The 115343-nt window shown below is 54.5% G+C and carries 98 protein-coding genes and 2 pseudogenes (1 of these 100 running past the window's edge); 54 read left to right on the top strand and 46 right to left on the bottom strand.

The genetic code is table 11. The features are described 5' to 3' along the window. From PMI01S_RS04040 to mreB, 4 genes are all read right to left on the bottom strand, one after another. On the bottom strand, positions 1-41 hold the 5' end (the start) of the coding sequence (locus PMI01S_RS04040) for a Maf family protein (protein ID WP_084318099.1). 556 nt of this gene lie to the left of the window's left edge; the window shows 41 of its 597 coding nt (coding positions 1-41); it begins with the start codon at positions 39-41; its stop codon lies beyond the left edge, outside the window. 44 nt (positions 42-85) lie between these two features. Beyond that, entirely contained in the window at positions 86-577 is a 492-nt protein-coding gene (mreD, locus tag PMI01S_RS04035) for a rod shape-determining protein MreD (RefSeq protein ID WP_084318098.1), read from the bottom strand. After that, entirely contained in the window at positions 577-1737 is a 1161-nt protein-coding gene (gene mreC / locus PMI01S_RS04030; protein ID WP_084318097.1) for a rod shape-determining protein MreC, read from the bottom strand. The genes mreD and mreC overlap by 1 nt, the downstream gene beginning before the upstream one ends. A 138-nt stretch (positions 1738-1875) precedes the next feature. Then, positions 1876-2913: a rod shape-determining protein MreB gene (gene mreB, locus PMI01S_RS04025; protein WP_002555108.1), complete on the bottom strand. Its 1038-nt coding sequence runs from the start codon at positions 2911-2913 to the stop codon at positions 1876-1878. A 211-nt stretch (positions 2914-3124) separates the two neighbouring features. Here mreB and gatC point away from each other — a divergent pair, with 211 nt between their 5' ends. The 6 genes from gatC (at position 3125) to PMI01S_RS03995 (ending at position 8343) form a co-directional block, all read left to right on the top strand. Then, a complete protein-coding gene (gene gatC, locus PMI01S_RS04020) occupies positions 3125-3412 on the top strand; it encodes an Asp-tRNA(Asn)/Glu-tRNA(Gln) amidotransferase subunit GatC (RefSeq protein WP_084318096.1) in 288 nt (95 codons plus the stop codon). Between the two features lie 16 nt (positions 3413-3428). Continuing rightward, on the top strand, positions 3429-4880 hold the full coding sequence (gene gatA, locus PMI01S_RS04015; RefSeq protein WP_084318095.1) for an Asp-tRNA(Asn)/Glu-tRNA(Gln) amidotransferase subunit GatA: 1452 nt from the start codon (positions 3429-3431) through the stop codon (positions 4878-4880). A 10-nt stretch (positions 4881-4890) separates the two neighbouring features. Beyond that, positions 4891-6336: an Asp-tRNA(Asn)/Glu-tRNA(Gln) amidotransferase subunit GatB gene (gatB, locus tag PMI01S_RS04010; RefSeq protein WP_084318094.1), complete on the top strand. Its 1446-nt coding sequence runs from the start codon at positions 4891-4893 to the stop codon at positions 6334-6336. A gap of 149 nt (positions 6337-6485) precedes the next feature. Continuing rightward, on the top strand, positions 6486-6854 hold the full coding sequence (locus tag PMI01S_RS04005) for a septal ring lytic transglycosylase RlpA family protein (protein ID WP_084318093.1): 369 nt from the start codon (positions 6486-6488) through the stop codon (positions 6852-6854). Positions 6855-6904: 50 nt separating this feature from the next. Beyond that, entirely contained in the window at positions 6905-7966 is a 1062-nt protein-coding gene (locus PMI01S_RS04000; protein WP_084318092.1) for a calcium/sodium antiporter, read from the top strand. Beyond that, complete coding sequence (locus PMI01S_RS03995) at positions 7963-8343, top strand: carboxymuconolactone decarboxylase family protein (RefSeq protein WP_084318091.1); 381 nt, start codon at positions 7963-7965, stop codon at positions 8341-8343. Before PMI01S_RS04000 ends, PMI01S_RS03995 begins: the two co-directional genes overlap by 4 nt. Before the next feature lie 154 nt (positions 8344-8497). On the opposite strand, the gene PMI01S_RS03990 is transcribed toward PMI01S_RS03995, so the two are convergent. From PMI01S_RS03990 to kdgD, 5 genes are all read right to left on the bottom strand, one after another. Next, positions 8498-9439, bottom strand: coding sequence for an AEC family transporter (locus PMI01S_RS03990; RefSeq protein WP_084318090.1), 942 nt, complete (start codon positions 9437-9439; stop codon positions 8498-8500). 175 nt (positions 9440-9614) lie between these two features. Then, positions 9615-11168: a galactarate dehydratase gene (garD, locus tag PMI01S_RS03985; RefSeq protein ID WP_084318089.1), complete on the bottom strand. Its 1554-nt coding sequence runs from the start codon at positions 11166-11168 to the stop codon at positions 9615-9617. Between the two features lie 11 nt (positions 11169-11179). Then, on the bottom strand, positions 11180-12550 hold the full coding sequence (locus PMI01S_RS03980) for an MFS transporter (protein ID WP_084318088.1): 1371 nt from the start codon (positions 12548-12550) through the stop codon (positions 11180-11182). A gap of 143 nt (positions 12551-12693) precedes the next feature. After that, positions 12694-14139, bottom strand: a complete 1446-nt coding sequence (locus PMI01S_RS03975; RefSeq protein ID WP_084318087.1) for an aldehyde dehydrogenase family protein — start codon at positions 14137-14139, stop codon at positions 12694-12696. A 75-nt stretch (positions 14140-14214) separates the two neighbouring features. After that, the gene (gene kdgD, locus PMI01S_RS03970; RefSeq protein ID WP_084318086.1) at positions 14215-15126 is read right to left on the bottom strand and encodes a 5-dehydro-4-deoxyglucarate dehydratase; all 912 of its coding nucleotides are present in this window, start codon (positions 15124-15126) and stop codon (positions 14215-14217) included. Between the two features lie 240 nt (positions 15127-15366). Here kdgD and PMI01S_RS03965 point away from each other — a divergent pair, with 240 nt between their 5' ends. Both PMI01S_RS03965 and PMI01S_RS03960 read left to right on the top strand, forming a co-directional pair. Beyond that, the gene (locus PMI01S_RS03965) at positions 15367-16671 is read left to right on the top strand and encodes a phospholipase (protein WP_084318085.1); all 1305 of its coding nucleotides are present in this window, start codon (positions 15367-15369) and stop codon (positions 16669-16671) included. A 14-nt stretch (positions 16672-16685) separates the two neighbouring features. Next, positions 16686-16877: a hypothetical protein gene (locus tag PMI01S_RS03960; protein WP_084318084.1), complete on the top strand. Its 192-nt coding sequence runs from the start codon at positions 16686-16688 to the stop codon at positions 16875-16877. A 157-nt stretch (positions 16878-17034) separates the two neighbouring features. On the opposite strand, the gene PMI01S_RS03955 is transcribed toward PMI01S_RS03960, so the two are convergent. The 4 genes from PMI01S_RS03955 to PMI01S_RS03940 form a co-directional block, all read right to left on the bottom strand. Next, positions 17035-17784: a FadR/GntR family transcriptional regulator gene (locus PMI01S_RS03955; protein WP_174602648.1), complete on the bottom strand. Its 750-nt coding sequence runs from the start codon at positions 17782-17784 to the stop codon at positions 17035-17037. 185 nt (positions 17785-17969) lie between these two features. Further along, positions 17970-19697 carry an ABC transporter ATP-binding protein/permease gene (locus PMI01S_RS03950; protein ID WP_084318082.1) on the bottom strand — a complete coding sequence of 576 codons (1728 nt, stop codon included), beginning with the start codon at positions 19695-19697 and terminating at the stop codon, positions 17970-17972. A gap of 97 nt (positions 19698-19794) precedes the next feature. Next, positions 19795-20355 carry a response regulator transcription factor gene (locus PMI01S_RS03945; RefSeq protein WP_017336511.1) on the bottom strand — a complete coding sequence of 187 codons (561 nt, stop codon included), beginning with the start codon at positions 20353-20355 and terminating at the stop codon, positions 19795-19797. Further along, entirely contained in the window at positions 20348-21610 is a 1263-nt protein-coding gene (locus tag PMI01S_RS03940; RefSeq protein WP_017336510.1) for an ATP-binding protein, read from the bottom strand. Before PMI01S_RS03940 ends, PMI01S_RS03945 begins: the two co-directional genes overlap by 8 nt. A gap of 273 nt (positions 21611-21883) precedes the next feature. On the opposite strand from PMI01S_RS03940, the gene PMI01S_RS03935 reads away from it, so the two are divergent. From PMI01S_RS03935 to PMI01S_RS03890, 9 genes are all read left to right on the top strand, one after another. Further along, complete coding sequence (locus PMI01S_RS03935) at positions 21884-22600, top strand: SIMPL domain-containing protein (protein ID WP_084318081.1); 717 nt, start codon at positions 21884-21886, stop codon at positions 22598-22600. 1057 nt (positions 22601-23657) lie between these two features. Further along, positions 23658-25283, top strand: a complete 1626-nt coding sequence (locus tag PMI01S_RS03925; RefSeq protein WP_084318080.1) for an ABC transporter substrate-binding protein — start codon at positions 23658-23660, stop codon at positions 25281-25283. Positions 25284-25590: 307 nt separating this feature from the next. Then, positions 25591-27192, top strand: coding sequence for an ABC transporter substrate-binding protein (locus PMI01S_RS03920; RefSeq protein WP_084318079.1), 1602 nt, complete (start codon positions 25591-25593; stop codon positions 27190-27192). Positions 27193-27363: 171 nt separating this feature from the next. Then, positions 27364-28740, top strand: a complete 1377-nt coding sequence (locus tag PMI01S_RS03915; protein WP_084318078.1) for an OprD family porin — start codon at positions 27364-27366, stop codon at positions 28738-28740. A gap of 79 nt (positions 28741-28819) precedes the next feature. Then, entirely contained in the window at positions 28820-30415 is a 1596-nt protein-coding gene (locus tag PMI01S_RS03910) for an ABC transporter substrate-binding protein (protein ID WP_084318077.1), read from the top strand. Positions 30416-30489: 74 nt separating this feature from the next. Next, positions 30490-31500 carry an ABC transporter permease subunit gene (locus tag PMI01S_RS03905; RefSeq protein ID WP_017336505.1) on the top strand — a complete coding sequence of 337 codons (1011 nt, stop codon included), beginning with the start codon at positions 30490-30492 and terminating at the stop codon, positions 31498-31500. Positions 31501-31513: 13 nt separating this feature from the next. Beyond that, positions 31514-32437 (top strand): ABC transporter permease subunit, encoded by a 924-nt coding sequence (locus PMI01S_RS03900; protein ID WP_084318186.1) that lies wholly within the window; start codon positions 31514-31516, stop codon positions 32435-32437. Positions 32438-32447: 10 nt separating this feature from the next. Then, positions 32448-33416, top strand: a complete 969-nt coding sequence (locus PMI01S_RS03895) for an ABC transporter ATP-binding protein (protein WP_084318076.1) — start codon at positions 32448-32450, stop codon at positions 33414-33416. Next, positions 33416-34396 (top strand): peptide ABC transporter ATP-binding protein, encoded by a 981-nt coding sequence (locus tag PMI01S_RS03890; RefSeq protein ID WP_084318075.1) that lies wholly within the window; start codon positions 33416-33418, stop codon positions 34394-34396. The genes PMI01S_RS03895 and PMI01S_RS03890 overlap by 1 nt, the downstream gene beginning before the upstream one ends. 187 nt (positions 34397-34583) lie before the next feature. On the opposite strand, the gene PMI01S_RS03885 is transcribed toward PMI01S_RS03890, so the two are convergent. Beyond that, entirely contained in the window at positions 34584-34835 is a 252-nt protein-coding gene (locus tag PMI01S_RS03885; protein ID WP_084318074.1) for a hypothetical protein, read from the bottom strand. A gap of 338 nt (positions 34836-35173) precedes the next feature. Continuing rightward, the gene (locus PMI01S_RS03880; RefSeq protein ID WP_084318073.1) at positions 35174-36763 is read right to left on the bottom strand and encodes a peptide chain release factor 3; all 1590 of its coding nucleotides are present in this window, start codon (positions 36761-36763) and stop codon (positions 35174-35176) included. A gap of 314 nt (positions 36764-37077) precedes the next feature. Here PMI01S_RS03880 and PMI01S_RS03875 point away from each other — a divergent pair, with 314 nt between their 5' ends. The 3 genes from PMI01S_RS03875 to PMI01S_RS03865 all read left to right on the top strand — a co-directional run bounded on the left by PMI01S_RS03875 (position 37078) and on the right by PMI01S_RS03865 (position 39034). Further along, complete coding sequence (locus tag PMI01S_RS03875) at positions 37078-37908, top strand: TIR domain-containing protein (RefSeq protein ID WP_057004223.1); 831 nt, start codon at positions 37078-37080, stop codon at positions 37906-37908. 27 nt (positions 37909-37935) lie between these two features. Then, a complete protein-coding gene (locus PMI01S_RS03870; protein WP_057004222.1) occupies positions 37936-38421 on the top strand; it encodes a hypothetical protein in 486 nt (161 codons plus the stop codon). Positions 38422-38482: 61 nt separating this feature from the next. After that, a complete protein-coding gene (locus PMI01S_RS03865; protein WP_057004221.1) occupies positions 38483-39034 on the top strand; it encodes a hypothetical protein in 552 nt (183 codons plus the stop codon). A 17-nt stretch (positions 39035-39051) separates the two neighbouring features. Here PMI01S_RS03865 and PMI01S_RS03860 read toward each other — a convergent pair whose 3' ends face one another. The 3 genes from PMI01S_RS03860 to PMI01S_RS03850 form a co-directional block, all read right to left on the bottom strand. Next, complete coding sequence (locus PMI01S_RS03860) at positions 39052-40644, bottom strand: relaxase/mobilization nuclease domain-containing protein (protein ID WP_057004220.1); 1593 nt, start codon at positions 40642-40644, stop codon at positions 39052-39054. Further along, on the bottom strand, positions 40641-40985 hold the full coding sequence (locus PMI01S_RS03855; protein ID WP_225441876.1) for a hypothetical protein: 345 nt from the start codon (positions 40983-40985) through the stop codon (positions 40641-40643). Before PMI01S_RS03855 ends, PMI01S_RS03860 begins: the two co-directional genes overlap by 4 nt. A gap of 660 nt (positions 40986-41645) precedes the next feature. Then, positions 41646-41855: a hypothetical protein gene (locus tag PMI01S_RS03850; protein WP_057005186.1), complete on the bottom strand. Its 210-nt coding sequence runs from the start codon at positions 41853-41855 to the stop codon at positions 41646-41648. Between the two features lie 726 nt (positions 41856-42581). On the opposite strand from PMI01S_RS03850, the gene PMI01S_RS03845 reads away from it, so the two are divergent. Further along, entirely contained in the window at positions 42582-43592 is a 1011-nt protein-coding gene (locus PMI01S_RS03845) for a LysR family transcriptional regulator (RefSeq protein ID WP_082643874.1), read from the top strand. Between the two features lie 50 nt (positions 43593-43642). Here PMI01S_RS03845 and PMI01S_RS03840 read toward each other — a convergent pair whose 3' ends face one another. Next, positions 43643-44584 (bottom strand): cupin domain-containing protein, encoded by a 942-nt coding sequence (locus tag PMI01S_RS03840; RefSeq protein ID WP_082643873.1) that lies wholly within the window; start codon positions 44582-44584, stop codon positions 43643-43645. Between the two features lie 699 nt (positions 44585-45283). Next, complete coding sequence (locus PMI01S_RS03835) at positions 45284-46201, bottom strand: LysR family transcriptional regulator (RefSeq protein ID WP_057005185.1); 918 nt, start codon at positions 46199-46201, stop codon at positions 45284-45286. Between the two features lie 111 nt (positions 46202-46312). On the opposite strand from PMI01S_RS03835, the gene gcl reads away from it, so the two are divergent. The 6 genes and pseudogenes from gcl to PMI01S_RS31945 all read left to right on the top strand — a co-directional run. Beyond that, on the top strand, positions 46313-48088 hold the full coding sequence (gene gcl / locus PMI01S_RS03830; protein WP_057005184.1) for a glyoxylate carboligase: 1776 nt from the start codon (positions 46313-46315) through the stop codon (positions 48086-48088). A gap of 47 nt (positions 48089-48135) precedes the next feature. After that, entirely contained in the window at positions 48136-48918 is a 783-nt protein-coding gene (gene hyi, locus PMI01S_RS03825) for a hydroxypyruvate isomerase (protein ID WP_057005183.1), read from the top strand. A gap of 14 nt (positions 48919-48932) precedes the next feature. Further along, entirely contained in the window at positions 48933-49823 is an 891-nt protein-coding gene (locus tag PMI01S_RS03820; protein ID WP_057005182.1) for a 2-hydroxy-3-oxopropionate reductase, read from the top strand. 202 nt (positions 49824-50025) lie between these two features. Next, positions 50026-51300, top strand: a complete 1275-nt coding sequence (locus tag PMI01S_RS03815; RefSeq protein WP_057005181.1) for a glycerate kinase type-2 family protein — start codon at positions 50026-50028, stop codon at positions 51298-51300. After that, positions 51297-52712: a pyruvate kinase gene (pyk, locus tag PMI01S_RS03810; RefSeq protein WP_057005180.1), complete on the top strand. Its 1416-nt coding sequence runs from the start codon at positions 51297-51299 to the stop codon at positions 52710-52712. The genes PMI01S_RS03815 and pyk overlap by 4 nt, the downstream gene beginning before the upstream one ends. Positions 52713-52856: 144 nt before the next feature. Beyond that, a pseudogene (locus tag PMI01S_RS31945) lies at positions 52857-52987 on the top strand (response regulator receiver protein); the annotation flags it as partial. Positions 52988-53220: 233 nt separating this feature from the next. Here PMI01S_RS31945 and glcC read toward each other — a convergent pair. Beyond that, a complete protein-coding gene (gene glcC / locus PMI01S_RS03800) occupies positions 53221-53994 on the bottom strand; it encodes a transcriptional regulator GlcC (protein ID WP_057005191.1) in 774 nt (257 codons plus the stop codon). 248 nt (positions 53995-54242) lie between these two features. Here glcC and glcD point away from each other — a divergent pair, with 248 nt between their 5' ends. The 7 genes from glcD to PMI01S_RS03765 all read left to right on the top strand — a co-directional run bounded on the left by glcD (position 54243) and on the right by PMI01S_RS03765 (position 64024). Next, a complete protein-coding gene (gene glcD, locus PMI01S_RS03795; RefSeq protein WP_057005179.1) occupies positions 54243-55742 on the top strand; it encodes a glycolate oxidase subunit GlcD in 1500 nt (499 codons plus the stop codon). Then, on the top strand, positions 55742-56794 hold the full coding sequence (glcE, locus tag PMI01S_RS03790) for a glycolate oxidase subunit GlcE (protein WP_082643872.1): 1053 nt from the start codon (positions 55742-55744) through the stop codon (positions 56792-56794). Before glcD ends, glcE begins: the two co-directional genes overlap by 1 nt. A gap of 7 nt (positions 56795-56801) precedes the next feature. Next, on the top strand, positions 56802-58019 hold the full coding sequence (glcF, locus tag PMI01S_RS03785) for a glycolate oxidase subunit GlcF (RefSeq protein ID WP_082643871.1): 1218 nt from the start codon (positions 56802-56804) through the stop codon (positions 58017-58019). Positions 58020-58029: 10 nt separating this feature from the next. Beyond that, a complete protein-coding gene (locus tag PMI01S_RS03780) occupies positions 58030-58431 on the top strand; it encodes a heme-binding protein (protein ID WP_082643870.1) in 402 nt (133 codons plus the stop codon). 86 nt (positions 58432-58517) lie between these two features. Continuing rightward, positions 58518-60695: a malate synthase G gene (locus tag PMI01S_RS03775; protein ID WP_057005176.1), complete on the top strand. Its 2178-nt coding sequence runs from the start codon at positions 58518-58520 to the stop codon at positions 60693-60695. Positions 60696-61017: 322 nt separating this feature from the next. After that, positions 61018-62703, top strand: a complete 1686-nt coding sequence (locus PMI01S_RS03770; RefSeq protein WP_057005175.1) for a lactate permease LctP family transporter — start codon at positions 61018-61020, stop codon at positions 62701-62703. A gap of 67 nt (positions 62704-62770) precedes the next feature. Beyond that, a complete protein-coding gene (locus tag PMI01S_RS03765; protein ID WP_057005174.1) occupies positions 62771-64024 on the top strand; it encodes a malic enzyme-like NAD(P)-binding protein in 1254 nt (417 codons plus the stop codon). Positions 64025-64577: 553 nt separating this feature from the next. Here PMI01S_RS03765 and PMI01S_RS03760 read toward each other — a convergent pair. Next, positions 64578-66074: a hypothetical protein gene (locus PMI01S_RS03760; RefSeq protein WP_057005173.1), complete on the bottom strand. Its 1497-nt coding sequence runs from the start codon at positions 66072-66074 to the stop codon at positions 64578-64580. Positions 66075-66300: 226 nt separating this feature from the next. Here PMI01S_RS03760 and PMI01S_RS03755 point away from each other — a divergent pair, with 226 nt between their 5' ends. Together PMI01S_RS03755 and PMI01S_RS03750 are read left to right on the top strand one after the other, a co-directional pair. Further along, the gene (locus tag PMI01S_RS03755) at positions 66301-67875 is read left to right on the top strand and encodes a type IV secretory system conjugative DNA transfer family protein (protein WP_234427155.1); all 1575 of its coding nucleotides are present in this window, start codon (positions 66301-66303) and stop codon (positions 67873-67875) included. A 237-nt stretch (positions 67876-68112) separates the two neighbouring features. Further along, the gene (locus PMI01S_RS03750) at positions 68113-69156 is read left to right on the top strand and encodes a DMT family transporter (RefSeq protein ID WP_057005172.1); all 1044 of its coding nucleotides are present in this window, start codon (positions 68113-68115) and stop codon (positions 69154-69156) included. Between the two features lie 360 nt (positions 69157-69516). Here PMI01S_RS03750 and PMI01S_RS03740 read toward each other — a convergent pair whose 3' ends face one another. Further along, the gene (locus PMI01S_RS03740) at positions 69517-69927 is read right to left on the bottom strand and encodes an ankyrin repeat domain-containing protein (protein ID WP_082643869.1); all 411 of its coding nucleotides are present in this window, start codon (positions 69925-69927) and stop codon (positions 69517-69519) included. 33 nt (positions 69928-69960) lie between these two features. Continuing rightward, positions 69961-70788, bottom strand: coding sequence for a hypothetical protein (locus PMI01S_RS03735; protein ID WP_057005169.1), 828 nt, complete (start codon positions 70786-70788; stop codon positions 69961-69963). A 104-nt stretch (positions 70789-70892) separates the two neighbouring features. On the opposite strand from PMI01S_RS03735, the gene PMI01S_RS03730 reads away from it, so the two are divergent. The 5 genes from PMI01S_RS03730 (at position 70893) to PMI01S_RS03710 (ending at position 76221) form a co-directional block, all read left to right on the top strand. Beyond that, the gene (locus tag PMI01S_RS03730; protein WP_057005168.1) at positions 70893-71585 is read left to right on the top strand and encodes a hypothetical protein; all 693 of its coding nucleotides are present in this window, start codon (positions 70893-70895) and stop codon (positions 71583-71585) included. Then, positions 71575-72201, top strand: a complete 627-nt coding sequence (locus PMI01S_RS03725; protein WP_223508547.1) for a J domain-containing protein — start codon at positions 71575-71577, stop codon at positions 72199-72201. The genes PMI01S_RS03730 and PMI01S_RS03725 overlap by 11 nt, the downstream gene beginning before the upstream one ends. Beyond that, a complete protein-coding gene (locus tag PMI01S_RS03720) occupies positions 72192-72770 on the top strand; it encodes a TerY-C metal binding domain-containing protein (protein ID WP_057005167.1) in 579 nt (192 codons plus the stop codon). The genes PMI01S_RS03725 and PMI01S_RS03720 overlap by 10 nt, the downstream gene beginning before the upstream one ends. Positions 72771-73115: 345 nt before the next feature. Further along, positions 73116-74942, top strand: a complete 1827-nt coding sequence (locus tag PMI01S_RS03715; protein WP_159439516.1) for a metallophosphoesterase family protein — start codon at positions 73116-73118, stop codon at positions 74940-74942. Between the two features lie 478 nt (positions 74943-75420). Next, complete coding sequence (locus tag PMI01S_RS03710; protein WP_090473879.1) at positions 75421-76221, top strand: hypothetical protein; 801 nt, start codon at positions 75421-75423, stop codon at positions 76219-76221. Positions 76222-76227: 6 nt separating this feature from the next. On the opposite strand, the gene PMI01S_RS03705 is transcribed toward PMI01S_RS03710, so the two are convergent. Further along, entirely contained in the window at positions 76228-77082 is an 855-nt protein-coding gene (locus PMI01S_RS03705) for a hypothetical protein (protein ID WP_057005164.1), read from the bottom strand. 297 nt (positions 77083-77379) lie between these two features. Here PMI01S_RS03705 and PMI01S_RS03700 point away from each other — a divergent pair, with 297 nt between their 5' ends. Then, complete coding sequence (locus PMI01S_RS03700) at positions 77380-77964, top strand: recombinase family protein (protein ID WP_057005163.1); 585 nt, start codon at positions 77380-77382, stop codon at positions 77962-77964. A gap of 154 nt (positions 77965-78118) precedes the next feature. Here the strand turns inward: PMI01S_RS03700 and PMI01S_RS03695 are convergent, their stop codons facing one another. Then, entirely contained in the window at positions 78119-78631 is a 513-nt protein-coding gene (locus PMI01S_RS03695; protein ID WP_057005162.1) for an antirestriction protein ArdA, read from the bottom strand. 574 nt (positions 78632-79205) lie between these two features. On the opposite strand from PMI01S_RS03695, the gene PMI01S_RS03690 reads away from it, so the two are divergent. Beyond that, positions 79206-79385: a hypothetical protein gene (locus PMI01S_RS03690; RefSeq protein ID WP_057005161.1), complete on the top strand. Its 180-nt coding sequence runs from the start codon at positions 79206-79208 to the stop codon at positions 79383-79385. Positions 79386-79412: 27 nt separating this feature from the next. Here the strand turns inward: PMI01S_RS03690 and PMI01S_RS03685 are convergent, their stop codons facing one another. From PMI01S_RS03685 to PMI01S_RS03660, 6 genes are all read right to left on the bottom strand, one after another. Further along, a complete protein-coding gene (locus tag PMI01S_RS03685; protein ID WP_057005160.1) occupies positions 79413-79775 on the bottom strand; it encodes a histone-like nucleoid-structuring protein, MvaT/MvaU family in 363 nt (120 codons plus the stop codon). A 172-nt stretch (positions 79776-79947) separates the two neighbouring features. After that, on the bottom strand, positions 79948-81585 hold the full coding sequence (locus tag PMI01S_RS03680) for a YaaC family protein (protein WP_225441874.1): 1638 nt from the start codon (positions 81583-81585) through the stop codon (positions 79948-79950). A 9-nt stretch (positions 81586-81594) separates the two neighbouring features. Beyond that, positions 81595-83322, bottom strand: coding sequence for an ATP-binding protein (locus PMI01S_RS03675; protein ID WP_057005159.1), 1728 nt, complete (start codon positions 83320-83322; stop codon positions 81595-81597). Positions 83323-83331: 9 nt separating this feature from the next. Continuing rightward, positions 83332-84345, bottom strand: coding sequence for an SIR2 family protein (locus PMI01S_RS03670; protein WP_057005158.1), 1014 nt, complete (start codon positions 84343-84345; stop codon positions 83332-83334). A 509-nt stretch (positions 84346-84854) separates the two neighbouring features. Beyond that, a complete protein-coding gene (locus tag PMI01S_RS03665; protein ID WP_057005157.1) occupies positions 84855-85961 on the bottom strand; it encodes a Fic family protein in 1107 nt (368 codons plus the stop codon). A 333-nt stretch (positions 85962-86294) separates the two neighbouring features. Next, the gene (locus tag PMI01S_RS03660) at positions 86295-87242 is read right to left on the bottom strand and encodes a radical SAM protein (RefSeq protein WP_159439515.1); all 948 of its coding nucleotides are present in this window, start codon (positions 87240-87242) and stop codon (positions 86295-86297) included. A gap of 245 nt (positions 87243-87487) precedes the next feature. On the opposite strand from PMI01S_RS03660, the gene PMI01S_RS03655 reads away from it, so the two are divergent. Next, on the top strand, positions 87488-88099 hold the full coding sequence (locus PMI01S_RS03655; RefSeq protein WP_084318072.1) for a hypothetical protein: 612 nt from the start codon (positions 87488-87490) through the stop codon (positions 88097-88099). 12 nt (positions 88100-88111) lie between these two features. On the opposite strand, the gene PMI01S_RS03650 is transcribed toward PMI01S_RS03655, so the two are convergent. The 9 genes and pseudogenes from PMI01S_RS03650 to PMI01S_RS32330 form a co-directional block, all read right to left on the bottom strand. Next, positions 88112-89290, bottom strand: coding sequence for a tyrosine-type recombinase/integrase (locus PMI01S_RS03650; RefSeq protein WP_057005156.1), 1179 nt, complete (start codon positions 89288-89290; stop codon positions 88112-88114). A 17-nt stretch (positions 89291-89307) separates the two neighbouring features. Continuing rightward, on the bottom strand, positions 89308-89598 hold the full coding sequence (locus PMI01S_RS03645; RefSeq protein WP_199918170.1) for a hypothetical protein: 291 nt from the start codon (positions 89596-89598) through the stop codon (positions 89308-89310). A 34-nt stretch (positions 89599-89632) separates the two neighbouring features. Beyond that, positions 89633-89842: a hypothetical protein gene (locus PMI01S_RS03640; protein WP_225441873.1), complete on the bottom strand. Its 210-nt coding sequence runs from the start codon at positions 89840-89842 to the stop codon at positions 89633-89635. 1032 nt (positions 89843-90874) lie between these two features. Further along, positions 90875-91738, bottom strand: coding sequence for a serine protease (locus PMI01S_RS03630; RefSeq protein ID WP_082643865.1), 864 nt, complete (start codon positions 91736-91738; stop codon positions 90875-90877). Positions 91739-91742: 4 nt separating this feature from the next. Then, positions 91743-93113, bottom strand: a complete 1371-nt coding sequence (locus PMI01S_RS03625; protein ID WP_139272962.1) for a hypothetical protein — start codon at positions 93111-93113, stop codon at positions 91743-91745. 697 nt (positions 93114-93810) lie between these two features. After that, positions 93811-94173: a BP74-related protein gene (locus tag PMI01S_RS03620; RefSeq protein WP_057005153.1), complete on the bottom strand. Its 363-nt coding sequence runs from the start codon at positions 94171-94173 to the stop codon at positions 93811-93813. Positions 94174-94250: 77 nt separating this feature from the next. Further along, on the bottom strand, positions 94251-94973 hold the full coding sequence (locus PMI01S_RS03615; protein WP_057005152.1) for a hypothetical protein: 723 nt from the start codon (positions 94971-94973) through the stop codon (positions 94251-94253). Positions 94974-95216: 243 nt separating this feature from the next. After that, a complete protein-coding gene (locus PMI01S_RS03610) occupies positions 95217-96422 on the bottom strand; it encodes a tyrosine-type recombinase/integrase (RefSeq protein ID WP_057005151.1) in 1206 nt (401 codons plus the stop codon). A 199-nt stretch (positions 96423-96621) separates the two neighbouring features. Beyond that, positions 96622-96684 (bottom strand): annotated as a pseudogene (locus PMI01S_RS32330) (hypothetical protein); the annotation flags it as partial. A gap of 445 nt (positions 96685-97129) precedes the next feature. Here PMI01S_RS32330 and PMI01S_RS03605 point away from each other — a divergent pair. From PMI01S_RS03605 to PMI01S_RS03585, 5 genes are all read left to right on the top strand, one after another. Next, complete coding sequence (locus tag PMI01S_RS03605) at positions 97130-97846, top strand: ABC transporter permease (protein WP_084318070.1); 717 nt, start codon at positions 97130-97132, stop codon at positions 97844-97846. A 20-nt stretch (positions 97847-97866) separates the two neighbouring features. After that, positions 97867-98760 carry a glycine betaine ABC transporter substrate-binding protein gene (locus PMI01S_RS03600; RefSeq protein ID WP_084318069.1) on the top strand — a complete coding sequence of 298 codons (894 nt, stop codon included), beginning with the start codon at positions 97867-97869 and terminating at the stop codon, positions 98758-98760. A 12-nt stretch (positions 98761-98772) separates the two neighbouring features. Next, positions 98773-99426 (top strand): ABC transporter permease, encoded by a 654-nt coding sequence (locus PMI01S_RS03595; protein WP_084318068.1) that lies wholly within the window; start codon positions 98773-98775, stop codon positions 99424-99426. After that, the gene (locus tag PMI01S_RS03590; protein WP_084318067.1) at positions 99423-100580 is read left to right on the top strand and encodes an osmoprotectant ABC transporter ATP-binding protein OsmV; all 1158 of its coding nucleotides are present in this window, start codon (positions 99423-99425) and stop codon (positions 100578-100580) included. Before PMI01S_RS03595 ends, PMI01S_RS03590 begins: the two co-directional genes overlap by 4 nt. 491 nt (positions 100581-101071) lie before the next feature. Continuing rightward, positions 101072-102235 carry a type III PLP-dependent enzyme gene (locus PMI01S_RS03585; protein ID WP_008024420.1) on the top strand — a complete coding sequence of 388 codons (1164 nt, stop codon included), beginning with the start codon at positions 101072-101074 and terminating at the stop codon, positions 102233-102235. A gap of 50 nt (positions 102236-102285) precedes the next feature. On the opposite strand, the gene PMI01S_RS03580 is transcribed toward PMI01S_RS03585, so the two are convergent. Next, positions 102286-103074, bottom strand: a complete 789-nt coding sequence (locus PMI01S_RS03580) for a hypothetical protein (protein ID WP_139272960.1) — start codon at positions 103072-103074, stop codon at positions 102286-102288. A 9-nt stretch (positions 103075-103083) separates the two neighbouring features. Between PMI01S_RS03580 and tilS the strand changes: the two genes are divergently transcribed. After that, a complete protein-coding gene (gene tilS, locus PMI01S_RS32325; RefSeq protein WP_139272958.1) occupies positions 103084-103194 on the top strand; it encodes a tRNA lysidine(34) synthetase TilS in 111 nt (36 codons plus the stop codon). 93 nt (positions 103195-103287) lie between these two features. Here the strand turns inward: tilS and PMI01S_RS03575 are convergent, their stop codons facing one another. From PMI01S_RS03575 to PMI01S_RS03565, 3 genes are all read right to left on the bottom strand, one after another. Next, a complete protein-coding gene (locus tag PMI01S_RS03575) occupies positions 103288-105546 on the bottom strand; it encodes an alpha-xenorhabdolysin family binary toxin subunit A (RefSeq protein ID WP_084318065.1) in 2259 nt (752 codons plus the stop codon). 199 nt (positions 105547-105745) lie between these two features. Then, positions 105746-106507 carry a tetratricopeptide repeat protein gene (locus tag PMI01S_RS03570; RefSeq protein ID WP_084318064.1) on the bottom strand — a complete coding sequence of 254 codons (762 nt, stop codon included), beginning with the start codon at positions 106505-106507 and terminating at the stop codon, positions 105746-105748. Then, positions 106504-107184 (bottom strand): Fe2+-dependent dioxygenase, encoded by a 681-nt coding sequence (locus tag PMI01S_RS03565; RefSeq protein ID WP_084318063.1) that lies wholly within the window; start codon positions 107182-107184, stop codon positions 106504-106506. Before PMI01S_RS03565 ends, PMI01S_RS03570 begins: the two co-directional genes overlap by 4 nt. A 205-nt stretch (positions 107185-107389) precedes the next feature. Here PMI01S_RS03565 and PMI01S_RS03560 point away from each other — a divergent pair, with 205 nt between their 5' ends. Continuing rightward, entirely contained in the window at positions 107390-109651 is a 2262-nt protein-coding gene (locus PMI01S_RS03560; RefSeq protein ID WP_084318062.1) for a TonB-dependent receptor, read from the top strand. Positions 109652-109881: 230 nt separating this feature from the next. Next, positions 109882-112407 (top strand): PepSY domain-containing protein, encoded by a 2526-nt coding sequence (locus PMI01S_RS03555; protein WP_084318061.1) that lies wholly within the window; start codon positions 109882-109884, stop codon positions 112405-112407. Positions 112408-112487: 80 nt separating this feature from the next. On the opposite strand, the gene PMI01S_RS03550 is transcribed toward PMI01S_RS03555, so the two are convergent. Next, entirely contained in the window at positions 112488-114029 is a 1542-nt protein-coding gene (locus tag PMI01S_RS03550; RefSeq protein WP_084318060.1) for an alkaline phosphatase D family protein, read from the bottom strand. Positions 114030-114351: 322 nt separating this feature from the next. Here PMI01S_RS03550 and PMI01S_RS03545 point away from each other — a divergent pair, with 322 nt between their 5' ends. Both PMI01S_RS03545 and PMI01S_RS03540 read left to right on the top strand, forming a co-directional pair. Continuing rightward, the gene (locus PMI01S_RS03545) at positions 114352-114594 is read left to right on the top strand and encodes a hypothetical protein (RefSeq protein ID WP_084318059.1); all 243 of its coding nucleotides are present in this window, start codon (positions 114352-114354) and stop codon (positions 114592-114594) included. Between the two features lie 435 nt (positions 114595-115029). Beyond that, positions 115030-115329 carry a hypothetical protein gene (locus tag PMI01S_RS03540; RefSeq protein WP_084318058.1) on the top strand — a complete coding sequence of 100 codons (300 nt, stop codon included), beginning with the start codon at positions 115030-115032 and terminating at the stop codon, positions 115327-115329. The last annotated feature ends 14 nt before the right edge of the window (positions 115330-115343 follow it).

Below are 115343 nucleotides of genomic sequence, written 5' to 3'. Positions count from 1 at the left end.
CGGCGACGCGGCGAGCCTGAGGCGAGGAACAGCTGTTTCATCAAGACATCTCCCTTGTCGTGGTATGGGCAAATGCCTGACCGAATCAGTTGATTTTGTAGCGTCGACGCAGACCGCGCAAACCGAAGCTGATCCACGGCCAGAGCAACGCGCTGACCAGTGCCGGCAAGACCAGCGCCAGCGTTGGCTGACGGTTGCCGGTCAGGGCGCTGAGCCACAGCTGAACGAGCTGCGCGAGGCCGAAGATCACCAGGATCACCAGGCTCTGTTGCCACATCGGGAACATCCGCAACCGCTGTTGCAGCGACAGCACCAGGAACGTGATGAGGGTCAGGATCAACGCGTTCTGGCCCAGCAACGTGCCGTAGAGCACATCTTCGGCCAGGCCCAGGCACCACGCGGTAACCATGCCGACTTTCTGCGGCAGGGCCAACGCCCAGAACGCCAGCAGCAAGGCGAGCCACAGCGGACGCAAGATTTCCATGAATTGCGGCAGTGGCGAAACACTGAGCAGCATGCCGATGGCGAATGTCAGCCAGACCATCCAGTCGTTTCGGGAGGCGGTAGCACCGACCATTATTCTCTTCCCCCTTGGGTGGCCGGCGCGGAGACAGGCGGTTTGGCAGCAGGCTTCACGACAGCGGGTTGTGTCGCCGGTGGTTTGGCCGCCGGAGTCGTCGCGGGGGGCTTGGCGGCGGCAGGATGTGCGGCGGCGGGTTTGGCCGGGGTAGCGGCAGCAGGTTTGGCCGGGGCAGCCGTCACAGGTGCAGCGGCGGGAACAGCCGGGGCCGCAGCGGCAGCAGGGGCAATCACACCGACAGGTTTCGGCACGGTCGCGGGAATGATTGGCCCGCCGCCCTGTGCATCCAGGTTTTCCTGGGCCTGAGCAGCATCGTTTGCGCGCTCTTCCGGCGTACGAGTGTCACTGAATACCAGCAGCAAGTAACGACTGCGGTTCAAGGCGGCCGTCGGCACGGCGCGGACAATGGCGAACGGCTGCCCGGAATCGTGAATCACTTCCCTGACTGTCGCCACCGGGTAACCCGCCGGGAACCGCTGCCCAAGACCAGAGCTGACCAGCAGATCGCCTTCCTTGATATCCGCCGTGTCGGCAACGTGACGCAATTCCAGGCGTTCAGGGTTGCCGGTACCGCTGGCAATCGCCCGCAGACCGTTACGGTTTACCTGCACCGGAATGCTGTGTGTAGTGTCAGTCAGCAGCAGCACACGGGAGGTATACGGCATCAACTCGACCACCTGGCCCATCAGGCCGCGGGCATCGAGCACCGGCTGACCGAGGACCACACCGTCGCGCTCACCTTTATTGATGATGATGCGATGGGTGAAGGGATTGGGGTCCATGCCGATCAACTCGGCCACTTCGACCTTTTCATTGACCAGCGCGGAGGAATTGAGCAACTCGCGCAGCCGAACGTTCTGCTCGGTGAGGGCTGCAAGCTTTTGCATGCGGCCCTGCAGCAGCAGGTTTTCGGTCTTGAGTTTTTCGTTTTCGGCGACCAGCTCGGTACGGCTGCCAAACTGGCTGGCCACACCTTGCCATAGCCGCTGTGGCAGGTCGGTGATCCAGTAAGACTGCATCAGCACCAGCGACATCTGGCTACGCACTGGCTTGAGCAGTGTGAAGCGGGCATCGACCACCATCAGTGCGACCGATAGCACGACCAGCACCAACAAGCGCACGCCCAGTGAAGGCCCTTTGGTGAAAAGCGGTTTAATAAGCCGCTCCTCCCAGGCAAATGTTTTCTTTATTCATACGGCAGACCGGCCTGGATACAGACTGACAGAAGGTAAACGCAAACAGGCAGCACTGCAAAGTGCCGCCTGCGCGCTCAACAGCATAGATGCATCGGGCGATCACTCGCTCGACAGCAGGTCCATCGTGTGCTTGTCCATCATTTCCAAAGCACGGCCACCGCCGCGAGCAACGCAGGTCAGCGGGTCTTCGGCAACGATCACCGGCAGACCGGTTTCCTGGGCCAGCAACTTGTCGAGGTCACGCAGCAAGGCGCCACCACCGGTCAGCACCAGGCCACGCTCGGCGATGTCGGAAGCCAGCTCCGGCGGCGATTGTTCCAGCGCACTTTTCACGGCCTGAACGATGGTAGCCAGCGACTCTTGCAGAGCTTCAAGCACTTCATTGGAGTTCAGGGTGAAGGCACGTGGAACGCCTTCAGCCAGGTTACGGCCACGAACGTCGACTTCGCGAACTTCGCCACCCGGGTAGGCTGTACCGATTTCCTGCTTGATGCGCTCGGCGGTGGATTCGCCGATCAGGCTGCCGTAGTTGCGACGCACGTAGGTGATGATCGCTTCGTCGAAGCGGTCGCCGCCAACCCGTACGGATTCGGCGTAAACCACGCCGTTCAGGGAGATCAGCGCGATTTCAGTGGTACCACCACCGATATCGACCACCATCGAACCGCGTGCTTCTTCAACCGGCAGGCCGGCACCGATCGCAGCAGCCATTGGCTCTTCGATCAGGAACACTTCACGTGCGCCGGCACCAAGGGCCGATTCACGGATGGCTCGACGCTCAACCTGAGTGGATTTGCACGGAACGCAGATCAGCACACGAGGGCTAGGCTGCAGGAAGCTGTTCTCGTGAACCTTGTTGATAAAGTATTGCAGCATCTTTTCGCAGACGCTGAAGTCGGCAATGACGCCGTCCTTCATCGGACGAATGGCCGCGATATTGCCCGGCGTACGGCCGAGCATGCGCTTGGCCTCGGTGCCGACAGCAACGACACTTTTCTGGTTACCGTGTGTCCGAATAGCCACAACCGATGGCTCATTCAGGACGATGCCGCGCTCGCGCACGTAAATAAGGGTGTTGGCAGTGCCCAGGTCAATGGAAAGATCGCTGGAAAACATGCCACGCAGTTTCTTGAACATGGGAAAGGGACCCTAGGCAACGCGTGGGTAAAAAAGTGCGGCAAACTCTAACAACGACAGGGATTTTGGGCAAGGCGCCAATATGTTAAATTGGCCGCTTTTCTGTGCACCAACCCCCACAATCGCGGCCTTATGACCGTAGAAATGCGGTAGTGTTCAGACAATCTAACACACGGACGCCGTCCGTTCTGTTTTCCACTGGAGAATCGCAATGGCGCTTGAACGCTCCGACGTGGAAAAAATCGCTCATCTGGCCTGCCTTGGCCTCGATGAAGCCGATCTTCCACATATTACTTCGGCCCTGAACAGCATTCTGGGTCTGGTCGACGAAATGCAGGCGGTCAATACCGACGGTATCGAACCGCTGGCTCACCCACTGGAAGCCAGTCAGCGCTTGCGTGCAGACGTCGTGACCGAGACCAATCATCGCGAGGCCTATCAGTCCATCGCACCAGCGGTCGAAAACGGCCTGTACCTGGTTCCGAAAGTCATCGACTAAAGGGAAAGAGCCTGCAATGCATCAATTGACTCTGGCCGAGATCGCCCGCGGACTCGCCGATAAAAAGTTTTCTTCCGAAGAGCTGACCAAAACCCTGCTGGCGCGTATCGCCCAGCTCGATCCTCAGCTCAACAGTTTTATCAGCCTCACCGAAGACCTGGCGCTCCAGCAGGCAAAAGCCGCTGACGCACGCCGGGCTAACGGTGAGAACGGCGCCCTGCTTGGTGCGCCGATCGCTCACAAAGACCTGTTCTGCACTCAGGGCATCCGCACCAGTTGCGGTTCGAAGATGCTCGACAACTTCAAAGCTCCGTACGATGCCACCGTGGTTGCCAAACTGGCGGCTGCCGGCGCGGTGACGCTGGGCAAGACCAACATGGACGAATTCGCCATGGGGTCGGCCAACGAGTCGAGCTACTACGGCGCGGTGAAAAACCCGTGGAATCTGGAATACGTTCCAGGTGGTTCGTCCGGCGGTTCCGCTGCGGCGGTCGCGGCGCGCCTATTGCCGGCAGCTACCGGCACCGATACCGGCGGCTCGATCCGTCAGCCCGCTGCACTGACCAACCTCACCGGCCTGAAACCGACATACGGTCGCGTTTCGCGCTGGGGCATGATCGCTTACGCCTCCAGCCTCGATCAGGGCGGTCCATTGGCCCGCACGGCCGAAGACTGCGCGATCCTGCTGCAAGGCATGGCTGGCTTCGATCCGCAGGACTCCACCAGCATCGATGAACCCGTGCCTGATTACAGCGCCAGCCTCAACGGCTCGCTGCAAGGCCTGCGCATCGGCGTGCCGAAAGAATACTTCAGCGCCGGCCTGGACCCGCGCATCGCCGACCTGGTCATGGCCAGTGTCGAAGAGCTGAAAAAACTCGGCGCCGTGATCAAGGAAATCAGCCTGCCGAACATGCAGCACGCGATCCCTGCGTACTACGTGATCGCTCCGGCGGAGGCCTCTTCCAACCTGTCGCGTTTCGACGGCGTGCGTTTCGGCCATCGCTGCGAAGACCCGAAAAACCTGGAAGACCTGTACAAGCGTTCCCGTGGCGAAGGTTTCGGCGTGGAAGTGCAGCGCCGGATCATGGTCGGTGCCTACGCGCTGTCCGCCGGTTACTACGACGCCTACTACCTGAAGGCCCAGAAGATTCGTCGCCTGATCAAGAACGACTTCATGGCCGCCTTCAATGAGGTCGACATCATTCTCGGCCCAACCACGCCGAACCCGGCCTGGAAGCTCGGCGCCAAGAGCAGCGACCCGGTCGCTGCGTACCTGGAAGACGTCTACACCATCACCGCCAACCTCGCGGGTCTGCCGGGCCTGTCCATGCCTGCAGGTTTTGTCGACGGTCTGCCGGTCGGCGTGCAACTGCTCGCCCCGTATTTCCAGGAAGGCCGCTTGCTCAACGTTGCGCACCAGTATCAGCTGAACACTGACTGGCACACCCGCACCCCAACCGGCTTCTGAGGAGAAACACATGCAATGGGAAGTCGTGATCGGGCTGGAGATTCATACCCAGCTCACCACCCGGTCGAAAATCTTTTCCGGTAGTTCCACCACCTTCGGTTCCGAGCCGAACACCCAGGCCAGCCTGGTTGACCTCGGTATGCCCGGCGTACTGCCGGTGCTGAACCAGGAAGCGGTGCGCATGGCGGTGATGTTCGGTCTCGCCATCGATGCCGAGATCGGCCAGCACAACGTGTTCGCCCGTAAAAACTATTTCTACCCGGACCTGCCGAAGGGCTACCAGATCAGCCAGATGGAATTGCCGATCGTCGGCAAGGGCCACCTGGACATCGCCCTGGAAGATGGCACGGTCAAACGCGTCGGCATCACCCGCGCGCACCTGGAAGAAGACGCCGGTAAAAGCCTGCACGAAGAATTCAGCGGCGCCACCGGCATCGACCTGAACCGCGCCGGCACGCCGCTGCTGGAAATCGTCTCCGAACCGGACATGCGTAGCGCCAAGGAAGCCGTGGCTTACGTCAAGGCGATCCACGCGCTGGTGCGCTACCTGGGCATCTGCGACGGCAACATGGCCGAAGGTTCGCTGCGTTGCGACTGCAACGTGTCGATCCGTCCTAAAGGCCAGGTCGAATTCGGCACGCGTTGCGAGATCAAGAACGTCAACTCGTTCCGTTTCATCGAGAAGGCGATCAACAGCGAAGTGCAGCGTCAGATCGAACTGATCGAAGACGGCGGCAAGGTGATCCAGCAGACTCGCCTGTACGACCCGAACAAGGACGAAACCCGTCCGATGCGCAGTAAAGAGGAAGCCAACGACTACCGTTACTTCCCCGATCCGGACCTGCTGCCGGTGGTTATCGAGGACTCGTTCCTCAATGACGTGCGCGCAACATTGCCGGAACTGCCACCGCAGAAACGCGAGCGTTTCCAGGAGCAGTTCGGTCTGTCGGTCTACGACGCCAGCGTCCTGGCCACCAGCCGCGAGCAAGCCGACTACTTCGAAAAAGTCGTGAGCATCAGTGGCGACGCCAAACTGGCGGCCAACTGGGTCATGGTGGAACTGGGCAGCCTGCTCAACAAGCAAGGCCTGGACATCGAGCAGTCGCCGGTTTCGGCCGAGCAACTGGGCGGCATGCTGCTGCGCATCAAGGACAACACCATCTCCGGCAAAATCGCCAAAGTGGTGTTTGAAGCCATGGCCAACGGCGAAGGCAGCGCGGACGAGATCATCGACAAGCGCGGTCTGAAGCAAGTGACCGACACCGGCGCGATCTCGGCGGTGCTGGACGAAATGCTCGCGGCCAACGCCGAGCAGGTCGAGCAATACCGCGCGGCAGACGAAGCCAAACGCGGCAAGATGTTCGGCTTCTTCGTCGGCCAGGCCATGAAAGCCTCCAAAGGCAAGGCCAACCCGCAACAAGTCAACGAACTGCTGAAAAGCAAGCTCGAAGGCTGATGAGAATGGAGCCAGCACTCAAGCCTGGCTCAAATCCCTGTGGGAGCGGGCTTGCTCGCGAAAGCGGTCTGACAGTCGACAACAGTGTTGAATGTGCAGCCGTTTTCGCGAGCAAACCCGCTCCCACATTTGTATGTGGAAACCATTGAATGAAACGTCTACTTGGTGCCGCCCTGCTCTCGCTGCTCGCCGGTTGCGCCAGCACCGATGTCGTCGATCCACACGGCTACGACCAGACAGGCGTGGCGTCCTACTATGGCGCCAAACACCAGGGTAAACGCACCGCCAGTGGTGAACGTTTCGACAAGAATTCCCTGACCGCCGCCCACCGCCAACTACCCTTTGGTACGCGGGTGAAGGTCACCAATCTGAAAAACGACAAATCCTGCGTGGTCCGCATCAATGATCGCGGGCCGCACATTCGCGGGCGCCTGATCGACTTGTCTCATGAGGCCGCCGAGCAACTGGGCATGATCAAAAGCGGCACCGCACGGGTTCGCGTGCAAGCCCTCGACTGACTGACGGAGCCCCGACCATTTTCGGACTTGCCGACATCCCACTGATCAGCATGATTGAACTGCTCAGCGGCCTGGTTCTGCTGATCGCCGGCGCCGAGCTGATGGTGCGCGCCGCCGTGCGCCTGGCCGCGCGACTGCATGTACGGCCGCTGATCATCGGCCTGACCATCGTCGCCCTGGGCAGCAGCGCGCCGCAGATGGCGGTCAGCCTGCAAGCCACCCTGGCGCAGAACGCCGACATCGCCGTCGGCAGCGTGATTGGCAGCAGCATCTTCAACATCCTCGTAACCCTTGGGCTCTCGGCGCTGATCATCCCGCTGCGGGTTTCGCGGCAACTGGTGCGCCTGGACATTCCGTTGATGATCGGCGCCAGTCTGCTGGTATTCGTTCTGGCCTGGAATAAAGAACTCACCCGCATCGATGGCGTGATGCTGCTGACGGCGCTGGCACTGTATCTGGGCTTGTTGCTGCGACAGTCGCGGCACTCGGTCCGTCCGCAATCGACAACGCATGATGCCCCGCAAGTGCCGTGGTTCAGCAGCCTGCTGATGATCGTCGCCGGTCTCGCGATGCTGGTGTACGCCGGGCATTTGCTGTTGGGCGCCGCGGTATCGGTCGCCAAAGACCTGGGGCTGTCGGAAAGGATCATCGGCCTGACCATCGTCGCCGTCAGCACGTCCCTGCCGGAGCTCGCCACTTCGTTGATCGCGGCCTTGCGTGGTCAGCGCGACATCGCCGTAGGCAACGTGATCGGCAGCAACCTGTTCAACCTTCTGGGCGTGCTGGGCGTTACCGCACTGATCGCGCCGTCACCGTTGTCGGTCTCGCCCAACGCGCTGGATTTCGACTTGCCGGTGATGCTCGGCGTCGCGGCGCTGTGCTTGCCGATGTTCTATTCCGGTTATAGGGTGACCCGCGCCGAAGGTCTGCTGTTTCTGGGTTTGTACCTGGCGTACGGTCTGCACGTGGTGTCGTTCACCACCGGCATGCCGCTGGCGGGCAAGCTTGAACACCTGATGCTGATTTTCGTCCTGCCGGCGCTGGTGGCGTTTCTGTTGTTCACGTCGCTGCGCGCCTGGCGTCGCCAACACCACAAGAGGGAATTGCCATGACCGACCCAAAAAAGCCCGGCGTTGAAGTCCGCCGCCAAGTGATGGGCGACGCCTTCGTCGACCGCGCGCTGGGCAATGCCACCGAGTTCACTCAGCCGTTGCAGGATTTCGTCAATGAACACGCCTGGGGCAGCGTGTGGAATCGCGAAGGCCTGCCGCTGAAAACCCGCAGCCTGATTACCCTCGCCGCACTGACCGCGTTGAAGTGCCCGCAGGAATTGAAAGGCCACGTGCGCGGTGCACTGAACAACGGCTGCACCGTGGAAGAGATTCGCGAGGCGTTGCTGCATTGTGCGGTGTATGCAGGCGTGCCGGCGGCGATCGACGCGTTTCGGGCGGCGCAGGAAGTGATTGATACCTACCAGAAGCCCGAGTAATCAGCCCGAATTGTGCTGACAGTTCGGCCGTCTTCGCGAGCAAGCCCGCTCCCACATTTGATCGCCAGTGGACACAACATTTGTTTACGGCTCGGTCCAGTGTGGGAGCGGGCTTGCTCGCGAAGGGGCCCGACAAAACACCGCAACCCCCAAGTTAAATCCACCCACCCCACTGCAACAAAAAGATCCCGATGTTGGTGGTCACCGCCGCCATCAGCGTGGTGATCACAATGATCGCCGCCGCCAACTCATGATTGCCATTGGCCGCCCGGGCCATGACAAAACTGGCCGCCGCGGTCGGGCTCCCGAAGTACAGGAACAGGATCCCCAACTCCGCGCCGCGAAAACCCCATAACCACGCGCCCAGCGTTGCCAGCACCGGCAGGCCGATCATCTTCACCAGGCTTGAACTCAATGCCAACTTGCCGCTCTTGCGCATGGCCGCCAGCGACAGCGTGCCGCCAATGCAGATCAACGCCAACGGCAACGTGGTTTGCGCCAGGTACTGACCGGACGTCTCCAGCCAGCCCGGCAAACCGATCTTGAAATACGCAAACGGCGCCGCCGCAAACACGCTGATGATCAGCGGGTTGATCATCACGCTTTTGCAGATGCTCCAAGGGTCGGACTTGATCACCGGGCTGTAGACCGCCAGCACAATGGTCGAGAGGGTGTTGTAGAACAGGATCACCAGCGCCGCGAGAATCGCCCCGAGGGAAATCCCGTAATCGCCGTACATGCTCGCCGCCAGTGCGAGACCGATGACGCCATTGTTGCCGCGAAAGGCGCCCTGGGTGTAAATCCCGCGGTCTTCACGCGGACACTTCCAGATCGCCCAGCCCCAGGCGATGGCGAAACACACCAGCGTCGCAATCGAGAAATAGATCAGCAGCGCCGGTTGCAGCGCGGCGTGCAGGTCGGCATGCAGGATGCCCAGAAACAGCAACGCCGGCATGGTGACGTTGAACACCAGGGCCGACGCGGTGTGAATGAAGTTGTCGTTGATCCAGTCGATGCGCTTGAGCAGCACACCCAGAAACAGCATGGCAAACACCGGCGCGGTGATGTTCAGGGTTTCCAGAAAGATTGCCAGCATGCCGGGTGAACCTTGGGTGGGCCTCGTTAGGGGGCTAATGATAAGCCACCAAGTCCTCTGGCGTCTGTTAGACCGCTATCGCGAGCAAGCCCGCTCCCACATTTGATCGCATTCTTTCTGGCAGTACACGGTCGAATGTAGGAGCGGGCTTGCTCGCGATGCAGGCGACTCGGTCTTAGGTAATCGGCGCCGGGTTGAACAAGGTGATGTCGTTATGCAGCTTATGCTGCTCGGCCCACGTCTGCTTCTTGCCGCTGGCCACGTCCAGGTAGTAGTGAAACAGCTCCCACCCAAGATCCTCGATAGAAGCCCGCCCGGTCGCAATCCGCCCGGCGTCGATGTCGATCAGGTCTGGCCAGCGCTGCGCCAATTCAGTCCGGGTCGACACCTTCACCACCGGCGCCATCGCCAAGCCATATGGCGTACCGCGCCCGGTGGTGAACACATGCAGGTTCATTCCCGCCGCCAGTTGCAACGTCCCGCAGACAAAATCACTGGCCGGGGTCGCACAGAAAATCAGGCCTTTGCGCTTGAAGCGTTCGCCAGGGCCAAGCACCCCGTTGATTGCGCTGCTGCCGGATTTGACGATCGAGCCCAACGACTTCTCGACAATATTCGACAGCCCGCCCTTCTTGTTGCCCGGCGTGGTGTTGGCACTGCGGTCCGCTTCGCCCTTGGCCAGGTAACGGTCGTACCAGTCCATTTCCCGCACCAGTTCCTGAGCGACTTCCTCGGTTTCGGCACGGGAGGTCAGCAGGTAAATCGCGTCACGCACTTCGGTGACTTCGGAAAACATCACCGTCGCGCCTGCGCGCAGCAACAGGTCCGAGGCAAAACCCAGCGCCGGGTTGGCGGTAATCCCGGAGAACGCATCGCTGCCGCCGCACTGCATGCCGAGGATCAGCTCGGACGCCGGCACGGTTTCCCGGCGACGCTGATCGAGCTTCCTCAAACGGGTCTCGGCCAGCGCCATGATCTGCTCGATCATCTCGGTGAAACCGTGACTCGAATCCTGCAAGCGATACAGCCACGGATCGCTCAGATCCACCGAGCTGTCGTTCTCATGCATCACCTGCCCGGCCTGCAATTTCTCGCAACCCAGGCTGATGACCAAGGCTTCACCCCCCAGGTTCGGGTTGCGGCCCAGGTTGCGCACGGTGCGGATCGGGATGTACGCATCAGTCGCGGTAATCGCCACACCACAACCGTAACTGTGGGTCAGCGCCACCACGTCATCGACGTTCGGATACTTGGGCAGCAATTCGTCCTTGATGCGTTTGACCGCATGATCGAGCACCCCGGTGACGCACTGAACCGTGGTGGTAATCCCCAGAATGTTGCGCGTGCCGACAGTACCGTCGGCGTTGCGATACCCCTCGAACGTGAAACCTTCGAGCGGTGCCTGCGCGGCCGGCACTTCGGTGGACAGCGGCAAGCTGTCCAGCGGCGGCGCGGTAGGCATGCGCAGTTGATCTTCCTTGACCCAACTGCCACGCGGAATCGGCTGCAATGCGTAGCCGATGGTCTGACCATAACGAATCACCTGGCCGCCCACCGGAATGTCTTCCAGGGTGACTTTATGGCTCTGTGGCACGAAGTCCACAGTCACCAGGCCATCGGGAAATTCGGTGCCGGCGGGCACGCCCTGGTCATTGACCACAATCACTACGTTGTCCCGCTCGTGCAGGCGGATGTAGCGCGGCGAGTCGGAGTGTTCAATCAACTGCATGACGCCGCTCCTCAGGAATGCGCTTGAGACAATTTGTTGTTGGTTTCAGGGCCGCTGACTGGCGGCTCTTTGAGCACCACACGCTTGATCGGGCCGACAATCACCAGGTAGCTGAACACTGCAACCAGTGCGTTGCAACCGACAAACACCAGCGCCCATTTGAACGAGCCGGTGGAGCTGATGATGTAACCGATGACGATCGGGGTGGTGATCGAAGCGATGTTGCCGAAGGTGTTGAACAAGCCACCGCTGAGACCGGCGATCTGTTTTGGCGAGGTGTCGGACACCACGGCCCAACCCAGCGCGCCCACGCCTTTGCCGAAGAACGCCAAGGCCATGAAGCCGACGACCATCCATTCAACATCGACATAATTGCAGGCCACGATGCTGCTGGAAACCAGCAGGCCGGCGATGATCGGTGCCTTGCGGGCGAAGGTCAGGGAGTGGCCCTTGCGCAACAGGTAATCGGAAATCACCCCGCCGAGCACACCACCGATGAAGCCGCAGATCGCCGGCAACGAGGCGATGAAACCGGCCTTGAGGATGGTCATCCCGCGCTCTTGCACCAGGTACACCGGGAACCAGGTCAGGAAGAAGTAGGTAATGCCGTTGATGCAGTACTGGCCCAGATACACGCCGAGCATCATGCGGTTGGTCAGCAACTGGCGAATGTAGTCCCACTTCGGACCGTCAGCCTTCGTGCCTTTGCCTTTGTCCTGGTCCATGTCGACCATGCCACCGTTGTCGGCGATGTGCTTGAACTCGGCATCGTTGATCATCGGGTGCTGGCGCGGGCTGTAGATCACCTTCAGCCAGATACCCGAGAAGATAATGCCGATCACGCCCATGACGATAAACACGTGCTGCCAGCCGAAGCTGTAGACGATCCAGCCCATCAGCGGCGCGAACAGCACGGTGGCAAAGTATTGCGCCGAGTTGAAGATCGCCGATGCAGTGCCGCGTTCAGCGGTCGGGAACCAGGCCGCCACGATGCGTGCGTTGCCGGGGAAGGATGGCGCTTCGGCCAGGCCCACCAGAAAGCGCAGCATGAACAGCGCAACCACCGCCGTGGACATGCCGAACTCGCCGACATAACCCTGCAGCACGGTGAACAATGACCAGGTGAAAATGCTCAGCGCGTAGATTTTTTTCGAACCGAAACGGTCCAGCAGCCAACCACCGGGAATTTGCCCGGCCACGTAGGCCCAACCGAATGCAGAGAAGATGTAGCCGAGGGTGACCGCGTCGATACCGAGGTCTTTTTGCAGGCTGGAGCCGGCGATTGCGATGGTAGCCCGGTCGGCGTAGTTGATCGTGGTCACCAGAAACAGCATGAGCAGGATCAAATAGCGGACGTGAGTCGGCTTTTGCGTCGATTGCATGTAGATGTACTCCCACTGATTATTTTTATGCGGGTAATAACGATGTTGTTTGCAGGAGCCGGCTTGCTGGCGATGCAGGCACCTCGGTGTGTCATTTACACCGTGGTGATGCGATCGCCAGCCAGCCGGCTCCTACAGGTGGATCAGGAACCGACGTAGGCAGTTTTTACGACCGTGTAGAACTCTTGCGCATAGCGACCCTGCTCGCGGGAACCATAGGATGAGCCTTTACGCCCACCGAATGGAACGTGGTAATCCACGCCCGCGGTCGGCAGGTTGACCATCACCATCCCGGCCTGGGAGTGGCGCTTGAAGTGGTTGGCGTACTTCAGCGACGTGGTGGCGATGCCCGCCGACAGACCGAATTCGGTGTCGTTGGCCATGGCCAGTGCCGCTTCGTAATCCGCAACGCGAACCACGTTGGCCACCGGGCCAAAAATTTCTTCACGGCTGATGCGCATCGCCGCTTCGCTGTCGGCAAACAGCGTCGGTGCGAGGTAGTAGCCTTCAGTATCGCAAGTCACCAGACCACCGCCGCTGACCAGTCGCGCACCTTCGGACTGGCCGATGTCGATGTACTTCATGTCCTGTTCAAGCTGGGCCTGGGAAACCACAGGACCGATGTCGGTGCCGGCTTTCAGCGCGTGGCCGACCTTGATCGACTTCATGCGCTCGGCCACGGCCTCGACGAACTTGTCGTGGATGCCGGCGGTGACGATGAAACGGCTGGATGCCGTGCAACGCTGACCGGTGGAGTAGAACGCGCTCTGCACCGACAGCTCGACCGCTTGTTTCAGGTCGGCGTCGTCGAGAATGATCTGCGGGTTCTTGCCACCCATTTCCAGCTGAACCTTGGCCTGGCGCGACACGCAGCTGACGGCGATCTGACGACCGACACCGACGGAGCCGGTGAAACTGATGCCATCGACTTTCGGGCTCTGCACCAACGCATCGCCCACCACGCGACCACTGCCCATCACCAGGTTGAACACGCCGGCCGGGAAGCCTGCGCGGGAGATGATTTCAGCCAGTGCCCACGCGCAACCCGGAACCAGATCGGCCGGTTTCAGCACGACGCAGTTGCCATAGGCCAGGGCCGGGGCGATTTTCCATGCCGGGATCGCGATCGGGAAGTTCCACGGGGTGATCAGGCCAACGACGCCCAATGCTTCACGAGTGACTTCAACGTTGACGCCCGGACGTACCGACGGCAGGTAGTCGCCGGACAACCGGAGTGTTTCACCGGCGAAAAACTTGAAGATGTTACCGGCGCGGGTCACTTCGCCGATGGCTTCAGGCAAGGTTTTGCCTTCTTCACGGGCGAGCAAGGTGCCGAGTTCTTCGCGGCGAGCGAGGATTTCGGTACCGACTTTATCCAGCGAGTCGTGACGCGCCTGAATGCCGGATGTGGACCAGGCCGGGAACGCGGCGCGAGCGGCATCGATGGCGGCGTGGACCTGGGCCAGGTCGGCCTTGGCGTAGTTGCCGATGGTATCGGTCAGTTCGGACGGGTTGATGTTGGCGCAGTAATCGCTGCCGGCAACCCATTCACCGTTGATGTAGTTATCAAAGCGTTTTGCATCTGCCACTGGACTGCACCTTTTAAAAGAAGTCCTCACACAAAAAGCCGCTGATTGCTCAGCGGCCTTGTTTAATCGGGTGTGTTACTGAGCACCTTGCTTGTCGATCAGCGCGGCGAGCATTTCGTACTCTTCGCCGGTCAGGTCGGTCAGCGGTGCACGCACAGGACCTGCGTCATAGCCGGCAATTTTCGCACCCGCCTTGACGATGCTCACCGCGTAACCGGCTTTGCGGTTACGGATGTCCAGGTACGGCAGGAAGAAGTCGTCGATGATCTTGCCAACGGTGGCGTGATCTTCACGAGCGATGGCGTGGTAGAAATCCATCGCGGTTTTCGGGATGAAGTTGAACACCGCCGAGGAGTAGACCGGCACGCCCAGCGCCTTGTAGGCCGCTGCGTAGACTTCGGCGGTCGGCAAACCGCCCAGGTAGCTGAAGCGATCGCCGAGGCGGCGACGGATCGACACCATCAACTCGATATCGCCCAGGCCATCCTTGTAGCCGATCAGGTTCGGGCAGCGCTCGGCCAGACGTTCCAGCAGCGGCGCGGTCAGGCGGCAGACGTTGCGGTTGTAAACCACCACGCCGATTTTTACCGATTTGCACACGGCTTCAACGTGGGCGGCGACACCGTCCTGGCTGGCTTCGGTCAGGTAGTGCGGCAGCAGCAACAGACCTTTGGCGCCCAGACGCTCGGCTTCCTGTGCGTATTCGATGGCCTGGCGGGTCGAACCGCCCACACCGGCCAGGATTGGCACGCTGGTTTCGCACGTGTCGACGGCAGTCTTGATGATTTCCGAATATTCGCTGGCCGCCAGAGAGAAGAACTCACCGGTGCCGCCTGCGGCGAACAGAGCCGAGGCGCCGTATGGGGCCAGCCATTCGAGACGTTTGATGTAGCCCGCGCGATTGAAGTCGCCCTGAGCATTGAAATCGGTAACCGGGAAAGACAGCAGACCGGAAGAGAGGATGGACTTCAGTTCTTGTGGATTCATTATTCGAACACCCTGAGTTGCACGTTTGTGTGTGTGAGGAAATCGTTCAGCCTGCGCCGAAGTTGTAGGTCATCGTACAACTTAAAAAACAACCGTCAACTGCATTTCATCGCGGCATCCAAAATTTATGCGTCGGAAAAGTATTTTCTTGACGTAGGAAAGTTCTCCTCTATGCTCTGAATAACTGTATATACATACAGTTATCTTGAAACATACCGACGACATATCAAGGAGATAGAAATGTCAGGTCTACACGCACAAACCCAGGAAAAACCGAAGCAGGTCATCGCGGGTCTGGATGATCTGTTTACCGAGAACGGCATCGCCATTACCGGTAATGACCATCTGGTCCTGCGCCTCGACACCCATGGCACCGACGCCCATCAACCGCCCACCTCTGCATTCGGTAACGCCGTGAAAGGCAAGCCACAGCTGAGGTTCGAGGGTGGTGAACACACGGCCATCGGCGATAACACGCTGCTGCGTTTCGTCAAGGACGCACCCGCGATCGTGGCGTCGCAGGTCGAGCTGCACCTGCCGAACGGCTTGGCACTGACCTATGGGCAGGTCGTTGCGTTGGGAGGTGATTTCTATGGAATTGCGGATAAACCGGTCAGCGAAGGCGTAACCGCTGCCGACCGGGTCCAGCGCTTTACCGAGGCTTTCAATTCCCTGGCGGTCCTGCCGGCGTCCAATGCCGAGGCGAAGCTGATTCTCGCTGTCATGCAGAAGGAAATCGCTGCGGTTAAACAGGCAATCAAAGATGGCAAACAGCCCCACGAGGCGTATGACGCACTGGGTGATACGTTGTCAGAAGAGTGGAACAAAATCACCGGCGGCGGCAGTTTCGTCTCAGCCCTGTACCCATTGGGCCGCTACCTGAAACTGGCCGCCAACAACGCTGACCACTTCGCCGAGTGGGCACTGCTGGCCTACATCGCCGGGCACACCGCCGCGCTGCAACAAGCGGTGATCGCCCACAACAGTGGCGATGACACGTCGCTGGAACTGGCCTACGCGATGAACGCTTTCGCCGATCACTACCTGACCGACCTGTTTTCCGCCGGCCACCTGCGCGTGCCGCGCAAACAGTTGGCGGCGGTGGTCACGCCGAGCGACCTGGGCTCGTTGATTACCCGCTTCATGCACGACGAAGACAGCAAGTTCGGCCTCAACGTGCGCAATGGCGACGGCGCTCAATGGCATGCGTATGGCGACAAGCGCTACTTCGATGCAATCGACAGCGCCAATCGCATCCAGGTCAATCAAGCGGTCCAGGTGTCGGCGGATGAGATTTTCGCGGCTTACCTCAGCGGCATCACCCCGTCGCCGGGCAGTTTCGCGGCATTGAAAAAACTGCCGGATCTGCAAGCGGTGTTGAGCCCGGCGGGTAATTTCTCGCCGCTGTTCAAGGTCGAGGGCAACAAGGTGTTGCGGCGCAAGGACGTCAATAACCTGAATGACACCGCCACCGTCGATGACTGGTGGGGCTGGAGCACTTACCTGCTGCTCAAGGACTACAACCCGACTGGCAACGTGGTCTGATAAGGAGATCGATGATGACTATCAAATTGAAACTGGAACTGGCTTCGGGGCAATCGCTGAAGGGAGCGCCGTTGGAGTTGCTGGCTGATGGCGTGTCGATTGCTCGGGCGATGGTGGGTGAGCGAGGCGAGGTGATTTTCCACGCGAGGCCCGGAACTACACAACTGGCGGTTCGGGTGGATCGGACAATTCTGAAGACTGTCTGATGTTATAGCGAGAAGGCTGCCGGCCCCATCGCGAGCAAGCCCGCTCCCACAGGATTCTGTGCACGATCACTTTCTTCTGATCGACGCAAAACACTGTGGGAGCGGGCTTGCTCGCGATAGCGTCATGTCAGGCAATGCATCACTCGACAGCAAAAACTCAGCCCCGCTGCGCCTCTGCCTCTTCATGCGCATGACGCAACCGCTCGCGACTGTTCGTCAAATGCAAACGCATCGCCGCCCGCGCGGCATCGGAATCCTGACGCGCAATCGCATCGTAAATCTCTTCGTGCTCACGGCTCAGACGGCTCATGTAGTGCTGCTGGTCATCATGGGCCAGGCGCGCCGAGTTGAGGCGCGTACGCGGAATGATGCTGGTGCCCAGGTGAGTCATGATGTCGGTGAAATAGCGGTTGCCGGTCGACAGTGCGATTTGCAGGTGGAACTGAAAGTCCGAGGCCACGGCATCGCTGGCGTGGGCCGCGCTTTCGTTCAAGGCGTCCAGCGCGGCGCGCATCAACGCCAACTGTTCAGGGCTGCGGCGTTGCGCCGCGAGGCCGGCGGATTCCACTTCGAGGCTGATTCGCAGCTCCAGAATCGCCAGTACATCACGCAGCGTCACCACGGTGGCCGGATCGATACGAAAACCGCTTGGGCTCGGGGTATCGAGCACGAAGGTGCCGATGCCATGGCGGGTTTCCACCTGCCCGGCCGCCTGCAAACGGGAAATCGCCTCGCGAACCACGGTGCGACTGACGCCATGGGCATCCATGATCGCCGACTCGGTGGGCAACTTGTCGCCGCGCTTGAGGTGACCGTCGCGGATCTGCTCGGACAGCACCGTCACCAGTTCCTGTGCGAGGCTGCGGCGCTTGCGAGGGAGGCGAGGTACGTCGATCGGGTTTTCCATGGTGAACGTCTGTCTCGAAAAATTCGGCTGAAACCGCATCATAGCTCAACGCGGTTGTACGATCACCACCGCCCCTATTGTAGGAGCGAGCTTGCTCGCGATGGACTCAAGGACGACGCGTTTATTCGGAAGGTACGCGTTATCGTTAACGCCCATCGCGAGCAAGCTCGCTCAGGGGGCGGTGGTTACGCGGTCACGGTCTGATCCACCAGATGCCCGTTGTCGATGCGCACATGCCGTGGATGGAATCGTTTCAAACTGCTGCGATGCCCAACGCTGACAATGCTCAGCCCCGGAATCTCATCGATCAGCGCCTGATACAGCGACGCCTCATCCTCTTCGTCCATCGCCGAAGTCGCTTCGTCCATGTACAGCCATTGCGGCGCATAAAGCAGCGCACGGGCAAAGGCCACGCGTTGCTGTTCACCCGGCGAGAGCATGCGCTGCCAATGATTCGCTTCGTCCAGGCGCGAAACCAGGTGCGGCAAACGACAGGTTTCCAGCACGTGAACGTAACGCTCGTTCGGATAGGTGTCGCCGGCCTGTGGATAACTCAACACCTCGCGCAGCGTGCCAATCGGCAGATAAGGCTTTTGCGGCAGGAACAGATAGCGCGCCGCCGGCAGACGAATGCTGCCGTGGCCCGCCGGCCACAAATGCCCCATCGCCCGCAGCAACGTGGACTTGCCACTGCCGGAACGGCCGCTGAGCATTACGCGCTCGCCCTCCTCCACAGTCATGTCGGCGCTGGTCAGCAAGTGACGACCATCTGCGAGGTCGAGGCCCAGGTTATGCAGTTTCAACGCCGAGCCTGAATTCTGCACGTCGATCGCGGGTGCGCGCTCTTCGTTGTCGGTCATGGCCTGACGGAAACTCAGCAGACGATCACACGTGGCGCGCCACGACGCGAGGCTCTGGTACGCACTGATAAACCAGCTGAAACTTTCCTGCACATTGCCGAACGCCGAACTGATCTGCATCAGCTCGCCGAGTTCGATCTTGCCGGACAGGTAACGCGGCGAAGCGACGATGAACGGGAAGATGATGGCGGCCTGTTGGTAACCTGCGGTAAAGAACGTCAGACGCTTGGACACCTTCATGATGTCCCAAAAATTGTGCCAGACCATTCCGAAGCGGGTGCTCAAGCGACGGTTTTCATTGGGTTCGCCGTTGTACAGCGCAATGCTCTCGGCATTTTCGCGAATCCGCACCATGGAGAAACGCAGGTCGGCTTCGAAGCGTTGTTGCCGGTTGTTCAGGCCGATCAAACGGCGACCGATCAAGTGCGTTAACCAACTGCCGATCACGGCATACACCAGCACACACCAGAACATGTAGCCGGGAATGGTAAAACCGAACACTTCGATACTGCCCGACACGCCCCACAAAATGATCGAGAACGACACCAGGCTGACAATATTGCGAAGCAGACCGATGCCCAACTCCAGGGTGTTGGAGGTGAAGTTGTTGAGGTCTTCGGAAATCCGCTGGTCCGGGTTATCGGTGTAACCGCCCTGCTCCAGCTGGTAGTAATTCTTGTTGCCGAGCCAGCGGGCGAAATGCTTTTCCGTGAGCCAGGCACGCCAGCGAATGGTCAGCATCTGGGTCAGGTAGAGCCGGTACACGGCACCGACAATCGCCACCGCCGCAATCCCGCAGAAATACAGAATCAACCGCCAGAACGCCACTTCATCTTTTTGCTGCAGCGCGTTGTAAAAATCCTTGTACCAGGTGTTGAACCACACCGAGAGCCCCACGCTGACCAGCGATAACGCAATCACCGCGAGCAGCAACGTCCAGGCCTTGCCCTTCTCCTCGCTACGCCAATATGGCGTGATCATCGCCCAGACTTTGCGAAAAAACTGCCCGCGCACAGCATCGTTGACCGCGGAATATTCAGCGTTCTGATTCATGGATAAGGCTCGATAAAGAAAAGTACAGGCACGAACCGATCATAGAGGATCGGTTCGGTTTGTCGCGAGGCTCGGCCAGCATTCGTTCAGCGCAGGTTCAGCGACGAACGGGACGCTTCTGCAGTTTGCGCTGCAGCGTGCGGCGGTGCATGCCCAGGGCGCGGGCAGTGGCGGAGATGTTGCCTTCGTGTTCGGTCAACACGCGCTGGATGTGTTCCCACTGCAGGCGGTCCACCGACATCGGGTTTTCCGGCACCAGGGTGTCGAGGTCGGCATGCTCGGACAGCAACGCAGCAAGGACGTCATCGGCATCCGCCGGTTTGCACAGGTAGTTGCAGGCACCGCGCTTGATCGCCTCGACGGCAGTGGCAATGCTCGAGTAACCGGTGAGGATCACCACGCGCATGTCCGGGTCGAGCTCAAGCAGTTTGGGCAACAATACCAGACCCGAATCGCCGTCCATTTTCAGGTCCAGCGCGGCGTAATCCGGGATGTCGGCCTGGGCGATGGTCAGGCCTTCTTCGGCGGAACCGGCGGTGCTGACGCGAAAACCGCGGCGGGCCATGGCGCGCGCCATCACGCGGGTGAACGTGGCGTCGTCATCTACCAGCAGCAAGTGCGGCAGTTCTTCGCCTTCGACTTGGATCTCGTCACTCATGTTCGTCTCCTCGGGCGACACGGGGCAGGCGCAGCTCGGTGAGCGTGCCGCCTTCCTCATGACTGTAGAGTTTCACTGAGCCGCCGGCGCGTGTCACGCTGGCCTTGCTCAAAAACAGGCCCAGGCCGAAACCTTTGCCCTTGGTGGTAAAAAACGGTTTGCCGATCTGTTCGGCAATGGCCAGCGGCACACCGGCGCCGTGGTCGCGAATGCTGATGGTCAAATCCTCGGCATTCCAGTCCAGCGTCACCTGCAGTCCTTCGGGGCACGCATCAGCGGCGTTGTTGAGCAGATTCAGCAGCGCCTGGGTCAGGTCCGGCGGCGGCGCCATGCGCGGCACGGTGCCTTGGCCCAGGCGCTGGAAGCGGTAGCTGGCTTCCGGACGCATCAGGTGCCAGCGGTTCAGCGCTTCGTCGAGCCAGTCGGTAACGTCCTGCATTTCCACGGCCAAACGGCGATTGGCCTCTGCCGCCCGAACCAGCTGCTGCAAGGTCTCCTTGCAAAGTTTGACCTGATCCTGCAACACGCTCAGGTCGTCCTGCAACATCGGGTCGTGGTGGTCCTGACGCATTTCCTTGAGCAGTACGCTCATGGTCGCCAGCGGCGTGCCCAGCTCATGGGCGGCACCGGCGGCCTCGGTCGCGACGGCGAGCAATTGCTGATCACGCAGGCCTTCTTCGCGACGGATAGCACGTAGCTCTTCCTGCCGGCGCAGCTCTTCGGCCATGCGCGCGGCAAAGAACGTAATCACCGCCGCCGCGAGGGCGAAGCTCAGCCACATCCCGTAGACCTGCAGGTTTTCCCGGGCAATCGGGAAGGTTTGCAGCGGATAGAAACCCGCCAGCAGCAAGGTGTACATCGTCAGCGCGATGCCCGACAGGATCACCGAATAACGCCATGGCAGCGTCACGGCGGCGATGGTCAACGGCACCAGGTAATAAGAGACGAAAGGGTTGGTCGAGCCACCGGAGAAATACAGCAAGGCGCTGTGGATAAACAGGTCACAGGCCAGTTGCACGGCATATTCGAGCTCAGTGACAGGCCATGAGGTGCGCAGGCGAATCGCCGTGAACGCGCACAGCAACATCGAGCAACCGAGGGTCGCGGCCAGTTGAAACCAGGGCAGCGGCAGCAAGTCGAGCCAGTAAGCCAGTCCCACCGAACCAGCCTGGGCGGCCAGCACCAAGGTGCGGATGAACGTCAGCCGCCAGAGGTTCTGGCGAGTTGCGGAAGTGATTTGAACGGGGGCGAGCATGAGCTCTCCTGATGAGCGCTCCAGGCGGATCGCACGGAGTATAACCAAGCACGGGGGCTGACAGGCAAAAGTGCGGCAAACGGCCACAGCCTCCAAGCAATGTATCTCTGACGAAGTACTCCCGTGGCGAGGGGGCTTGCCCCCTCACCACAGGGCCACCATCAATTCATCTGTATAGAAGTTGTAACTGTGCGAACCGGATCATTAAAGCTAGAGTCTGATGGTTTCACGCAGGCTCGGACCCAACCCCTGCGCATCGTCCAAGGAGATTTCATGCACACTTTCCGCCGCAGCGCCGCCCTACTCGCCCTCAGCGTCGGCACCGTCGCCAGCCTCCCGGCCCTGGCCGCCGACGAGCTGCATTACAACCAGATTTCCCTGCGCGCCGAAGTCAGTCAGGAAGTCGCCCGCGACCTGATGATCGTGACCCTCTACACCGAAGAACAAAACACCGACCCGGCCAAACTCGCCGCAGACGTCAGCACCACCATGAACAAGGCGCTGGCCCAGGCCAAACAAGTCAAAGACATCACCCTGCGCCAGGGCAGCCGCAACAGCTACCCGATCTACGACACCAAGGGCCAGAAAATCACCGGCTGGCGTGAACGCGCCGAACTGCGCCTGGAAAGCTCCGACTTCGCCGCGCTGTCGAAACTGACTGGCGAACTGCTCACCGACCTGAAAATGGGCGGCATGGACTTCGCCATCGCCACGCCAACCCGCAAGGCCAGTGAAGACGCACTGCTGAAAGATGCTGTAACCGCCTTCAAAGCCCGCGCACAACTGGCCACCGATGCACTGGGCGGCAAGGGTTACAAAATCGTCAACCTGAACCTCAACAGCAACGGCTACCCACAACCGTACATGCGCGGGCCGATGATGATGAAAGCGGCGAGCATGGACGCCGCGCCGGTGACACCGGAAGTCGAGGCCGGCACCAGCCAGGTCAGCATGACGGCGGATGGTGTGGTTGAAGTGTTGCTGCCTTGATTCGATAACCTGTACAAAAAACGGCGATCACCGAAGTGATCGCCGTTTTTTTATTGCCTCACGAAAGTCAGCGGAGGGACTGCCTGGCTTGCGGTGAACCACACCGCCACCATCGTTAGCAAGTCGGCTCCTACTAGGTCTGCGTATGTCGGCGAGGATAGGTTGGTTGGCAGGGCGCCATCGCCAGCAAGCCGGCGCCTACAAAAGCAGATCGGCATACACCCGCTTCTCACCACTCATCAGGCCGAGCGTTAGCTCGCCTGCAGCTCTTGATCTTGATCCACCCGCCCCTTCGGGAGGCTGAGTGGAGGTGTTCATCCGGGGAGTGGCGCGCAGCGCCGTTCGACGCAGTCGAACTCATCGCATGTAGGTGCCAGCGAAGCCAACCGGAGGGCGATGCCCCCGGATGAATACCGGAGCGAAGGAACGCCGAGCCTTAGCGAGGGGCCGGACGCTCGGGGCGAGCCTTTTTTTGCTTACTTTTTTTTGGCGTTTGAAAAAAAAGTGAGTCGCCGTAAGGGCGAAACCGCCAGCCGCCGTTACCGCAGGAATGGATATATACACCGACAACAAGAAACCGGTCGGCTACCAGGCCGCCAAGATAAAGATCACTGCAAATACCAATGTGTACGCTGACAAACAGCAATGGGCCAAACTGTCCCCCCACACACAATAAATCCTTAAACAACAAATACCTGGCACAACAATCCCCCACTCGACGGCCTTACACCCCCCACCGACTTCAAGAACAGTCCCCTCGACCTCACTCCTTCTGCAAGGATGGGTATAAATAAGTAACACCACGCTCCAACCGGGTGCGCCAGACACCACGATCGCCCCCTGCCAGTGCACGGTTTGCACCGAAAAAACCGCGCGCAAACGGTCAAATGCGCACGAATTTATACATATGCGACATTAAGGTACGTTCGTGCCACTGTTTAACGCCTGTGGTCGTTCAGGATCTTGCATTGGGTATGGCCCCTGCATAAGTATCCGCAGGCACGGCTCACGAGGTCGTCCTCTAATTCCAAAAATGACAACAAATCATGAGGCCAACATGCTTAAACACGCGGTCATTCCGTTTTTAGTCGGCGCCAGCTTGTTAGCTGCCGCACCTTTCGCCCAAGCGGCGACTAACCTGGTGTTTTGCTCCGAAGGGAGCCCGGCCGGTTTTGATCCTGGTCAGTACACCACCGGAACCGACTTCGACGCCTCTGCAGAAACCATGTTCAACCGCTTGACTCAGTTCGAGCGCGGCGGCACCGCCGTTATTCCTGGTCTGGCGACCAAATGGGACATCTCCGATGACGGCCTGACATACACCTTCCACCTGCGTGAAGGCGTCAAGTTCCACACCACCCCGTACTTCAAGCCCACTCGCGAGTTCAACGCCGACGACGTGCTGTTCACCTTTAATCGCATGATTAACAAGGATGACCCGTTCCGTAAGGCGTACCCGACCGAATTCCCGTACTTCACCGACATGGGGATGGATACCAACATCACCAAGATCGATAAAGTCGACGACAAGACCGTCAAGTTCACCCTCAAAGAAGTGGACGCGGCGTTCATCCAGAACATGGCCATGAGCTTCGCCTCGATCCAGTCCGCCGAGTACGCCGACAAGCTGCTCAAGGAAGGCAAAGCCGCCGATATCAACCAGAAGCCGGTCGGCACTGGCCCGTTCGTGTTCAAGAGCTACCAGAAAGACTCCAACATCCGCTACACCGGGAACAAGGACTACTGGAAGCCTGATGACGTCAAGATCGACAACCTGATCTTCGCCATCACCACCGACCCGTCGGTACGTATCCAGAAGCTGAAGAAGGGCGAGTGCCAGATCACTCTGTTCCCGCGTCCGGCCGACCTGAAGGCGCTGAAAGAAGACAAGACCCTGAAAGTGCCTGACCAGGCCGGTTTCAACCTGGGTTACATCGCCTACAACGTGATGGACAAGATCAAGGGCAGCGACCAGCCGAACCCGATGGCCCAACTGAAAGTGCGTCAGGCACTGGACATGGCCGTCAACAAGCAGCAGATCATCGACTCGGTTTACCAGGGTGCAGGTCAACTGGCCGTCAACGCCATGCCGCCGACCCAGTGGTCTTACGACACCACTATCAAGGATGCGCCGTACAACCCTGAGAAAGCCAAAGAGCTGCTCAAGGAAGCCGGCGTCAAGGAAGGCACCGAGATCAACCTGTGGGCGATGCCGGTACAGCGTCCTTACAACCCGAACGCCAAGCTGATGGCAGAAATGCTGCAGTCCGACTGGGCCAAGATCGGCATCAAAGCCAAGATCGTGACCTACGAGTGGGGCGAGTACATCAAGCGCTCCAAAGGCGGCGAAAACGGCGCGATGCTGATTGGCTGGAGCGGCGACAACGGTGACCCGGACAACTGGCTGAACGTGCTGTTCGGCTGCGATTCGCTGCAGGGCAACAACTTCTCCAAGTGGTGCGACAAGAAGTTCGACGGCATCGTCAAGGAAGCCAAGCGCACGACCGACCAGGGCAAGCGCACCGAACTGTACAAGCAGGCGCAACACGTCCTCAAAGACGCTGTTCCAATGACACCTATCGCTCACTCGACGGTGTTCCAACCCATGCGCAACGAAGTGCAGGATTTCAAGATCAGCCCATTCGGCTTGAACTCCTTCTACGGCGTTAGCGTCAGCAAATAAGATTTGGCAACGGCGACGTTTTTGACGTCGCCGTTGTTTTTTCTACCGAGAAACCAGGAAACAACCTACATCCAGTTCCGCTGCGGACTACAGCAGTGACATCGGACGCGTTGCCCTTTCCTACAAGTCTTTAGGACTCTACGCATTTACTGCCGGAACCGCGGCTCATACCGTCGGGATCTGACCAGTGCATGCGTGGGCTCTCGGTTCTGCTGCACGTCATGGCTTGAGCTCAGTGACGCCTCCACGTCCCCGGACGGGACCGCGGCTCATTGAAAACACTTAGAGAAAGAGAAAAGGGAGCGTCATGCGCCATACCTTGGTTTTATCCGCATTGCTGGGCACCGGCCTGCTGGCCGCCACTTCCATCAGCCAGGCCGCCAATAACAGCCTGGTGTTCTGCTCCGAAGGCAGCCCGGCTGGTTTCGACACCGCGCAGTACACGACCGCGACCGATAACGATGCTGCCGAGCCGTTGTACAACCGACTCGCAGAGTTCGAAAAAGGCGCCACCAACGTCGTACCGGGCCTGGCAACAAGCTGGGATATTTCCGAAGACGGCCTCAAGTACACCTTTCACCTGCGCGAAGGGGTGAAATTTCACACAACCAAGTACTTCACGCCGACCCGTGATTTCAACGCCGACGACGTGCTGTTCACGTTCAATCGCATGCTCGATCCGCAGCAACCTTTCCGTAAGGCCTATCCCACCGAATTCCCGTACTTCAACGGGATGAGCCTGAACAAGAACATCGCCAAGGTCGAGAAGACCGGCCCGCTGACCGTGGTCATGACGCTCAATAGCGTGGACGCCGCGTTCATCCAGAACATCGCCATGAGCTTCGCCGCCATCCTGTCCGCCGAATACGCCGACAAGCTGCTGGCCGAAGGCAAGCCGAGCGACATCAACCAGAAGCCGATCGGCACCGGACCGTTCGTATTCAAGAGCTACCAGAAAGATTCCAACATCCGTTACAGCGGCAACAAGCAGTACTGGGACCCGAGCCGGGTCAAGCTCGACAACCTGATTTTCGCCATCAACACCGACGCCTCGGTGCGCGTGCAGAAGCTCAAGGCCAACGAGTGCCAGATCACCCTGCACCCCCGCCCTGCCGATGTCGAAGCGCTGAAGAACGACACCAAACTCAAACTCATCGAGAAGCCCGGTTTCAACCTCGGCTACATCGCCTACAACGTGCGCCACAAGCCGTTCGACCAGCTTGAAGTGCGTCAGGCGCTGGACATGGCGGTGAACAAGCAAGGCATTCTCAACGCGGTATACCAAGGCGCCGGGCAACTTGCGCAAAACGCCATGCCGCCGACCCAATGGTCCTACGACGAGACCATCAAGGACGCCGCCTACAACCCGGAAAAAGCCAAGGAACTGCTCAAGGCTGCCGGCGTGAAGGAAGGCACCGAAATCACTTTATGGGCAATGCCGGTTCAGCGCCCGTACAACCCGAACGCCAAGTTGATGGCCGAGATGCTCCAGGCTGACTGGGCGAAAATCGGTCTCAAAGTGAAGATCGTCAGCTACGAATGGGGCGAGTACATCAAGCGCACCAAGAATGGCGAGCACGACGTCAGCCTGATTGGCTGGACCGGTGACAACGGGGACCCGGACAACTGGCTCGGCACGCTTTACAGCTGCGACGCCATTGGCGGCAACAACTATTCCCAATGGTGTGATCCGGCTTACGACAAGCTGATCAAGCAGGCCAAGGTCGTCACCGATCGTGACCAGCGCACCGTGCTCTACAAACAGGCTCAGCAGTTGCTCAAGCAGCAAGTGCCGATCACGCCTGTCGCCCACTCGACGGTCAACCAGCCGTTGAGCGCCAAAGTCGAAGGATTCAAGGTGAGTCCTTTCGGCCGCAACGTGTTCTCGGGCGTCAGTATCGACCAATAACCGATTAGCCAAAAACGCTGGGGGCGGATTCCGCCCTCACGCAAGCGTATTGCCGTAATTCGCCCAACAGGCGTGCAGCAAACGTTTGCGATGCCTTGTTTGAGTTACAAACCAATAGTCGGATCACCAAAAAAGACCGGCATTAAAAAAAGAAAGTAAGGAGCTTCACCCATGAAACTGAGCAGCACCGCGTTATTGGCCCTGGCCATCAGCAGCGTCACCGCCACGGCATACGCAGAATCCCAAAGCCAGGACTTCGTTCCGACCCAACTGGCAAGCACCAACGCACAGTCCGAAGCCAAGGGCTTCATTGATGGTCAGAGCCTGTCGGGCAGTACCCGTAACTGGTACGCCAACGAAGATAAACAGCGAGGCGCTACCTACAAGTACGAGCGCCACGGCGAAACCCTGACCGGCACGCGCCGTATCAACTGGGTTCAGGGCACCATCCTGAATTACACCTCGGGTTTCACCCAAGGCACCGTGGGTTTCAGCACCGAAGTCGCTGCTTACAATGCCATTGCACTGGATCGTAGCCGCGAAGACATCAAGGGCGGTTCCAACCGTACCCTGGCTCACACCAACGGTGACGCGGTGGATCAGTGGAGCAAACTGGGCCTGGCCAACGTCAAGGCGCGTATCTCCAACACCACCCTGACCGCCGGCCGCCAGAACTTCAGCAGCCCGATCGTCGACGTCATCGGCAACCGTCCGCTGCCTTCGAGCTTTGAGGGTGTGACCATTCACAGCGAAGAGTTCGACAACCTGTCGTTCGACCTCGGCACCTTCGACCGCGTATCGCCTCGTACCGAGCAGAGCCTGTCGAAATTTCGCTCTGAGTACACGAACAACAGCGCTGAAACCGACCACGTAAACACCGCGGGCCTGAACTATCAGCCGCTGAAGAGCCTGAAAACCAGCCTGTACGCGAGCAACGTAGAAGATTTCTGGAACCAGTACTACTTTGGCGCCACTCACGAACTGGGCGACAGCTCGATCCTGAGCCTGACCACCGGCCTGAACTACTACAAAACCGTCGACGAAGGCAAAAAGTTGATGGGTGAGATCGACAACGACACTTACTCGCTGTCGTTGGGCCTGACTCACCTCGCCCATAGCCTGACGTTCTCTTATCAGGAAGTGAACGGTAACGAGTACTTCGACTACCTGCATGAAACCAACGGCATTTACCTGGCCAACTCCTTGCTGTCCGACTTCAACGGCCCGAACGAGAAGTCCTTCCAGATCGCCTACGGCCTCAACATGGCCGAATACGGCGTGCCAGGCCTGAAGTTCAACATCTACCAGGCTCGCGGCTGGGGCATCGACGGTACGCACTACACCGGTACCGCCTACGACGTACGTAATATGGACGGCGAGAACCACTATGAATACGGCATCGGTACTTCGTACGCCGTACAGAGCGGTCCGCTCAAGGCCACCACAGTTCGCGCTACCTACACCACCCACCGCGCCAGCGATAACCAGGCTGACGGTAGCATCAACGAGTTCCGTCTCGTGACCACCATCCCGTTCAAAATTTTGTAAAAAGCGCCAGCCGACGGCTGACTCATGATGAGTCGGCCATTCGGTTTCTTCCTGTTCAACCGATTGCAGAGGGTTCTTGATGAAAATGCTTCCCCTACGTGCGGCCATCGCTGCCGCGTTGCTGAGTGTTGCCGTTGGCGTCTCGGCCAAACCCCTGGTGGTTTGTACCGAAGCCAGTCCGGAAGGCTTCGACATGGTTCAGTACACGACTGCAGTCACCGCCGACGCAGTGGCCGAAACCATCTTCAACCGCCTGGCGGACTTCAAGCCCGGCACCACGGAAGTGATTCCGGCACTGGCCGAGTCCTGGGATATCAGCGAAGACGGCCTGACCTACACCTTCCACCTGCGCAAAGGCGTCAAGTTTCACACCACCGAATACTTCAAGCCGACCCGCGACATGAACGCCGACGACGTGGTCTGGAGCTTCCAGCGTCAGCTGGACCCGAATCACCCATGGCACAAGCTGTCGAGCGTGGGCTTCCCGTACTTTGAAAGCATGGGTTTCAAGGAACTGCTCAAAAGCGTAGAGAAGATCGACGACAACACAGTCAAATTCACCCTGACCCGTCGCGAAGCGCCGTTCCTGGCCGACATCGCCATGGCGTTCTCCTCGATTTACCCTGCCGAGTACGCTGACCAGCTGCTCAAGACAAACAAGACCGGCGACCTGAACAACAAACCGGTCGGCACCGGCCCGTTCATTTTCCAGCGTTACGCCAAGGACGCTCAGGTTCGCTTCAAGGCCAACCCGGACTACTTCCGTGGCAAGCCGCCGGCAGACTCGTTGATCCTGGCCATCGCCACCGACAACAACGTGCGCCTGCAAAAGCTCAAGGCCAACGAATGCCAGGTGGCGCTGTATCCGAAGCCGGATGACATCCCGAGCATCAAGAAAGACGCCAAACTGAGCGTCGATGAACTGAACGCGATGACCGTTTCATACATCGCCATGAACACCACGCACAAATACATGAGTGATGTGCGGGTGCGCAAAGCCATCGACATCGCCTTCGATAAAGAGGCTTATGTCAACGCGCTGTTCGGTAAAGGCAATGCGACGGTGGCGGTCAACCCGTTCCCGGATACGCTGCTGGGCTACAACCACGATCTGAAGAATCCGCCCCGCGATCTGGACAAGGCCCGCGCCCTGCTCAAGGAAGCCGGTGTACCGGAAGGCACCACCTTCACCCTGTTCACCCGCAACGGTGGCGGCCCGACCAACCCGAACCCGATGCTCGGCGCGCAGATGATGCAGGCTGACCTGGCCAAGGTCGGGATCAAGATCGACATTCGCGTGATGGAATGGGGCGAAATGCTCAAACGCGCGAAAAACGGCGAGCACGATATGGTTTCCGCCGGATGGGCGGGCGATAACGGCGACCCGGATAACTTCCTGACGCCTATGCTCAGTTGCGAAGCCGCGAAGAACGGCGAAAACTATGCGCGCTGGTGCAATGACAAGTTCCAGACGCTGATCGACCAGGCCCGGGAAAAAACCGATCCGGCCGAGCGGGCAGCGCTGTACGAACAGGCTCAGGTTATTTTTAACCAGGACCAGCCATGGATCAGCATGGCGCACACTAGAATGTTCACCGCAATGCGCAACAACGTAGAGGGCTATCACATTAGCCCCCTCACCACTAATAACTTCGCCACCACCCAGGTGAAGTAGATAAGAAAACTCCCGGTGTCCCTGACTCCAGGGACACCAGGCACGCCTAACCGGCTGATGAGGTACACCAGAAGATGTTTAGTTTTATTGCCCGCCGATTGGGGTTATTGATCCCCACGTTCTTCGGCATCACCTTGCTGACTTTCGCGTTGATTCGCATGATTCCAGGCGACCCCGTGGAAGTAATGATGGGCGAACGTCGAGTCGACCCCGAAATGCATGCTCAGGCAATGGAACGCCTAGGTCTGAACAAACCGCTGTATGCCCAATACCTGGATTACATTGGCAAACTGGCCCACGGCGATCTCGGCGAATCCCTGCGTACCCGGGAAAGCGTCTGGAGCGAATTCACCTCCCTATTCCCTGCGACCCTGGAATTGTCCATGGCCGCCCTGTTGTTCGCCGGCATCCTGGGCCTGTTGGCCGGGGTGATTGCGGCACTCAAGCGAGGATCCCTGTTCGACCATGGGGTGATGGGCATCTCCCTGGCGGGATATTCGATGCCGATCTTCTGGTGGGGCCTGATCCTGATCATGTTCTTCTCGGTGTCACTGGGCTGGACGCCAGTGTCCGGGCGGATCGACCTGCTCTATGACATCGAGCCGCGCACCGGCTTCATGCTCATCGACACGCTGCTGGCCGATGACGTCGGCGCGTTCTTCGATGCCCTGCATCACCTCATCCTGCCGGCCATCGTGCTCGGCACCATCCCGCTGGCTGTTATTGCGCGGATGACCCGTTCGTCGATGCTCGAAGTGCTGCGTGAGGATTACATCCGTACCGCCCGCGCCAAAGGCCTGTCGCCGTCGCGCGTGGTGTTCGTGCACGGCCTGCGCAACGCGCTGATTCCGGTGCTGACGGTGGTCGGCCTGCAAGTCGGCACATTGCTGGCCGGTGCGGTCCTGACCGAAACCATTTTCTCGTGGCCCGGCATCGGCAAATGGCTGATCGAAGCCATTGGCGCACGGGATTACCCCGTGGTGCAAAACGGCATCCTGTTAATCGCCTGCCTGGTGATTCTGGTCAACTTCGTGGTGGACATCCTCTACGGCTTTGCCAACCCACGCATCCGTCACCAGCGCTGAGATCATCATGACCATGACCACTCCAGCTTCAACTACAAATCAAGCGGTAACAGTCGATCAAAGCCTGCTGTATCCGTCCCCGTACAAAGAATTCTGGCAAGCGTTTTCCAAGAACAAAGGCGCCGTTGCCGGCCTGATGTTCATGCTGCTGGTGATTTTCTGCGCGATCTTCGCGCCGTGGGTTGCCCCGCATAACCCGAGCGAGCAATACCGCGACTTCCTGCTGACCCCGCCGTCCTGGCTGGAAGGCGGGCAGATCCAGTTCCTGCTCGGCACCGATGAACTGGGTCGCGATCTGCTGTCGCGGTTGATCAACGGTTCGCGCCTGTCCTTGCTGATCGGCTTGTCGTCGGTGGTGATGTCGCTGATTCCGGGCATTCTGCTGGGTCTGTTCGCCGGGTTCTTCCCGCGCGTGCTCGGCCCGACCATCATGCGTCTGATGGACATCATGCTGGCCCTGCCGTCCCTGCTGCTGGCCGTGGCGATTGTCGCCATCCTCGGCCCTGGCCTGATCAACACCATCATTGCCATCGCCGTGGTTTCGTTGCCGTCCTACGTTCGTCTGACCCGCGCCGCGGTGATGGGCGAATTGAACCGCGACTACGTGACCGCCGCGCGCCTGGCCGGTGCCGGTCTGCCACGCCTGATGTTCGTCACCGTGCTGCCCAACTGCATGGCGCCGCTGATCGTTCAGGCGACCTTGAGCTTCTCCTCGGCGATTCTCGATGCCGCGGCACTGGGCTTCCTCGGCCTTGGCGTACAACCGCCAACCCCTGAGTGGGGCACCATGCTGGCTTCGGCTCGCGACTACATCGAACGCGCCTGGTGGGTGGTAAGTCTGCCTGGTTTGACCATTTTGCTCAGCGTGCTGGCAATCAACTTGATGGGCGACGGCCTGCGCGATGCGCTGGACCCGAAACTCAAGAACGCCGCCTGAGGAGATTCAAATGTCACTGTTAGAAATCAAGAATCTCAACGTTCGCTTCGGCGACAAGAACGCCGTTCCGGTGGTCGACGGGCTCGACATTTCCGTGGACAAGGGCGAAGTGCTGGCCATCGTTGGCGAGTCGGGCTCCGGTAAATCCGTGACCATGATGGCGCTGATGGGCCTGATCGAGCATCCGGGGATCGTCACCGCCGACGCCCTGAATTTCGACGGCAAGAACATGCTCAAGCTCAGCAACCGTCAGCGCCGGCAAATCGTCGGCAAAGACCTGGCCATGGTCTTCCAGGACCCGATGACTGCGCTGAACCCGAGCTACACCGTCGGTTTCCAGATCGAGGAAGTGCTGCGCCTGCACCTGAAAATGTCCGGCAAGCAAGCCCGCGCACGCGCCATCGAGCTGCTGGAAAAAGTGGAAATCCCGGGCGCCGCCAGCCGTATGGACGCCTACCCGCATCAACTGTCCGGTGGCATGAGCCAGCGTGTTGCGATCGCCATGGCGATTGCCGGCGAACCGAAACTGCTGATCGCCGACGAACCGACCACTGCCCTCGACGTAACGATTCAGGCGCAGATCATGGACCTGCTGCTGGCGTTGCAGAAAGAACAGAACATGGGCCTGGTGCTGATCACTCACGACCTCGCGGTCGTGGCCGAAACCGCCCAGCGTGTGTGCGTGATGTACGCCGGCCAAGCGGTCGAAGTCGGTCAGGTGCCGCAACTGTTCGACATTCCGGCGCACCCGTACAGCGAAGCGCTGCTCAAGGCGATTCCGGAACACAGCCTCGGCGCCACGCGCCTGGCCACGCTGCCGGGTATCGTTCCCGGTCGTTACGACCGCCCGCAAGGCTGCCTGCTGTCGCCGCGCTGCCCGTATGTGCAGGACAACTGCCGTGCGCAACGTCCGGCCCTTGACCCGAAAAGCAACAGCCTCGCCCGCTGCTTCTACCCGCTGAACCAGGAGGTGGCGTAATGGCCGTCGTACTTACCGCCCGCGACCTCACCCGTCACTACGAAGTGTCCCGCGGCCTGTTCAAGGGCCATGCGACCGTACGTGCCCTGAACGGTGTGTCGTTCGAACTGGAAGCCGGCAAGACCCTCGCCGTCGTAGGCGAATCCGGTTGCGGCAAATCCACCCTGGCCCGCGCCCTGACGCTGATCGAAGAGCCGTCCTCCGGTTCCTTGAAAATCGCCGGGCAGGAAGTTGCCGGCGCCGACAAGGCTCAACGCAAACAACTGCGCAAAGACGTGCAGATGGTATTCCAGAGCCCGTACGCCTCGTTGAACCCACGGCAGAAAGTCGGGGATCAACTGGCCGAGCCATTGCTGATCAACACCAGCCTCAGCGCCACTGAACGTCGCGAGAAAGTGCAGGCGATGATGAAGCAGGTCGGTTTGCGCCCTGAGCATTATCAGCGTTATCCACACATGTTCTCCGGCGGCCAGCGCCAGCGGATCGCCCTCGCCCGCGCGATGATGCTGCAACCGAAAGTGCTGGTGGCGGACGAACCGACTTCGGCGCTGGACGTGTCGATCCAGGCGCAGGTGCTGAACCTGTTCATGGATTTGCAGCAAGAGTTCAACACCGCCTACGTGTTCATCTCGCACAACCTGGCGGTGGTGCAGCACGTTGCCGATGACGTGATGGTGATGTACCTCGGCCGCCCGGTGGAAATGGGCCCGAAGAACGACATTTATGAGCGTCCGCTGCACCCGTACACCCAGGCGTTGCTGTCGGCCACCCCGACCATTCACCCGGACCCGAACAAGCCGAAAATCAAGATCGTCGGCGAGTTGCCCAACCCGTTGAACCCGCCGTCGGGCTGCGCTTTCCACAAGCGCTGCCCGTACGCGACCGAGCGCTGCAAAACCGAAGAGCCAGCCTTGCGCCCTCTCGATAACCGGCAGGTGGCTTGCCACTACGCCGAGCAGTTCCTCGACGGCGCGGCATAAACGGGGAATAAAAACCTGTGGGAGCGGGCTTGCCCGCGAAGGCGGTGTGTCAGTCATTATTTTTGCCACTGACCTACCGCATTCGCGAGCAAGCTCGCTCCCACAAGGTATAGGTGATCTGTTCAAAAACCTCTTCGGCTTCGATTGCGCATCAATCGGGTAGAAGGGGTTTTATTTTGCCTGTTACTCAAGCCCCTTCATTTTCATCTTCATCGGCATCGGGATCGTCGGTGGTCGAGTCATCATCGCCCTCACTGCCGCCCTGGCCTTGATCGCCCGGTTCGGACTCGGACTTGGCGACCATCAGGCCGGTATGCGTCACCTGCCCGCTCGACGCCTGCTCCCCATGCTCGGGGCAGTCCGCCCACGCCGCCGACATGCCCACCGACAGCATCACCAAAACTTTCAGCAACAACACCATGCGTTGAAAAATGCTCATAGCCGATTCCATCCTTCGCGGGTTAAGCGTGGGAGCCACGGTACTCTTTGAAATCTAGTTCCGATTGGCCCGGTTCACCTGAATAGGACCCTGACGAAGGACGGGAAATGCCGTGAACAGGGAGATTGCTTTGGAATAAACGCTATCTCGAATCGTAATCGCTCACTGTAGGAGCGAGCTCGCGATGTTCGCAAGCGCGCCGTGTTTATCCAGAAAGAACGCCTCATCGTTAACGTCCATCGCCAGCAAGCTGTCTCCTACAGGGGAGGGGAATGTGTCGGGCACAAAAAAGCCCCGGCGTTTTCGCAACCGGGGCTTTTGGTTTTGCAGCTCAGCGCTTAATGATGCTCACGCGTCGCACGGAATTTCACATCCGGCCAGCGCTCTTCCATCAGCGCCAGGTTGACGCGGGTCGGGGCCAGGTAAGTCAGGTGACCGCCGCCGTCAACCGCAAGGTTTTCCACGGCCTTGACCCGGAATTCCTCGAATTTCTTCTTATCGTCGCAATCGATCCAGCGCGCGGAATACACGGTGATCGGCTCGTAAGAGCACTCGACCTTGTATTCCTCTTTCAAGCGGCTGGCGACCACATCGAACTGCAGCACACCAACGGCGCCGAGGATGATGTCGTTGCTGCGCTCGGGGAAGAACACCTGGGTCGCGCCCTCTTCCGCCAATTGCTGCAAACCCTGGCGCAGTTGCTTGGATTTCAGCGGATCACGCAGACGCACACGACGGAACAGTTCCGGGGCGAAGTGCGGAATACCGGTAAAACCTAGCACTTCGCCTTCGGTGAAGGTGTCGCCGATCTGGATGGTGCCGTGGTTGTGCAGGCCGATGATGTCGCCGGCAAACGCTTCTTCCAGTTGCTCACGCTCGGAGGAGAAGAACGTCAGGGCGTCGCCGATGCGCACGTCCTTGCCGGTGCGCACGTGGCGCATCTTCATGCCCTTTTCGTACTTGCCGGAGCAGATACGCATGAAGGCGATACGGTCGCGGTGTTTCGGGTCCATGTTCGCCTGGATCTTGAACACGAAGCCGCTGAATTTTTCTTCGACCGGTTCTACGGTGCGTTCGTTGGCGACACGGGCCAGCGGTTTCGGTGCCCAGTCGACCACGGCGTCGAGCACGTGATCGACACCGAAGTTGCCCAGTGCGGTACCGAAGAACACCGGCGTCAGTTGGCCGTCGAGGAATTCCTGCTGGTTGAATTCGTGGCAGGCGCCTTGCACCAGTTCCAGTTGGTCAACGAAGCGATCGTATTCATCACCCAAGTGCGCGCGAGCTTCATCGGAGTCGAGCTTCTCGATGATTTTCACATCGGTGCGCTCGTGGCCGTGACCGGCGGTGTACACGATGATGTAGTCGTCGGCGAGGTGATAAACGCCCTTGAAGTCGCGGTAGCAACCGATCGGCCAGGTGATCGGCGCCGCCTTGATCTTCAGGACCGCTTCGATTTCGTCGAGCAGTTCGATCGGGTCGCGAATGTCACGGTCGAGTTTGTTGATGAAGCTGACGATCGGCGTGTCACGCAGACGGCAAACGTCCATCAGCGCGATGGTCCGTGGCTCAACACCCTTACCGCCGTCGAGAACCATCAAGGCCGAGTCCACCGCTGTCAGCGTGCGGTAGGTATCTTCGGAGAAGTCTTCGTGGCCCGGGGTGTCGAGCAGGTTGATCATGTGGTCGCGATACGGGAACTGCATGACCGACGTGGTAATGGAAATACCCCGTTGTTTTTCCATTTCCATCCAGTCGGAAGTGGCATGGCGGTCGGACTTGCGAGACTTCACCGTGCCCGCAATCGCAATCGCCTTGCCCATCAGCAAGAGCTTCTCGGTGATGGTGGTTTTACCGGCATCGGGGTGGGAAATGATGGCAAACGTGCGTCTGGCGTTGACTTCATTGACAATTTTACTATCGGACATCGCTTAAAATCTCGATTGTGTACGCTGATATGTACACAGTTAAAAAAGTACCTTTGGCCGATTGCAAAGGCCAACACAGAGAACCGCGCATTGTACCAAATGGTGATGGGGAATGCCCGAGACAGCAGTCAATCGGGCGCGACGCCCCCCTCACGCCTGCCAGTAGCAAGCGCTGAGCCGCTCGGAATGCTGCCGGTAATGAGAGTGGACAGCATGATGGCAAATAGGTAGCGTCCAAGAAACGTCTGTAGCGGCACCGTACAAAGAAACTACAGACACTCTAATGCTGATTGCCCAAAAGGATAATTGTAGCGATGTACTATCATGTGATTGTGAAACCAAAGTCGGACCAATATTATGGCGAATACAAAACCGACCTTACTAAGGAACAGTTAATATCACGATTTGTTGAGCCTTATGAGCAAGGCTCGCCAATCATCATTAATGGAAAAACTGTACAACCAGACGATCTAGAAAGAATAAAAATCTCCGAAAGCGAGAAAACAATTGAGTCCTTTATCGCCCAGGTTAAATTTGATGACCAACAATCTTCTGTAGCATTCATTGGTGGCCCGTCCTATACGTACCAGGCAATCGGTCGCGCCAAAGATGTAACGGATGATTTCATTGAAGGTGCAGTTGGTTACAAAAAGACATTGAAGAAAGAAGCCACGTCAAAATCATCTAAAAACACCGGCAATCAGAAGAAGATTTTTATTGTGCATGGCCACGATGAAAGTGCTCAAAACAAAGCCGCCAGATTTATTGAAAAACTCGGGTTCGAAGCAGTCATTCTACATGAGAAGGCTAGCTCTGGACGGACTATTATTGAAAAAATAGAACACTACTCTGACGTAGGTTTTGCCGTAGTTCTTTACACCCCCGACGATGTGGGAAACGTAAAATCAGCAGCTGACAATCTAAATCTACGCGCCCGCCAGAACGTAGTGTTTGAGCACGGATATCTGATCGGAAAACTGGGACGGCAAAACGTGGCCGCACTTGTCGATGGTAAGCTGGAGCTTCCCAACGACATAAGCGGTGTCGTCTATATAAGCCTGGATGAGGCTTCAGCATGGCATTTGCAGCTTGCCAAGGAAATGAAACAGTCTGGGTATGACATCGACATGAATAAACTTATTTGACGTTTCTCTCTCTTGAAGGAATATTTTATGAGCCCTGAAATTTTAGAGTGGATCTCAAAGCAAGCTCCCGGCTTTGGCCAATTATCGTTAGAGGAACGCGACGCTATAGCCGACTTCTCTCTAATCTGGAGTTTTTTTGAGGGCACCAGATTGAATGGCTTCGGAAACATGACCACAATAAGGGCGCTTGCCGAAAGCCTTGAGATGCAGGGCGCTATCGAAAAATGCAATACAAATGCATATCTTCATTATTTAAAGCAGCGCTACATCGAAAACGGACAACTTAACTATAGATTTAATAATCTGCATATTGAACTCAGCAACAACCCGCCGGAAATCATTGCAGCACTACAAGATGATAGCGCCGATGAAAAAACAATATTGATAGGCTGCTTAGGTGTAGTATTCAGACTGAGGAATAATTTATTCCATGGCGCGAAATGGCATTACGAATTGCGCGAGCAAGAACAAAATTTCAGGAACGCAACATCATTCTTACTGAGATGCATGTAGAAAAATAAAACCGGCCACTCAAGATCTTTACCATCACACCTATTAAGCGGAGACACTAGATATGTCTGTCGATTACTTTGGAAAATACTTCAACGACGAGGGATTCGACTTCACGCGTCTTTTGAATGATGATTTCTTCCAGCCTGTACGAATTCTTTTCAACGCAAAGCATTACGTCTCTGCTTCGAAATTGCTGGTGGTGGCTATAGACTCAATAAGCTACATAGAATACGGCAACATTAAAGAGAACACTTTCATAAAATGGCTAAAAGAGTTTTCAGAAATAAAAACTCTTGGCATTACTGCGGAGGAGTTATGGGAGCACAGAAACTCGCTCCTTCACATGAGCAGTTTGAGTTCCAGAAAAGTAGTTGACGGTAAAGAAAGGGCCTTAGTTGCCTACATCGGCGAAATGCATCCAGATGTAAAATTGGATCAAGAGAAAACAGGCTACTACAATCTTTATTCATTAATTCAAGTGGTAGGTAGTGCCTGTGGGAAGTGGTGCTTAACATACGACGAGCAGCGCGAAAAAATAGATTCCTTCGTCGAGCGCTATGATCTGATTGCCTCAGACGCCCGGATGCAATGGATACATTACGACGCCAAATAAAATAACACGTTAACAAGTCACCGCTCTCGATCAGGCTCATGACCCTCGCGGTGAGGTGGTGGCGTTAGCGGTCGAGATCTCTCCGGCCCATCTCCTTCGCGCTGCTCCCGTCTATCCTTGCGGAATACAGCGGTAGCCCGCTCAAACGCCGCCATAAGATCGGGAACTTCTCTTTTTGGTTCTCGCTTTGCCTTCTCAAAAGCCGCGAGCACATCAGGGGCGGCTTTTTCGTTTTGCGCAAGATCAACATCAACGATTTCAACCAATGACGGCATAACACCATCCTCGCCACGAGCTCTGACACGCTGATCGCGCTTGTTATCCCGCATGAATGCGGCCAGCTCTCGTCTATCCACTTTTTCAAGGGATGCTGCCTTGCGTTCAATGCCGAATGCCTGAAGCTTGAGGCGGAAATCCAGAATCTTGGCATCCTGTGTTTGGCGAGCTTTCAGCTGAGCCTGCTGTTCGAGATGAGCGCGAACGCGTTTGGCATCTTGATAGTGGTGCAATTTCTGGCGCAAGAAATTGACACCGCTGACCCGGCCCAAGAACTCAGACAAGCCCGTGGGGCGGTTTTGATACCGCTCCCGGCGAACGGCTTTCATCATGGCAAGGTGGCCTGTACGCAGATTGTCCCGCTCTGCCCGGTGCTTTTCCTGCTGCGCAAGACGCAGGCAATGCTGGCGGTGCTTGAGTGCTTCTCGCTCGTGCTCTATCGCGCGCCGCCGCTCCATCTGGCCGTGCTTCAGTTCGGCGAGCCGGTCGGCGTAGTTATCTTCCTTAACGGCTCGCTCGATCAGCTTGCGGTGCGCCGCAACAAGCTTCTCAGCCTCCTGAACGGTCGGCAGTGATTCACACGGGAACTCCTTCTCAAGAAACTCACGGATGTCCTTTGTACGGATGGACTTATCATCAATGAGCTTTGGCAGCGCGTTCACGTTGCCGTAAAGATCGACGAGAACATAGGGACGGTTTCCGGTAGCCAGCATGTAGCCCCGTTCGGCGAGCGCATGCACGAACGAGCGGGCGTCGTCACTCTGTTGCCAGGCCTCCGTAACCTGCTGCTTATGGTCTTCTTTGGAGAGCCCGGTCTGCCGTAATTGCGCCTGCTCGTAAAGGGAGATCTGCCCGACCTTCCTGGATTTTTCATACCCTTCGGGAAGCGTCAGACCGTGATCACGGGCGAAACCCCGCGTCACCCGCATCAGCTTGTCCCGGTCAAAAGCCAGATGGACAGCTTTCTGATTATCAGCATCAATCCGTGACCAGACCACATGGCAGTGCTCACGACCATCCTTGATATGGAACACCACCGCGCGGGGTTGATCGCCTAACCCCAGGACATCCTCGGTACGCCGGATATAGTCCAGGTACTGATCGCGCGTCAACGGCCCCTGCGCGGGATCAGGATTGATCGACAGGCTGTAGAGATACTTCTCGCACCGGGTCAACGTATCGGCCTGCACCTGCCACTCTTTGAAAGCACCGTGCAGATCCCCGGCAATGGCTCCTCGCAGATCAGCCACCTCTGCCAGCTCGTTGTCGTAGGCATTTAGAAGGTGAGTGGCGAGGTCTTGGCCACTTCCCCGCTGCGACGCGAAAGGGATCATGGGTCCCTCCCCAAGGCCAGCATCAGATAGCTCCTGATTTCAGCGAGCTCATCCCGGCACTCCTGGAAAATCAGGCTGGGATCGCTATCAGTGGACGAGCGGCCAGCTTGCTCCAGCCGGTCGTTAATGCGGGCTGCTTGCGACAGCAGCATGGCAATCATCTTTTGATCCAGCGGCGAAACGCGTTTAGACCGGGGAGCGGCCCTGCCGAAAATAGCCTCGGTGATATAGCCGTTAATGGACTGACCTGAGTTCTGCACCCGCGCGTGAAACTCATCGCGCAACCTTTCGGGTGGGCGGTAAGAGATCGGCGCATCGCGTTTTTTCTTTGATCTGGTCATGCCGCCAACATAGCTGCTCCTAAAAAGCCGTCGCCTCCTGGTTTCCTCTCGTCTTCAGCACCGCGCAGTGGTCGATGGAATTCCAAAGGGAGAGCTGACATCTCTCTTTGGTCGGCACCGGGCCGAAACCCGGTCGTGGTTCAGGGCGCGAAAGTCCTGATCAAGGGTCGCAAGGGGCTACGAAGTGCCCCTTACTCGATGGGTTCAGGGAGAGCCGAAGTCTCCCTGATCGTGTGCAACGGCGAAACGTTGCGTCTAATCCCTTAGCAAAAATGTTCCCTAGAACATTTGCGCTTAGGGATTCCGAGGGGGGATCGCGGGGGACTGGAAGTCCCCACGCAAGGTGGGCGTGGTACTACCACGCACACCTTGTGCTCACTTCGTTCGCAACTGGCCCTTGAGTCCAGTTTAAGGCTGGGGGTATGAAGATTTTCTAAAAGAAACGACGACTGCTGATGCAGTTTCCAAATTTCTTTTGCGCTCTTCATTGCCTGATAGCATTTGTTTTTGTGGATGTGAATATAAAAATCAGAGGAGCCCGCATGACTGCATTGCGGCAATCGAAAATGCATGCAGGAGATTTATGCAGATCATGACGGATTCATATGGATTGAAAAAAAGGCGGACCTTGCGGCCCGCCTTTTCTTCAATCAGCGATGGCTATTCGCCTGACTGGTCGGTGCTTTCGATTTCGTAAAGCATGAAGTCGGAGACGACCTGCGTACCGGCTAACTTTATGTAGAACGATCCATCAGCATTTTTCCAGGCGACGCCGATGCGTTCGTACACGGCATTTTCGCCTGAGCCTTTGCGCACCTTCGCGACGAAGCCGGGTTTCTTGGATTCAGTTGCGGTTGTTTTGGTATTCATGTTGAGTCTCCTTTTTCGCTTGAGGCTGGGTTATTCCAGCGACGGAGCCCCCAGCAGCCAGCGAGCGACGACGTGTCATGGGCAACACGGGCCTGCACAGGGCGATAGCCCGAACAGGTGCAGGCTTGGTGCGGGCCGCCCATTGATACGCCGCCAGGGCATCGGCGAACGATGGCTAGAGGGTAAAGGCTAATAGCTGGGATAAAGACAGCCCCAGAAAAGGGAGTATCTGGATACCGCACTCGCATGCCGAATGAGCCAGAAGACGCAAATGAAGGAGCTTTCAGGCGATCGAATCCAACTCGACGAATAACCGAAGAAAACGGGTTCCACTGATCGGTCCGGACGCCCGCTCTATGATTACGCGCGGCACTTGAATCGTCGGCTAACAATGCGATCAACTACGCTCGATGGAATTTTGTATTTAGGCACGGACCAATATGAGTTAAAAACAGAGACAAAAAGCCGAAAGCACAAATGAACTGAATTTCAATCATCACCTTTGAATATTAGTTTTTATGGGTCAAATGCTAAACTTAACTACGCTACGGCATCTGAAGCAGACCAATACAGCAGCGGTAAACTTCACTGTATTTGCGCTGCAGATACGACTTCTAAAATACGGCATATTTAGACACTTTCCAGGCAAACTTATCTAACGCATCTCGACAATCGCACAAATCGAGTTATAGTTGAGATCTTTCTCAGCTAAGGGCCATTTTAAAAATGGATTATTTCGCTGCTTTGAAGAGCTTTGTCCGTGCAGCAGAGCTAAAAAGTTTCACTCGTGTCGCTCTGGACTTATCCATTCAGACGTCTACGGCATCCCGGCACATTTCAGATCTTGAGACTGATCTGCGGATCGCCCTCTTCAATCGCACGACACGCGGCTTGTCATTGACTGAAGGTGGGACCGTATTTTACGAAAAAGCATCTCAGCTACTACTCCAGTTAGACGAGGCGCGGGAGGCTGCGTCCTCCCTGAATCGAAATCCTGCGGGAGTATTGAGAGTGACGTTACCAGGCGCATTTGGTCGCCGACATATTATGCCATGGATTAATGAATTTTTAGCAAAGTATCCCGATATTGAGATAGAGGCTATTTTTACAGATGAAACTCTAAACCTAATCGAGTCCCGTATTGATCTAGGAATACGTATAGGCTCTTTAAAAGACTCGTCCTTGATTGCGCGACGCTTGGCACCCCAACAGAGAATTGCATGTGCAAGCCGAGACTATATTAAGTCTCATGGAGCCCCTTCAAAACCATCAGAACTTAACACTCACTCGTGCCTTGCATTTTCGCGAACGCCAGATAAATGCTGGTACGCTGAAAGAAAAACTTTGAAAAATCTCCACCCCGTCGGTAAAGACGTTGCAGATTGTTTGGTTGAAGAGACTACAGATTCGTCCAATGCACAAATCGAAGCATTAGAGCAGATTACTATCAGCGGTGCTTTCGCCGCTAATGATAGCGAAGCGTTATTAGAGGCAACACTAGGAGGACTAGGAATTGCTCTACTTCCCTCTTGGCTCATCCAGGCTCAATTGTCCGCAGGCAGGCTTATTGACGTGCTCCCCGATTGGGACATGCGGATTACAGCTGAAGCCCCTTCTATATGGGCGGTATATCCGTATAAAAAAACCGTCTCGAGCAAAGTCCGAACCTTCGTTGATTTTCTTATAGAAAAAATTGGCAATCCTCCATATTGGGATACAAATACTCCAAGACAGTGAAAAAAGTGGAAAAAAGTACGCCGCTAATACGGCGCACTATTAACAATTGCTTATTCAGCGAAGCGGATATCTAAAGCGCGAAGATAAGTCTGGAGTCCAGCATCCTGAATTGGGATAAGCCGTGCACTTTCCTTCGACTCATTGAAATGAGCATGCCAGTAACCCGGCGGCGTAATAAATGCCATACCGGCTTCCCAATCCACCCTAGTGGGATTAGCAATATTTCCTTCTTTGTCCAGAGTAGTACCCACAAGCGAATAACATCCTTTAGGGCAATCCACGATAAAGTCCAACGCTATTGATTGATGACGATGGGGCTTTTGAATAGAATTTCCGGGGAGCAAGCCAAACATAGCCCACAAGACATGAGTGACAGTCCTAGTCTGGTCAAAGTGCTCATTACCTAAGAGCACAGATACACGACTACGTTTATGCGCGCTTGGATCTTTTGAAACTTTTAACAATTCTTCTGCCGCGCGGTCTGCCGGATAAAATGTTGGAGAAAATCGCGGTTCTACAGCACTAACCCCAAGGTAGGTCATCAGTGGGGCATCGGTAACGTAGTACAGAGTAACTGTACTTTCCGCTGTCAAAATCGCTGACAACCCGCCAGGCAGCGTAAAAAACGCTCCCTCTGAAAAAGGAATATGATGCGCCCCTTGGATCGCAACACCTGCCCCGCTAATCACATAGAACACCTGTGAGGTGACAACTGGATCGATCACCAACTCCTCACCACTTACGATACGAACAAAACTGGCGAGCAAGCCGGGCCCTGTTGCCGGCGCAGCACAGTTTAGCTCCGCTGAAACATCCAATGGTATGACACGAGTCGGACCTTCTTCATATAACGACGCCGGGAACGTCTTGAAAGGCACTCTCGAAATTAACTGCGCAGCGATGGGATTAGCCGAAGTAGAGTATTCAAAGTACCGTGCATCTTCAGTAATGCCATAGTCATCCACAACGGGAACAGCTATATCTTTCAGCATATATTACTCCTTGAAAATTTCCTTAGCCCTCAAGCAGAACGCCAAGGCACGCCCACACTATAAAGCGACAAAAATGCATTCCCCTACCGGATCTATGCAAAACACTATTCAAAAAAATGCGCTTGTAGTGAAACTCAAGGCGTTAGCTCAAGCGTGCGGCATCTTTTTTTGAGGCGAAGTTTCATGACAGGGAGCCGACGCCTTGCGGCGCGGACTCACCCCCTTCAAGAGGAGGATTTAAGACTGATATTCATTTCGGAACGAAGGACTCCAGCAAAACCTGATGTTCTGCCTCCAAAAGCCGCTGTTGTAGGGCTTGCTCACTCTTCTAATTCCGGGGGGGGGGGACAAAGATCGCTGCGGACTGATCGCATACCGTGAAACTGGCCCTGCGCTGAGCGTCTCATGAAAAAATATTCACTCGCTCCATTTATCAGAACGATCCTGCTTGGTTACCCTAGTCCAATACCAAAGCACCTAAGATTCACGACGGTGAATAATCTAATCACGGGGTTATTGTCCAATCGTGGGCGAGTGAAGGTCGCGACCGAATTGAATGCGCAGTACTCATCGGGGCCCCTGGCTGCTCATTAAGCCGCGTTGGAGGCGTAGTACGCCGCAAGGATCTATGTCTTTTGCTAAAAATTCGCGCGTTTTACAGAGTATATCGATAGTTCCCAAACAACCCCGAATCATATTTTAAAGGGGATGGGGCCTCTCCCAGTAATCCGGAGAGTTATATAAAGTTTTAAGATACTCGACAAAAAGACGTACTTTGGCTGGTAAATAGCGCTGTTGGGGGTAGACCGCCTGAATATTGTAATTGGGCAAAGCAAACTCATCCAGTACTGTAACCAGTTCACCTCGCTTAAGCTCTCCTTGGATTTCCCACGTTGAGCGCCAACCAATACCGAGCCCCTGACGTATCCAGGCGAAAAGTAATTCACCATCATTGCAAGCAACGTTACCGCTGACTTTCATCGCGATCTGTCGGCCATCGCGCAAGAACGTCCAGCCCCGTTGCTGGCCACCCTGCAAATTGAAAGCCAGGCAATTGTGGTGTGCCAAATCCTCTAGCGTTTGCGGTGCACCATGCTTAGCAAAATAATCTGGCGTCCCGCAAACCACCCTCCAATTGGGGAAGAGCTTGATCGCCACGTAGTTTGGGTCAGTGACTTCTCCGATACGGATGCTCATATCGTACCCCTCGCTGACCAGGTCAATCACGCTGTCCGTAAAGTTAAAGGATAACTGGAGATCTGGAAAACGCTGCTGGAAGGCATAGACATGAGGGGCAATATGATGTCGTCCAAAAGCAGCCGGAGCGGACACCACTAAGTGGCCGCTGACTGTAGTGCTACTGTTGCTGACGCCTGATTCGACCTCGTCAAATTCGCGCATCAAATGCTTGGCCCCTTCCAGTAACTGCTCTCCCGCCTCGGTCAACTTCAAGCCTCGCGTGGAGCGATGCATCAACTTGACACCCAAGCGCTTTTCGAGCGCATCGAGTCGTCGACCAAGGATCGCCGGAGTCACCCCCTCATTCAGTGCAGCGGCGGCAAAGCTGCCCTTATGGGCGACCTGAATAAAACTGTGTAGCTCGACATAACGACCCATCGATACCTCATGTATCGGCAGAAACCGATTTTTGGCTATTCACGCCAATAATAACCTGCTCCATGCTGAGATCCGCTAATAAAAATATCGACCAGCCTGAAGGAGGCAATAATGGCCAGAATGAGAGCAATCGAGGCAGCAGTATTGGTGATGCGTCGTGAAGGCGTCGACACCGCTTTCGGCATCCCCGGCGCAGCCATCAATCCATTGTATGCCGCACTGAAAAAACTCGGCGGTGTTGACCACGTTTTGGCACGTCATGTGGAAGGTGCCTCCCACATGGCTGAAGGTTACACACGTACCAATGCCGGCAATATCGGCGTTTGCATCGGAACATCTGGCCCTGCCGGTACCGACATGGTCACCGGCTTGTACTCAGCATCCGCCGACTCCATTCCTATCCTCTGCATCACCGGTCAAGCCCCACGTGCGCGCATGCATAAGGAAGACTTTCAGGCAGTCGATATCACCAGTATCGTCAAACCCGTAACTAAGTGGGCAACCACCGTAATGGAACCCGGCCAGGTACCTTATGCCTTTCAGAAAGCGTTCTATGAGATGCGTTCTGGTCGACCAGGCCCCGTACTGATCGATCTGCCATTTGACGTACAGATGGCAGAGATCGAGTTTGATATTGATGCCTATGAACCACTGCCATTGGCGCGCCCCTTTGCTACTCGAGGGCAGGCTGAGAAGGCGCTGGCGATGCTTAACGACGCCGAGCGCCCACTAATCGTTTCTGGTGGTGGCGTAATAAATGCTGACGCCAGTGCCAAGCTTGTCGAGTTTGCCGAGCTAACCGGAGTGCCCGTGGTTCCAACCCTGATGGGCTGGGGAACAATTCCGGACGATCATAAGTTGATGGTGGGTATGGTCGGCTTGCAGACCTCGCATCGCTACGGCAACGCCACCTTACTCGCGTCCGATTTGGTATTCGGTATCGGAAATCGCTGGGCCAACCGCCACACTGGCTCGGTCGAGGTGTATACCGAAGGTCGACGATTCATTCACGTCGACATCGAACCAACCCAGATTGGCCGAGTGTTCACCCCAGACTTAGGCATCGTTTCAGATGCCGGTGCCGCTCTGGATATGTTCTTGACCGTGGCTCGTGAGTGGAAGGCCGCTGGCAAGCTGAAAGACCGTAGCGCTTGGGTGGATGCTTGCCGCGAGCGCAAGCGTACTCTCCAACGTAAGACGCATTTTGAAAACGTGCCGATCAAGCCTCAGCGTGTTTACGAAGAAATGAATGAGTTCTTCGGTAAAGACACCTGCTACGTCAGCACCATCGGCTTGTCACAGATTGCTGGCGCGCAGTTTCTTCACGTCTACAAGCCACGGCATTGGATCAATTGTGGCCAAGCTGGCCCGTTAGGCTGGACTATTCCTGCAGCATTGGGTGTGGTCAAAGCAGATCCAAGTCGCCAAGTCGTCGCATTGTCTGGCGACTATGATTTCCAGTTCATGATCGAAGAATTAGCCGTCGGTGCGCAGTTTAATTTGCCATATATCCATGTGTTGGTGAACAACTCTTATCTGGGATTGATCCGCCAAGCACAGCGTAACTTTGACATCGATTTCTGTGTCCAGTTGTCGTTCGACAACATCAACGCTCCGGAGCTGAATGGCTACGGCGTCGACCATGTGGCTGTAGTCGAAGGGCTCGGATGCAAAGCGATTCGTGTACGCGATCCAAATGACTTGCAGGCCGCCTTTGCTCACGCCAAAGAATTAATGCAGCAACATCGCGTGCCCGTGGTTGTAGAAATCATCCTTGAGCGCGTGACCAACATTTCCATGGGAACCGAGATCAATAACATCAACGAGTTCGAGGAATTGGCTCTGAGCGGTGCCGATGCACCTACCTCTATCTTGCCATTGGATTAATCTTTCCTTTCCAAGCCTTCGCCCAGACTTCAACAAAGGAGCATCACATGCCCCGATTTGCAGCCAACCTGTCTATGTTGTTCACGGAAGTGGATTTTCTGGATCGCTTCGCGGTCGCCGCAGAAGCTGGTTTCACCGGTGTTGAGTACCTATTCCCTTACGATTTTAGCGTTACCGAAATCAAGGCAAGACTCGAGAGCAACGGCCTTACCCAAGTGCTTTTCAATCTGCCAGCGGGGAATTGGGCCAAGGGGGAGCGCGGCATTGCCTGCCATCCCGACCGCATTGAAGAGTTCCGAGCTGGCGTCGATTTGGCCATCGCTTATGCCCAAGTTCTGGGCAATAAGCAACTTAACTGCTTAGCCGGTATCCGCCCTCAAAGTGTGGACCCCGAGACAATAGAACGCACCTTCGTGGCCAATCTCAAATATGCCGCCGACAAGCTGGAAGCCGCGGGCATCAAACTCGTGATCGAAGCCATTAACACCTTGGATATTCCAGACTTCTACTTGAACAACACGCACCAGGGACTCGACATCAGGGAAAAAGTAGGTAGCGCCAATCTTTTCCTGCAATACGACATTTACCACATGCAGATCATGGAAGGCGATCTGGCCAGAACTATGGCCACCTACCTGGAGGAAATTAACCACATTCAGCTCGCCGACAATCCGGGCCGTAATGAACCTGGCACCGGCGAAATTAACTTTCACTTCCTGTTCGAACACCTGGACCGAATTGGCTACCAGGGATGGGTCGGTTGTGAATACAAGCCGGCTACGACCACCCTTGCAGGCCTTAGCTGGCTGAAAACTCATAAAGTGATCTAACGGAGACTTTCCATATGGCCAAGATCGGATTTATCGGCACCGGTATCATGGGCAAGCCCATGGCTCAGAACCTGCAGAAAGCAGGTCACAAACTGTTCTTCTCTGAACACTTCGATAAAACGCCCGCCGACTTGCTGGGTGAAAATGGAGTTGGCTTAGCCAATCCAAAGGAAGTCGCTCAAGAAGCGGAATTCATCATCATCATGGTGCCGGATACTCCCCAGGTTGAAGATGTACTGCTACGCGAAAATGGTGTCGTAGAAGGCGTAGGTGCTGGCAAGGTAGTAATCGACATGAGTTCGATCTCTCCTTCCGCCACCAAAGTCTTCGCCCAGAAGATCAAAGCAACCGGGGCCACCTATCTAGACGCCCCCGTTTCCGGCGGCGAGGTCGGTGCGAAAGCCGCAACACTAAGCATCATGGTTGGTGGTGAAGATCACGCCTTTGAACGCGCGTTACCGCTATTCCAAACCATGGGCAAAAACATTACTCACGTTGGAGGCAACGGCGATGGTCAGACTGCTAAGGTTGCCAATCAAATCATCGTCGCACTGAACATTCAGGCAGTAGCCGAAGCGTTGCTTTTCGCCGCGAAAAATGGTGCCGATCCAGCCAAAGTTAGGGAAGCATTAATGGGTGGGTTTGCTTCCTCGAAAATTCTGGAAGTGCACGGTGAACGCATGATCAAAGGCACTTTCGATCCAGGCTTCCGCATCAGTCTGCATCAGAAGGATCTCAATCTGGCCCTTTCTGGAGCCCGTGAACTGGGCTTGAATTTGCCCAATACCGCGAATGCACAACAGGTATTCAGCACCTGTGCTGCGCTCGGTGGTAGTAACTGGGATCATTCGGCGCTAATTAAAGGCCTGGAACACATGGCCAACTTCTCAATTCGCGAGGAGTGATTTCTCCCCTTCAAACCCAAGACTGATTTGACCTTTCTAAAATCAAATTAGTCTTTGTCCCCCTTTTCGACCTCCCAGGCCAGTGGTGTCACGGCCCAGCAAGCATGGGAGGTCGATTTTAGTCCCGAGCCGCCGGCTTCGGCGGTTGGGGAGTGCAATCGGCTAGCAACCCAATAACAATAATTGAAGTCCGGAGCCTGATATGACCATCAATCCACTAGAGCTGATGCGCACCCTTTTCACGACTGCCATCTCCGCCTCGCATCCATATCATGTGCTGCCGCAATATTTGCCCAAAGACCGCAGCGGCCGCCTTATTGTCATCGGCGCAGGCAAGGCAGCCGCAGCTATGGCCGAAGTCGTCGAGCTTGAATGGCAAGGCGAGGTTAGCGGCTTAGTTGTCACGCGTTACGGACATGGCGCTAATTGCCACAAGATAGAGGTGGTGGAAGCAGCTCACCCAATACCTGATGTTGCCAGTCACAAAGTGGCTCAACGAGTCTTGCAACTGGTCAGTGATCTACAAGAGTCCGATCGAGTAATGTTCCTACTTTCTGGGGGCGGCTCAGCCTTGCTGGCATTACCTGGAGACGGTATCGATCTCGCGGACAAACAATCAATCAACAAAGCCTTGCTAAAATCTGGCGCCACAATCGCTGAGATGAATTGCGTACGTAAACACTTGTCAGGGATTAAGGGCGGCCGGCTGGCCAAAGCTTGCTGGCCAGCCAAAGTGTATACCTATGCGATATCGGATGTTCCTGGCGACGAAGAAACAGTAATTGCCTCCGGCCCAACAGTTGGTGATCCGACCACCTCCGCACAAGCGCTGGCGATCTTGGCTCGCTATGACATCGAGATTCCGGAAAATGTCTATGCGTGGTTACGAGACCCCCGCTCAGAAACAATTAAACCTGATGACCCGGCGCTGGAACGCAGCCAATTTCAATTGATCGCCACTCCTCAGCAATCGCTAAATGCAGCGGCCGAAAAAGCACGCGCTGCTGGCTTTACACCTTTGATTCTCGGCGATTTAGAGGGTGAGTCCCGCGAAGTTGCGAAAGTGCATGCAGGCATCGCCCGACAAATCGTTCTACACGGCCAACCAATCAAGCCACCTTGCATAATTCTGTCCGGCGGGGAAACCACCGTCACAGTACGAGGCAATGGTCGTGGCGGACGTAACGCTGAATTCCTCCTAAGCCTGACAGATTGCCTTAAGGGGCTTCCTGGTGTTTACGCACTGGCAGGAGATACCGATGGCATAGATGGTTCAGAAGACAATGCCGGAGCCATCATGACGCCCACCTCCTATGCGCGCGGCCAAGATAAAAAACTAAACGCAAGCTATGAGCTGGATAACAACAATGGCTATGGGTACTTCGCCGCTCTTGACTCATTGATCGTCACTGGGCCAACCAGAACCAATGTTAATGACTTTCGTGCCATCCTAATTCTCGAGACCCCAACAAAATGACGCCCAATAAAAAAGTTAAGATTCTTGCTACCTTAGGTCCTGCGACTAAAGGTATCGACGATATTCGTCAATTGGTGGAAGCAGGCGTCAATCTGTTCCGACTCAACTTCAGTCATGGCGAGCATGCTGATCACGCTCAGCGTTATAAGTGGATACGCGAAGTTGAGCGCCAAATGAGCCAGCCCATCGGTGTTTTGATGGACTTGCAGGGGCCGAAGTTGCGGGTAGGCAGATTTGCCGAAGGCAAGGTCAACCTGGAACGAGGGCAGGCATTGCGATTGGACCTTGACTGTACGCCAGGCGACACGCATAGGGTTAATTTGCCTCATCCGGAAATCATCGAGGCACTGAAACCAGGCATGAACCTGCTTTTGGACGATGGTCGACTTCAGTTACGGGTAACTGCCAAACACGCGGACGCCATCGACACCGTAGTCATTGCTGGTGGCGAACTGTCCGATCGAAAAGGCGTGAATGTTCCCGAGGCTGTATTGCAACTCAGCCCGCTGACTGCCAAAGATCGCTGCGATCTGGATTTCGGGCTGGAGTTGGGTGTCGACTGGGTCGCTCTATCGTTTGTACAACGTCCTCAAGACATCACCGAGGCTCGCGAGCTGATCAAAGGCAAAGCACTGCTGATGGCAAAGATTGAAAAGCCGTCTGCAGTGCTACACCTAGAGGAAATTGCTCACTTGTGTGACGCAATTATGGTCGCTCGCGGCGATCTTGGAGTTGAGGTCCCAGCGGAGAATGTGCCTCGCATACAAAAAGACATCGTACGCATTTGCCGCCAACTTGGCCGGCCGGTGGTGGTGGCTACGCAGATGCTTGAGTCGATGCGCTTTTCACCAGCGCCGACCCGCGCAGAAGTGACCGACGTTGCAAACGCTGTGGCCGAGGGAGCGGATGCCGTAATGCTCTCTGCGGAGACCGCTTCTGGTGACTATCCCTTGGAAACGGTAGAGATGATGAGCAAAATCATCCGCCAAGTGGAGTCTGGTCCAGACTTCCAAAGCCAACTGGATGTGAGCCGTCCAAAAGCTGAAGCAACAGTGTCAGACGCAATAAGCTGCGCCGTCCGCCGCATCAGTAGCATCCTGCCCGTAGCGGTGCTGGTGAACTACACTGAGTCGGGCAGTTCCAGCTTGCGCGCATCACGCGAACGACCGAAAGCGCCAATACTCAGCTTAACAACAAGCGAGAAAACGGCTCGCTATCTGACCATTGCATGGGGCGTCTACTCAGTAGTTTATCAAAACCTGAGTGAGATCGAGAATGTTACGAAGACTGCCCTAAATATCGCTCAGCATCAAAATCTCGCGAAGAAAACGGACATTGTAGTAATCACTGCGGGAACTCCATTCGGTCAACTAGGCAGTACCAATACTCTTCGGATTGAAACTATCTCATAGGGCAAATCATTACCTGCAACCTTCATCAAACCAATATGAGGGATATTGAATTATCTGCGGCCGGTCGTCTCCTAGATCTATCAGGTCGACGACCATCCGACAGAATTAGAAAGACAAAAAACCCAGAGAATTTAATTAGCGCACAGCATCGGCAGAGAACCGGAGCACTATCGAGGTCTCGAATGTGCTTAAGTCGGCTGTACGAATTTAAAAACTCAAGTAATGGCGAACGTCTTTTTCGAACAGTTCGGAATCGCGGCTGCCTCCTTATATAAACGATAGATCCGAAAAACTCACATACCCTCGCGAGTTAGCTCCCGTCGAGCGACGAAAAATAATAAAATATGTGCCTGTCTAAAGCTCGAATGATCATGAGTTAGTAACAGCTATGCCCCTAAATTAGAATCACCGCGCCGGAGACTAATCGACCGACCGCGAGTCATGTTGAGGAAGGTCATTTTCCTCGCTAAGTTCGTTGCGTTTGCACCTAATCAGTCCTTATGACCTTTTACATCCACCCTTCCAATCGCATTGTCGCACGCACCAAGCGCTGCTCTTCTTGCTCAATGTCCTTCAAATTATCTCGAATACTGTGAATATGGTCACGGGCCGCACGCAGCGCCAAGTCAGGCAGACGCTCGATCACAGCTTGGTAAATTCGTGTGTGCTGACGGTCAATTTGCCGTTTCTGCAAGGGTCGATGATAAAGATTATTAACCGAAGCAAATACGGTACTAAGCATCAAATCAGTAAGTGATCGCAGAGTATGTACCAAAACCGGATTATGCGACGCCTCACAAACAGCCAAGTGGAAGGCATGATCAAGACGAGCATGCTCGCGCGACGCAATCCCATCAGGCTGCGAATGGGAAGCAATCATCTCCTCGTAACGCCGAGTCAGCAGAACAAAATCAGCATCGGTTCCTCGTAGCGCAGCCAGTCGCGCCGACTCCCCCTCAAGCAAAGCGCGAACCTCAAGCAGGTCATAGAGAGTGCGCGGTTGCGAGCTGAACAGATGAAATAGCGGGCTTGAGTCCTCTTCTGCGGTAAGTCGAGCCACACGCGAATCGCGCCCCTGAGCTGTCTCTATGATACCGCGCCCGCGCAACACGGTAAGACCCTCGCGTAACGCAGAGCGAGAGAATCCAAGTTTTTCACACAAGCGCCGTTCGGACGGTAAGGGCTGCCCCACTTTGAGGACGCCATCCACGATCAGACGTTCAATACGCTCAGCGACTATTTCGCTGATTGGCCGCCGAGCAGCCCCTTCTTCTTCGTTCATTTTGACCTCGAGCAACTGGTAGGACCAGTTCAAACCAATCTTTCACGCTTCGAAAAATATAACGAAAACCCTATGCCATTGCTAGATATTTGCGACTGGACGATCACTGATCGCACAAAAAACTGGTAGGACCAGTTAAAAACCAATGGACTGTGGACCTCCAGGGAACAATCATGGACGACATAGAAGCAGTTCTAGGCGCCCTGGCCGACTGCAATAATAAAAACGCTACAGAGTGAATCCTTGGCATGAACATTTTGTACGATGAACGCCTCGACGGCGTATTGCCTAAAGTCGACAAAGCAGCTCTCGTCACAGAGCTAAAACAGCTGCTACCTGACCTCGAAATTCTTCACACTCAAGAAGAACTCACCCCCTACGAATGTGATGGGCTTTCTGTATACCGTACAGCGCCTTTGCTGGTTGCATTACCCGAACGACTTGAACAGGTCGAAGAACTGCTCAAGCTCTGCTATCGCCGTAAGGTACCGGTGGTCGCGCGCGGAGCGGGCACTGGATTATCCGGGGGCGCGCTTCCTCTGGAACAGGGCGTCCTCTTAGTCATGGCACGCTTCAACCGGATTATTGAGGTCGACCCTAATGGTCGTTTTGCCCGGGTACAGCCAGGTGTACGTAACTTAGCCATATCTCATGCTGCAGCCCCTTATGGGCTTTACTATGCACCCGATCCATCATCACAAATTGCTTGCACTATCGGCGGAAACGTCGCCGAGAACGCCGGTGGTGTGCACTGCTTAAAATATGGACTGACAGTACACAACTTACTCAAGCTGGACATTCTCACGGTCGAAGGCGAAAAGATGACGCTGGGAGCCGATGCTTTAGATGCTCCGGGCTTCGACTTGCTTGCACTGTTCACCGGATCGGAAGGCATGCTCGGTATCATTACCGAAGTCACGGTCAAGCTGCTGCCTAAACCTCAGGTGGCCAAAGTATTAATGGCCAGCTTTGATTCGGTCGAGAAGGCAGGCCGCGCCGTAGGAAACATCATCGCCGCAGGCATCATCCCTGGCGGTCTAGAAATGATGGACAACTTGTCCATTCGTGCCGTGGAAGACTTTATCCACGCAGGCTATCCGGTAGATGCTGAAGCAATCCTGCTCTGCGAACTGGATGGTGTTGAAGCAGACGTCCAGGACGACTGTGACCGGGTTAAAGAAGTACTAGAAACCGCCGGTGCTACCGAAGTTCGTTTGGCTCGCGACGAGGCTGAACGCGTCAAGTTCTGGGCCGGGCGCAAAAATGCGTTTCCAGCCGTCGGACGCATCTCGCCGGATTATTACTGCATGGACGGCACTATTCCGCGCCGTGAGTTACCAGGTGTTCTTAAAGGTATCGCCGATCTGTCCGAGGAATATGGTCTGCGTGTGGCCAACGTTTTCCATGCCGGTGACGGGAACATGCATCCACTGATTCTGTTCGATGCCAACCAACCTGGTGAGCTGGAGCGTGCAGAAGCCCTCGGCGGCAAAATCCTTGAACTCTGCGTCAAGGTCGGTGGAAGCATCACCGGCGAACACGGGGTGGGCCGTGAAAAGATCAACCAAATGTGCGCGCAGTTCAACAGCGACGAACTCACCTTGTTCCATGCGGTGAAGGCAGCGTTCGATCCCAGCGGCTTACTCAATCCAGGCAAAAATATTCCGACCCTGCATCGCTGCGCTGAATTTGGCGCCATGCATATTCATCACGGCCAATTGCCCTTCCCTGAATTGGAGCGCTTCTGATGCAGCATGATCAAGACAGTACTTCAACACTGCTAGAACAAGTCAACCATGCGCTCAATCATGCGATTCCACTGCGCATTCAGGGCAGCAACAGCAAGGCTTTCCTCGGTCGCCCGGTAGCAGGTGAGGTACTCGATACTCGGTGCCATAGCGGCATAGTGAGCTATGACCCAACTGAACTCGTTATCAGTGCGCGAGCTGGTACAACACTTACTGAGATTGAGGAAGTGTTGGAGGCCGCCGGGCAAATGCTGCCTTGCGAACCTCCCCATATGGGTCATGGTGCAACTTTGGGCGGCGCAGTGGCGGCTGGCCTGTCCGGACCTCGACGGCCGTGGTCTGGCTCCGTCCGTGATTTTGTTCTTGGAACCCGGGTAATAACCGGTCGAGGTAAGCATTTGCGCTTCGGCGGTGAAGTTATGAAAAACGTCGCTGGTTACGACCTTTCTCGCCTGATGGCGGGGAGCTTCGGATGCCTAGGCGTGCTCACGGAAGTTTCTTTGAAGGTCCTTCCCAAGCCTCGGGAGTGCTTAAGCCTTCGTCTCGAAATGGATGTTCATGAGGCGCTTAGTGAACTCGCGGAATGGGGTCAGCAACCGATACCAATTAGTGCCGCATGCTATGACGGTCACGCTCTGCATTTGCGTTTGGAAGGCGGTGAAGGCTCGGTTCAAGCTTCTCGTCAGCGACTTGGCGGAGAGGAAATTAATAGCGCGTTCTGGCAAGACTTACGCGAACACCGACATGCTTTCTTTGATAACACCACTCCGCTATGGCGACTATCGCTCCCAAACAATACCGCACCGTTGGATTTGCCAGGAACTCAGTTAATTGACTGGGGAGGCGCCCAACGATGGCTTAAGTCCAACGCAGAAGGCGAGCTGATTCACCGCGTGGTCATGGAGCTCGGAGGTCATGCCACTTTGTACAGCAAAGGACCGAATCCGTTTCCACCGCTGACGCAACCCCTACTTCGTTATCACCAACGACTTAAGAGCCAACTCGACCCCTTGGGAATATTTAACCCAGGTCGCATGTACGCGGAGGTTTGATCGAGCCATGCAAACGAATTTGAGCGAACAAGCCAAACTGCTGCCCCGCGCTGAAGAGGCTGAAAGCATTCTTCGGTCCTGTGTTCACTGTGGTTTTTGCACTGCAACCTGCCCCACATACCAATTGCTAGGAGACGAATTGGACGGTCCACGCGGCCGGATTTACCTGATCAAGCAAGTTTTAGAAGGCAATGAAGTTACTGCGAAAACTCAGTTGCATCTTGATCGCTGCCTAAGTTGTCGAAACTGCGAAACCACCTGTCCATCTGGTGTGCAATATCACAACCTGCTGGATATCGGTCGCGCAGTGGTTGATGCACAAGTACCACGCCCCCTCGGCCAACGGATGCTTCGCGAAAGTCTGCGCGCCGTGCTACCACGCCCAGCGCTGTTCAAGGCTTTAACACAGGCTGGTCAGATCTTCCGTCCATTCTTACCCGAGGCTTTGAAAGCCAAGCTGCCACGCCAAGCCTCTGCGGTAAAGCCTCGCCCAGTACCTCGCCACGCGCGACAGGTATTAATGCTTGAAGGTTGTGTGCAACCAACCCTATCTCCGAATACCAATGCTGCCACTGCGCGAGTATTAGATCGCCTCGGTATTAGCGTCTCACCGATTAGAGAGGCAGGCTGTTGCGGTGCGGTTGATTATCACCTGAACGCCCAAGAAAAAGGCCTTTCACGTGCACGGCAAAACATCGATGCCTGGTGGCCGGCGATTGAGGCGGGAGCAGAAGCGATAGTACAGACCGCTAGCGGTTGTGGTGCCTTCGTTAAAGATTATGGTCATCTTCTAGAAAATGATTCTCTCTACGCAGACAAGGCTGAACGTGTAAGTGCGTTAGCTAAGGATCTTGTGGAAGTACTGGGCGAAGAACCATTAGAGGATCTCCATATCAATGGCGATAAACGCTTAGCGTTCCACTGTCCTTGCACCTTGCAGCACGCTCAGAAACTCGCTGGCTCGGTCGAATCCGTGCTTAGACGTTTGGGCTTCAGCCTCACTGACGTTCCGGATGGTCATCTGTGTTGCGGCTCAGCGGGCACCTATTCAATAACCCAACCGCAACTATCCCGCCAATTGCGCGACAACAAAATGAATGCCCTCGAAAGCGGCAATCCTGAGGTGATCGTCACCGCTAATATCGGCTGTCAGACACATCTCGAGAGCGCTGGCCGCACTCCGGTGCGGCATTGGATCGAGCTAGTGGAAGAAGCCCTGAATTAGGAGATGACTCATGCAAAGCAAACCAATACTCACTCAAAAGGAAGTTACACGAATCCTCGCTGCGGGTAGAGCAGAGGCCCAACAGAATCTATGGCCAGTAACCATCGTAGTGGTAGACGACGGGGGACATCCTTTATCCCTGGAACGCCTCGATGGCTGTGCAGCAATTGGTGCCTATATAGCCACAGAAAAAGCACGCAGTGCAGCTCTCGGACGCCGCGAAACTAAAGGATACGAGGAAATGGTCAACGGCGGCCGCACAGCTTTCATTAGCGCTCCCCTACTCACCTCTCTAGAAGGTGGAGTCCCCATTGTGGTGGAAGGCCACGTAGTAGGTGCTGTCGGCGTATCGGGTGTGAAGGGCGAACAAGATGCTCAGATTGCCAAGGCGGCAGCAACAGCATTGTCATAAGCGGAACTACCCTGACGCTTTGGGGCCAGGGAGTAACAAAAACTCTCACGCCGAATGGCTGAGAAACACCATCAGGAACAACGTAGATGATCGATAGAGTGCAATGCCAGCGCCTGCAAGTGGCCCAGAATTTTAAGCGTTTCATTGACGATGAAGTACTGCCAGGTACCGGCATTGTTGCAGATACGTTCTGGAGTGGTCTCGACTCTTTAGTTCATGACTTGGCGCCTCAGAACCGAGCTCTATTGACCGAGCGAGTTCGCCTTCAAAACGAGGTAGATACGTGGCACCGCGCACATCCGGGACCTATTCGTTACATGGTCGCTTACAAGTCGTTTCTTAAAGATGTCGGCTATTTGGCACCACAGCCTGATGATGTTACGGTAACTACAGCCAATGTTGATACTGAAATCACAGTGCAAGCGGGACCGCAGTTGGTAGTGCCCGTTATGAATGCGCGTTATGCCTTGAATGCGGCCAACGCACGCTGGGGTTCCCTTTACGATGCACTTTACGGTACAGACGCGATCAGCGAAGAAAACGGTGCTCAAAAGGGATCGGACTATAACAAGATTCGTGGTGATCTAGTCATTGGCTTCGGCCGCACTTTCCTCGACCAAACTATACCTCTCGCCAATGGCACTCATGCCGACGCTTTCCGTTACCACATTGTCGACAGCCAGCTTACTGTTGAGCTTCGAGATGGCAGCTCTAGCCACCTAAGCCAACCCGAGAAATTCGTCGGCTATCAAGGCGATCCATCTGCGCCTAACGCGGTACTTCTCCAAAATAATGCTTTGCATTTTGAGATCCAGATCGATGCAAACAGCCTAATCGGAAAGTATGACCTTGCGGGGGTAAAGGATCTTTTGTTGGAAGCCGCGCTGTCAACCATCATGGACTGTGAAGACTCAGTGGCCGCAGTCGATTCTGCAGATAAAGTAGAGGTTTATCGCAACTGGCTAGGCCTCATGAAGGGTGATTTGAGCGAAACCCTGATTAAAAATGGCAAGACGATCGTTCGCCGCCTCAATCCTGATCGCGTGTACAGCAGCCCCGATAATGGAGAATTAAGCCTACCAGGTCGCTCGCTGCTGTTCGTCCGTAATGTTGGTCACCTGATGACCAACCCTGCAATTCTAGATGGCGATGACAATGAAATACCTGAAGGTATTCTAGATACTGTTTTTACGAGCCTAATCGCCGTACACGACCTCCAACGAAAAGGTAACTCCCGTACGGGTAGTGTTTACATCGTCAAACCGAAGATGCACGGTCCGACAGAGGTGGCTTTCGCTAATCAGCTATTCGGCCGCGTTGAAGAATTGCTCTCCCTTCCAGCCTACACCTTAAAGATGGGGATTATGGATGAGGAGCGTCGCACATCAGTAAATCTTAAAGCATGTATCGCTGCTGCTAGTGCAAGGGTGGCTTTTATTAACACCGGCTTTCTTGATCGGACCGGTGATGAAATGCACACGACCATGGAAGCCGGTGCGATGTTGCGTAAAGGCGACATGAAAACTACTGCGTGGATTCAAGCCTATGAACGCAACAACGTACAAGTAGGCTTATCGTGTGGTATGAGTGGCAAGGCACAAATCGGTAAGGGCATGTGGGCTATGCCAGACTTGATGGCAGATATGCTCCGTCAAAAAATTGATCATCCAAAGGCTGGCGCAAACACAGCCTGGGTACCGTCGCCGACTGCAGCAGTACTACATGCCCTCCACTATCATCAGGTAAATGTCAAAGCGGTACAGCGAGGCCTGAACACACTAAGCCTCACTGTCCAGCATGAAGAGTTGCTCAATGACTTGCTGACCGCACCAGTAGCTGCCGAGCGCAACTGGAGTGCCGAGGACATCCAACAGGAATTGGATAATAATGCGCAAAGTATATTGGGTTATGTCGTACGCTGGGTAGAACAAGGCATCGGTTGCTCCAAGGTACCCGACATACACAACGTCGCACTTATGGAAGACCGTGCAACCCTACGGATTTCTAGCCAACACATTGCTAACTGGCTGCATCATGGAGTTATCCATACAGAACAGCTTCAAACAACCATGGAACGCATGGCAAGGATTGTCGACGAGCAAAATTCTGGCGACCCAGCTTATAAACCAATGGCAGTGAACTTTGAAACTTCATACGCCTTCCGCGCGGCTTTAGACCTTGTATTCAAGGGACGCGTGCAGCCAAGTGGATACACTGAGCCTCTTTTACACGCCTGGCGTCTACGTTTCAAGAATCAAATGTGATTTTTTGATCACAATTCAAAAGTAGCATCCCCGGCCTAATAATGGACCGGGATTCGGGCGTATGCGCCTCGCCATAGGCGCAGACTCCCCGAAACTTCTACTACATGATTCCGGAGTCTTTCTGGAAAAACATGGTTCACAACAATAAAAGGAACCGCCTCATGAGTCGAACGTTACCTCTCATTAAGACATCTCAGTTTCCAGTGCACGTAACGAAAACAATTTATCGAACACCTGCATAGCAGGCAGTCAGATGATTGCTAATAAATATATTGCACAATATCGAAACCATGTAAAAACACAATAATTAGAGATTAATGAAATGAACACATGGCTACAGATGTATACGCCGCTTGGCTCTCTTGGGCTATCAGCCCTGGTTGCACTGATTCCAATCATCTTTTTCTTCCTTGCTCTTGCGGTCTTCCGCATGAAGGGGCATACGGCGGGAACCATAACTCTGATTTTGTCTATGATTATCGCTATATTCGCATTTGACATGCCTGCGAAAATGGCTTTTGCTGCCGCTGGTTATGGTTTCGCTTATGGCCTATGGCCCATTGCATGGATCATTATTACAGCAGTATTTCTCTACAAACTTACCGTCAAGAGCGGCCAGTTTGAAGTTATCCGAAGCTCAGTATTATCCATTACAGATGATAAACGTCTTCAGGTGCTCCTGATTGGCTTTTCATTCGGTGCTTTTCTTGAAGGAGCTGCGGGTTTCGGTGCGCCAGTTGCAATTACAGGTGCTTTGCTAGTCGGTTTAGGCTTCAACCCCCTTTATGCTGCAGGTCTTTGCTTGATAGCTAATACCGCACCAGTTGCTTTCGGAGCCTTGGGTGTACCCATCCTCGTTGCTGGGCAAGTAACTGGGATCGATCCGTTCAAAATTGGTGCTATGGCTGGACGACAATTACCACTGCTCTCCATCATTGTGCCATTCTGGTTAGTCGCCATTATGGACGGATGGAAAGGTATTAAAGAAACTTGGCCGGCGGCACTTGTGGCCGGTTCTAGCTTCGCTGTGACCCAGTACTTTACTTCGAACTACATCGGTCCTGAACTTCCAGATATTACCTCCGCACTTGTTAGTATTGTCTCGTTGACACTGTTCCTCAAAGTATGGCAACCAAAAGCGGCAGAGAGCAACGAAATCGTCGGCACGGTAGGAGGAGCCGCAGTCTTGGGCGGCTTCGGTGGGATACGTAACTCAACACCATCACCTTACAGCTTAGGCGAAATCATAAAGGCATGGTCACCGTTTCTAATCCTAACGGTGCTGGTTACGATCTGGACACTGAAACCTTTTAAAGCAATGTTTGCCCATGGCGGTGCCATGGAGCAATTCGTTTTTACAATTGCAATCCCTTACCTCGATCAACTGATTATCAAAGTTGCTCCAGTAGTAGCCAACCCCACCGCCATGACGGCCGTCTTTAAATTTGATCCTATTTCTGCTGGTGGTTCAGCTATTCTACTGTCCGCTGTGATTTCAGCTTTCATTTTGAAAGTTAGCTTGAAAAATGCGCTGGTGACTTTTGGCGAAACGCTAGTTTCATTAAAATGGCCGATTCTGTCCATCGGTATGGTGCTGGCATTTGCTTTCGTGACTAACTACTCAGGCATGTCTACCACACTTGCATTGGTCTTGGCGGGCACTGGCGCCGCCTTCCCCTTCTTCTCACCGTTCCTAGGCTGGTTAGGCGTTTTCCTTACAGGCTCAGATACCTCATCTAATGCATTGTTCGGTTCTCTGCAAGCTACAACTGCGCATCAGATTGGGGTCAACGACACACTGTTAGTGGCCGCCAACACCAGCGGAGGCGTGACGGGCAAAATGATTTCTCCTCAGTCCATCGCCATCGCCTGCGCGGCAACTGGGCTGGTCGGGAAAGAATCGGATCTTTTCCGCTTCACTCTTAAACATAGCCTGATCTTCGCCACATTTATCGGCTTGATCACACTGGCGCAAGCCTATGTGTTTACTGGCATGCTGGTGCACTGATTAACGCAAACCTCAACGATCACTTCCTGCGCCGGATCGTCCGGCGCTGTCTCCATGAGGCCCTCACATGACTATCGACACTTTCGACTTTAAAAAAGCCGCTTTGGATTACCACGAATTTCCAATACCAGGGAAAATTGGTACACAGCTCACAAAACCGGCGGATACGGCAGTTCACCTTGCCTTAGCTTATAGCCCGGGTGTGGCCGAACCCGTGCGCGAGATAGCAAAAAATCCGGAGAACGTTTATCGCTTTACTGGAAAAGGTAATCTTGTAGCGGTAATTACTAATGGTACGGCAATTCTTGGACTTGGTAATTTAGGCCCGCTGGCCAGCAAGCCCGTTATGGAAGGTAAGGCGCTGTTGTTCAAACGCTTTGCTGGCCTCGACGCAACCGATATCGAGGTTCAAGCAGAAGATTCGGATGCTTTCATTGATACCGTGGTTCGTATTGCCGACACTTTTGGCGGCATCAACCTAGAAGATATTAAGGCACCTGAATGCTTTGAGATCGAGAAAGCGCTCATCGAGCTTTGCAACATTCCAGTATTTCATGATGATCAACACGGCACCGCTATAGTGACAGCTGCGGGCATGCTAAACGCTTTGGAAATCCAAGGTAAAGATCTGAAAAATGCGAAAATCGTCTGCCTGGGTGCTGGCGCAGCTGCAATCGCTTGCATGCGGTTGCTAGTGAGTCTTGGAGCTCAAAAAAGTAATATGTATATGGTCGATCGGAGGGGCGTTATCCACTCTGCCCGTAAAGACCTAAATATTTACAAAGAGCAATTCATTAACGATAGTGGCCCTCTTACGTTGTTGGAGGCAATGGACGGAGCCGACGTCTTTTTGGGCCTGTCCGGTGCCAACTTACTATCACCGGAATCCTTGCTGGCAATGGCACCCAAGCCGGTTGTATTCGCCTGTTCAAACCCAGACCCAGAAATCAACCCAGAACTGGCACTCGCAACACGAGATGATTTGATCCTCGCGACCGGTCGTTCAGACTACCCAAACCAGGTAAACAATGTCCTAGGATTTCCGTTTATATTCCGCGGTGCACTTGATGTTCGCGCGAGGATAATCAATGAGGAAATGAAAATTGCAGCCGTTGAGTCGCTACGTCAACTAGCAAAAGAACCAGTTTCAGCAGAGGTCTTAAAAGCGTTTAATCTAGATCGTATGGCATTTGGGCGTAACTACATTTTACCAAAGCCGCTGGATACACGACTGCTCGCAGAAATACCTAGTGCCGTGGCAAAAGCAGCAGTCGACTCAGGTGTAGCACGATTGCCCTACCCTTCGCACTATCCTCTCTGACTTACTCAATATAGTCGCTGACTAATGTGCTAGTTAGGTCGCTATCACCACTATGGCAATGCTGACGAGATCAATGTGACAGACCTGCGCCTTTCCATTCCAGCCACGACCGCCTGCCAGTGGCTGCAGTCCCGCGCTAGACGACTAACGAAGACAATTAGTCGGATTGAAAAGGCATCCCAAGAGTAGGGGTGCTCATATATGGCCAGCGGATATAGCGGATATGCTGGCCATAGCTGCCGCTTTTTCAGTACAGGTTGGGTCGGATTGCTACCCTCCCTGAATAGCCTGAGCGCGCCTTCCGTTGCGTTTTAGCAGCTACTCTCTTGCTCATGGGCGATGACGGGACATTCATGGGTATATCAGACCGCGGAGTCAACACCTGAGAGTCGTCATCTGCGCCCCCGTCCAATGGTCGACCATTCCCGTCACCCCATCGGATGCCATAGGGATGATGGAGGGAGAGGCTGGAGACTGCTCCAAATAGGCTCTTCGTGAAATGATGTGCTGAATAAGCCCTTATAACAACTCTCATTTACATCCCTAATACGTTCTATTTGAAAAGGCCAGAAAAGATTTCTTTCAGCTTTTGAACAAACACCCCGCGAGAAGGTTCAGCCTGCTCTACTTTTTCGATTTCAGGTTTCATGGGAACCGAATTTTTTGCTTCCTGCTTCTCAAGACCCAAAATATTCACCAAATCATGCAAAACAATTTTTGGCTGTCTTACCTCACCGAACTCGAACTGAGCACCGCTATACGAATACACATTCAATACAAGCTTGTTAAATAGGTTGATGCAGCTCGAAACCCTGTGATACTCCTTAATCTGGCGCTCAATCGTATGAGGTGTGAATTTAGGATGTGCGGCAGCATGGCGTAACTTTTCCCAAGCCTTTTTCTCCGCAGTCGATATAAGTTTCTTGTCTACCAACATTCCCAGGGCTTTGGCCGCGTAAAGGTTTCCCCACCCAGCAACCTGCTTTATAATTGTATTACGTTTCGTTGGATCAATCTCAAGTGCCTTTATCTTTTCAATAATCTCGATTTTTTGCTTTTCGTATTCTTCATCCCTAGCCTCCTCTACAAGCTTCGGCATAAAAATATCTATCAAAATCCCCTCAACAGAAGTTGAGATTGTCAGATTTGATAGTGCACTCTCGGTATTAAACGCTGCAAACACACGTTTCCACTGCGAGTAGGTACTTTCAAAATACACATTGTGATTGTTTAAAACATGCCAAATATTAAAAAACAAATCATAGTGACTTTTGACGTCTATCACACCATCAATAAGAATATTTTCAGGGATTGGATGAGGAATGGACTGACTCTTAATTGAATTCCTAATGCTTCGGACATAATGCGTTAATTCCGAGCCGGACCTTTTAGACATGGCATACGCTTGTGGCAATGTGCCCGAAGTGAACCCTATATAAAATCTTAGCGCCTGAAACAGCTTATCAACATCAAAATCACCATTTGCATATACTTCAACATATTCCTTATGATCTATTATTGAAATTTCAAATTCATCACTCTTAAGAACTGTCTGATTAAAGCTCCAAGACTCACCTCCTAATGTTGAGGTGGTGGTATTGCCTTTATTCTTTGGAACCCTAGAGAGCTCATTAACTTCAAAACACAAAAAGCTTTTTCTTTGGCCCGGATAGTTGAAAGGCACCTGACTATAAATTTCCGCGAAACCAACTATAAATTTAAATGGGCGATACGTATTAAACTCTGTGATTTTTAATGAAAACCCATTAGCCTCTATTTTTTCACCATCCAAGGTAAGGCATTCAAAAAATAATTCTTGCTCAGGGTCAAAAAGATCTTTTGGGAAGTCGTTCCCGCCAAAATCAAAAGGAAAGTTTTCTGACTTTAGGCAGACAAACTCCATATAAAGAGAGCCAACACTATTAATTTTAATAATGCCATGACCTTCCAATCGCAACCCTTTGTCAATTTTTTGATAAATACAGGCCTCAATGCACTGAATGACCAGCTCACCCGAGCGAGCGATTGCAAAGCTCTTGTCTAACAACATGCGGCTTCCCTGCTGATTTTTTTTGAGCCTACGATGTCGGCACTCTACCTGTTTTAGGGAGCGTCAGTCAGTCGCTCTGCATACGTAATTCGCCTACTGGCAGCTTCTTGATGCCGAGCGAAGGCACCATCACCGCAGTCGGCAAACCAGGTGGTCGGGAAGTATGCTTCCGGTGGGCACTTGGTGGGCAATTTCACCCTGGAAGGAGGAATTCGAGAGGGAGTCTGTGCAACTAGCCGTGGAAGAATTGCAGTCAGTAGCCTTTTTAGCGGTGATTGTGATGAGCGAGCTTTTCAAAGAATTTATGCGGGACGTACCGCGGGGAGACTCTACCCGCCCCTTAAGAGAGCAGAAGGTTCCTCAGGCACGGTGGATGAAGCTCGAAGACATCGCAGCGAGCCGCACACTATCGTATGACCCTCGCCAGCCAGGGAAAAAAGTCCTGATCGGTGCACTGGGGAAGCAGCTCATTGGCATCGAGGATGACCGCCACATTCTTACCGTAGCGGGCTCCCGATCTGGTAAATCGGTTGGCTTGATCAGCAACCTGCTGTTCTATTCCGGCAGCATCCTGGCAACCGACCCCAAGGGCGAGCTGGCTGATATTACGGCAACCAGACGCGCGGGTTTGGGGCAGAAAATTTATGTCGTTGACCCCTTCGGGGTTTCCAGCAAAGCAGCCGCGAAATACCGCGCCTCGTACAACCCCATGAGCCTCCTGAAAACAGGCAGTGAAACATTCCTTGAGGATGCCGCGCTGATTGCCGAGTCGATTGTCGTGCAGTCGGCGGACCAGAAAGACCCGCACTGGGATGAGTCCGCCAAGAACTTTATCGAGGGCGTGATTATTCACGTCGTAACCTACTCTCGATACGACAAGGAGCGGCACCTCATCATGGTGAGGGAGCTGATCAAGCGGGCATTATGGGTAGAGCCGGGAGATGATGAAGAGAAGGCAAAGCCTCTCCTCTATGAGGAGATGATGGACAACGGCTACCGGCTGCAGGACCGCGCGGAAACAGAAGACATTGGCAGTGCCGTCATGGCGGCGGCGCTCGACTTTTACGGCAAGAAAGGGGCAGAGCTTTCCGGTGTTCACTCAACGGTAAACCGGCATACAAAGTTTCTCGATTACTCGGCCTTTCGCAAGGTTTTGAAAGAGCATGATTTCGACCTGTCGGAGCTGAAAAGCAAACCGTCAGGTGTCAGCATTTATCTATGCTTCCCCGCGACACGGATCGAAATTGCCAGACGCTGGATGCGGATTTTTATCAACCAACTGCTCGATACGATGGAGCGGGAAAAAACGATCCCGCCTGCCCCCGTGCTGGCATGTCTGGATGAGTTCCCGGTCCTTGGCTACATGAAGCAACTCGAAACCGCTTCAGGCCTGATCGCCTCGTTCGGCGTGAAGCTCTGGGTCATCCTTCAGGACTGGAGCCAGGGCAAAGCTCTGTACGGCGAGCGGTGGGAAACCTTTGCGGGCAACGCAGGGATCATGCAGTTCTTTGGCAACAACGATATGGCGACGACCGAATATATTTCCAAGCTGCTCGGTAAAACGCAGGTGGAAGTGGCTCGTACGGGCGAAGTCGCGCAGGACCAACAACAAAAAGGGTTATCGGGCCGGTCCGAAGCCATCGAGCTTTACGACCTGATGACGCCAGATGAAATCAGGCGGCATTTCTCCCGCAGCGATCCGTTTACACGGCAGATAATTCTTTGGGCAGGACGTCATCCGATGATGTTGCAGCGGGTGATCTGGCACCAGAAAGACGGAGTACTGGCTCCTTATCTTTAAGTACGTGGCGGGCGAGGTCGGCGCAAAGCCGACCATACCTGTTACGCAATCGCTTATCTACGACTCTTTCAAGTCGATATCCCCCCGGAGTCGCGCGAGGAACCCGAGAGGTAACGTAGGTGTAATGCTGAATTAAATTATCCCCAGCACCAACGATTGAAAACGTTGCAATGTCTGCGCGATGAAAGATCCGTTAGATGGCGAGCGTCCAACCTGACGTTGATTGCAGGAGGATATATGAGTAAGTCTATTGCAAAAAACCAAAGCGTCGCAATTACATGCGCAGTGATAGCGGCATTTCTGTTTGCTTATTTTGAAAGCATGCTGGGAGATATCGCAACCAACATTGGCATTGAAGCGTACATTGCATTCAGATTGGTTTTTACTAGCGGCGTCTACTTTCTAATTCTGTGGTTATTTTCTTTACGTAGGAATAGTGGCGGCCTGGTATTTTCACCAAAAAATATAGACATGATTTTATACGTCCGTGGTTTTATCACGGTTATTTACCTGACCTGTTTGGCTGTGGCATTTTATGGAGGAAAATCCCAAGCGTTGACATATCCATTTTTCTTTCTTCACCCTATTTGGCAATTTTTTGCAGCTCGCATGATCAACAAGAAGTGGCCATCAATCAAAAGGCAGGCTGCCCCCATAGCACTGATATTAATTGGAGCTCTGGTGTTTGCGGTTAGCCATCCAAAAAATCATACTGAGGCTCAAGGTTGGTGGCAGCAATTCTTCGAGGCTTTGCCATCATATGCGCCTGCTCTTTTGGCGGGAATTGGATTTGCGTACACTAATGAAATGTCCACTCGCATCTCAGAAAGATGCAATGAGTACCCGTATAAATTTGTCGGCGGGGTAACGATTGAGCGCATGGATGGACTTCGCATCACGGCATACACTACGTATGCATCGATACTCATACTTCCTATTATGCTGCCTATAATGACTATTATATTAAAGTATCTTGGAATGAGCACGACAACGTTAAATCTTCTTCAGTCGGAGCAGCTGCCCAGCTATGTCAGCGATCTCTCTCTGGCATGTCTGATCGTCGCAGTGGGAACTTGGGCGATAACGGAGGCTTTCGCGCGTGCAAAGCATACTACGCAAATAGCGGCTTTAGATGGACTGCTTATTCCGCTGGCCGCAGGACTGGATTATTTGCATGGGAGACTTCCGACAGATGACCCAAACTTCGTATATATGGCTGGAGCATTATTCCTGATTCTTGTCGGAGCCGTGTGGTCAGCCTTCAGACCTGAAGCAAGCTAACGCAAAGGAAACAATGCGCTATCGCATGATAGGAGCGGCTGAAAGCGCCCTTGTTTCCTGGAGGTGAACCTTGACCGGGGCTGTGTCTTGCTTGTTCTCATGCGCAATCCAAGAAACCGATGCTGCGAAGGCAACTGCTAATGCAAGCGAAACGGCAAGTCCCTGTTTCACTTCTTTGACCATTTCTGATTTCTGTTTGAGCGTAGGTTCCTGCATTTCACTGCCCTTCCAATTTTCTCTACTATCACAGCAAGAATTTAACAATATTCATTTATAAAAAAGCTGTCAAGACAAATATTATACTTGCAAATAAATGCCAAACTAACTGAGAGGACAGACAACTCTCTACCTGTAATGCCTTTAGGACTTATCCCAGCTAGGAACGCCTTGTTGAAAGGCTTGTTTAATCTGTTTTTTTGATAGAAGCACACCTACCGCGTAATCTTTTCCGCAAGAAAAAGCCAACTCGGAGGCATAGCGCCCACAATGATCTTTTATAAGGTAATCGCACTTACCGCTGCTGACCAAAATTCGGACGCACTGACGAGCACCGAAAGCTGCTGCGTAATGAAGTGCAGTCATACCAAGCTCATCCTGTTCGTTAACATTCACATCATCTTCGTCTATGCGCAACTTGGCGCTCCTAGCATATCCGCGCTTAACGCAATTGATAAGAGTCATGTGTGAGCCACCGCCCTCATACCCACTGTAGAATCTTCTCCGTGGTAAATCTCGTTGCAATTCCGCATGTTCTTTCTTTAAGTCTTTCATGATTTTCCCGAGTATCGATTAAATATTGCAGCCTTAAACTGGAAGGCCCGTCGGAATAAATTTAAATGCATTAAATAGCTGGGTCGACCCATCGGGGTGTGCCAGATAATGACGAGTAGGTAAATGTCTTAGCCCATGCCGCAGGAGGCATATATCGAGAATAGGATAGTCGCTACTGAGCCATCCAGTCTGGACATAAGCTGCACTGGGAACTGGGCTATTCTCACTTAAAAATACATGAAGACAATTATCTTCCGTAACTGCAAATCCGTAGCCGGTTCTATGCTCGCGTATTGTTGTATAGGCGTCACGCGCCTTTAGGGTATTTAATTCAAATATGTTGTGCGCACTGACCTCATACATTTCTGCTACTCGCACGAATCTTCCAGACGGATCAGCAATAATGCGAAGTGTAAAAGTCTCCCACATTCCGCCGATGCTTTCAAGGCACGCCGAATAAGTACCTTCGACATTCATGATAAAATCATTTGAGGATTCAGAACTTGCAGCCAAATATTTATGGGCGGCCAACATCCCCTTAAGATAAACGTCAACCTCTTCAAGATCACTCAGCTTTAAAAGTCCGTCATCAATTAAAAATCGCGTTACATCTTTTAATTTTGTTTGCTTTAAAACATTTGTTCCAGCCGCGAAGCGGCGTAACGACTCCGATTTAAACTCAAGCTCTTTGTCATCCAATTCGTATTTTTCGCGATTCACATCGGAATAAATTATTTCATCACGCACCTGCTCCCATGAAATTTGTTGTCCATTACTGGTCTTCGTAATCCTGTAGTAATTCAACGCGTTCCGAATTTCATCGATTTGCCACTCAGTAAATTCGATCTCTTCAACATCCATATCCCTTCCCCTTCAAACGCAATGGGCGCGAGGAACCAGCGAGGAAAGCTTCATTGACCATTGTGTCAGCGTAGCTCCTAACGCAATCAGTTGAGGACGTTGCCATGAACTCTCCGATGAAAAGCCCACTTACAGGGCGTCCCCCCACCAGGCAAACGACCGACGAAGCCGGTCTGCTGTCGTTCAAGGTTACGCCGCGCGAGCTGACCCCTATTCGGGCCAAGCTGGCGAATGGGATCAGTTCCGTCATCGGGCTGGGGCTGGCGGCGGTCAATTTCATCCCCCTGCTCCAGGAGCGTCATCTGTATCTGCAGGACCTGGTGGCGGCAATTGGGGTGACGGTGCTCGGATATTACCTGTTGCGCTGGGTGACGCTGGAAGCGTGCCGGGTAACCACCCGGATCGAACTGAGAATGGACCAGGCCAAGGTCAGACGTTTGTCGGGTTGGGAGAGCTACGACCGCCGCATCGAGCATCGTTTTGTGCTGCTGCCGCATGACGAAGCTGAACATGAACAGCGGTGTCATGACTTAGCCACCCGTAAAGCGGCAGCGAACGGCCAGGTCCTGCAACCGCCCATTTATTACGGTGATTCCTTCCATGTCGTTCTGGTGTATGCGGGTCACCGCATCGATCTCATGACCGTATATGGCAGACAGCAGGCGGCAGCCATCGTTGCCCGTTTGCAGCATTGCGACCAGATCCTTGATGCCGAGGCGAAACGCGTCGGAGCAGGAAAGAACCCCCACATCGATGGGGAATGGCCTCACTCCCCTGGAGGACTTAATGATGTTTAACCAAATCTACCCCTACTTAAAAATCGTGGCCGCCGCAGGTGGCGGGATCATCGTCGCCTGTATCGCTTTCAACTTCCTGATGTGGATGGTTGGGGCGATCTTCCGGCAGTCTTTGATCTTCATCGACTTCACGGTGCGTCTTCTCATAAAGGGCTCCAGCTGGACGGGCCGTTATCTGAAAGCTTTCGTCATCGGATTCCTGTCGCTGGTTTTCAACATCGTTTGGGGCACATGGATGTTCTTTTATCAGCCTTGCTTCCTCGCGGGCAGGAATTTGTCCCGCGCCGTTGGCCAGTACGTAAAGCTGCGTCAGTTGTTCTGGAAGTACGGACGCCAGGAATTCGCAACCTTCGGGCAATTCAAACGCCACATGCTGGGTGAAGAAGAGCCGCCACCGAAACCAGAAAAACCTGCACCAGAAAAAAGCGGTTATGCGCAGGCGCTCGAAGTGCTGGGTTTCTCGGAAAGTACGCCGCTCGACAAGACGATGCTTAAAAGCCGACATCGCGAGCTAGCGGCGATTCTGCACCCGGATAAAGCGTTTCCCAATCAGGTGTTCATGCAGCAGGTCAACGATGCCGTTGACTACATCAAGAGGGCAAGAAAATGGACATAACCAGACAGCAAAACAAGCCCCTGAGCTTGTTGGAGAAGGCCCGACAGGAACTGGCAGCGTTCAACCGCAAGCAGCTTTCTGTACCCGAGGCCGCGTCCATTCCCAATACCAGGATCACCATGCAGGAACCATCGCATGGCGAACGGATTCTCTATTGCTCCAAGGTGCCGCAAGCCTCGGCTCTTCTGATCCTGAAACTGCACGAGAAAGGCGCGGAAATCACCGACGTGATCTCGCGCCGCAATGCGCCCGCGTCCGCGCAAGGGGGCACTCAAGCCGTGCACAATGATCTGGATATGCGTGCGTTGCTGCTGGGCAACTATCAGGGCTGCCCGCACTGCGATAACCCTGAGGTGGTGCTGTGTCCCCGTTGCGGCAACCTGTCTTGCATTGGCAGTCAACCGAGGATGACCTGCCCGGTCTGTGAGCACAGCGCACGTGTGGTCAGCAGCGGGATCAGCCTGGAGGTTTCATGCGGAAAACCCGGGCAACAGGCAAGTTCACAAACGGATCAACAACTGCTGGCAAAACCGACAGGCCGACCGGCCCTGCCCCACAGGCCTGGATAGGGTCATCTAAAGTGGCAGGGCTCAGGCTGAATCGCCCGGACAGCAGTCCCTATGAGAAGTGCTCACCGCGCCCCTTCGTCCGGTACTGCGAACTTGTAGAAGAGGCCAACCGCGAGCCAGTGGTGGTAGAGCGCGACTACAACCTCACCAATGCTAAAACGACCTGGGACTATCTAACTGCACGCGAGGCTGAAATTTTCGGGATCACCCGCGCCTGCTCAATACCTTGACTTACGCCTATATGCGCTATTCTGAAGACGTGATTGGTGTGACGAACGTCGAGTACATGCCGTTCCGCGATGAAAAGCGCCCCCGCGTATTCAATGCGGATATAAAGGAGGCGAAGTGAATGCGATTTGCGTTCTGCATCTAAGCGATCTTCATTGGGGACAGGAAGGGGTCTGCACTCACTGGGAGAGTTTCGAGGATCTTTTTGTTGATAGCGTAAAGGCAGCGCTTCAGTCGTCTAAAAGTCAGAAAGTTGATCTGATTCTTTTTACTGGTGATTTGGTTTTTTCTGGCACTTCGACGCAGTATGCCGAACTTGATAAAAAAATAGAACAACTTCGAGGAAAACTAGATCTAACCTGCCCAATATTGGCAGTACCGGGAAACCACGACATGTCCCGGCCAGATAACAAAGCGCAGATTACCGAAGCGGTTTTAAAAGATTTTCGATCGGAAAGATCCAAATTTTGGAGTAATTACTCCGTAACACTGGGAGGTTGGTTTAAGAACTATGACACATGGTGGAAGCGGCAAAAACATCCGTCAAAAATCCTGTATGGCGATATACCTGGCGATTTTGCCGCAACTGTAGAAATGAACGGTCTCAAATTAGGTGTAATTGGGCTGAACACAGCTCATTTGCATTTCAAAGATTCTCTAACAGAAGGCCAGCTAGGATTAACCTCTCCACAATACCATTCAATATTCACACAAAAGGACGCTTCGGGCAATATTACGCCTCGGGAATGGTGCCGCTCGCATGATGCAGTCATATTGGCCACTCATCACCCATTAAACTGGCTTGATGCTGATTCGAAGGCATTTTTCCTGCGGGATGTTCATCGCTCTGGTGAAATTTTATTTCACGCATTTGGCCACATGCATATTCCACTATCTTCTGGAGAATCATATGGCGGAGCGCAGGAGCGATTTTCCATCCAGGCTCCATCGCTTTTTGGCATGGAGCATTTTGAAGCACCCTCAGGTGAAAAAAAAGAAAAAAGAATTAATGGTTACAGCCTAATTCGCATCGAAAAAAGCGGAGGGCTTGCAACTTTTCGGCAATGGCCGTATCTGGCAGTCATTCACCAAGGTGTAAATCCAGCCATAACTCCACACTCGGGTGATGGTGGATATAAACTACTAGAGGATGGTGGAACTAATGCACTGCCAGTTAGAAGATTAGAACCCGCCAAGACAAATAACTCCTTTGAGGACCTCTATCGAATAAAGGCTCGCTTATTTGCGGTGCAGGCTAGCGTCGAAATTAGAAACTACCAAATTCTTATGAGAAGTGAGGCGAAGAAGGGTTTTGACGGTGCTGAGCCGAGCGCCGACAGAAAAAATGTGCTTCGTGGGCTGTTAGACACTGTTTGTGATATTAGTGGGAATTGGCTGAATAGTGACCGTCCCATCGCGAGAGCAAATGTCATGAAAGCGCGCCCTTGGGAGGATAGGTATTTATCGGAAGACACCTCGCTGCGCTTCGTCTTCGGAGCAAAACAATATTCACACATACTAACTCCTTTGGAAGTCAGCAAAGACAAAGTTTATAGATGTAGTGGAAAAGGCTTTTCTTTACCAGTAGAACTTCATTCTAAAAGTGGCGCACTTTTGCGCATTCTACCTGGGGCTCCGCGTGCATTCCTCCAGAAAAAGAGGGTGACACTTGACTGCGACAGAATTGATTTTTCTAACAGCAAAATCCCAAATGCAGTTCGATCAGAGATTCTGAATGAAATTGAAAATGGAGACTACAGATTTTTAATTTGCTTTCCAGTTTTTTGCGGAGGCTATGAGTCACCGGCAGGAGTAGTTAATGTAGAGATCATGAGGGACAACGATCTAACTTCGAATCTTAATTCACATAATGTTAACACCTATTTTGCGGAGTTGGAGATTTTTCTAAGCCCCATACTAAACTTGATTGGCGGTTTAATTTAAGGTAATCATTAAAGCAACTTAAACAATGAGGATATTTAAATGCCCAAATCAAATAAGCAAGACCAAGATGAATGGGATTACAACAAATTTACTCGAGCAGATTTCGAGAAAATCGCCCGAGCTGGAACTGCTGAAATGAGCGCATATCTGCTGTCACACCCTTGCCCATCGATTAAGCGAGGCCAAGGCGAATGGGATTACAACAAGTTTACAAGATCGGATTTCGAGAAAATCGCCCGGGCAAGAACTACTGAGATGAGCGCATACCTACTGTCACATCCTTGTCCATCTTTAGAGGATACCTTGGCTAACTTGCACAGGGCCACACATAGCTCTATTAAACCTCCTGGAAATACCTAACACTATTCAGGCCGCCTGAGTTAAGAACTTGTTAATCTTATTCCCATAAACTACCTATATCCGGCCCCTGCAATCCAAGGCTGCTGGATGTTTTGATAAGTGTTATGGGAAGTGGTTCATGACAGAGCAAGAGCCAGGTTCAGGTTTTCGTGGTTCCCTTGCGGGAGCAAGGGAACCTGTGGTAGATCGGCGTAGTGATCTGCCGAATTTCGCCGATGCGGACCCCGGCGTTCCCGAAAACGATCTTCACGACATCTCGAAAACCCTATTCGGGGCGCAGGCTTCGACGGGCAAGGCCGTCTTCTCAGCCAGCCGTATGACGGTGAACCCGAACGCGCAGCAACATGCGCTACACGATCAACAAAAACGTAAAGAAGAGCGCGAAGCGCGTGAGTTGGCCAACCTCGCCCGCTGGAACACAGAGATGACCACGGTCGGCGGTGTCCAGATGACGAACGCGCAGGCACAGACTGCCCGCCAGAATGTCATCGACAACGCCGATGCCTATGCTGACTGGGCCGTTCGCAAGGGCCTTATCCGTGAGGACGAGAAGGACGAGTTCAAGGCGAGCGTCCGGCGCAAGAAAGAGCTCGAAGACAAGCGCGGGCGTGGGACGTTAACTCCAGAGGAAACTGAAGAAGAACACAAGCTGGATCGGTCGCGCGTGGGAAAGGCGATTGATGCCGCCACCGCTCAGAACCATCTTGACAAAGGCAACACGCCATCGGCCTCGGCGGATCAGGCTCGCGCAGCAGTGTCCGCAGCATCGGCCCTTGATGAGGATCGCAAATCCCCATTCCAGTCCGCGAAAGACTTGGGTACTGCCTTTGCAGCGGTCGCTCCACCCGTCGTCCGGCCAGCCTCCGCGCCTTCAGCGCCGCCAGCGCCCGAGATCACTGCTACCGGCCTCAACCTGTAGCAGAGATCATTTCAATGCAGCAAGCCCGTACTCGGTGTACCTCGGATAGGCTAAGGTCGCATTGAGGATCGTTGCCCCGTCGGGCAACGAGCTGTAGGCGATGCCGCCAACGATACCACGTGACGGATGCGCGGGATCGTCATTGATACTTCCATTGACATTGCCCGAAACCGTTACCACACCGCTGGTGGGCTGGTAGATGCCTGATGGGCCCTTCGCAACAGTGAAGCCTTGAATCATGACCCGCTCTCCAAGCGGCTCGACGCGATGAAGAACTTGATTCAGCGAAGAACAGTTTCCCTGCGGAAATTTCCCCGCTAGTTGGAGACGTTTGCAGTTCGCAACAGCGTCCTCATCTGGGGCTTTCAGAAGTGCCGCATTGGGTATTCCCGCTGAGCGGGCGTCATATAGCCGTATGTCCGCCAGTCGCTCATAAATGCAAATCTGCCCCGCCCTATCCCCCAGCGGCTGGTCTGCCTTCAGGATATAGCCGACTTTCCGGTCATCGCTCATCGTGAAGATCATTCCGAACAGGCGCTTGTCCGGCGCAATCATCTGCGCAGACGCCACCGAATGCTGGCCCTCGGTCTTGAGGCGAGCGGTCATTGCTTCAGGTGTGTCGCAATCGCCGATATCGGCGGCGTTGGCGTTACCGACGTAAACGCAAGTGGTTGCGAAAGCCAGCGAAAGAGGAAGGTATTTCAGCACTCGTGAAATAGGTGGCGCGATACCGCATCGCCGCCCTCCTGGTGAAGCCAAGCACATCGCGTCGTCACTCGAAAATGGAAGTCGTTCCTGGCTGTCCATGGAGGGAAACGCCCCCTGCCCTCGCTGCATCGCCTGAATCTTCAAAGTCGTCATATCCGGGACTCCTTGATCGAAAGAGAAGGTGATGCGTTGCATGCGCCGGTATGCACTCGGGATTCCGCCATGGGCATCACAGGGGCTCACCAGGGGAACTAAATATGACGTTCCGAAAACGAACCCTTTTGAAACCTGGTGCTGCCTGTATGTAGTTGCGTGCGGAGTCTCAGTAGCAATTGACTCTTTGAGATCTCGTGAATAGAGTCCTTAAAGGTTCCTTTGCGGAACAACAGTAAGTGCGGCTGTGTGACCCTCCTTTTGACAGCGGTGCCTGCCTGCGGGAAAGGCAGAACCATGAAGATCGGGTACGCCCGTGTATCGACAGAAGACCAGCTTCTTGACCTGCAAATCGAAGCCCTGCGACAGGCCGGGTGCGAGCGCATCTTTGAAGAGAAGAAATCCGGCGCCCTCACACGTCGCCCGGCTCTCCATGCGGCCCTGCGCACCCTGCGCGACGGTGACGTGCTGGTTGTCTGGAAGCTCGACCGCTTAGGCCGCTCGTTGCAAGACCTCATCAAGACCCTTGGGAAGCTCGAGCGGCGGGGAATTGGTTTCTGGTCAATTTCCGATCAAATCGACACCCAGACGCCAGCAGGCAAGCTTGTATTTCACATCACGGGCGCTGTGGCGGAATTTGAACGAGCATTAATTTCCGAGCGGACGAAGGCTGGGATGCTAGCCGCTCAACGAAGAGGTCGCAAACCGGGACGGCCTGCGGCCCTGACACCGAGCCAGGAATTGACCGTTCAGCGCATGGCAATTTGCGACGACATGCCTCTGGAGGTCATTGCTGCCCGCATGCAGGTCAGTAAGACCACTGTCTGGCGGGCCGTAGCGAAGATCAGGTCAGGGACAAGGCGGCCAATGCCTGAAGTTTGACCACATTTTCGGACGGCGCTCGCCTGCTCGGAAGTAGGTAACCTGATGAAATCGGTGCGGTCCGTTGATTGCCCGACAAAGACCTCAACATGCCGCGCCCCTGTGGGGATGCGGGGACGGATTATATTTCGACATTGTGATTAAGCGCCCAAGGTTAACGATTCCAAAATATATGCACCGTTTTGTATCCCTCCTCGATGATGAACACGTCGCCGTTCAACTCCATGTCACGGGCCATGGCTTCGTAGTCAATGTAATAGCGCAACACTTCGGGAATCTCCGTGGTTTCCTCAGTGAGCTCCTGCACGTAATCCGCCAGCGATTCATAGCTGCCGCAATAATCCTCCTCGGCTGCTTTCCGGGCCTCCTCAACGCTGGAAAACTGATCCAGCAGAGCCCCGCCGAACGCCGGGAATTCTTCGATAAAACAGGCGGCCTCATGCGCAGCGTCAATCCCCGCGTATTCGCCAAGGCTGTAACCATCAAAACCTTCGTAGTCGTGAATCGCGTATTCCTCCGCGTCCCCGACCGGCGATTGCGCCAGCATGGCGTTGATTTGATCCTGAATGTCTGACGCGTCCAATGTAGCGTCGATCCAAACGCCGTGAAAGTATCCGCTGTTATAGGCGGCCAGGTCTGCAACGTAAATTCTGGGTTCGGTGGTCATGGTCTTGGCTCCTTTAAGGGCTTCGGGTGCTGTGCGTGAGGTCGCACATGCACCCCTGCCCGTCGGCGAGACCGGGGAGGTAAAACGCAAGGGCTCGGTGAAGGGAGGGGGATCACCCGGCCTGCACAAACCCATGCTTTTTTATGGGTGCGGAAGGCTGGGGATACCGTTCATCGGGGCAAAGCTTCACCCTTGCGTTGCGCCAGGGGCAGCACCCCTTAGCGGCTTTTCGTTCTTGCGAAGGGATCGTCACCGGATGGCCGGGACAAGGCTTCCATTGACCCGGAGCGCATAGCGCTTAGAGCCCGGTCAGGCGGCGAACGCCGTCAGATTCGCCAATATTTTTTCCACTTCTGATGTCGCTATCAGAGAGATCACTTCTCTTTCCACCTCACGGCACGCCTCGCGTCCTTTTGTTTGACCTGTAGCACTGCCGTCGTCTCCTCCAGCAGCAAGTCATAAATGACTCCTTCTCTCGCGTTACGGCCCAGTTGGGGTGCTGCGTGGACGACGCCTGTGCTGGCACAGCGTCACAAGGCCGCGAAGGGTGGCCGAAAGACGGTGGAGACATGAAATGAAACTGATAACGATCTTTGAACTGGCCACAAAATCTGAAAGCGAACTGCGCGTGCTGTACCGGGAGGTCTTCAATGTCGCAGTACGCGGTGACCGGGAAAGCCTGGAGCATCAGAATGCTCTGGCCTCGCTGGAAAATATCCACCGCGTCATGATCTCAAGGGCATTGCGCCCTTGAGCCTTATCTACAAACGAGCTTGGCCGATCAGGCCTGGAGCCAGGATTCCACCGTGGAAGCCCCGTATTGTGCTTTCCAGTCTTTCAAAACACGGTGATTGCCGCCCTTGGTTTCCACCACTTCGCCACTGTGAGGATTTTTGTAGCGCTTCAATACGCGCGGACGCCGATGCGCGCCTGAGGACTTCTCCACCTTACGGCCAGCGGGGGCAGGATCAAGGATGGCAATCACGTCCTTTAAGCCCTTGCCATAGGACTGCATCAGGCTCGTCAGTTTTTCTTCAAACTCGATTTCCTTCTTCAACCCGGCATTGGTTTTCAATGCTTCGAGTTGAGCAAGTTGTTCTTGGAGCTCGCGTTCAGCTGCCCGAAATTCCGCCAATTTTGACACTGTACTATCTCCGTGAGGACGCACATGCGCGTGAGACGAATATAGCAAAAAACCGTTTAAAGATTCAGAGTTCAGAACAAACTCCAAAAAAACGCGAGAGTGAACTCAAGGGCCCGTCACCCCTCAAGGGCCTTCATGACAACCTTGTGGCATTATAGCCTGCACATGAGTTTTAAAATCCACCCGGCATGCTTGAATGTATTTTTTGATTTGTGATGCTTTCTAAAAACTGCTGAGGAAGAACTCTTTCAAACACATCTAGCACCATTTTCACTAACGCAAAATGCTGATCCCAGTCACCCCCTTCTACTCGCCTCCAAGCACTTGGCATATAGCGCACAAGAATTGAGAGCGCATAGAGCAACGAGAGACTGATTGCTCTGTACTCATAAACGCCCCCGAGGACAGGCAGAATCAACGCATTTCCTTGAAAAAAGGAACTATGGTGTAAAGGTAATGCTTGATACCAGTATTCGAGGCCATCATGATCGACTCTTGCTCGGTATACTTTCGACTTAGGCTCCTCCTCTACAGCTTCAATTTCTGTGAGAGCCCAACCGTTTCGTGCTAAACGCTCAGCACTGATTTTAGAGGTCTGATCAATTAGTTTTATATAGCTGCTGCCTGTCTGTTTTCCATGCAGCCTGTGACCGGCGCCCGAATCGTAGACAGCGTGAACCCATGAAGGCTCGGAATCATAGACGTCTACGAATAACTTACCCAGCTCAGGAAGAGTCGAGAATAGTTGCTCCAATGTTGCAAAGCTTCCAGAAGCAAGATTACTTAAGTCGCTGGCAGATGTCGCTTTCTTCTTGGGATAAGCGCTAACGTCATGCCCTAAAAAACTTGCCCACCGGGGGAAAAATCCTGTTGCCAATACACCTACTGTCAGCCCCCCAAAATCGTTTGTATTGGAGGCGACCGTATATAGGCCATGGCCATACTTGGTCATACCTTCCACCTCATCGAGGTCCATAGGACCGTGCGGTGCGGCCAGCATCTCCGCAAATGCTAGTGCCAAAGAGCCATAGTACAAACTGAGAATTCTTTTATTCAGGCTTTCATTTTGCGCGCTTTTGAAATAATCGGATGCGTTTCTGATAGAGAAAGCAACGCCTGCTGCCTTGCTTTCCAACTGGTGCTCTGAAAGTTCTATTCCTTCCTCTTGAGATCTTCGCAAGATTAGCTTTTTCGCCAGTGTAGTGCTGGCGAGCTGACTGAGATGAGCCCATATACCGTCTATCGGCTTTTCGGCCGTTATTTGAATGTAGCCTTTCAGAATCTTGTTTTTTATTGTGGTTTCTGTCGGTGGCGTAAGTGCCCTACTCCATTCAATCATGAGTGGAAAAAAGTCGCTTACCGGAGTTACCTTAGATTTTATTCCGTACGCAAAACTTTCAACCATATAGAGCTCGCCATTAGTAAAAATGTGTTCCACTTCGGAATCTAAAAATTTGTAGTGCCTATTATCGGTAGCGGATGAATACATTAAAGCGACTTTATGTTCCTGACTAAGCTTTGACGCGCTTACGATAAGAAACTCTCCAGGGACATGCTCTGAATCTATTTTTGCACTCCAGCCATATGATTTCAAAGGCTTTAGAATTTGCTGGTCTGCGGCCTTGCGCAAAATATCCATTCGTACAGTCGCGCCGGTGTCAATCATTAAGTTCGCCTCCAAAAATCCTTGGTGTTTAATACTTTGAGCGTGGCGACAGGACAAGCCAAGAGCATCAAAATGCCCTGGCCTCGCTGGAAAATATGCGTCGTGTAATGACCTCAAGAGCTCCGCGCCCTTGAGGTCATCCATAGGGATCACTTACTGGATGTTTTGCTTACGCCAGTTATCGACAGCAACCGAAAGGCGCTTATCTTTTACCGGTTTTTGCCATTCATCCCAGAAATTGACCGTCCCGCTATTCGGTTTGTTTTTAGGTTCATCGATTCTGATTCTACTTGGCAGCAAGCTCGCATCACCGACAACCAAGGCCTCGCCTGTATCGAGGGTCGGCAGGATGTCGCTGAACCCACCGAGGCTATCGGGAAGAAGTCTCTTGATAACGCCCTGATCCTCGGCGTTGGTCAGCCGCATAGATACGAAGTTGCTGCATTGGCTGAGCATCGTTTTATTCACCTCGGACGGACGCTGGCTTATCACCACAAGGCTGACACCGTACTTACGGCCTTCCTTGGCGATGCGCTCGAAAATATCCAGGGAAATATCGTCAGCTGATTCCGCCATGCTTCGTTGGGGCATGTAGAGGTGCGCTTCATCACACAGAAGCGCAATAGGATGGCGCAGCTCGGATGGTGTCCACTGTTGGACAGAGAATGTGACCCGCGCGACAAGGGAAACGATCAGCGGGAGAACGTCTGATGGAACCTCGGAAAAATTGATGATCTTGATACCAGCTTTACCATTTTCTCCAGAGCTTCCGAGCACGGCAGTGGTGAACTTTTCAAGCCAGGAGAAATCCAGAACATCTCCGCCGCCGTTGAACATAAAGCCAAGACGCCGATCAGAAATTTTGTTCTCAAGGCGGGAAATCATGCGTGACAGCTTTCCGTTGAAATCCCCTTGCTTTTCACCGCGAGCACCGGGAACCATCTCGACGTTGATGTCATTCAACCGGCCCATGAGGAAATCAAGGTTAAAGGGGACCGGGCTGTCGACGGTGAAGTGCTTCAGTACATCTTTCTGGCCACCATCTTCCAGGTACTTTTGTTTCGCCTGGTTGATCTCACGCGCCATAATCATGGCCTGGTTGGGCGCATTCTGGTCACTCCGGTCAACAAACATTGCCACGAGTGCTTCATACGAAAGCAGCCAGTAAGGCAGGTAAAGCACACCATCGTTAATGGTGCGCTTAGCCTCAACATCTGCTGGACCGGCCACTTTGAAGTGCTGAATGCCTTGGCCCACCAATGGCGAGTATTCACCATGAAGATCAAAAACAATGGCGTTCGCTGTAGAGAGTCCTGCCATCTGCTCAATGATCTTGGCTGTCGTCCAGGATTTACCTGATCCGGTGCTGCCGCCGATGAATGCGTGGCGCTGGAAAAACTTGTTACCGTTGAGGTAGGCAACGGCGTGTTCGTCCAGTGTGTATTTGCCCAGTGTCAGCGCATTCCCATCGGCAGAAACGCTGGAGAGCGTACGCATGAAGCCAGTAAGGTTTTCGCCCTCTAGCGAAAAGCAATTCGCGTCGATTTCCGGGACGCTTTCCAGAGTGCGGCGAAAGACGTTTTCTTTGCCGCCGTCACGATCCAGCATGGTGCCAATCAGGGCGATTTTGCACAGGTTCAGTTCTGAAGTCTGGTCGCTGATGCCATCGCCTGCGATGTCCTCGATGCCGCGCTTGCGGGTCACCTGGGTGATGAGGCCGATGAGATGCTGTCCGGGCCTGCTGCTTTGGAGCACCGCCAGATGGTTGACTTGCAACCTTTTGAGCTGGTCGACATTTTCCACGTCCACGATCACGTTTGTCGTGTCAACGGAGGCGACCTTCCCAAGTGCGTCTTTATCCTTAAAGTTAAAAATCGGCATCTCTTCTTCCTACATGATGAGTGACAGGTAACCCTCAAGACTCCAGATGTTTTTTTCAACGGTCACCGGAGTCTCATTCAAAGAGGAGTAGACGATGGACTGGTCGTCTGTTGCTCCCCGTTCTATTGCCAGGTAATTCTGCGCCTTGCCGTCAAGAATGAGCTTCCTGGCAGCGTCTGAGAGCGCATAGGTAATGATCGTGATCGGGGTATTCTGGCGCTGGCATTTAGACATGATATTCGGCTGAATATGCTCGTCGTTGAAGCCGTAGCCAATACACAGGTATGAGTTAGCAGCGGTAATGGCCAAATCGGCATTGTGAATAGTCGAGCGATATGGCTCCAAATGCGTCGTTTGATATTTCTGAGTGCCCGGGGTCACGATTGTCGGCTTGTAGTTAGCAGGTATCCCTTGAATGTTTGAAAGGGCTACGATGTCTTCAAGAGGCGATTTGAACCAGTCCAGAGAACCGTGAACCTTCCAGATATTCACCCTGCGTGCAGACTTGATTTCATTCGGTTCGGCGCGCTGCCGAAAAAACCCGTGTGAGAAGCCCGTGTAATGATGGGCCCCCTCCTGATCGCAGGCATATTCTGCCAGCCTGTCATAATTCGTAGTGACGATATTTATTTTGGTGAGGCTGCTTTTGAACATGTGGCGCAGCAGCCGACTCAGCGGAAACATCGCTTGGCTCTGAAGGCTATCGTGGAAGATTTGAATGTCTTCAGAGCTGATGAGCGACCAGGTTGCGGTGATAATCCTGGAGGTCAGCTCTTCAGTAACGGCCACCTGATGCAGTGCCGACTCCAGATCAACGCCGTCCAATAAGACCTGGCAGAATTTCTCCCAAGCCTCAATCTCGGCAGCAGACAAGCCCGAAATGTCGGTATTTTCGACCAGGTGCTTCGCAAGCGCACCCATTCCAGACATGCCATGGGCAGCAGATGCACCGCTGCCCAGGATGATGAGAGGAGCCTTACCGTAATAGTCCTGCGCTTGTTTTTCGAAATTCAGGTCAGACAAAATTCTATCCTTGTCGTTTGTGTCGATCCTAAAAACTACGCCTGACGGCCTATCAGCCTACAAGGCTCAATACCCTTGGAATCACCGAACAGAATCCTGTGCTGATTTGGATTATGGTCAGCGCTCAACATACTCCAGAGCCCGAAAGCAGACCAGCCCCGACGATTCGCCATTCTCCAGGAGAATGCTGGCCTGCGAGCCGGGCGGATTGGCCACAAATTGGCCACAAGCTCAAAAAGCCTACGGCGGACAATGGCGGATTTCTGCGGGTTTTCGCGGGTGAGTTTTTGTGGCAAAAACCACCAAAACGCTCCAATTTGAGATCAAAAACGACCGTTAAACCATTGATTTCATTATGGAGCGGGCGACCGGCTTCGAACCGGCGACCTACAGCTTGGGAAGCTATAAAAATATCAATGATTACAGATACTTAAGTGGCGCTCGCCACACACTTGCCACACGATTCTCAAGAAACATCCAAAGCCAGCAGTGACCATCAATAAAACTGGTCAAATAACTTCAACTTCGTAATGCGTATTACGACCTTCACCAGCTTGCCTAAAAATACCGAGCTCAACGAGGTTCTGGAGGTCTCGCGCCGTTGTCGCTTTTGAGGCCCCCGTCATCTTCATGTATGTCTTCGTGCGCATATGAGTGCTTTCGTCTTGGCTGTTTTCCAGCATAAAGCTGATGATACTCATCTGCCTGTCATTCAGCTTCCCGCGATAGCGGTCGAAGATTTTAGTTTTGAACAGTGCAGCATTTATTGTTTGCTCAGTATCGTTTTGAGCATCGAGAATTGTGCGCGTGAAATAAGCGATCCATTCTGTAAGGTCGTTGGAGGTTTGAGCGTCGCTCAAAGCCCCATAGTAGGCTTTTCGATTGGACTCGATGGCCTTTGACAGGCTCATGACGACAGGGCGGCCTAACCCTTGGGAAAGGGCCTTTTCCGACAAGGCACGCCCGATGCGGCCATTGCCGTCCTCAAATGGGTGGATGCTCTCAAAATAGAGATGCGCAATGGCTGAGCGGACTGCCGGGCTTTTGAGACTATTATTACCGCCAGGGGCTGTGTCGTTGAACCAGTAGATAAAGCCTGCCATTTCTTTCGGAACATCGGAGGAAGATGGCGCCTCAAAATGGACTCGCTGTTTACCAAGAGGTCCGGAGACGATTTGCATCGGGTCCTCATGACTCCGCCATTGACCGACGATGAGACGTTTGACGAAGGGAGCCATAAGCCTGCTATGCCAGTCGAACAGCATCGTCTCAGTAAGCGGGGCTGCAAAGCTTTGCCGAACGGCAACCATCAGTTCACCGACACCCTGCGCCTTTTTGTCCCCTACCTCTTCATGAGCAGGACTGAGGCCGAGATTGTTCCGGATCGAGGACATAACATCGGAGCGCTGAATGAACTCGCCCTCAATCTCGGACGTTTTAACGGCCTCCGAAACCATAAGAGAGAGAATTATTTCCTGCTGGGCATTGTCGGGCAACCCTTGCAGGAGTCCGGCGATATGGCCAGTTTTCTCTGCAAAGTCAAAAAGAAGATCTTCCACGAATGAAAGATCGTAACGAAAGTTGGGCCAATCAGGTTGTTGCCAGTTATACGTCATGAGACGAATATATCCCTTAATCGTCTCATTTCCAGCTAATTAATGAGACGGATAGCCCGATTAATCGCCTCATTAATATAGTTAATTTACTCTCTAGATGAATGAAAGGACTTATGGCCTTGGAAGCTAAATAAATATGTATAGTTATAACTACTTAGTTAGTGCTAGCCACATATTTGCCACACGCTCCTGAAGGAATATATAGGGCTAGCACAGCGCTAACGCCAACCGGCAGCGCCTCACTCATTAAGATGGACAGAGTTGCCGCACAGACAAACCTCGGGCCGTCGCGGCTCCTCCTCACCCTTGTAATGACTATATCTGCCTAACGACTTAACGTCCTGGGGTACAATTCCCGTTGGGAGGGCACTTGTGACCCGCATTTGGTCCGCAAGGCGGGCATTGCCTGGAAGGCCCGCATTCTGGAATGCACTGCTTATTATTAGGGCCACACTCCGGCTGACAGAAGGCGTCGGTAGAGCTTGTTGCCTCCGCAATTCGTTGTCTGGTTGCCCTCAACGTTTCTGAGCAGTTGATCTCCGTGAGATTGCTGAATAGTACAGAGCCTACCGGCCACTGCTTCGACATGATGCATGGGGCTACGACTCCATCAGGTCCGATGGCTAGAACCCCTTCGGCACAATGACCACAAAGCTCCGTCATCGAGCATGTATCGTTTTCTTGCGCTCGTCCAAATCCACGGATGCGATCGTACCCAATATTCATAACCCCCATCTCTGTCAGGTAGTTAAAAACAGACTGATACTCACCTGAATTCGCCTCCATCTCTATAAGCCCGACCCGCAGATCAAGGCCTGCTGCGAGAATTTTCCGCATATTCACTGTTGTGCGGCTAAAGCTTCCAACCGAACCAGTAATTCCGTCGTGCGTAAGAGCATTAGTTGAATAGAACGATGTGGCGACAGAAATCCTGTATTTTTTGAAAGTATCTATTAATACGTCGCTTACTTTAACAAGGTTTGTGAACACCTCTACAAACTCGTAACCAATTTTTGAAGCGCGCTCAATCAGCACAGGCAGGCTTTTGTTTAGTGTCGGCTCGCCACCGATAAACTGAATTTGGCGACAGCCCAAGGCATAACTTTCTTCGATCAGCCGGAGATAATCAGCCTCGGTTAGGAAGTCTCTGTCGCCACTATATGGGCTAGACCCCGAGTAACAGTGGCTGCATTGCAGGTTGCATCGATTGGTTAATTCAAGCCACAAAAAATCAAATTTCGGCTGGTTTGAAGGTACGTTACGAACAGGTTCTTCGTGCATAGCATAAAGTCTCCTTAGATCGAGAACGGTTTCAGGCATCGCCTGGTTAACGGCATTGAAACGCTGAAGCGAGCTTCAATGGCGCACAAGAAGCGTAGGTCCATCACTTCACTACTGCAAACGCAGGCTTGCATTTGGTGCTGCCAGCCTGCTTTTTTCTAGCCTAATATGTAATGTTATGCTATATCTAAAGAAAGCGAGGAGCATTGCCCCACAACACCCCTGTATTACTCGATGAAATTGTAATGAAAACGCAGGAAATCCTGCGTTACGCCACGAAATTGCATACCGACTATTTGAATCAGCGAGACTTAACGGAGTTACAAGCAGCTTTCGCTGGTTGCTGTGGCCTGGCACAGTGTGTCGCTGGATATGCATTTCAAGACCTAGGCGTGCCAGCCAAGCCGTTAGCTACTCAATCTCTTGAAGGTTACTGGATGCAGGGTCATGCCGCGCTTGTTGTCGAAGTCTCGGAAGGGCCGGATAGTGGGTGGTATCTTATCGATCCAACTTTTTGCCAATTCTGTGTAACGGAGGCATCCGAGGCTGCTCCTAGCCCTGCGAATTATCTAAAGCAAAGCGGTGCAGGCTTGGACATTATCACCTCGCTACGCAGTAGGGGTTACTTAAAATTGACGCCAGCGAACGCCGCACTTTATCTCTCCGCATTTTGCAAGGGTATAGCACCGCTCCAGTCCGACGAGGCGATGGCCTTTATGAAGAATCCGCCGCCGCATCCATATCACTTCCGCCGTGACATTGAGTGCGAGGATTACAGCCGAGAAAATCTCGCGCGATATAATCAACTAATTGATTGCAGCAGCCCGTCACTGCGTTCGATTACACGAACCCCATAACAAAAAGTCCCGTCAATCAACTTGTGACTTACTGTCTGTCATCTGGAAGATCATCCCCTGGCGACGAGTCTTTTTGTTCTCGGCCTGGCGAATGAGATGGGCATAAACATCGAACGTAGTACTGATGTTTGTGTGACCCATAAGGGTTTTGATCTTTGCAATGTCCGTCCCTTGCGCGATTAGGACGGACGCAAAGTAGTGCCGCAGCAAATACGGCGAGTACCGCGATCTGACGACTTCCTCGTCGTCAATCTTCTCAATCTTGATAACACCTGCCTTCTTACAAACCTCATCGAACCCGCGTTTGCGCCAGTTATCGAGCGATTGCCACGTCCCTGTCTCGGTCGGAAAGGCCAGATCATAGTTGTTCGGGCCTTCGTGACCTTTGATGTACTCGGACACGATGTCCAGCGTGATGGGGCTTAGCTCGATGAAACGGCGGGCTGCTGGTGTCTTGGGGACAGACAGATCGCCACTGCGATCAATGGCGCGCTCTACGTGCACACCGCCGTCGCGGAAACTGCTTCTAGCAACGGCTACATACTCCTGCGGACGCATGCCGGAATCTACGGCGAGGTACAACATTGGGCGATAGCGCTTCCAGGCATTCTTGACGCGGAGATTAGTCGAGTTGGCGAGATCGTCTGCCGCTTGCAGGAGGTCTCGTACTTCCTGCTCTGACGGAATGACTACCTCTTCGTCGTACCGTGTTTCCTGGCGCACGCCAACGCCGAGGGCAGCGTTCGACTCGACTGCGCCGCGTGTCGCCATTTCAGCAACGACTGCGTGAAAGTAGGTCAGCGTCTTGGCTGCTAGGTAGCGACCGTGTTCGTTGATCAGCCAGGATCGGAAGGCCACGACATCAGGCTTGGTGAGACCACGCAGATCTGTCTCCCACGTATAGCCCTTCATGATCCTGGCGATATAGGTGTAGTAGTCGAGGGTTGCCTTGGAGACCGGGGGCCTGCCGTCGCGCCCCTCTTTCTCACAAATGCTCAGCCACTTGTCGATGGCCTGAGGCACGCTGAGTCCGCCTCCGGCATGTGTCTCTTTCGGGGATTCCCGAAACTGCCGCGCTTCTTTGGCCGTTGCGAAAGTCTTATAGGAATAACCTGATTTCGAACCCTTGTCCGCATAGCGAACCTGGTACGTAACACCCTTCTTTCCTATCTTTTTCCTGATATCCGACATGATTCTGCATATCGCAATTAACTTTTTCGGTCAAATACACTCCGAAGACTGGCCGCATTAATATGTGCATTATTTTGAGCATTCACCTGACAACTGGTATAAATCTCCACCAAAAGGTTTTTATCAATTTTCAATCGACCATCGATGGGATCAACAAAAAATGGAAGCTTACGCTTTCCGTTTGCATCCGGGTCTGCCGCCCGCTTTATTTGCCGCTGGGTAAGCTCAACTCCGCTTTCAGCGAGTACATTTCTTGCTTGTTCAATATTCACATAGCGAGGGAATTCCATGACAATATTAATCTCCATTTTTAATTATCCAGACACAAAATTTTATTTCTAACTATATTTTAAATTCTTCAGCCGAACACCGATACGGCCCATGACTGAATAATTTATGGACTGTTTGTCCATACTTGTTTCGCAAGACAACATCCTCTCCAAACTCATTGATCGGATTAATGTACAAGGTTGCGCCCTTTAGGTGCTCAACACCAAACTCCTCCTCAAGCTCCAGGAGCTTCTCATAAAACGCCTGACGCAATTGAGGCATTGTCATGTCCCCCTTAATTATAATCTGCATTCCTAATATCTCTTTCTGTCATATACAAAAGTTCAGGATCAATATTTTAATAGTGTTACTAATTCAGTTTACAACTAATTAATTTTCACACTTTTTAGTTGTGATTCTTTCTCGATCTCTCTGCATCGATCTGCGAAAGTCCGCCACGATCCGGATAGACCTTAAGAGGAATACGAGAGGCGGCTCCCGCAACGCCCTCATGTAGCGTAGAAGCCATGATCCCGAATGGGGAAATGAGATGAACGCCTATTATTCGACGAAGGATTTATGCGAGCGTTTTCGCTGCTCAAGCCGCACGCTGTTTCGCCGCATGAAGCGAATAGCGAATCCATTTCCGGCTCCGTGCATGAAGCACGCTGGGAGCTGCAACCTCTGGGACGCCGGTGATGTTTTCGAGTGGGAGCAGCGCGAGCGCAAACGCACACTCGGTGCAATCCGGACTACAGATTCAGCATCGATTGATGGCTGGAGAATAGACGCTATGCTGGGCAGTTCTGAGGTCGGACATTAGAGAGCTTTCTCAAAACAATAGCATGAGCTGTGCCACGTTGAGATTCTGCTTCGGCAGAAACGCGACTATTGCATGTGACCATCTGAAGGCTTCTATTTGCAATCCGCATGTAAATCGCGAAATCTTCCAGCGTCACAGACTGCGACCTCGCAACCGGGCGACGAATACCAGTATTTCAGCCAGCCTCAGCGTAACCGCAAAGCGAGGAAATCAACATGTGCGCTCGCTTTTCCACTGTAGAAACGTGGCTTATTTCATATCCAGAAAGGCAGCACTGCCTCTTTTATAAGGTCCAGCTTTTTTTGTAGTGTCAGCAAGGTCAATTGCTCCTGAAGGAGCATGACCGCCTTGCTCGATCTATTGCTGGCGCGCAGTCCTACCATTCGACTTGAAGCGTAGCTCCTTAATATTTGGCACGCTTCGAGCCATTCAGCACATACACGTGGGATCGCTCAACTTTTGACCTGAAACGCGTCCATCGCAAAAGACATTTAACACCGCAGCTCACGAATATCTTTGGCAGTACAACGCGAACTGACAGAAGTTACCGCAATCTTGCTAATCCAGTCCATGTAAGCTGAAACTCCTGTATAAACACCTGGCCCCTCACCACACCCACGCCCAAAACTAACCACTCCAACTTGAGTAATTTTACTCCCTCCCCTCACATATAGCGGCCCGCCACTATCCCCCTTACAAGAATCTTTTCCGCCCCCGCCAGCACAAATAACATTTGATGGAAGCTTATCACTCAAGCCAACTGCTTTCTCGCATAACGAATTTTTTACAACCTTAATTTCCGCCTCCATGAGATAGCGAGAAACAGGATTTCCAATAGCAGTTTTCCCCCATCCAGAAATTAATAGCGCCTGCTCAGGCGCTATTAATTTAGACTCAGTCAATGCATCTGCCAGAATCACATAACCAACATCAGACACAGGCTCTTCCAACTCAATTAAAGCAATATCATCTCTGGAAGGCTTGCAACGATAATTTGGATTAATCACTGTATTTTTTGGAGCCACAAGTTTTGCGCTAACAACTAAATCAGTACTTCCATATAGTACCCAGAACCATCCCGCCCTAGGCTTCTCACAATCCAATGGATCCATCAAACAATGCGCAGCCGTTAGTACCCATTTATTATTAATCAGCGTACCACTGCAAAATATTCCATCCAAATGGGTCCTACCGGACTCAACCAACGCGACTTGCCATTGATTTCCATCCGGTTTAGCCATATGCCCGCCATGGATCAAATAATCAACTACACTTTGGGGCTCATATTCTCCGGCAGACGCGCCTTTGCAAACCATTAACAACATTATAAAAACTATAACTTTTCGAGCGATCATTACATCATTCCTCTAAGTACGAATAGAGCAATGGAAGTCCTGCACTCCTGCGACTATTGTTGGACGCTATTTTCGCCTTAATCAATTTAACCCTTGCCGCAGCTAGGTCATGCAAACTCGATTTTTCATCCTGCATTACGTCCGCCAGCTCCGCCTCCGCCTCATCTACGTCTAGATCCGAAAACACAACATCCTGGCGCCCAGTTCGTTTGGCCTCTTCCTTAGCGAGTTTATTTGCTTTAACTTTTGATGATATAACTTTATCTTGTATAGCAGTGCTCAATTCTGTCTCCGAAGCTTTTAAAGCCTCGCCCAAGTAAGCAGCAAACTTACTACCCTTACTTACTTCCGTTATAGTTGCCGACGTATTGAAAAACCCGAACCCCCGCCCCTCTAATTTTTTATCTAGCTTAAATTCCTTGCAATGTTCCTTCGTCAAGTCTGGTGTACAAAAACTGCTTGCCCACTTTTGATTACTATCATTTCTTTCGGCTTTTTCAAGCTTATGCTCGAATTCCTGGCGAGCAGCCTCCACCATGAAACCACAGCGCTCATCGTTGATGCCAAATTTTTTAGGGACTTTTGTGTTCAGTGATTGCACTTCAGCACAGTACTTTTTTACAGCATGGTCAACATCACTATCGGCATACAAGGAGGGACGAGTGGGAAGATCACTTTCAGGGCTCGGCACCAAAACGCTGTAAGCCAAAAGATAGGGAGCAATTTCTTTTTCACGCTTTTCTTTTGCTTTATTTACATCAGCCATTTCTGCTGGAAATGCAAGAGGCGAACTCTGCACCCCAAACAAACGCCAGTCCCCTTCCTTAATACCTTCTTTAATGCCGTCCCTCAGACCCACAGATTTAAAATTTATAATAGTAGAAGCAAATGGAACGCTCTCACCTAGCGCGGTTAAATTAATCGCGACTGAATAATCTCGGACAGAAGACGAAAACCACGACCTATCTTCAAATTTTTCAACCTTCAGATAAACTGGTTTAAGCTGAAAATACTTTGCCCCTTTCAATGGCACAACTTTCAGCTCTGCCCTAAAAATCGTATCGACCAATCCCTCTAGGTCTGCAATATTTGACGCCGAGGTCCCCCCAGGGGAATCATTGACATTCTTAAAGTGGCCTCGAATAACAATTAAACAACCGACATTTGATTTTACTGTCAAATCAGCATCCTGTGTCACACTATAAAAATAATCATCCACATTTCCAACACTAACTATAGACTTACTTTCCCCCGCTGCCTTCAAGGATGCTGCCGCAGCATCAATTGCGCCGGTGATAAGTTGAGGTGCAACTACTGCAATCAAGCCTCCCAGCACCAGACTGCGATTATCACCAACTTCCTTTTCGTCAATCAAAGCGGGACACTTCTGTGACCAAGCGATTCTTGTCTGCAGAGTTCTATCGCTTTCTCCAACGCTTGCACAACCGGATAACAGCAAGCAGCAAATGAGTACTGTATTTATCCGCATGGCGGCAACCCCTACGAGTAGAAGCAATACGAGCGACGCATCCTAAATGCTAGCCGTCATTCGACAAATTACAAACGGAGCATCTCAACTTTTTATCAAGCGCAAATTAAATAACAGGCTATAATTAATCGTTTTTTATTTTACCGATCTCATTTTCTTAATTTCTCCCGCCTCGAATAACAAAAGGACAGCAGCAATGCGCTGACGCCACACCTGCAGAAAAATCAGATACACCGCTCGTAAGGGGCTTCAAGTAGCGAAATAGGCCGCCATCAACGTAGCTGGCGGGCGAACGTCAATCAGGCAGTAATCTGCGCACGTCAATTAAAACGGTAGAGGAGGGACTGGGCGACGGCCGGTAATAACACGTTGAATAGGCACGAGCCGAAGAAGGCTGAATTTCCTCCCCTCCGTTCACTCCCGCGCTTGCCAATATTTCTTAACTATTGAAGTCTCGCTTCGACAGGTCGAAAAATGTACTCAATTATAATATGCACTTGATAAACTCCTCAGCCCTGGCTTACCGCCTTGCCTTGAGCATCACAGAGTGATGAGCTAAATTTAATGATCTACTGTCGCGTCGTCATGAGCGCATACTACACTCCTCAATGACACTGGAACTCCAAGGGCACCAAATGCTACGCGGCAAAAATGAGCCTCCAACCTCATCTAAATGATGCTTTATGTATTCTAAATTAGCGTCACACACTTCTATCTGGTTCTCAAAAAAGTCAACCGTGGAGGGCTCCAAGTGAAATTCCCACCCAGGATTATAGTCCACACTACTTTGAACAATGATCCCTTGCAAATGAACGCGCGTCAGTTCCTCACCGGAAATTACCCGCCTTGCGTGCAATATTTTATTAGCATCAATTAACTTAAATACGAATCGCTGGATTGACCCATCCTTGCTTAATTGCTCCATAACAAAATATGCTTCCATCATTAATCTCTCATTAGAGCGGGGACAACAAACTCCCGCATTTCCGATCAAAAATCACTAGCATTCTTATGCCGTGATAATTACGCAGTTCGCGATATACGATCAAATACACCGTCCGCTGCAGGACCACCTTCTGATGTTTGTCGAGGCTCTCGGCAATGCTGCTCCTTCTCCTTCCGTTCGTTCTCCAGCTTGCGTCTTTCTTGCTCATCCTTTTCTCTTTGTTTTTCGCGCTCCTTGTCGTATCTGTCCCATATACCCAGGGCGGCTTCCACAACAAGTGCTGCAGCCACAATCCACTCTGCAACAGCTAATGATGCTTTAACTTCAGGCAGCTGAGCAGAACTATCCAACTCACCTTTAATTTTAAGCAAATTGGCGCGATCCGCGTAAATTCTTGTGACATTAATGCCTCCTTGCAGCACCAAATATAAACCCGTTTCCGCACTACCCTCCACTCTCAAAGATTTTAGGTCTTTCGTTGAATCATTAATAGTTTTTAGCGTATCCAGCGAAAAAAAACCGTTTACAGGTTTCCACTCAGACTCCAGTCGAGGAAGTGCTCTAGCAGGAGATTCCGCGAACTCCTCGTACAAATCAAGAGTTTCTGCTAATTCCCACGCAAATCGCCCCTGATCTACCGAATTAAGTTCCTGACTTTCTTTCAACCCGGACACAACCTGCGCTATCTTATTTATACTATCCGGAGTAAGGAGCATTTCAAATTCAGTACGCAGCCTCACAATCAGGTAGGGATTTCCTGCCTCACTAATTGACCCGACCACCTTGATTTCTGCTTTCATAGTCGCCACCTATATTTCAATTTGATATTAATGAAATTCAGTCAGCACAGCTACATATAACCACTATAGTGTAGAAGGCGGAATCATAGTTTGCTGAAAAATTTTGAACGCAGATTTTGCGAAGTCTATGGTTGCTTTGGGACGAAGACTTCATAGTCCCAGATAAATTCTTATCCTGACTGAGTATTATCAGTCCAAGTATGTTGAATCGCGCTTTTTGATTAGTTCTACTGCGATGGGATTTTATAATGTTAGAGCTATGAGGCGCTGCCACCACGCGCTATAGGCGTCCTTCTGCTCCGACAGATAGTCATACTGGTCGTACACCTGCCAGCTCCCCGGAAGCTTGTGACCGAGCATGATTTCGGCGATATGGGGCTCGGTCAGGGTCGAGAAATTGGTGCGCGCGGTCTTGCGCAGGTCGTGAACCGACCAGTGCTGCATTTCGTATTTCTCATGTCGCCGCAGCCACTGCATGATGTTGTAAGGCAGCTGCAAGGGAGCCCCCGCCCCCATCGGTTTGGTTGTGCCACTGTTGGTGAACAGGAACTTGCCCTCGGCGCTGAGCGCCACGGCCTGTTTGATCAGCGCCTCAATATCCGGGGTGATCGGACGCAGAAGCGGCTTTCCTGAAGCTTTGCCCAGCTTGTGGTTTTCAGTGGGCACCGTCCAAATCTTCTTGGCAAAGTCGAAATGGCTTTTTTCGCTAAGACGCAACTCGCTGTTACGGCATCCGTAGATCAGACACAGCTTCAGGAAAATCTTGTTCTTGGTCGCCATGCGCGATTGCTCCATGGCTTTCCACACCAGCTTGATTTCATCGTCGGAAAGGGAGCGCGACCCGACGATTTTTTTGATCTGCAAGTCTTCCTTGGCGTTGATCTCCGATAGCGGGTGCGAGGGGATTAACCGGCGCTTCACACCCCATTTCAGCATCTGTTTGGCATTGACCAGGATGCGTTCGGCGATACCGGGCCTTGCTTTGGCTTGCCCCTCAAGAAGTGCTAGCCATTCGTGCAGGGTGACTTTCCCGGCAGGAAGCTTGCCGACTCTAGGGAACACATGGATCTCGAAAGAGCGCAGGATTTCGTGATGCCCCTTCTTGTTCCCTTTGCAATACGCCTCGTACCACTGGCGAAACAGCGACTCCACGGAATCTGCCTGGAGGATCGCCTGCTTCTCCAGCTGCTTCACCACCCTCGGATCGTGTCCCTGCTCAAGCTGGGAACGCAGGCGCTGCGTTTCTGCGCGCGCATCCTTGAGTGACATCAGCGGATAGGTGCCGAGATCAAGGCGGCAGGGGCGACCGTCATAGCGAAAGCGCAGCTGAAAAGTGATCTTGCCCTTCGGGGTGACGCGCACACCAAACCCGTCGCGGTCTGATTTCTCTTCACGTGTACTGCGGGGTTTGCCGTTGTTGGCCTTCAGCCATGCGTCTGAGATCGCCATAAGCTCTCCGGACTGCGTACATAATTTTCTGGGTCTTCCGAAAGGCTGTTTTGTGTACGCTGCCATGTACACAAACCCTGTGGCTCAGCTTGTCTTCGGGTGTCTCAGATTGTCGCGGTCGCGGTGATTTTCATCAATGGAATCAGTAGATAAAATCGGAATATGACGGGGCCTGTCTTCGCCTGACTCAGAGGGTAATGTCAGGGTGGGAAATAATGGCGAAAGTGCGGCGTTTCGCGACTTCGGCGGCCTGTTTGGTCATGGGAAATCGCCTGGCGGTGATTCAAAAAAGGGCGGCGAGTATAGCGCAAACCGACCGTCACGGACCACCGCCCGCCCGGACGCCCGGAACTTTGTAGGCGCCGGCTTGCTGGCGATAGCGTCGCCTCGGTGTATCTGGCAGACCGAGGCGCGCCCATCGCCAGCAAGCCGGCTCCTACAGGGACGTGGTCAGGCATCAAGGGTGGCTATCTGCTGTTAAATATGGAACCTTTTAAAAGGTGGAGGCGTCCACTCCCCTGTTACAGCACTCGTAGCAGGGTTTGAAAAATCTGCAAGTTAGCCTGACGAGGCTGCGCTTATGGCTCGATCTCATGCGGTTTTACCAGCATGAAGAGCTGCTTCTCGCGAACGCTTTTTGCCCGGCAGCCAGGAATGGCATGCCACACGGGACTGCGTTCGCCGACAAAGAAAAAAGGAGTCCGCCTGTGGCTATTCGCTATGGCAAGGGGCTGATAGGAGGTGCGGTTGTCGTCGCTCTCCTGGCCCTGCTGGTCCACTGGATTGGCATCAACACGATCGAACATTACCGCGACGATTTGTTGTTTTACCTGCAAGCTCACTTGATTCTCGTCCTCGTTTCCATGCTGGCCGCCCTCGTCGTGGGCATCCCCGCCAGCATCGTCCTCAGCCGTCCGAGCATGGTGGGACGTGCTGAACGCTTCATGCAGATCTTCAACATCGGCAACACTGTGCCGCCTCTCGCCGTACTCGCCATCGCCCTGGGCATCCTCGGCATCGGCAGCGGTCCCGCGATCTTCGCCCTGTTCCTCGCCTCGTTGTTGCCGATCGTGCGCAACACCTATGAAGGCCTGAAAAACGTACAGGGTTCACTCAAGGAAGCGGCCGTCGGCATCGGCATGACACCGACTCAAGTGCTGTGGCGTGTCGAACTGCCGAACGCCGTACCGATCATCATCGGTGGCGTGCGCGTGGCACTGGCGATCAACGTCGGGACGGCCCCCCTGGCATTCCTGATCGGCGCCAACAGTCTGGGCAGCCTGATTTTCCCCGGCATCGCCCTGAACAATCAGCCGCAACTGCTGCTCGGCGCTTCCTGCACCGCCCTGCTCGCCTTGCTGCTCGACGGTCTGGTGACACTCGTCAGCCGCCTCTGGCTCGAACGCGGCTTGCGCCCGTCTTAAGCCTCGGCAAAGGAATTTTTATGAAAAAATTAAGCTTTTTAATAGGCTGCGCTCTGCTGTTCTCGGGAATCGTCCAAGCCGCAGAAAAACCCGTGATCCGCATCGGCGCCCGGGTGTTCACCGAGCAAACCCTGCTCGCGGAAATCACCTCCCAGTACCTGCGCACTAAGGGTTACGAAACCCAGGTGACCGGCGGTCTGGGCAGCAACCTCGCTCGCAGCGCCCACGAAAGTGGCCAGCTGGATTTGATGTGGGAATACACCGGCGTATCGCTGGTGGCCTACAACCACATCACCGAGAAACTCGACAGCGCTCAGTCCTACGCCAAGGTGAAAGAACTCGACGCGAAAAAAGGCCTGATCTGGCTCACCCCGTCGAAGTTCAGCAACACCTATGCCCTGGCCCTGCCGGAAAAAACCGCAAAGGCCTACCCGCAGATTAACACCATCAGCGAACTGAACACAGTGCTGCAGGCTGAGGCGAAAACCAATCACCTGGTCGCGCTGGACACCGAGTTCGCCAACCGTTCCGACGGTCTGGACGGCATGGTCGACCTCTACGGCATGAACCTGACCCGCAAAAACATCCGCCAGATGGATGCCGGGCTGGTCTACACCGCCCTGCGCAATGGCCAGGTGTTTGCCGGTCTGGTCTACACCACCGACGGTCGCCTGAACGCCTTCAAACTCAAGTTGCTCGAAGACGACAAGCACTACTTCCCGGACTACACCGCTGCGCCGGTGGTGCGTCAGGTTTACCTCGATGCCCATCCGAAACTGGCGCAAGAGATCAAGCCGCTGGCCGAGCTGTTCGATGACGAAACCATGCGCCAGCTCAACGCACGGGTCGATGTCGATCACGAAAGCCCTTCATCCGTTGCCGCCGATTTCCTGCGCCAGCATCCAATCAACTAAGGAGGAAAAGTCATGGAATTTCTGAACGCCTTTTCCCATCTCGACTGGCCGCTGGTGCTGCACCTGACCTGGCAGCACATCACCCTGGTCGGTATCGCCGTGACCCTGGCGATTCTGGTCGGCGTGCCGCTGGGCATTCTGATGACGCGCTTCCCGACGCTGGCCGGCCCGTTGCAGGCCAGCGCCACGGTGCTGCTGACCGTGCCGTCAATTGCACTGTTCGGCCTGCTGCTGCCGTTCTACTCGACATTCGGCCAGGGCCTGGGTCCGATGCCGGCGATCACCGCGGTGTTTCTGTACTCGCTGCTGCCGATCATGCGTAACACCTACCTCGCGTTGACCGGCGTCGAACCGGGCATTCGCGAAGCCGCACGCGGCATCGGCATGACCTTCGGCCAGCGCCTGCGCATGGTCGAACTGCCAATCGCGGTGCCGGTCATCCTCGCCGGCGTGCGCACCGCCGTGGTCATGAACATTGGTGTCATGACCATCGCCGCGACCATCGGCGCCGGTGGCCTCGGTGTACTCATTCTCGCTTCCATCAGCCGCAGCGACATGTCGATGCTGATCGTCGGCGCCGTGCTGGTCAGTCTCCTGGCCATCTTCGCCGACCTGCTTCTGCAATGGCTGCAACGCACGCTGACTCCAAAAGGACTCCTGAAATGATCGAACTTCAAAACCTCAGCAAGACCTTCCAAAGCAACGGCAAAGATGTGAAAGCCGTGGACTCGGTGAGCCTGACCGTCAATGAAGGCGAAATCTGTGTGTTCCTCGGGCCATCGGGCTGCGGTAAAAGCACCACGCTGAAGATGATCAACCGTCTGATCAAACCGACCTCGGGCAAGATTCTGATCAACGGCGAAGACACCACCGACCTCGACGCGGTGACTCTGCGTCGCAACATCGGTTATGTGATCCAGCAGATCGGTCTGTTCCCGAACATGACCATCGAGGAAAACATCACCATCGTTCCGCGCCTGCTGGGCTGGGACAAACAGAAATGCCACGACCGCGCCCGCGAGTTGATGAGCATGATCAAGCTTGAGCCCAAGCAATATCTGACGCGCTACCCGCGTGAATTGTCCGGGGGCCAGCAGCAACGGATCGGCGTGATTCGCGCCCTGGCGGCGGATGCACCGCTGTTGCTGATGGACGAACCGTTCGGCGCGGTCGACCCGATCAACCGCGAGATGATCCAGAACGAATTCTTCGAGATGCAACGCGCGCTGAACAAGACCGTGATCATGGTCAGCCACGACATCGACGAGGCGATCAAGCTGGGCGACAAAATTGCGATTTTCCGTGCCGGTAAACTGTTGCAGATCGATCACCCGGACACGCTGCTGGCGCACCCGGCGGATGAATTTGTCAGCAACTTCGTCGGCCAGGACAGCACCCTCAAGCGCCTGTTGCTGGTGAAGGCCGAAGACGCGGCAGACAACGCGCCGTCCGTCAGCCCGGAAACGCCGGTGGCGCAAGCCCTGGAGTTGATGGACGAACTCGACCGTCGGTATGTGGTGGTCACGGATGGTGCGAACAAGGCGCTCGGTTATGTACGACGTCGCGACCTGCACCGTCAGGCCGGTACATGCGCGCAGTATTTGCGCGAGTTCAACGCCACCGCGGCGTACGACGAGCACTTGCGCATCCTGCTGTCACGGATGTACGAGTTCAATCGTTCGTGGTTGCCGGTGATGGATGCCGAGCGGGTGTTCCTCGGGGAAGTGACCCAGGAGTCGATTGCCGAGTATTTGAGCTCCGGCAAGTCCCGTGGGGGCAAGACCAGTATTGTTTCGCCGGCCGAGACTGCTGTCGCCTGATCCTGTGGCGAGGGGGCTTGCCCCCGTTGGGCCGCAAAGCGGCCCTGAAACCAGAGCACGCGGTTATTCTGATAACCGCATGCGCTGATTTTACGACTGCTGCGCGGTCGAACGGGGGCAAGCCCCCTCGCCCCATAAGCTATGTGTAAATCCCTCCAGAATTCCTCATCCGGGGAACATCACACTGTCATGCAGGTCGGTTACATCAGTAACTGTCGGGGACCGCACGACGGAAGCGTGCAAAAACGCGACATTTTTTGTTGATCTCAAGCCCCTCACGCCCTAAAGTTCGCGCCGAACGTCCATGCTGGAAACGATCCATCCGGCTCAAGTACTGACGACGAGACAGCAAGGCCAAGGGAAGCACCGCCTCCCGTGGCCTTTTTGCTTTCGGCGACATGCCTTGGGAAGTAGGCGAACCAAAGTGGGGATACGGAGGACGTTCATTTGCACCCATTGATAATTTCAGTTTGCCAGTAGGAGTTCCCAGCATGTCGATCAACGTCGAAGACTATTTCGCGCGCGATACCTTCCAGAAAATGAAGGCCTTCGCCGACAAACAAGAAACCCCGTTCGTGGTGATCGATACCGCGATGATCAGCCAGGCCTATGACGACCTGCGCGCCGGTTTCGAATTCGCCAAGGTCTACTACGCGGTCAAGGCCAACCCGGCCGTCGAAATCATCGACCTGCTCAAAGAGAAAGGCTCGAACTTCGACATCGCTTCGATCTACGAGCTCGACAAAGTGATGAACCAGGGCGTCGGCCCGGATCGCATCAGCTACGGCAACACCATCAAGAAATCCAAGGACATTCGCTACTTCTACGAGAAGGGCGTGCGCCTGTATGCCACCGACTCCGAAGCCGACCTGCGCAACATTGCCAAGGCTGCACCGGGTTCGAAAGTCTACGTGCGCATCCTCACCGAAGGCTCGACCACCGCTGACTGGCCGTTGTCGCGCAAATTCGGCTGCCAGACCGACATGGCCATGGACCTGCTGATCCTCGCCCGCGACCTGGGCCTGGTGCCTTACGGCATCTCGTTCCACGTTGGCTCGCAACAGCGCGATATCAGCGTCTGGGACGCGGCGATCGCCAAGGTCAAAGTGATCTTCGAGCGTCTGAAAGAGGAAGACGGCATCCACCTCAAGCTGATCAACATGGGTGGCGGCTTCCCGGCCAACTACATCACCCGTACCAACAGCCTGGAAACCTACGCCGAAGAAATCATCCGCTTCCTCAAGGAAGACTTCGGTGATGACCTGCCGGAAATCATCCTGGAACCGGGCCGTTCGTTGATCGCCAACGCCGGCATTCTGGTCAGCGAAGTGGTGTTGGTGGCGCGCAAATCCCGTACCGCCGTCGAGCGTTGGGTGTACACGGATGTGGGCAAGTTCTCCGGCCTGATCGAAACCATGGACGAAGCCATCAAGTTCCCGATCTGGACCGAGAAGAAAGGCGAAGTGGAAGAAGTGGTCATCGCCGGCCCGACCTGCGACAGCGCCGACATCATGTACGAGAACTACAAATACGGCCTGCCGCTGAACCTGGCGATTGGCGATCGTTTGTACTGGTTGTCGACCGGTGCGTACACCACCAGTTACAGCGCTGTCGAATTCAATGGCTTCCCGCCGCTGAAATCGTTCTACGTGTAAATACCGCTGGCTGAAAAACAAAAGGTCCATGACATGTCATGGACCTTTTTTTATGGCCGGGACCATTGCTGCATTCGGTCGGCCATCGACTTGACCTCCCTCAGTACATGTTCGATCTGCGCCAAGGCGCAATTCAAGTGCGAGAGTTTCATGGTCGGCTTGACGGCCAGCAACTCATTCTCTGCGACCCGCAGAAAACTGCGCATGGCAAACAGGAAGTCGTTCAGGTTGTGAACGGCTGAACAGGCGTCAGTCTTGATCGCGAACAGTTCGCGCAGATGCTCGTTGGACCGGGTCCGACGCGCCTGCACAGAACTCCCGGGACTGGCGGAGTTCCTCATACCGGGCAGGCTGGACCCACTTTCTACATACCAGGTTTCAATCCGGGAATAGTGCGAGTGGCACTCACAAGGCTTCAACGTCAACGAGCGGAAAAAGCGCTCAAACACGTTGTGGATATCAAGATTCAATTCCTTCGGCACAGCTTTGAAATCCAATAATGCGGAAGTGGTGCGGCTCAGACGAAAGTAAAGCTCGTGGGTCAGGCCTTTTACATCCTTGGGAGGAAACCAGATCCACCATTGCGACCTGGACAGACTGAATCGCTTGAAATCCACAGCGCTGATGCTCAAATGCCGACCACCATGAGACGTTTGCGCTGCTATTTTTCGACTCTCGTCGGCAAACTCTGCGATGTAGCTCAAGTTCTCATTACACACTTTGCCCAACGCCGAGATATCAGCTTCGAGCCGTTCCAGATAACCGTAACTGAATGACGCCAACACCTTGAGTCGCTCGGCATCGGGCAGTGTCGTCAGAACGTGTCCCTGACGTTGCAAGTTATCTGAATGGCGTTTCAGCTGGTCCAGCGTGGCGGGAAGTACACGAAGAAAATCAAAGTACTTTTTCAAGGCAACAAAGTGCCTCTGCGCAAGAAGAAATTCATACATGGGGAATGACCTGGTGACACTGGCGAATGCCAGAATGGAAAAACATCAGGCAGGGGTCACCACCTCAACGAAAACTCCCCCTGCCATCGGTCAATGATGTTGTTATGGCTGTGAGACAGGCGTCAGAAAGCCAATGAACTGGCCCGCTTCTTTTATGGCCCTGGCACTGCGCATCGCGACATCACCCGTCCTGTTACCCTCCACAGCCGCCAGGAATTGATTGAACGTAGCGGCTGCCTGCTTGTACTCGCCAACATAAAGCCGGCGCTGATCGTCCAGTGCATGGATCAAGTGAATAAACTCGATCTTGCCGACCGACTGATCGATCTCCTCGTCTTTCTGCGCAATCTTGCGACCCAGCTCATCGACCTGCGCCTGAAACTTGTTGCTTGCATGAATCATGTTGATGAAAGTAATGCCTTCGTTGATATCGGCGATCGCTTTCTTCAGTTCGTCGATCGCAAACAGCACGATCTGAGCTTGTGGTGGCGCCATGCCGAGCTCTTTGAGCTTATCGATGGTCAACGCAATGTCTTTGCCGATCTTCTCGATGCCGGCTTTTTCAATCGCACTGATTGCCTCGGATAACACCTTGAACTCGCTTTGAACCTTGGCCAGGGTTTCGCCTAATGCCTGACGGGAATTCTTTAGATCGAGCTGGTCTTTTTCCAGGCCGACGATGTAGCCCGACGTGGTGCGCTGATCATATCCGTCGCTGATATTGGCCAAACGAATGCTCACCTGGCTTGCCTCGTTGCGAGTAATGGCGAGCATTTTTTTCAAGGCGGCCTCGAGATCTTCCTCGATCTCTGCAAACTCCTCGGTGCCTTGCGCCGCGTCTGCCAACTCCTGTTCAAGAGCAATCAGTTTACGAACCTTGGATTCCAGGTCCATCTTGCTGTTGAAGCTGGACTCACGCAAATTGCGGGCAGCGGCACTGACATCTCCGAGCACTCTTTTGAATCGATCGAATACGCCTGGCAAATAATTGAGACGGATAAAAAGCGCTTCAGCAGCGACGGCATCGTCGCGCATTGCGTGATGACTGTCTTTCAAGGCCTGAAGGTTAAACGCTGGATAGTCATTCTTGCCGGAGAACGTTGTCATTTTTGGCACCACCATTCCTTGAGTCTGGCCATATTCGCGATCTGCTTCTCTGAATACCTCGATCACGAGGTCTGCGTCGTTGTGGATTTGTACCCACGGGCCAACGACCTCCCGGAACGCCGACATGAAGCGCCTCAGGCTCAGCGCATCGGTGATCCCCAACATGGCTGTCGAAGACTCATCGACATACCGATGCATCACATTCCAGACATGCATGAGGTTCTGCGTGGCCAGATCGGCATCGATGGCGATAATTGTCAGGTTTTGCAGATCCTGCTCCACTCGCTTCAACGAACCGAGGGTCCGATTCATGTTTCCCAGGACTTCAATATCCTTGTCCTGCAACGCATTCAGCTCTTTACGAGCGTTACGTACGGCCTCCGCCTCTACACCGTAGTAAATGGCCATTCCCAAACCAAACACATTCAAACCGGCTGCAGAACTCAGAGACTTGTCGACCAAGGCCTGATACTGGGTGTTTTTTTCCAGAATTTCCGCGGCACGACCGGCGATGATTTCATCCAGTTTCTTTACTTCGGCAGGATAAGAGTTGGTTTTGATCAGTGCCACTCTCAACTTTATTCCCGGCAGCACTTTTTCTCGCAAGTCATAGCCAAACGAGTCCAGATCGGTTTTTATACCTCGAACATTATCCAGACTGGAGGTAACTTTTTCGAATATCCTGCCCAGATAAAACCTCATATCAGGGATCGTGTCCGAATCAAGTTCTATACCGGGAAACTTGTCGCTCAGCTCAAGCTGCAACTTCTTCAGTTCGTCCAGCGTCTTGACATTGTGCTTTTCAAGCAAAGGGCCGGACTTGAGATCCAGGTAGACCTCTTCCATATCCTTGCCGTAGCGCTGCATGCTCGCGCCAAACAACTTCAGCTCGGTACCGGTGACCATGATGCGTTCGCGCAACGGTGACCAACGCCGGGCGTGATCGCGAGTGGCCGTAAACGTCTGCAGAAAATCGGCCGCCCTGAGACCGGCACCGCCATCCTGGCCGGCACCGAAGCGCAAGTAGTCGGTGACATCCTTGAGCGAGTAAGGAAGGGCCAGCCCCGCAGCCTCGTAACGCCTCAAATCGATGACTTGTTTTTTTGTCAGTAGCAGACCGGTTTCACGCGTTACATCGTCCGCATCCGCTTTGGACACATCGGACAGGATCCTTGGAACTTCCGTGGCAAACTCGGTTAATTTCTCATAGCTGGCGCCCTGCAAGGAGCGCTCCCACAACGTATTATCGCTCATAACTATTCCATTAATTATATGCATGAATGTAATTCGAACAACATGAAGTTGATCGCTAATGCACAACTTTAATATTCAGATCAGTTGCGCCAGCGAAAAGACTAAAACACTTATAAAAGTAATGTCAAAGAAACCCCGAGGGGCATATATAAGAAAAGAATACAGAATCAAAAAACAACTAACAAAACGACCACAGAGATCATTCAGCTCGGCCGAATTTTGCTTGCTCATGTTTTTTGTAATCTTCGGCCAGCAACTTCAGCACCGGTTCGGCCGCATCCCGCAACCGTTGAGCACTCACCTGAAGGAAACGCTGATTTCCGTTGACCATCGCCAGACGCAGCCAGGCAAGTCCTTCTTCGATTCTGCCCAGCTCCACCAACACCGCACCATGACTGAACTGGCCGCGGAAATCGCCGCTTTCGGCCGAGCGTCGATACCAGTCCCGCGCAGCCTGCGGATCTGCCGGGCAAACCCGACCTTCCTCCAGATAACGCCCAAGCAGGTTCATCGACTTCGCGTGGCCCAGCTCCGCAGCGCGGCGATAAAGGTTCAGCGCTTGCGCCTGATCCTCCATTACCCCGCGCCCGGTCGCCAGCAGATTGGCGTAGTTGTACATCGCCCAATCCAGTCCGGCTTCGGCGCCGACGCGATAATGCCGTGCGGCGACCGAGGCATCCGCCACGCAACCCCAGCCGTGTTCGTGACAACGACCGAGCATGTTGCGCGCCATCAGATGCCCACGCTGGGCGGCGATTCCGAACCAGCGCACGGCCAATGGCGGGTCCTGCTCGATGCCTTGCCCGTCCAGCAGAATCTGGCCGAGCAAGGCCTGGGCGTCGAGAACCCCTTCGCGTGCAGCGATCAGGATCGCCTGAGCCGCACGCGCCGGACTTTCATTGAGCATGGCTTTGAGCTGATCGCCGTCGAGCACTTCCTCGCGGCGCAATTGATAACTCATACGTCGACCCAGCGACGCAGCAGGTTGTGATACGTGCCTGTGAGGCGGATCAGCGACGGGTGATCCGGCATGTCCTGCGTCAGCTGCTGGATCGCCCCGTCCATCTCGAACAGCAGCGCGCGCTGGCTGTCTTCGCGGACCAGGCTTTGGGTCCAGAAGAATGAGGCATAGCGAGTGCCGCGGGTGACGGCGTTGACCTTGTGCAGGCTGGTGCCGGGATACAGGACCATGTCGCCGGCGGGCAACTTCACGCGCTGGGTGCCGAAGGTGTCCTGGATTTCCAGTTCACCGCCGTCGTAATCCTCAGGCTCGCTGAAGAACAGCGTCGCCGACAGGTCGGTGCGCACGCGCTCGATGCTGCCTTTGGGCTGACGCACGGCGTTGTCGATATGAAAATCGAAACTGCCACCCGCCGTGTAACAGTTCAGCAACGGAGGAAAAACCTTGTGCGGTAATGCCGCGGACATGAACAACGGATTTTTCCACAATCGCTCCAGCATCGCCGCGCCGACTTCCTTGGCCAGCGGATGACCTTCCGGCAGTTGCAGATTGTGTTTCGCCTTGGCCGACTGGTAACCGGCCGTGATTTTTCCGTCGGCCCAATCCGCCTGTTCCAGAGCCTCGCGAATGCGCTGCACCTCTTCTTTAGCGAACACGCCGGGGATGTGCAGCAGCATGGAAAGTACCTAAAGGCAAAAGGATGGCAATGGTATTGATTCTTATTGCCTGTGTAAAACCCATACGACGAATGAAACACCAAAAACCGTAAGGGTAAATTGTAAAGATTGTAAATTCAGTGCGAATAGTAACGTTTCGCAATTGATACACAGACGCGTCTACCCTATATTCCGCGGCCTCAAATCCTTGGGGAGGGGAATTCACATGTCACGCCAACAACCACAATTACCGGTCAGTTCACCGCGTTTACTCGCTTCTGCAATTGGCGTGGCGATCACTGCCGGCTCTGCGGGCCACATGGTTTTCGCGGCTGAGAAAACCGACGAAAAAGCACCGGGCAACGTGATTTCCCTGGGCGCTACCGCCATCACCGGCGACGCCCAGGACGATACCTCCTACAAGACCGATACCTCAGCCAACAAGAAATACACCGCACCGCTGCGCGAAACACCGAAAAGCGTCACCGTGATTCCGCAGCAGGTGATCCGCGACACGGGCGCTACCAGCCTGGTCGACGCCTTGCGCACCACACCGGGCATCACCTTTGGTGCTGGCGAAGGTGGCAACCCGGCGGGCGACCGTCCGATCATTCGTGGCTTCAACGCTGAAAGCGACACGTTCGTCGACGGCATGCGCGACCCGGCGTCCCAGAGCCGCGAAATCTTCAACGTTGAATCGATCGAGGTCAGCAAAGGCCCGGGGTCTGCCTTCACCGGAGCCGGCTCTACCGGTGGCAGCCTGAACCTGGTGAGCAAGACCGCCAAACTGGGCAGCTTCTACAATGGCGGCTTCACCTGGGGCTCGGATCAGACCAAGCGCACCACGCTCGACCTGAACCAGCAGATGAACGACACCTCGGCCTTGCGCCTGAACCTGATGAAACACGAAGCCAATGTCGCCGGCCGTGACACTGTGGACGTCAGCCGCTGGGGTGTGGCGCCGACCTTCGCTTTCGGCCTGGGCACCGACACTCGCGTGACCCTTGGTTACTACCACGTCGAAACCGACGACATGCCGGATTACGGCATTCCGCTGACCCTGAACCCGGCCCGCAGCAAGTACAACGTCGACAAACCGGCGCATGTCGACCGCGACAATTTCTACGGCGTCACCCATCGCGACTATCGCGAAACGACCAATGACAGCGGCACCTTCAAGATCGAGCACGATCTGAATGAAGACCTGACCGTGTCCAACAGCTTCCGCATGTCCCGTTCGACCCTGGACTACATCGTCACCAACCCGGACGACAGCAAGGGCAACGTCGCGCGGGGCAGTGTCTACCGTGGCACCAAGAGCCGTAACTCGACGTCCAGCGGCTGGGTCAACCAGACCGACCTGAGCGCCAGGTTCGACACCGGCGCCATCGAACACAGCCTGGTCACCGGTATCGAGTTTTCTTATCAGGACACCCACAACCGCCCCTACATCCTGACTTCGGCTGCCAACGGCACGACGTGCAACCCTGCACTCTTTCGCTCCGGCGACTGCACCAGCCTGTACAACCCGACGCCTGGGGATAACTGGAACGGCAGGATCACCGACAGCGCCGCGTTCACCGATACCGACACCAAGACTGCCGCCGCCTATGTGTTCGACACGCTGAAGTTCAACGAGCAGTGGTCCCTGAACCTGGGCCTGCGTTATGACAACTACCAGGTCAAATCCAGCGGCTTCGCAAACGCTGGCCGTACCACACCGGCGGGGAGTTTTGATCGCGAGAACACCAGCGACCTGGTGAACTACCAGATCGGCGTGGTCTACAACCCGTTGCCGAACGGCAGCATCTACGCCGCCTACTCGACCTCCAGCAACCCGGCGGGCGAAACCAGCGGCAACGGCAACCTGGAACTGGCCGCCAACAACAGCGACCTCGATCCAGAAAAGAACCGCAACTACGAGATCGGCACCAAGTGGGACTTCTTCGGTGATGACCTGTCATTGACCGCCGCGTTGTTCCGCACCGAGAAAACCAACGCCCGTATCGACGATCCGGATGGCGCCACCACGCAAGTGCTGGACGGCGAGCAAACCGTCAACGGTCTGGAGCTGACGTACACCGGTAAGTTGACCCGTAACTGGAAGGTCTATGGCGGCTACACCTACATGGAAAGCGAAGTGGTCAAAACCACCCTCGCCGCCGATGAAGGCAACCATATGCCGAGCACCCCGCGGAACAACTTCACCCTGTGGTCGACCTATGATGTGGTGCCGGAAAAGTTGACCATTGGTGCGGGTGCCACGTTCGTCGATTCGCAGTTCGGCAACATCGCCAACTCGGTGGAAATTCCGTCCTACTGGCGCTACGACGCAATGGCCAGCTACCGCCTGACCAAAAACGTCGACCTGCAACTCAACGTACAGAACCTGACCGACAAACGTTACTTCGACCAGGTGTTCCAGACGCACTACGCCCATGTGGCGGCGGGTCGTACCGCCCTGCTGAGCGCCAACTTCCACTTCTGACCCGCAACACCGTAGGAGCTGCCGAAGGCTGCGATCTTTTGATCTTGATTTTGGGTGGAGCTGAAATCGCCAAAGATCAAAGGATCGCAGGCTTCGCCCGCTCCTACAGAAGGCCAGGCCCCGTTCATCCATATGAACGGGGCTTTTGTGTGTAAAAAAGAATGCTTCTCGACAGCCCACGGCATAATGCGCGCCGTGATGACAATTTTTGAACGAACAAGGCGAGCAACGTGTTGAAGAAAACCCTGTTCCAGTTGCACTGGTTTTTCGGTATCAGTGCCGGGCTGGTCCTGGCCCTGATGGGCATCACCGGGGCGACAGTGTCGTTTGAGGATGAAATCCTGCGCGCACTGAACCCGTCGGTGTTGCAGGTCGAGAAACAGGTCGCCGGCGTACTGCCACCCGCCGAACTGGTGGAAAAAATCGAAGGCGCGTCGGGCAAGAAAGTCTCGATGCTCTGGGTCGACACCGACAGCGGCAACGCCGCACGCGTGGCCTTCACACCACCGCCGGGGCAGCGACGCGGCGAAATGCGCTACTTCGACCCCTACACCGCCGAGTTCAAGGGCGACGCCATCGGCCAGGACTTCTTCGGCCTGATGCTGCAACTGCACCGCTTCCTCGCCATGGGCGATACCGGTCGGCAAATCACCGGCGCCTGTACGCTGATTCTGGTGTTTTTCTGCCTGTCCGGCCTTTACCTGCGCTGGCCGCGCCAGTGGAAAAGCTGGCGCGCCTGGCTGACCCTCGACTGGAAGAAAAAGGGCCGCAGCTTCAATTGGGATTTGCACTCGGTGGCCGGCACCTGGTGTCTGGTGTTTTACCTCCTGGCGGCGTTGACCGGGTTGTCGTGGTCCTATGAGTGGTACAACAAAGGCCTGACCCGATTGCTGTCCGATGCGCCGCAGAACGAGCGGGTTCGCAATCGCGGCCCTGCGCCTGCTGGCCCGGCACCGACCGCCGATTACGCCTTGATGTGGAGCAGCATCTACAGCGCTGCCGGTCCGGCACTGAGCGCCTACAACATCCGCATGCCGCCAGTGGCCGGGCAACCGGCCACTGTGTTTTACCTGCTGAACTCCTCGCCACACGATCGCGCGCTGAACCAGATCAGCCTCGATCCGGCCACCGGCCTCATCAAACGCCACGACCGTTACAGCGACAAGAGCCTCAAGGCGCAGCTGCTGACCAGCATTTACGCACTGCACGTCGGCAGTTACTTCGGGATTGTCGGCCGGATCATCCTGACGATCAGCGCACTGACCATGCCGCTGTTTTTCATCACGGGCTGGTTGCTGTACCTGGATCGTCGACGCAAGAAAAAGCAGATCAAGAACGCCCGCAAAGGTTTCGCGCAACCGGGCAGCGACGCACCGGCGTGGCTGATCGGTTTCGCCAGCCAGAGCGGGTTTGCCGAGCAACTGGCCTGGCAGACCGCCGGGCAATTGCAGGCTGCCGGTCTGCCGGTGAAGGTTTCACCGCTGGCGAATGTCAGCGAACAGGACCTGCATGATTCGAGCAACGCTCTGTTCGTGGTCAGTACCTTCGGCGACGGCGAAGCACCGGACAGCGCCCGCGGTTTCGAACGCAAGGTGCTGGGCCGCGCGTTGAGTCTGGAGAGACTGAATTACGCGGTGCTCGGACTCGGTGATCGCCAGTATCAGCACTTCTGCGGTTTCGCCCGCCGCTTGCACGCCTGGCTCGGCGAGCACGGTGGCAAGCACCTGTTCGCGCCCGTGGAAGTCGATTGCGGCGACCCTTACGCCTTGCGTCACTGGCAGCAGCAACTCGGGCTGCTGACCGGCCAGGCGCCCGTGGACACTTGGCAAGCACCGCGCTACGACAACTGGACACTCACCCGCCGCGAATTGATGAACCCGGACAGCAGCGGTGCGCCCGTGTACTTGCTGGGCCTCAGCGCCCCGACCACCAGCAGCTGGCTGGCCGGTGACCTGGTGGAAGTGTTGCCACGCAACTGCCCGTGGGTGATCGAACATTTCCTCGACGGTCTGGGCATTGATGGCCGGGCCACGGTGGTGCTCGATGACCTGTCGCAACCTCTGGAACAAGCCCTCGCCAGTCGACAATTGCCCGAGAACCGCGCCCACCTCGTTGGCCTGCACGCGCAAGCATTGGTTGATGCGCTGGTGCCACTGGCCATGCGCGAATACTCCATCGCCTCGATTGCCGCCGACGGCGTGCTGGAACTGATCGTGCGCCAGGAAGTGCATCCTGACGGCAGTCTGGGGGTCGGTTCCGGATGGCTGACCGAACACGCACCGGTGGGCAGTACCATCAGTTTGCGCGTACGACGCAACAGCGGTTTCCATCTGCCGGTCGAACCGGTACCGATGATCCTGCTGGGCAACGGCACCGGCCTGGCCGGACTGCGCAGTTTGCTCAAGGCGCGGATTGCCGATGGGCAGCAACGTCATTGGCTGCTGTTCGGCGAGCGCAATCGCGAACACGACTACCTGTGCCGTGCCGAGCTGGAAGAGTGGCTGATTTCCGGAGACATCGAGCGTCTGGACCTGGCGTTTTCGCGGGATCAGGCCGAGAAGATCTATGTGCAGGATCGCCTGCGTGAATCGGCCGATCTGCTCAAGCAATGGCTGGCCGACGGTGCCGTGATTTACATCTGCGGCAGCTTGCAGGGGATGGCTTCGGGGGTGGATCACGTGCTGAATCAAGTGCTCGGGATCGAAGAAGTCGACCGCCTGATCGAACAGGGCCGCTACCGCCGCGACGTTTACTGACCTACCTCCCCCTGTAGGAGCCGGCTTGCTGGCGATGGCGATATCAAAAACGCCATCGCCAGCAAGCCGGCTCCTACAGGTCATAGTGGCTGCAATTTCTGCTCAAACACCGCCACCCCATCCAGGTCCCGCAACACCACACTCATCTCCCCCGTCGTCCCCTCGATATTCACCTCGCCAAAAAACTGAAACCCGGCAAACGGCGAGGTGTTCTGCGCGGGCGGCGCCTTCTCGAACACCACTTGCGCCCCAAAGGTTTTATCCAGCGGATTCGGCCCGAAGCTCCCTGCATTCAACGGCCCGGCAACAAACTCCCAGAACGGTTCAAAGTCCTGAAACGCCGCACGATCCGGGTGGTAATGATGCGCCGCGCAGTAATGCACATCCGCCGTCAGGAACACGAAATTGCGCACCTGTTGCGCCCGCAGATAACCGAGCAATTCAGCGATTTCCAGTTCGCGTCCCTGGGCCGGTCCCGGATCACCATTGGCCACCGCTTCCCAGCGCGCCACGCCGGGGCTGACTTCGCCATCGGGCACACCGAGGCCGATCGGCATGTCGGCGGCGATGACTTTCCACTGGGCCTGAGAGCCTTTCAATTCACGCTTGAGCCAATCCAGTTGCTCACGTCCGAGAAAGGGTTTGGCGCCCCCAAGGTTGTTGTCATTGGCTTCGCGATAGCTGCGCATGTCGAGCACAAACACATCGAGCATCGGCCCGTAACCGATCTTGCGATAAATCCGCCCACCGCCATCGGCGCTCTGCAAGCGCATCGGTGCATATTCAAGCCAGGCCTGGCGCGCACGCCCCACCAGGCTGTGGATATCTTTGCTTCTGTAGCGCTCATCGAGTTGCTTGCCCGGCGACCAGTTGTTCACCACTTCATGGTCGTCCCACTGCCAGATCTGCGGCACCTCGGCGTTGAAGCGGCGGACGTTTTCGTCCATCAGGTTGTAGCGGTAATTGCCACGATACTCGTCGAGGGTTTCGGCCACTTTGCTCTTGGCTTCAGTCGTGATGTTGCGCCACACGCGGCCGCTCTCTGTGGTGAGCTGCGCAGGTATGGGACCGTCTGCGTAGATGGTGTCGCCACTGTGAATAAAGAAGTCCGGCAGGCGCAGGCGCATGGCTTCGTAGATGCGCATGCCGCCGATGTCCGGGTTGATGCCGAACCCCTGGCCGACGGTGTCGCCGCTCCAGACGAAACGGATGTCGCGCCGGGTCTGCGGCACGCTGCGCAAGTGACCGAACCAGGGTTCGCTGGCGACGCCGCTCTGGGCGTCCTCGAAATGCACGCGATAGAAAATCGCCTGGTCGGCGGGCAGACCGGTGAGCTCGACCCGCGCGGTGAAATCGCTGCGGGCATCGACGAGGGGCGAAACGAACCGGCGCGGGTTGGCGAACACGCTGCGGGTGTCCCACTCCACCACCATCCGCGCCGCACGATCGCTGCGGCTCCAGACCATCGCCCGGTCACCCAGCACGTCGCCGGACTGCACACCATCGGTGAGTTGCGGCCGATCCTTGACCGAAGCGATCACCGCCGGCGCAAGGCCGGGCAACAACAGCCCGGCGCCGACCGCCTGCATGACACGACGGCGGCCGAGGTTGAATTCGCTCATGGCGTTCTCCCTGAAAAAGGAAAACTAAAACATGGTCGTGTGACCCAACCATGACACACAAATCAGCCAACACCACAGATCCGTATGGAAGACTCTATGTTGCAGGACAACCCTGCAATTGCAGACCGGCTGGTATTCGCTCTGATTTTTCATCACGGCTCCTGTTCCTATCAAGGAATAGGAAATTTCAGCGCTGCATTTGGGAAACGTCCTCACGCCAGCGCCTGAGCGCCCCAAGTAGTTTCGAGGCTCCCCTCGGCAAGTTCAACTCGGAGACCGGGGCGCAGACACAGCCAGCAAACAGAACCAGGAAGGTTGACTCATGAAATATGATTTGAAGTTTCAGATTTACGGCAGAGAAGAAGCCACCGACTTGGCTGTATTCGAGATCGACTTGCCCCCGACCGTTACCACGGATGCCCTGATGCCGATAATGGCTTGGCATGAAGAAGAGGATGCCATGGCGAGCCATCTTCTAACCGCCAGGCAGATGACGGCAATTGAACGTCTCGCAATGATTAAATTACCCAGGAATCTAGTGCTGTATATCAGCAGCTACATGTGAGCCTTCGGCATCCCCCCGCTTGAACGGCGGTTTAACACTCAAAAACGTGACTGACAGAAAGATCGCCATCGCGAGCAAGCTCTGCTCCTACAGGGTATGCGTCGTTCTCCCACACGGGCTGAAATGAGCATCGTGAGGCACACAACTTTTCAAGACGTTTCCTACAACGTATCTTGTTGCCGCGTTTCGGGATCGACTCCATAGTTCGGGCTCGCGGAAAACACCGCGAACGACCTTGGCCGGTCGGTGCAGGAACGCTACAGCGTAGCAACACCTCCTCAGGCACTTTGTGCCTGAGGTGTTGTTTTATGGCAGCTGTGCGTGGGACACCTTCGGGTGTGCCGGTTCCTGTGCCCGGTCGGCCAACCCGCGTATGGCTGCCACCCTCTTCGTTTGGCCGCGAATGGTGGTAGCTCCCATTACAGGAGTTACTTCATGTTCCAAGTCATGCCGCGTTACCTCCCAATCGACACCTACGACGCCGAAACACCGGTGCTCTTCGTCAACACCCACAAAGAACTCAGCGAACTCACCGCCTGCGCCATGCACCGCTTCAGCGTGGTTCGCGATCTGGCAGACACGTTCACCAGCCTGAACCTGAAAAACATTTCCGACTGTGATCTGACGCGAATCACCCGCGCCGTGCATCTGCTCATGCGTGAGGGCTGTGCTGTGCTGGATGTGGTTCAGGCGCGGGCGTTGCAGCGGGAGAATGAGTACAAAACCCCTGCTTGATGGTGTTGCCACTG

The sequence above is a fragment of the Pseudomonas migulae NBRC 103157 genome (assembly GCF_002091715.1).
GTDB lineage: Bacteria > Pseudomonadota > Gammaproteobacteria > Pseudomonadales > Pseudomonadaceae > Aquipseudomonas > Aquipseudomonas migulae_A.
This window is presented reverse-complemented; position numbering and strand designations above follow the sequence as displayed.

What these genes read in the sequence shown, in the direction of transcription:
- mreD (WP_084318098.1), bottom strand. Translation starts at nt 577, where the DNA reads ATGGTCGGTGCTACCGCCTCCCGAAACGACTGGATGGTCTGGCTGACA.
- mreB (WP_002555108.1), bottom strand. Translation starts at nt 2,913, where the DNA reads ATGTTCAAGAAACTGCGTGGCATGTTTTCCAGCGATCTTTCCATTGAC.
- gatC (WP_084318096.1), top strand. Translation starts at nt 3,125, where the DNA reads ATGGCGCTTGAACGCTCCGACGTGGAAAAAATCGCTCATCTGGCCTGC.
- gatA (WP_084318095.1), top strand. Translation starts at nt 3,429, where the DNA reads ATGCATCAATTGACTCTGGCCGAGATCGCCCGCGGACTCGCCGATAAA.
- gatB (WP_084318094.1), top strand. Translation starts at nt 4,891, where the DNA reads ATGCAATGGGAAGTCGTGATCGGGCTGGAGATTCATACCCAGCTCACC.
- PMI01S_RS04005 (WP_084318093.1), top strand. Translation starts at nt 6,486, where the DNA reads ATGAAACGTCTACTTGGTGCCGCCCTGCTCTCGCTGCTCGCCGGTTGC.
- PMI01S_RS04000 (WP_084318092.1), top strand. Translation starts at nt 6,905, where the DNA reads ATGATTGAACTGCTCAGCGGCCTGGTTCTGCTGATCGCCGGCGCCGAG.
- PMI01S_RS03995 (WP_084318091.1), top strand. Translation starts at nt 7,963, where the DNA reads ATGACCGACCCAAAAAAGCCCGGCGTTGAAGTCCGCCGCCAAGTGATG.
- PMI01S_RS03990 (WP_084318090.1), bottom strand. Translation starts at nt 9,439, where the DNA reads ATGCTGGCAATCTTTCTGGAAACCCTGAACATCACCGCGCCGGTGTTT.
- garD (WP_084318089.1), bottom strand. Translation starts at nt 11,168, where the DNA reads ATGCAGTTGATTGAACACTCCGACTCGCCGCGCTACATCCGCCTGCAC.
- PMI01S_RS03980 (WP_084318088.1), bottom strand. Translation starts at nt 12,550, where the DNA reads ATGCAATCGACGCAAAAGCCGACTCACGTCCGCTATTTGATCCTGCTC.
- kdgD (WP_084318086.1), bottom strand. Translation starts at nt 15,126, where the DNA reads ATGAATCCACAAGAACTGAAGTCCATCCTCTCTTCCGGTCTGCTGTCT.
- PMI01S_RS03965 (WP_084318085.1), top strand. Translation starts at nt 15,367, where the DNA reads ATGTCAGGTCTACACGCACAAACCCAGGAAAAACCGAAGCAGGTCATC.
- PMI01S_RS03960 (WP_084318084.1), top strand. Translation starts at nt 16,686, where the DNA reads ATGACTATCAAATTGAAACTGGAACTGGCTTCGGGGCAATCGCTGAAG.
- PMI01S_RS03955 (WP_174602648.1), bottom strand. Translation starts at nt 17,784, where the DNA reads ATGGAAAACCCGATCGACGTACCTCGCCTCCCTCGCAAGCGCCGCAGC.
- PMI01S_RS03950 (WP_084318082.1), bottom strand. Translation starts at nt 19,697, where the DNA reads ATGAATCAGAACGCTGAATATTCCGCGGTCAACGATGCTGTGCGCGGG.
- PMI01S_RS03945 (WP_017336511.1), bottom strand. Translation starts at nt 20,355, where the DNA reads ATGAGTGACGAGATCCAAGTCGAAGGCGAAGAACTGCCGCACTTGCTG.
- PMI01S_RS03940 (WP_017336510.1), bottom strand. Translation starts at nt 21,610, where the DNA reads ATGCTCGCCCCCGTTCAAATCACTTCCGCAACTCGCCAGAACCTCTGG.
- PMI01S_RS03935 (WP_084318081.1), top strand. Translation starts at nt 21,884, where the DNA reads ATGCACACTTTCCGCCGCAGCGCCGCCCTACTCGCCCTCAGCGTCGGC.
- PMI01S_RS03925 (WP_084318080.1), top strand. Translation starts at nt 23,658, where the DNA reads ATGCTTAAACACGCGGTCATTCCGTTTTTAGTCGGCGCCAGCTTGTTA.
- PMI01S_RS03920 (WP_084318079.1), top strand. Translation starts at nt 25,591, where the DNA reads ATGCGCCATACCTTGGTTTTATCCGCATTGCTGGGCACCGGCCTGCTG.
- PMI01S_RS03915 (WP_084318078.1), top strand. Translation starts at nt 27,364, where the DNA reads ATGAAACTGAGCAGCACCGCGTTATTGGCCCTGGCCATCAGCAGCGTC.
- PMI01S_RS03910 (WP_084318077.1), top strand. Translation starts at nt 28,820, where the DNA reads ATGAAAATGCTTCCCCTACGTGCGGCCATCGCTGCCGCGTTGCTGAGT.
- PMI01S_RS03905 (WP_017336505.1), top strand. Translation starts at nt 30,490, where the DNA reads ATGTTTAGTTTTATTGCCCGCCGATTGGGGTTATTGATCCCCACGTTC.
- PMI01S_RS03900 (WP_084318186.1), top strand. Translation starts at nt 31,514, where the DNA reads ATGACCACTCCAGCTTCAACTACAAATCAAGCGGTAACAGTCGATCAA.
- PMI01S_RS03895 (WP_084318076.1), top strand. Translation starts at nt 32,448, where the DNA reads ATGTCACTGTTAGAAATCAAGAATCTCAACGTTCGCTTCGGCGACAAG.
- PMI01S_RS03890 (WP_084318075.1), top strand. Translation starts at nt 33,416, where the DNA reads ATGGCCGTCGTACTTACCGCCCGCGACCTCACCCGTCACTACGAAGTG.
- PMI01S_RS03885 (WP_084318074.1), bottom strand. Translation starts at nt 34,835, where the DNA reads ATGAGCATTTTTCAACGCATGGTGTTGTTGCTGAAAGTTTTGGTGATG.
- PMI01S_RS03880 (WP_084318073.1), bottom strand. Translation starts at nt 36,763, where the DNA reads ATGTCCGATAGTAAAATTGTCAATGAAGTCAACGCCAGACGCACGTTT.
- PMI01S_RS03875 (WP_057004223.1), top strand. Translation starts at nt 37,078, where the DNA reads ATGTACTATCATGTGATTGTGAAACCAAAGTCGGACCAATATTATGGC.
- PMI01S_RS03870 (WP_057004222.1), top strand. Translation starts at nt 37,936, where the DNA reads ATGAGCCCTGAAATTTTAGAGTGGATCTCAAAGCAAGCTCCCGGCTTT.
- PMI01S_RS03865 (WP_057004221.1), top strand. Translation starts at nt 38,483, where the DNA reads ATGTCTGTCGATTACTTTGGAAAATACTTCAACGACGAGGGATTCGAC.
- PMI01S_RS03860 (WP_057004220.1), bottom strand. Translation starts at nt 40,644, where the DNA reads ATGATCCCTTTCGCGTCGCAGCGGGGAAGTGGCCAAGACCTCGCCACT.
- PMI01S_RS03855 (WP_225441876.1), bottom strand. Translation starts at nt 40,985, where the DNA reads ATGACCAGATCAAAGAAAAAACGCGATGCGCCGATCTCTTACCGCCCA.
- PMI01S_RS03850 (WP_057005186.1), bottom strand. Translation starts at nt 41,855, where the DNA reads ATGAATACCAAAACAACCGCAACTGAATCCAAGAAACCCGGCTTCGTC.
- PMI01S_RS03845 (WP_082643874.1), top strand. Translation starts at nt 42,582, where the DNA reads ATGGATTATTTCGCTGCTTTGAAGAGCTTTGTCCGTGCAGCAGAGCTA.
- PMI01S_RS03840 (WP_082643873.1), bottom strand. Translation starts at nt 44,584, where the DNA reads ATGCTGAAAGATATAGCTGTTCCCGTTGTGGATGACTATGGCATTACT.
- PMI01S_RS03835 (WP_057005185.1), bottom strand. Translation starts at nt 46,201, where the DNA reads ATGGGTCGTTATGTCGAGCTACACAGTTTTATTCAGGTCGCCCATAAG.
- gcl (WP_057005184.1), top strand. Translation starts at nt 46,313, where the DNA reads ATGGCCAGAATGAGAGCAATCGAGGCAGCAGTATTGGTGATGCGTCGT.
- hyi (WP_057005183.1), top strand. Translation starts at nt 48,136, where the DNA reads ATGCCCCGATTTGCAGCCAACCTGTCTATGTTGTTCACGGAAGTGGAT.
- PMI01S_RS03820 (WP_057005182.1), top strand. Translation starts at nt 48,933, where the DNA reads ATGGCCAAGATCGGATTTATCGGCACCGGTATCATGGGCAAGCCCATG.
- PMI01S_RS03815 (WP_057005181.1), top strand. Translation starts at nt 50,026, where the DNA reads ATGACCATCAATCCACTAGAGCTGATGCGCACCCTTTTCACGACTGCC.
- pyk (WP_057005180.1), top strand. Translation starts at nt 51,297, where the DNA reads ATGACGCCCAATAAAAAAGTTAAGATTCTTGCTACCTTAGGTCCTGCG.
- glcC (WP_057005191.1), bottom strand. Translation starts at nt 53,994, where the DNA reads ATGAACGAAGAAGAAGGGGCTGCTCGGCGGCCAATCAGCGAAATAGTC.
- glcD (WP_057005179.1), top strand. Translation starts at nt 54,243, where the DNA reads ATGAACATTTTGTACGATGAACGCCTCGACGGCGTATTGCCTAAAGTC.
- glcE (WP_082643872.1), top strand. Translation starts at nt 55,742, where the DNA reads ATGCAGCATGATCAAGACAGTACTTCAACACTGCTAGAACAAGTCAAC.
- glcF (WP_082643871.1), top strand. Translation starts at nt 56,802, where the DNA reads ATGCAAACGAATTTGAGCGAACAAGCCAAACTGCTGCCCCGCGCTGAA.
- PMI01S_RS03780 (WP_082643870.1), top strand. Translation starts at nt 58,030, where the DNA reads ATGCAAAGCAAACCAATACTCACTCAAAAGGAAGTTACACGAATCCTC.
- PMI01S_RS03775 (WP_057005176.1), top strand. Translation starts at nt 58,518, where the DNA reads ATGATCGATAGAGTGCAATGCCAGCGCCTGCAAGTGGCCCAGAATTTT.
- PMI01S_RS03770 (WP_057005175.1), top strand. Translation starts at nt 61,018, where the DNA reads ATGAACACATGGCTACAGATGTATACGCCGCTTGGCTCTCTTGGGCTA.
- PMI01S_RS03765 (WP_057005174.1), top strand. Translation starts at nt 62,771, where the DNA reads ATGACTATCGACACTTTCGACTTTAAAAAAGCCGCTTTGGATTACCAC.
- PMI01S_RS03760 (WP_057005173.1), bottom strand. Translation starts at nt 66,074, where the DNA reads ATGTTGTTAGACAAGAGCTTTGCAATCGCTCGCTCGGGTGAGCTGGTC.
- PMI01S_RS03750 (WP_057005172.1), top strand. Translation starts at nt 68,113, where the DNA reads ATGAGTAAGTCTATTGCAAAAAACCAAAGCGTCGCAATTACATGCGCA.
- PMI01S_RS03740 (WP_082643869.1), bottom strand. Translation starts at nt 69,927, where the DNA reads ATGAAAGACTTAAAGAAAGAACATGCGGAATTGCAACGAGATTTACCA.
- PMI01S_RS03735 (WP_057005169.1), bottom strand. Translation starts at nt 70,788, where the DNA reads ATGGATGTTGAAGAGATCGAATTTACTGAGTGGCAAATCGATGAAATT.
- PMI01S_RS03730 (WP_057005168.1), top strand. Translation starts at nt 70,893, where the DNA reads ATGAACTCTCCGATGAAAAGCCCACTTACAGGGCGTCCCCCCACCAGG.
- PMI01S_RS03725 (WP_223508547.1), top strand. Translation starts at nt 71,575, where the DNA reads ATGATGTTTAACCAAATCTACCCCTACTTAAAAATCGTGGCCGCCGCA.
- PMI01S_RS03720 (WP_057005167.1), top strand. Translation starts at nt 72,192, where the DNA reads ATGGACATAACCAGACAGCAAAACAAGCCCCTGAGCTTGTTGGAGAAG.
- PMI01S_RS03710 (WP_090473879.1), top strand. Translation starts at nt 75,421, where the DNA reads ATGACAGAGCAAGAGCCAGGTTCAGGTTTTCGTGGTTCCCTTGCGGGA.
- PMI01S_RS03705 (WP_057005164.1), bottom strand. Translation starts at nt 77,082, where the DNA reads ATGACGACTTTGAAGATTCAGGCGATGCAGCGAGGGCAGGGGGCGTTT.
- PMI01S_RS03700 (WP_057005163.1), top strand. Translation starts at nt 77,380, where the DNA reads ATGAAGATCGGGTACGCCCGTGTATCGACAGAAGACCAGCTTCTTGAC.
- PMI01S_RS03695 (WP_057005162.1), bottom strand. Translation starts at nt 78,631, where the DNA reads ATGACCACCGAACCCAGAATTTACGTTGCAGACCTGGCCGCCTATAAC.
- PMI01S_RS03690 (WP_057005161.1), top strand. Translation starts at nt 79,206, where the DNA reads ATGAAACTGATAACGATCTTTGAACTGGCCACAAAATCTGAAAGCGAA.
- PMI01S_RS03680 (WP_225441874.1), bottom strand. Translation starts at nt 81,585, where the DNA reads ATGGATGACCTCAAGGGCGCGGAGCTCTTGAGGTCATTACACGACGCA.
- PMI01S_RS03675 (WP_057005159.1), bottom strand. Translation starts at nt 83,322, where the DNA reads ATGCCGATTTTTAACTTTAAGGATAAAGACGCACTTGGGAAGGTCGCC.
- PMI01S_RS03665 (WP_057005157.1), bottom strand. Translation starts at nt 85,961, where the DNA reads ATGACGTATAACTGGCAACAACCTGATTGGCCCAACTTTCGTTACGAT.
- PMI01S_RS03660 (WP_159439515.1), bottom strand. Translation starts at nt 87,242, where the DNA reads ATGCACGAAGAACCTGTTCGTAACGTACCTTCAAACCAGCCGAAATTT.
- PMI01S_RS03655 (WP_084318072.1), top strand. Translation starts at nt 87,488, where the DNA reads ATGAAAACGCAGGAAATCCTGCGTTACGCCACGAAATTGCATACCGAC.
- PMI01S_RS03650 (WP_057005156.1), bottom strand. Translation starts at nt 89,290, where the DNA reads ATGTCGGATATCAGGAAAAAGATAGGAAAGAAGGGTGTTACGTACCAG.
- PMI01S_RS03645 (WP_199918170.1), bottom strand. Translation starts at nt 89,598, where the DNA reads ATGGAGATTAATATTGTCATGGAATTCCCTCGCTATGTGAATATTGAA.
- PMI01S_RS03640 (WP_225441873.1), bottom strand. Translation starts at nt 89,842, where the DNA reads ATGCCTCAATTGCGTCAGGCGTTTTATGAGAAGCTCCTGGAGCTTGAG.
- PMI01S_RS03630 (WP_082643865.1), bottom strand. Translation starts at nt 91,738, where the DNA reads ATGATCGCTCGAAAAGTTATAGTTTTTATAATGTTGTTAATGGTTTGC.
- PMI01S_RS03620 (WP_057005153.1), bottom strand. Translation starts at nt 94,173, where the DNA reads ATGATGGAAGCATATTTTGTTATGGAGCAATTAAGCAAGGATGGGTCA.
- PMI01S_RS03615 (WP_057005152.1), bottom strand. Translation starts at nt 94,973, where the DNA reads ATGAAAGCAGAAATCAAGGTGGTCGGGTCAATTAGTGAGGCAGGAAAT.
- PMI01S_RS03610 (WP_057005151.1), bottom strand. Translation starts at nt 96,422, where the DNA reads ATGGCGATCTCAGACGCATGGCTGAAGGCCAACAACGGCAAACCCCGC.
- PMI01S_RS03600 (WP_084318069.1), top strand. Translation starts at nt 97,867, where the DNA reads ATGAAAAAATTAAGCTTTTTAATAGGCTGCGCTCTGCTGTTCTCGGGA.
- PMI01S_RS03595 (WP_084318068.1), top strand. Translation starts at nt 98,773, where the DNA reads ATGGAATTTCTGAACGCCTTTTCCCATCTCGACTGGCCGCTGGTGCTG.
- PMI01S_RS03590 (WP_084318067.1), top strand. Translation starts at nt 99,423, where the DNA reads ATGATCGAACTTCAAAACCTCAGCAAGACCTTCCAAAGCAACGGCAAA.
- PMI01S_RS03585 (WP_008024420.1), top strand. Translation starts at nt 101,072, where the DNA reads ATGTCGATCAACGTCGAAGACTATTTCGCGCGCGATACCTTCCAGAAA.
- tilS (WP_139272958.1), top strand. Translation starts at nt 103,084, where the DNA reads ATGGCGTTTCAGCTGGTCCAGCGTGGCGGGAAGTACACGAAGAAAATC.
- PMI01S_RS03575 (WP_084318065.1), bottom strand. Translation starts at nt 105,546, where the DNA reads ATGAGCGATAATACGTTGTGGGAGCGCTCCTTGCAGGGCGCCAGCTAT.
- PMI01S_RS03570 (WP_084318064.1), bottom strand. Translation starts at nt 106,507, where the DNA reads ATGAGTTATCAATTGCGCCGCGAGGAAGTGCTCGACGGCGATCAGCTC.
- PMI01S_RS03565 (WP_084318063.1), bottom strand. Translation starts at nt 107,184, where the DNA reads ATGCTGCTGCACATCCCCGGCGTGTTCGCTAAAGAAGAGGTGCAGCGC.
- PMI01S_RS03560 (WP_084318062.1), top strand. Translation starts at nt 107,390, where the DNA reads ATGTCACGCCAACAACCACAATTACCGGTCAGTTCACCGCGTTTACTC.
- PMI01S_RS03550 (WP_084318060.1), bottom strand. Translation starts at nt 114,029, where the DNA reads ATGAGCGAATTCAACCTCGGCCGCCGTCGTGTCATGCAGGCGGTCGGC.
- PMI01S_RS03545 (WP_084318059.1), top strand. Translation starts at nt 114,352, where the DNA reads ATGAAATATGATTTGAAGTTTCAGATTTACGGCAGAGAAGAAGCCACC.
- PMI01S_RS03540 (WP_084318058.1), top strand. Translation starts at nt 115,030, where the DNA reads ATGTTCCAAGTCATGCCGCGTTACCTCCCAATCGACACCTACGACGCC.